Origin of the sequence: Brevibacillus formosus (genome assembly GCF_003013405.1) — a bacterium.
Lineage (GTDB): Bacteria > Bacillota > Bacilli > Brevibacillales > Brevibacillaceae > Brevibacillus > Brevibacillus formosus.
On the sequence record NZ_PXZL01000013.1, the window covers coordinates 115343 to 230685 of the forward strand.

116 protein-coding genes, 3 riboswitches and 3 other annotated features (2 of these 122 running past the window's edge) are annotated in these 115343 nt (G+C 47.6%); of the genes, 68 read left to right on the forward strand and 48 right to left on the reverse strand.

Annotated elements, in window-relative coordinates; genetic code table 11:
• From C7R91_RS13050 to C7R91_RS13060, 3 genes are all read left to right on the forward strand, one after another.
• Positions 1-700 carry the 3' portion of a patatin-like phospholipase family protein gene (locus tag C7R91_RS13050; RefSeq protein ID WP_047068726.1) on the forward strand. It extends 158 nt beyond the left edge of the window, so only the last 700 of its 858 coding nucleotides appear in the window; its start codon lies beyond the left edge, outside the window; the stop codon is at positions 698-700.
• A gap of 120 nt (positions 701-820) precedes the next feature.
• On the forward strand, positions 821-1882 hold the full coding sequence (locus C7R91_RS13055; RefSeq protein ID WP_047068727.1) for an HD-GYP domain-containing protein: 1062 nt from the start codon (positions 821-823) through the stop codon (positions 1880-1882).
• Positions 1883-2045: 163 nt separating this feature from the next.
• Positions 2046-2912 (forward strand): universal stress protein, encoded by an 867-nt coding sequence (locus tag C7R91_RS13060; protein ID WP_047069468.1) that lies wholly within the window; start codon positions 2046-2048, stop codon positions 2910-2912.
• Positions 2913-2972: 60 nt separating this feature from the next.
• Here the strand turns inward: C7R91_RS13060 and C7R91_RS13065 are convergent, their stop codons facing one another.
• Complete coding sequence (locus C7R91_RS13065; RefSeq protein ID WP_047068728.1) at positions 2973-4220, reverse strand: MFS transporter; 1248 nt, start codon at positions 4218-4220, stop codon at positions 2973-2975.
• A 61-nt stretch (positions 4221-4281) separates the two neighbouring features.
• Positions 4282-4875, reverse strand: coding sequence for a TetR/AcrR family transcriptional regulator (locus C7R91_RS13070; protein WP_047068729.1), 594 nt, complete (start codon positions 4873-4875; stop codon positions 4282-4284).
• 138 nt (positions 4876-5013) lie between these two features.
• Here C7R91_RS13070 and C7R91_RS13075 point away from each other — a divergent pair, with 138 nt between their 5' ends.
• Entirely contained in the window at positions 5014-5856 is an 843-nt protein-coding gene (locus C7R91_RS13075) for a deoxyribonuclease IV (protein ID WP_047068730.1), read from the forward strand.
• 51 nt (positions 5857-5907) lie between these two features.
• Positions 5908-6309, forward strand: coding sequence for a hypothetical protein (locus C7R91_RS13080; RefSeq protein ID WP_047068731.1), 402 nt, complete (start codon positions 5908-5910; stop codon positions 6307-6309).
• Between the two features lie 438 nt (positions 6310-6747).
• Here the strand turns inward: C7R91_RS13080 and C7R91_RS13090 are convergent, their stop codons facing one another.
• Positions 6748-8169, reverse strand: a complete 1422-nt coding sequence (locus tag C7R91_RS13090) for a sigma-54 interaction domain-containing protein (RefSeq protein WP_047068732.1) — start codon at positions 8167-8169, stop codon at positions 6748-6750.
• Positions 8170-8450: 281 nt separating this feature from the next.
• Between C7R91_RS13090 and C7R91_RS13095 the strand changes: the two genes are divergently transcribed.
• Genes C7R91_RS13095 through C7R91_RS13120 form a run of 6 tightly spaced genes read left to right on the forward strand, consistent with a single transcriptional unit; the run spans position 8451 to position 13324 of the window.
• On the forward strand, positions 8451-9116 hold the full coding sequence (locus C7R91_RS13095) for a CoA transferase subunit A (RefSeq protein ID WP_047068733.1): 666 nt from the start codon (positions 8451-8453) through the stop codon (positions 9114-9116).
• Positions 9116-9778: a 3-oxoacid CoA-transferase subunit B gene (locus C7R91_RS13100; RefSeq protein ID WP_047068734.1), complete on the forward strand. Its 663-nt coding sequence runs from the start codon at positions 9116-9118 to the stop codon at positions 9776-9778. Before C7R91_RS13095 ends, C7R91_RS13100 begins: the two co-directional genes overlap by 1 nt.
• Before the next feature lie 44 nt (positions 9779-9822).
• Positions 9823-10641, forward strand: a complete 819-nt coding sequence (locus C7R91_RS13105; protein WP_047068735.1) for an ABC transporter substrate-binding protein — start codon at positions 9823-9825, stop codon at positions 10639-10641.
• Between the two features lie 49 nt (positions 10642-10690).
• A complete protein-coding gene (locus C7R91_RS13110) occupies positions 10691-11356 on the forward strand; it encodes an amino acid ABC transporter permease (protein WP_047068736.1) in 666 nt (221 codons plus the stop codon).
• Positions 11357-11373: 17 nt separating this feature from the next.
• On the forward strand, positions 11374-12114 hold the full coding sequence (locus C7R91_RS13115) for an amino acid ABC transporter ATP-binding protein (RefSeq protein WP_047068737.1): 741 nt from the start codon (positions 11374-11376) through the stop codon (positions 12112-12114).
• Positions 12115-12142: 28 nt separating this feature from the next.
• Complete coding sequence (locus C7R91_RS13120; RefSeq protein WP_047068738.1) at positions 12143-13324, forward strand: thiolase family protein; 1182 nt, start codon at positions 12143-12145, stop codon at positions 13322-13324.
• Between the two features lie 76 nt (positions 13325-13400).
• On the opposite strand, the gene C7R91_RS13125 is transcribed toward C7R91_RS13120, so the two are convergent.
• From C7R91_RS13125 to C7R91_RS13140, 3 genes are all read right to left on the reverse strand, one after another.
• On the reverse strand, positions 13401-13772 hold the full coding sequence (locus tag C7R91_RS13125) for a hypothetical protein (protein WP_047068739.1): 372 nt from the start codon (positions 13770-13772) through the stop codon (positions 13401-13403).
• 124 nt (positions 13773-13896) lie between these two features.
• Entirely contained in the window at positions 13897-15612 is a 1716-nt protein-coding gene (gene argS / locus C7R91_RS13130) for an arginine--tRNA ligase (RefSeq protein WP_047068740.1), read from the reverse strand.
• 48 nt (positions 15613-15660) lie between these two features.
• Positions 15661-15925 (reverse strand) — a binding site (T-box leader).
• A gap of 51 nt (positions 15926-15976) precedes the next feature.
• Positions 15977-16465 carry a hypothetical protein gene (locus C7R91_RS13140; RefSeq protein ID WP_047068741.1) on the reverse strand — a complete coding sequence of 163 codons (489 nt, stop codon included), beginning with the start codon at positions 16463-16465 and terminating at the stop codon, positions 15977-15979.
• A gap of 198 nt (positions 16466-16663) precedes the next feature.
• On the opposite strand from C7R91_RS13140, the gene C7R91_RS13145 reads away from it, so the two are divergent.
• Both C7R91_RS13145 and C7R91_RS13150 read left to right on the forward strand, forming a co-directional pair.
• Positions 16664-17236: a sigma-70 family RNA polymerase sigma factor gene (locus C7R91_RS13145; RefSeq protein WP_047068742.1), complete on the forward strand. Its 573-nt coding sequence runs from the start codon at positions 16664-16666 to the stop codon at positions 17234-17236.
• The gene (locus C7R91_RS13150) at positions 17227-19431 is read left to right on the forward strand and encodes a YcdB/YcdC domain-containing protein (protein ID WP_047068743.1); all 2205 of its coding nucleotides are present in this window, start codon (positions 17227-17229) and stop codon (positions 19429-19431) included. The genes C7R91_RS13145 and C7R91_RS13150 overlap by 10 nt, the downstream gene beginning before the upstream one ends.
• A gap of 65 nt (positions 19432-19496) precedes the next feature.
• Here C7R91_RS13150 and C7R91_RS13155 read toward each other — a convergent pair whose 3' ends face one another.
• Entirely contained in the window at positions 19497-19604 is a 108-nt protein-coding gene (locus C7R91_RS13155; RefSeq protein ID WP_083995026.1) for a YjcZ family sporulation protein, read from the reverse strand.
• A 213-nt stretch (positions 19605-19817) separates the two neighbouring features.
• Positions 19818-19919, forward strand: a riboswitch (SAM riboswitch).
• Positions 19920-20040: 121 nt separating this feature from the next.
• On the opposite strand from C7R91_RS13155, the gene metH reads away from it, so the two are divergent.
• Together metH and C7R91_RS13165 are read left to right on the forward strand one after the other, a co-directional pair.
• On the forward strand, positions 20041-23487 hold the full coding sequence (metH, locus tag C7R91_RS13160) for a methionine synthase (protein WP_047068744.1): 3447 nt from the start codon (positions 20041-20043) through the stop codon (positions 23485-23487).
• A gap of 43 nt (positions 23488-23530) precedes the next feature.
• A complete protein-coding gene (locus C7R91_RS13165) occupies positions 23531-25396 on the forward strand; it encodes a bifunctional homocysteine S-methyltransferase/methylenetetrahydrofolate reductase (protein WP_047068745.1) in 1866 nt (621 codons plus the stop codon).
• 59 nt (positions 25397-25455) lie between these two features.
• Here the strand turns inward: C7R91_RS13165 and C7R91_RS13170 are convergent, their stop codons facing one another.
• The 5 genes from C7R91_RS13170 to C7R91_RS13185 form a co-directional block, all read right to left on the reverse strand.
• A complete protein-coding gene (locus C7R91_RS13170; RefSeq protein WP_047068746.1) occupies positions 25456-26445 on the reverse strand; it encodes a YutH/CotS family kinase-like spore coat protein in 990 nt (329 codons plus the stop codon).
• A 72-nt stretch (positions 26446-26517) separates the two neighbouring features.
• Positions 26518-27096, reverse strand: a complete 579-nt coding sequence (locus C7R91_RS13175; RefSeq protein ID WP_106786199.1) for a mismatch-specific DNA-glycosylase — start codon at positions 27094-27096, stop codon at positions 26518-26520.
• Positions 27097-27210: 114 nt separating this feature from the next.
• Entirely contained in the window at positions 27211-27360 is a 150-nt protein-coding gene (locus tag C7R91_RS29360) for a hypothetical protein (RefSeq protein ID WP_162837744.1), read from the reverse strand.
• A gap of 208 nt (positions 27361-27568) precedes the next feature.
• Positions 27569-28288 carry a 3-ketoacyl-ACP reductase gene (locus tag C7R91_RS13180; RefSeq protein WP_047068748.1) on the reverse strand — a complete coding sequence of 240 codons (720 nt, stop codon included), beginning with the start codon at positions 28286-28288 and terminating at the stop codon, positions 27569-27571.
• Positions 28289-28464: 176 nt separating this feature from the next.
• Complete coding sequence (locus C7R91_RS13185) at positions 28465-29985, reverse strand: carboxypeptidase M32 (RefSeq protein WP_047068749.1); 1521 nt, start codon at positions 29983-29985, stop codon at positions 28465-28467.
• A gap of 186 nt (positions 29986-30171) precedes the next feature.
• Here C7R91_RS13185 and C7R91_RS13190 point away from each other — a divergent pair, with 186 nt between their 5' ends.
• A complete protein-coding gene (locus C7R91_RS13190) occupies positions 30172-31770 on the forward strand; it encodes a peptide chain release factor 3 (RefSeq protein ID WP_047068750.1) in 1599 nt (532 codons plus the stop codon).
• 87 nt (positions 31771-31857) lie between these two features.
• On the opposite strand, the gene C7R91_RS13195 is transcribed toward C7R91_RS13190, so the two are convergent.
• The 3 genes from C7R91_RS13195 to C7R91_RS13205 are packed head-to-tail and all read right to left on the reverse strand — an operon-like array spanning position 31858 to position 34086.
• Positions 31858-32367, reverse strand: coding sequence for a GNAT family N-acetyltransferase (locus C7R91_RS13195; protein WP_047068751.1), 510 nt, complete (start codon positions 32365-32367; stop codon positions 31858-31860).
• Positions 32368-32396: 29 nt separating this feature from the next.
• The gene (locus C7R91_RS13200) at positions 32397-33485 is read right to left on the reverse strand and encodes a M24 family metallopeptidase (protein WP_047068752.1); all 1089 of its coding nucleotides are present in this window, start codon (positions 33483-33485) and stop codon (positions 32397-32399) included.
• Between the two features lie 49 nt (positions 33486-33534).
• The gene (locus tag C7R91_RS13205; RefSeq protein WP_047068753.1) at positions 33535-34086 is read right to left on the reverse strand and encodes a helix-turn-helix domain-containing protein; all 552 of its coding nucleotides are present in this window, start codon (positions 34084-34086) and stop codon (positions 33535-33537) included.
• Between the two features lie 171 nt (positions 34087-34257).
• Between C7R91_RS13205 and C7R91_RS13210 the strand changes: the two genes are divergently transcribed.
• Positions 34258-35406 (forward strand): MFS transporter, encoded by a 1149-nt coding sequence (locus C7R91_RS13210; protein WP_047068754.1) that lies wholly within the window; start codon positions 34258-34260, stop codon positions 35404-35406.
• Between the two features lie 185 nt (positions 35407-35591).
• Entirely contained in the window at positions 35592-36575 is a 984-nt protein-coding gene (locus C7R91_RS13215; RefSeq protein ID WP_047068755.1) for an ABC transporter substrate-binding protein, read from the forward strand.
• Between the two features lie 55 nt (positions 36576-36630).
• On the opposite strand, the gene C7R91_RS13220 is transcribed toward C7R91_RS13215, so the two are convergent.
• The 5 genes from C7R91_RS13220 to C7R91_RS13240 all read right to left on the reverse strand — a co-directional run bounded on the left by C7R91_RS13220 (position 36631) and on the right by C7R91_RS13240 (position 41480).
• Positions 36631-37425 carry a DUF817 domain-containing protein gene (locus C7R91_RS13220; protein WP_047068756.1) on the reverse strand — a complete coding sequence of 265 codons (795 nt, stop codon included), beginning with the start codon at positions 37423-37425 and terminating at the stop codon, positions 36631-36633.
• A 39-nt stretch (positions 37426-37464) separates the two neighbouring features.
• The gene (locus C7R91_RS13225; protein ID WP_047068757.1) at positions 37465-38268 is read right to left on the reverse strand and encodes an alpha/beta hydrolase; all 804 of its coding nucleotides are present in this window, start codon (positions 38266-38268) and stop codon (positions 37465-37467) included.
• Positions 38265-39266: an ABC transporter substrate-binding protein gene (locus C7R91_RS13230; protein ID WP_047068758.1), complete on the reverse strand. Its 1002-nt coding sequence runs from the start codon at positions 39264-39266 to the stop codon at positions 38265-38267. Before C7R91_RS13230 ends, C7R91_RS13225 begins: the two co-directional genes overlap by 4 nt.
• Positions 39267-39311: 45 nt before the next feature.
• On the reverse strand, positions 39312-40502 hold the full coding sequence (locus C7R91_RS13235) for a helix-turn-helix domain-containing protein (protein WP_047068759.1): 1191 nt from the start codon (positions 40500-40502) through the stop codon (positions 39312-39314).
• A 150-nt stretch (positions 40503-40652) separates the two neighbouring features.
• Positions 40653-41480 carry a sulfurtransferase gene (locus C7R91_RS13240; RefSeq protein WP_047069469.1) on the reverse strand — a complete coding sequence of 276 codons (828 nt, stop codon included), beginning with the start codon at positions 41478-41480 and terminating at the stop codon, positions 40653-40655.
• 98 nt (positions 41481-41578) lie between these two features.
• Between C7R91_RS13240 and C7R91_RS13245 the strand changes: the two genes are divergently transcribed.
• A complete protein-coding gene (locus tag C7R91_RS13245) occupies positions 41579-42178 on the forward strand; it encodes a DUF502 domain-containing protein (RefSeq protein ID WP_047068760.1) in 600 nt (199 codons plus the stop codon).
• Between the two features lie 140 nt (positions 42179-42318).
• Here the strand turns inward: C7R91_RS13245 and C7R91_RS13250 are convergent, their stop codons facing one another.
• Together C7R91_RS13250 and C7R91_RS13255 are read right to left on the reverse strand one after the other, a co-directional pair.
• Positions 42319-42561: a hypothetical protein gene (locus tag C7R91_RS13250; protein WP_047068761.1), complete on the reverse strand. Its 243-nt coding sequence runs from the start codon at positions 42559-42561 to the stop codon at positions 42319-42321.
• Between the two features lie 64 nt (positions 42562-42625).
• Positions 42626-43069 carry a DUF2621 domain-containing protein gene (locus C7R91_RS13255; protein WP_012685927.1) on the reverse strand — a complete coding sequence of 148 codons (444 nt, stop codon included), beginning with the start codon at positions 43067-43069 and terminating at the stop codon, positions 42626-42628.
• Positions 43070-43237: 168 nt separating this feature from the next.
• Here C7R91_RS13255 and C7R91_RS13260 point away from each other — a divergent pair, with 168 nt between their 5' ends.
• Together C7R91_RS13260 and C7R91_RS13265 are read left to right on the forward strand one after the other, a co-directional pair.
• Positions 43238-43612: a hypothetical protein gene (locus tag C7R91_RS13260; protein WP_012685928.1), complete on the forward strand. Its 375-nt coding sequence runs from the start codon at positions 43238-43240 to the stop codon at positions 43610-43612.
• A 54-nt stretch (positions 43613-43666) separates the two neighbouring features.
• Complete coding sequence (locus tag C7R91_RS13265) at positions 43667-44626, forward strand: tetratricopeptide repeat protein (RefSeq protein WP_047068762.1); 960 nt, start codon at positions 43667-43669, stop codon at positions 44624-44626.
• 150 nt (positions 44627-44776) lie between these two features.
• Here C7R91_RS13265 and C7R91_RS13270 read toward each other — a convergent pair whose 3' ends face one another.
• Genes C7R91_RS13270 through C7R91_RS13280 form a run of 3 tightly spaced genes read right to left on the reverse strand, consistent with a single transcriptional unit; the run spans position 44777 to position 47366 of the window.
• Positions 44777-45583, reverse strand: coding sequence for an ABC transporter permease (locus C7R91_RS13270; protein WP_047068763.1), 807 nt, complete (start codon positions 45581-45583; stop codon positions 44777-44779).
• On the reverse strand, positions 45564-46367 hold the full coding sequence (locus C7R91_RS13275; protein WP_047068764.1) for an ABC transporter ATP-binding protein: 804 nt from the start codon (positions 46365-46367) through the stop codon (positions 45564-45566). Before C7R91_RS13275 ends, C7R91_RS13270 begins: the two co-directional genes overlap by 20 nt.
• A gap of 6 nt (positions 46368-46373) precedes the next feature.
• A complete protein-coding gene (locus C7R91_RS13280; protein WP_047068765.1) occupies positions 46374-47366 on the reverse strand; it encodes an ABC transporter substrate-binding protein in 993 nt (330 codons plus the stop codon).
• Positions 47367-47492: 126 nt separating this feature from the next.
• On the opposite strand from C7R91_RS13280, the gene rnz reads away from it, so the two are divergent.
• From rnz to C7R91_RS13295, 3 genes are all read left to right on the forward strand, one after another.
• Complete coding sequence (gene rnz, locus C7R91_RS13285) at positions 47493-48449, forward strand: ribonuclease Z (RefSeq protein ID WP_047069470.1); 957 nt, start codon at positions 47493-47495, stop codon at positions 48447-48449.
• Positions 48450-48492: 43 nt separating this feature from the next.
• Positions 48493-48717 carry a hypothetical protein gene (locus tag C7R91_RS13290; RefSeq protein ID WP_047068766.1) on the forward strand — a complete coding sequence of 75 codons (225 nt, stop codon included), beginning with the start codon at positions 48493-48495 and terminating at the stop codon, positions 48715-48717.
• 168 nt (positions 48718-48885) lie between these two features.
• A complete protein-coding gene (locus tag C7R91_RS13295) occupies positions 48886-48975 on the forward strand; it encodes a YjcZ family sporulation protein (protein WP_100169674.1) in 90 nt (29 codons plus the stop codon).
• Between the two features lie 114 nt (positions 48976-49089).
• On the opposite strand, the gene C7R91_RS13300 is transcribed toward C7R91_RS13295, so the two are convergent.
• The gene (locus C7R91_RS13300) at positions 49090-49374 is read right to left on the reverse strand and encodes a stage VI sporulation protein F (protein WP_047068767.1); all 285 of its coding nucleotides are present in this window, start codon (positions 49372-49374) and stop codon (positions 49090-49092) included.
• Positions 49375-49562: 188 nt separating this feature from the next.
• Between C7R91_RS13300 and C7R91_RS13305 the strand changes: the two genes are divergently transcribed.
• Entirely contained in the window at positions 49563-50483 is a 921-nt protein-coding gene (locus tag C7R91_RS13305; RefSeq protein ID WP_047068768.1) for a S8 family peptidase, read from the forward strand.
• Positions 50484-50550: 67 nt separating this feature from the next.
• Here C7R91_RS13305 and C7R91_RS13310 read toward each other — a convergent pair whose 3' ends face one another.
• Positions 50551-50877, reverse strand: a complete 327-nt coding sequence (locus tag C7R91_RS13310; RefSeq protein WP_047068769.1) for a hypothetical protein — start codon at positions 50875-50877, stop codon at positions 50551-50553.
• Between the two features lie 69 nt (positions 50878-50946).
• Here C7R91_RS13310 and C7R91_RS13315 point away from each other — a divergent pair, with 69 nt between their 5' ends.
• Positions 50947-51399 carry a YaiI/YqxD family protein gene (locus C7R91_RS13315; RefSeq protein WP_047068770.1) on the forward strand — a complete coding sequence of 151 codons (453 nt, stop codon included), beginning with the start codon at positions 50947-50949 and terminating at the stop codon, positions 51397-51399.
• Positions 51396-52064, forward strand: a complete 669-nt coding sequence (locus C7R91_RS13320; RefSeq protein WP_047068771.1) for a phosphatase PAP2 family protein — start codon at positions 51396-51398, stop codon at positions 52062-52064. Before C7R91_RS13315 ends, C7R91_RS13320 begins: the two co-directional genes overlap by 4 nt.
• Positions 52065-52072: 8 nt before the next feature.
• On the opposite strand, the gene C7R91_RS13325 is transcribed toward C7R91_RS13320, so the two are convergent.
• The gene (locus tag C7R91_RS13325) at positions 52073-52954 is read right to left on the reverse strand and encodes a LysR family transcriptional regulator (protein ID WP_007725870.1); all 882 of its coding nucleotides are present in this window, start codon (positions 52952-52954) and stop codon (positions 52073-52075) included.
• Positions 52955-53088: 134 nt separating this feature from the next.
• On the opposite strand from C7R91_RS13325, the gene C7R91_RS13330 reads away from it, so the two are divergent.
• Positions 53089-54306, forward strand: a complete 1218-nt coding sequence (locus C7R91_RS13330; RefSeq protein WP_174769346.1) for an MDR family MFS transporter — start codon at positions 53089-53091, stop codon at positions 54304-54306.
• Between the two features lie 282 nt (positions 54307-54588).
• Here C7R91_RS13330 and C7R91_RS13335 read toward each other — a convergent pair whose 3' ends face one another.
• The gene (locus C7R91_RS13335; protein ID WP_047068772.1) at positions 54589-55977 is read right to left on the reverse strand and encodes an amino acid permease; all 1389 of its coding nucleotides are present in this window, start codon (positions 55975-55977) and stop codon (positions 54589-54591) included.
• A 538-nt stretch (positions 55978-56515) separates the two neighbouring features.
• Positions 56516-57928, reverse strand: coding sequence for a sigma-54 interaction domain-containing protein (locus tag C7R91_RS13345; RefSeq protein WP_236697846.1), 1413 nt, complete (start codon positions 57926-57928; stop codon positions 56516-56518).
• Between the two features lie 201 nt (positions 57929-58129).
• Between C7R91_RS13345 and C7R91_RS13350 the strand changes: the two genes are divergently transcribed.
• Positions 58130-59341, forward strand: coding sequence for an ornithine--oxo-acid transaminase (locus C7R91_RS13350; protein ID WP_047068774.1), 1212 nt, complete (start codon positions 58130-58132; stop codon positions 59339-59341).
• Positions 59342-59614: 273 nt separating this feature from the next.
• Complete coding sequence (locus tag C7R91_RS13355; RefSeq protein WP_007725857.1) at positions 59615-59752, forward strand: sporulation histidine kinase inhibitor Sda; 138 nt, start codon at positions 59615-59617, stop codon at positions 59750-59752.
• A gap of 76 nt (positions 59753-59828) precedes the next feature.
• Here C7R91_RS13355 and C7R91_RS13360 read toward each other — a convergent pair whose 3' ends face one another.
• Positions 59829-60338: a molybdopterin-binding protein gene (locus tag C7R91_RS13360; protein WP_047068775.1), complete on the reverse strand. Its 510-nt coding sequence runs from the start codon at positions 60336-60338 to the stop codon at positions 59829-59831.
• A 406-nt stretch (positions 60339-60744) separates the two neighbouring features.
• Here C7R91_RS13360 and C7R91_RS13365 point away from each other — a divergent pair, with 406 nt between their 5' ends.
• From C7R91_RS13365 to C7R91_RS13385, 5 genes are all read left to right on the forward strand, one after another.
• The gene (locus C7R91_RS13365) at positions 60745-62271 is read left to right on the forward strand and encodes an AbgT family transporter (RefSeq protein ID WP_047068776.1); all 1527 of its coding nucleotides are present in this window, start codon (positions 60745-60747) and stop codon (positions 62269-62271) included.
• Positions 62272-62402: 131 nt separating this feature from the next.
• A complete protein-coding gene (locus tag C7R91_RS13370; RefSeq protein WP_047069472.1) occupies positions 62403-63572 on the forward strand; it encodes a MalY/PatB family protein in 1170 nt (389 codons plus the stop codon).
• A 78-nt stretch (positions 63573-63650) separates the two neighbouring features.
• A complete protein-coding gene (gene glsA, locus C7R91_RS13375) occupies positions 63651-64583 on the forward strand; it encodes a glutaminase A (RefSeq protein WP_047068777.1) in 933 nt (310 codons plus the stop codon).
• Between the two features lie 93 nt (positions 64584-64676).
• Positions 64677-64958, forward strand: a complete 282-nt coding sequence (locus C7R91_RS13380; protein WP_007725848.1) for an Fpa/YlaN family protein — start codon at positions 64677-64679, stop codon at positions 64956-64958.
• Positions 64959-65066: 108 nt separating this feature from the next.
• Positions 65067-65307, forward strand: a binding site (T-box leader).
• A 51-nt stretch (positions 65308-65358) separates the two neighbouring features.
• Positions 65359-65596 (forward strand) — a binding site (T-box leader).
• A gap of 64 nt (positions 65597-65660) precedes the next feature.
• Positions 65661-66995: a sodium-dependent transporter gene (locus C7R91_RS13385; RefSeq protein ID WP_047068778.1), complete on the forward strand. Its 1335-nt coding sequence runs from the start codon at positions 65661-65663 to the stop codon at positions 66993-66995.
• A 57-nt stretch (positions 66996-67052) separates the two neighbouring features.
• Here C7R91_RS13385 and cax read toward each other — a convergent pair whose 3' ends face one another.
• Positions 67053-68096: a calcium/proton exchanger gene (cax, locus tag C7R91_RS13390; protein ID WP_047068779.1), complete on the reverse strand. Its 1044-nt coding sequence runs from the start codon at positions 68094-68096 to the stop codon at positions 67053-67055.
• A 103-nt stretch (positions 68097-68199) separates the two neighbouring features.
• Here cax and C7R91_RS13395 point away from each other — a divergent pair, with 103 nt between their 5' ends.
• The gene (locus tag C7R91_RS13395; RefSeq protein WP_047068780.1) at positions 68200-68460 is read left to right on the forward strand and encodes a hypothetical protein; all 261 of its coding nucleotides are present in this window, start codon (positions 68200-68202) and stop codon (positions 68458-68460) included.
• Positions 68461-68519: 59 nt separating this feature from the next.
• On the opposite strand, the gene sleB is transcribed toward C7R91_RS13395, so the two are convergent.
• Positions 68520-69287: a spore cortex-lytic enzyme gene (sleB, locus tag C7R91_RS13400; RefSeq protein ID WP_047068781.1), complete on the reverse strand. Its 768-nt coding sequence runs from the start codon at positions 69285-69287 to the stop codon at positions 68520-68522.
• Between the two features lie 150 nt (positions 69288-69437).
• Here sleB and C7R91_RS13405 point away from each other — a divergent pair, with 150 nt between their 5' ends.
• Both C7R91_RS13405 and C7R91_RS13410 read left to right on the forward strand, forming a co-directional pair.
• Positions 69438-71066 carry a thiamine pyrophosphate-binding protein gene (locus C7R91_RS13405; RefSeq protein WP_047069473.1) on the forward strand — a complete coding sequence of 543 codons (1629 nt, stop codon included), beginning with the start codon at positions 69438-69440 and terminating at the stop codon, positions 71064-71066.
• A 75-nt stretch (positions 71067-71141) separates the two neighbouring features.
• A complete protein-coding gene (locus tag C7R91_RS13410) occupies positions 71142-71483 on the forward strand; it encodes an Asp23/Gls24 family envelope stress response protein (protein WP_047068782.1) in 342 nt (113 codons plus the stop codon).
• A 46-nt stretch (positions 71484-71529) separates the two neighbouring features.
• On the opposite strand, the gene ftsW is transcribed toward C7R91_RS13410, so the two are convergent.
• Positions 71530-72699 carry a putative lipid II flippase FtsW gene (gene ftsW / locus C7R91_RS13415; protein WP_047068783.1) on the reverse strand — a complete coding sequence of 390 codons (1170 nt, stop codon included), beginning with the start codon at positions 72697-72699 and terminating at the stop codon, positions 71530-71532.
• Between the two features lie 67 nt (positions 72700-72766).
• Positions 72767-73111: a YugN family protein gene (locus C7R91_RS13420; protein ID WP_047068784.1), complete on the reverse strand. Its 345-nt coding sequence runs from the start codon at positions 73109-73111 to the stop codon at positions 72767-72769.
• Between the two features lie 151 nt (positions 73112-73262).
• Between C7R91_RS13420 and C7R91_RS13425 the strand changes: the two genes are divergently transcribed.
• Positions 73263-73703 (forward strand): CBS domain-containing protein, encoded by a 441-nt coding sequence (locus C7R91_RS13425; RefSeq protein WP_047068785.1) that lies wholly within the window; start codon positions 73263-73265, stop codon positions 73701-73703.
• Positions 73704-73817: 114 nt separating this feature from the next.
• Entirely contained in the window at positions 73818-74855 is a 1038-nt protein-coding gene (locus C7R91_RS13430) for a MerR family transcriptional regulator (RefSeq protein ID WP_047068786.1), read from the forward strand.
• Between the two features lie 282 nt (positions 74856-75137).
• Here the strand turns inward: C7R91_RS13430 and C7R91_RS13435 are convergent, their stop codons facing one another.
• Positions 75138-75749: a hypothetical protein gene (locus C7R91_RS13435; protein ID WP_047068787.1), complete on the reverse strand. Its 612-nt coding sequence runs from the start codon at positions 75747-75749 to the stop codon at positions 75138-75140.
• 137 nt (positions 75750-75886) lie between these two features.
• On the opposite strand from C7R91_RS13435, the gene C7R91_RS13440 reads away from it, so the two are divergent.
• The 10 genes from C7R91_RS13440 to C7R91_RS13485 all read left to right on the forward strand — a co-directional run bounded on the left by C7R91_RS13440 (position 75887) and on the right by C7R91_RS13485 (position 85809).
• A complete protein-coding gene (locus C7R91_RS13440; RefSeq protein WP_047068788.1) occupies positions 75887-76597 on the forward strand; it encodes a thermonuclease family protein in 711 nt (236 codons plus the stop codon).
• A gap of 433 nt (positions 76598-77030) precedes the next feature.
• Positions 77031-79478: a bifunctional diguanylate cyclase/phosphodiesterase gene (locus C7R91_RS13445; protein WP_047068789.1), complete on the forward strand. Its 2448-nt coding sequence runs from the start codon at positions 77031-77033 to the stop codon at positions 79476-79478.
• Between the two features lie 42 nt (positions 79479-79520).
• Entirely contained in the window at positions 79521-81971 is a 2451-nt protein-coding gene (locus C7R91_RS13450; protein WP_047068790.1) for a bifunctional diguanylate cyclase/phosphodiesterase, read from the forward strand.
• 140 nt (positions 81972-82111) lie between these two features.
• Positions 82112-82315, forward strand: coding sequence for a copper chaperone CopZ (gene copZ / locus C7R91_RS13455; protein WP_047068791.1), 204 nt, complete (start codon positions 82112-82114; stop codon positions 82313-82315).
• 103 nt (positions 82316-82418) lie between these two features.
• The gene (locus C7R91_RS13460) at positions 82419-83045 is read left to right on the forward strand and encodes an NAD(P)/FAD-dependent oxidoreductase (RefSeq protein ID WP_047068792.1); all 627 of its coding nucleotides are present in this window, start codon (positions 82419-82421) and stop codon (positions 83043-83045) included.
• 91 nt (positions 83046-83136) lie between these two features.
• Positions 83137-83460 carry a metal-sensitive transcriptional regulator gene (locus C7R91_RS13465; protein ID WP_047068793.1) on the forward strand — a complete coding sequence of 108 codons (324 nt, stop codon included), beginning with the start codon at positions 83137-83139 and terminating at the stop codon, positions 83458-83460.
• Positions 83461-83773: 313 nt separating this feature from the next.
• On the forward strand, positions 83774-84562 hold the full coding sequence (locus tag C7R91_RS13470; protein WP_236697824.1) for a cupredoxin domain-containing protein: 789 nt from the start codon (positions 83774-83776) through the stop codon (positions 84560-84562).
• 159 nt (positions 84563-84721) lie between these two features.
• The gene (locus C7R91_RS13475) at positions 84722-84949 is read left to right on the forward strand and encodes a spore coat associated protein CotJA (RefSeq protein ID WP_047068794.1); all 228 of its coding nucleotides are present in this window, start codon (positions 84722-84724) and stop codon (positions 84947-84949) included.
• The gene (locus C7R91_RS13480; protein ID WP_047068795.1) at positions 84946-85218 is read left to right on the forward strand and encodes a spore coat protein CotJB; all 273 of its coding nucleotides are present in this window, start codon (positions 84946-84948) and stop codon (positions 85216-85218) included. Before C7R91_RS13475 ends, C7R91_RS13480 begins: the two co-directional genes overlap by 4 nt.
• Before the next feature lie 21 nt (positions 85219-85239).
• Entirely contained in the window at positions 85240-85809 is a 570-nt protein-coding gene (locus tag C7R91_RS13485) for a manganese catalase family protein (protein ID WP_047068796.1), read from the forward strand.
• A 134-nt stretch (positions 85810-85943) separates the two neighbouring features.
• On the opposite strand, the gene C7R91_RS13490 is transcribed toward C7R91_RS13485, so the two are convergent.
• Together C7R91_RS13490 and C7R91_RS13495 are read right to left on the reverse strand one after the other, a co-directional pair.
• Positions 85944-86753 carry a copper amine oxidase N-terminal domain-containing protein gene (locus C7R91_RS13490; RefSeq protein WP_083995027.1) on the reverse strand — a complete coding sequence of 270 codons (810 nt, stop codon included), beginning with the start codon at positions 86751-86753 and terminating at the stop codon, positions 85944-85946.
• Positions 86754-86818: 65 nt separating this feature from the next.
• Complete coding sequence (locus tag C7R91_RS13495; RefSeq protein WP_047068797.1) at positions 86819-88486, reverse strand: ribonuclease J; 1668 nt, start codon at positions 88484-88486, stop codon at positions 86819-86821.
• Positions 88487-88650: 164 nt separating this feature from the next.
• Here C7R91_RS13495 and C7R91_RS13500 point away from each other — a divergent pair, with 164 nt between their 5' ends.
• Positions 88651-89070 carry a hypothetical protein gene (locus C7R91_RS13500; protein WP_047068798.1) on the forward strand — a complete coding sequence of 140 codons (420 nt, stop codon included), beginning with the start codon at positions 88651-88653 and terminating at the stop codon, positions 89068-89070.
• 88 nt (positions 89071-89158) lie between these two features.
• Here the strand turns inward: C7R91_RS13500 and C7R91_RS13505 are convergent, their stop codons facing one another.
• Positions 89159-89599 carry a protease complex subunit PrcB family protein gene (locus C7R91_RS13505; RefSeq protein WP_047068799.1) on the reverse strand — a complete coding sequence of 147 codons (441 nt, stop codon included), beginning with the start codon at positions 89597-89599 and terminating at the stop codon, positions 89159-89161.
• A gap of 61 nt (positions 89600-89660) precedes the next feature.
• Here C7R91_RS13505 and C7R91_RS13510 point away from each other — a divergent pair, with 61 nt between their 5' ends.
• Both C7R91_RS13510 and C7R91_RS13515 read left to right on the forward strand, forming a co-directional pair.
• Positions 89661-91556: a hypothetical protein gene (locus tag C7R91_RS13510; RefSeq protein WP_047068800.1), complete on the forward strand. Its 1896-nt coding sequence runs from the start codon at positions 89661-89663 to the stop codon at positions 91554-91556.
• Between the two features lie 72 nt (positions 91557-91628).
• Positions 91629-92084 carry a YlbF/YmcA family competence regulator gene (locus tag C7R91_RS13515; protein WP_047068801.1) on the forward strand — a complete coding sequence of 152 codons (456 nt, stop codon included), beginning with the start codon at positions 91629-91631 and terminating at the stop codon, positions 92082-92084.
• Between the two features lies 1 nt (position 92085).
• Here the strand turns inward: C7R91_RS13515 and C7R91_RS13520 are convergent, their stop codons facing one another.
• The gene (locus C7R91_RS13520) at positions 92086-92415 is read right to left on the reverse strand and encodes a hypothetical protein (RefSeq protein WP_047068802.1); all 330 of its coding nucleotides are present in this window, start codon (positions 92413-92415) and stop codon (positions 92086-92088) included.
• A gap of 75 nt (positions 92416-92490) precedes the next feature.
• On the opposite strand from C7R91_RS13520, the gene C7R91_RS13525 reads away from it, so the two are divergent.
• Together C7R91_RS13525 and C7R91_RS13530 are read left to right on the forward strand one after the other, a co-directional pair.
• The gene (locus C7R91_RS13525) at positions 92491-92835 is read left to right on the forward strand and encodes a YlbG family protein (RefSeq protein WP_007725782.1); all 345 of its coding nucleotides are present in this window, start codon (positions 92491-92493) and stop codon (positions 92833-92835) included.
• A gap of 143 nt (positions 92836-92978) precedes the next feature.
• Positions 92979-93743 carry a LamB/YcsF family protein gene (locus C7R91_RS13530; RefSeq protein ID WP_047068803.1) on the forward strand — a complete coding sequence of 255 codons (765 nt, stop codon included), beginning with the start codon at positions 92979-92981 and terminating at the stop codon, positions 93741-93743.
• Positions 93744-93772: 29 nt separating this feature from the next.
• Here the strand turns inward: C7R91_RS13530 and C7R91_RS13535 are convergent, their stop codons facing one another.
• From C7R91_RS13535 to modA, 3 genes are read right to left on the reverse strand one after another with little or no spacing between them, the layout of a single operon-like run.
• A complete protein-coding gene (locus tag C7R91_RS13535) occupies positions 93773-94438 on the reverse strand; it encodes an ABC transporter ATP-binding protein (RefSeq protein WP_047068804.1) in 666 nt (221 codons plus the stop codon).
• A 17-nt stretch (positions 94439-94455) separates the two neighbouring features.
• Positions 94456-95142, reverse strand: a complete 687-nt coding sequence (gene modB, locus C7R91_RS13540) for a molybdate ABC transporter permease subunit (RefSeq protein WP_047068805.1) — start codon at positions 95140-95142, stop codon at positions 94456-94458.
• A gap of 31 nt (positions 95143-95173) precedes the next feature.
• Positions 95174-95971, reverse strand: coding sequence for a molybdate ABC transporter substrate-binding protein (modA, locus tag C7R91_RS13545; protein ID WP_047068806.1), 798 nt, complete (start codon positions 95969-95971; stop codon positions 95174-95176).
• A 143-nt stretch (positions 95972-96114) separates the two neighbouring features.
• Between modA and C7R91_RS13550 the strand changes: the two genes are divergently transcribed.
• From C7R91_RS13550 to C7R91_RS13570, 5 genes are all read left to right on the forward strand, one after another.
• Positions 96115-97074, forward strand: coding sequence for a substrate-binding domain-containing protein (locus C7R91_RS13550; protein WP_047068807.1), 960 nt, complete (start codon positions 96115-96117; stop codon positions 97072-97074).
• 197 nt (positions 97075-97271) lie between these two features.
• Complete coding sequence (locus C7R91_RS13555; RefSeq protein ID WP_047068808.1) at positions 97272-99140, forward strand: stalk domain-containing protein; 1869 nt, start codon at positions 97272-97274, stop codon at positions 99138-99140.
• Positions 99137-99658, forward strand: a complete 522-nt coding sequence (locus tag C7R91_RS13560) for a shikimate kinase (protein ID WP_047068809.1) — start codon at positions 99137-99139, stop codon at positions 99656-99658. Before C7R91_RS13555 ends, C7R91_RS13560 begins: the two co-directional genes overlap by 4 nt.
• Before the next feature lie 57 nt (positions 99659-99715).
• Positions 99716-99877: a YqzE family protein gene (locus C7R91_RS13565; RefSeq protein ID WP_007725773.1), complete on the forward strand. Its 162-nt coding sequence runs from the start codon at positions 99716-99718 to the stop codon at positions 99875-99877.
• A gap of 38 nt (positions 99878-99915) precedes the next feature.
• A complete protein-coding gene (locus C7R91_RS13570) occupies positions 99916-100170 on the forward strand; it encodes a YkuS family protein (RefSeq protein WP_047068810.1) in 255 nt (84 codons plus the stop codon).
• 33 nt (positions 100171-100203) lie between these two features.
• On the opposite strand, the gene C7R91_RS13575 is transcribed toward C7R91_RS13570, so the two are convergent.
• The 3 genes from C7R91_RS13575 to C7R91_RS13585 form a co-directional block, all read right to left on the reverse strand.
• Positions 100204-101061, reverse strand: a complete 858-nt coding sequence (locus tag C7R91_RS13575) for a hypothetical protein (RefSeq protein ID WP_047068811.1) — start codon at positions 101059-101061, stop codon at positions 100204-100206.
• A 110-nt stretch (positions 101062-101171) separates the two neighbouring features.
• Entirely contained in the window at positions 101172-102293 is a 1122-nt protein-coding gene (locus tag C7R91_RS13580; RefSeq protein WP_047068812.1) for a YqhG family protein, read from the reverse strand.
• A gap of 35 nt (positions 102294-102328) precedes the next feature.
• Positions 102329-104035, reverse strand: coding sequence for a DEAD/DEAH box helicase (locus tag C7R91_RS13585; RefSeq protein ID WP_047068813.1), 1707 nt, complete (start codon positions 104033-104035; stop codon positions 102329-102331).
• A 220-nt stretch (positions 104036-104255) separates the two neighbouring features.
• Positions 104256-104353, forward strand: a riboswitch (glycine riboswitch).
• Positions 104354-104469: riboswitch (glycine riboswitch) on the forward strand.
• 149 nt (positions 104470-104618) lie between these two features.
• On the opposite strand from C7R91_RS13585, the gene gcvT reads away from it, so the two are divergent.
• The 4 genes from gcvT to lipM all read left to right on the forward strand — a co-directional run bounded on the left by gcvT (position 104619) and on the right by lipM (position 109541).
• On the forward strand, positions 104619-105722 hold the full coding sequence (gcvT, locus tag C7R91_RS13590) for a glycine cleavage system aminomethyltransferase GcvT (protein ID WP_047068814.1): 1104 nt from the start codon (positions 104619-104621) through the stop codon (positions 105720-105722).
• A gap of 41 nt (positions 105723-105763) precedes the next feature.
• Complete coding sequence (gene gcvPA / locus C7R91_RS13595; RefSeq protein WP_047068815.1) at positions 105764-107116, forward strand: aminomethyl-transferring glycine dehydrogenase subunit GcvPA; 1353 nt, start codon at positions 105764-105766, stop codon at positions 107114-107116.
• Positions 107109-108584: an aminomethyl-transferring glycine dehydrogenase subunit GcvPB gene (gcvPB, locus tag C7R91_RS13600; RefSeq protein ID WP_047068816.1), complete on the forward strand. Its 1476-nt coding sequence runs from the start codon at positions 107109-107111 to the stop codon at positions 108582-108584. The genes gcvPA and gcvPB overlap by 8 nt, the downstream gene beginning before the upstream one ends.
• Before the next feature lie 126 nt (positions 108585-108710).
• Positions 108711-109541, forward strand: a complete 831-nt coding sequence (gene lipM, locus C7R91_RS13605) for an octanoyltransferase LipM (RefSeq protein ID WP_047068817.1) — start codon at positions 108711-108713, stop codon at positions 109539-109541.
• 54 nt (positions 109542-109595) lie between these two features.
• On the opposite strand, the gene dat is transcribed toward lipM, so the two are convergent.
• Complete coding sequence (gene dat, locus C7R91_RS13610; RefSeq protein WP_047068818.1) at positions 109596-110447, reverse strand: D-amino-acid transaminase; 852 nt, start codon at positions 110445-110447, stop codon at positions 109596-109598.
• A 319-nt stretch (positions 110448-110766) separates the two neighbouring features.
• Here dat and C7R91_RS13615 point away from each other — a divergent pair, with 319 nt between their 5' ends.
• Positions 110767-112104 (forward strand): M28 family peptidase, encoded by a 1338-nt coding sequence (locus C7R91_RS13615; protein ID WP_047068819.1) that lies wholly within the window; start codon positions 110767-110769, stop codon positions 112102-112104.
• 226 nt (positions 112105-112330) lie between these two features.
• Here C7R91_RS13615 and C7R91_RS13625 read toward each other — a convergent pair whose 3' ends face one another.
• Positions 112331-113338, reverse strand: a complete 1008-nt coding sequence (locus tag C7R91_RS13625) for a membrane protein (RefSeq protein ID WP_047068821.1) — start codon at positions 113336-113338, stop codon at positions 112331-112333.
• Between the two features lie 156 nt (positions 113339-113494).
• Here C7R91_RS13625 and C7R91_RS13630 point away from each other — a divergent pair, with 156 nt between their 5' ends.
• The 3 genes from C7R91_RS13630 to C7R91_RS13640 all read left to right on the forward strand — a co-directional run.
• Positions 113495-114058, forward strand: a complete 564-nt coding sequence (locus C7R91_RS13630; protein ID WP_047068822.1) for an NADPH-dependent FMN reductase — start codon at positions 113495-113497, stop codon at positions 114056-114058.
• Between the two features lie 99 nt (positions 114059-114157).
• On the forward strand, positions 114158-114589 hold the full coding sequence (gene mntR, locus C7R91_RS13635) for a transcriptional regulator MntR (protein WP_017247979.1): 432 nt from the start codon (positions 114158-114160) through the stop codon (positions 114587-114589).
• Positions 114590-114709: 120 nt separating this feature from the next.
• On the forward strand, positions 114710-115343 hold the 5' portion of the coding sequence (locus tag C7R91_RS13640) for a patatin-like phospholipase family protein (RefSeq protein WP_047068823.1). Its footprint extends 296 nt past the window's final position; the window shows 634 of its 930 coding nt (coding positions 1-634); it begins with the start codon at positions 114710-114712; its stop codon lies off the right edge, out of view.

Consider the following 115343-nt stretch of genomic DNA (forward strand, 5'->3'; position numbering starts at 1 on the left):
CGGATTGGGCAAGATTTATCATATGAAATACATTCGCGATCCCCGATACTTTCACTATAAAAATTTGATCAAGAAGCGCTCACTATTTGGTATGGATTTTATTTTCAATGAGATGCCTAACAAGCTGGAACCGTTTGCCTTTGATCGGTTTCGCGAAGCGAAGGAAAAGTTTGTCGTCGTTACGACGGATTGCACGACAGGGGAAGCTGTTTACTTTACGAAAGACGACTGTGAGGATATTTTCCATGTGATTCGAGCTTCGTGCAGTCTTCCGTTTCTATCGCCCAAGGTTACGATCAACGGACGTAAGCTATGGGATGGAGGCATCGTGCATCCGGTACCTTTCATGAAGTCCATGCTTGATGGCAATCAAAAGCATATTATTGTGCTTACTTCTTCATGTCCGCCAAGTGAGTGGATGCGCAAGCTTTCGTTTGTCGAGCGTCTTTTTTCCAGAAGTACGCGCTTGTGCCAAGCTTTTATTCGTCATTTTCGCATCTATTACGAGACTTTAGAGCAGGTCAAAGAGATGCAGAAGGAAGGTAAAGCGTTTGTTATCGCACCTCCTGCGGGTACCTTTCTACGAGGTTTTGAACGTCAAGAGGAGAAGCTGGAGCATTATTACAGACAAGGCTACCAGGATGCTCATACCCAATTTTCTGGGCTTTGTACATGGCTTGGTCTTGGCAGGAACAGCTGAAAAATGAGGAGATATCTGCCTAGCGGATGTTTTTTCGGCAAAATCACGTGAAACAGGTTTTTCCAAAGCGAAGAAAGGGAAGAAGCATCAGGGGAGGATGGAATCAGGAGGAAAGACCCCATGAAATATGTGAATGTAGACCTAGTAGAGCCAGGAGACGTTTTGGCTCGAAGCATTTATACAAGCGAGGGCTTGACGCTCTTGCATGCAGGTGTCCAGCTGACTGTCGGAATGATTAATAAATTGCGTCGGTTTGGCGTCACGATGCTAAGCATCAAAGACCCGCTGCTCGATGAAGTGAAAGAGCAGGAGGTCGTCACGGAGACTACTCGGAAGGACGCAATCCGCAATCTGTCACAAGCGATTTCGTGTGTGCAGTCTGGAAAAAATTTTGATGTCCGCGGCATTCAAAAATCAGTGGGAAGTATCATCGACGAAACCTTAAGAAATCGTCGCGTGCTCTTGAATCTGGGAGAAATTCGCACGACTGACAATGCTATGTACATTCATTCCTTGAATGTGTGCATGATGGCGACAGTAATGGGCGTAGGATTAGGCTATAATACGGCTCAATTAAAAGAGCTCGCCATCGGAGCCCTCTTGCATGACATTGGAAAGCTGTCAGTCGACAAGGAAGCCCCAGCCTATAAAAAGAACAGCAAGACTAATCATCATACGTGGCTGGGCTTTGATCTGTTGCGAAAAAAACATGAAATGAGCATTGTGTCCGCGCACGTTCCTTTGCAGCATCATGAATGGGTGGATGGTAGTGGGCAGCCACGAGGACTGACTGGCGATGAGATTCATGATTTCGCTAAGATTGTTGCGATTTGTAACTACTATGATAATCTCATCTCGCCTTTTTCAGCGGAAGACGAGACGTTGCCTGCGTATGAGGCTTGCGAAAAAGTCATGGGGCTCGCGGAGAAACGCTTTGATCATAAAATGGTCATTCACTTTTTGCGCTCGATTGCCATGTACCCGACAGGAACCTCGCTGAAGCTGTCGACAGGAGAGATCGGGGTGATTATTGACCAAAATAGAGGCTTGCCTTCACGTCCAGTCGTTCGGGTCATTCGAAGAGACCAGCAGGCGACTCGGCGGATGGTGGATGATCATGAGATTACGGACATTGATTTGAGTGAGAAGCCTACTATTTTTATCACTGCTGTCATGGACTAGGACAGTGAAAGAATAGGACTCCCTATCAGGGAATATCCCTACCAAGATCAGGGAAAACCCCTACATACACGTAGGGCCCACAGGGCTACAATGGACTCAAGGCAGATGGGTACATAGAGCTACACCGCATTTGCCAGATGAAAAAGAGGAAGGACGTGTCATTATGTCCCGTATTCTAGTCCCTGTTGATTTCTCAGCGCAGTCCATTCAGGCGGTCCGCTTTGCGCTGGCATACGCCAAAAATAAGCATGATATCACATTGCTTCATGCCATCTCTCCGTTCCCTTCACGCAATGTTGTCAGAAGGTTGGGACGAGATGTTGTAGAAGATTATCAATTGGATGAGGCAAGAGAAGATCTGAAAAAATTCCTGTCGATTGTTGAAGAAGCCGGTATCACGTATGAATTGGAGATTGAGTTCGGAGAGCCGCATGAAGTCATTGCGAAGCACGCTGCGAATGACTATGCCGCTATCGTAATGGGAACACATGGCTACGGCCGCATTACAGGCTTTCTATTGCAAAGTGTCAGCTATCCGACACTCCATGATGTTAAAGTTCCGGTCTTCCTCATTGCAGAGGAGACAGATGAGAACCGCTTCCCTTGGAATAAAGTACTCATTGCAGTAGATGGCTCCGATCATTCGATGGAAGCTGCGAAAAAAGCCATCGAGATGAGTCAGCACCTCCCAGATGTATCGTATACGCTTTTGTCCGTTGTCATCCCACCAGTCACATATGCAGGTGTTTATGGCGTAGGCTGGGATAACATGAATACACTCGAAGGTTGGGGACGTGAATCGTTAAAACCTTGCGAGGAGATGCTTGAAGCTGCATCGCTTCCTTTTGAAAGCAAGGTCGTGGTCGGAGATCCAGCGACTGTGATCCGTCAGACCGCTGAAGAAATCGATGCTGGACTGGTTGTGCTCGGTCATCATGGCCAAGGTGCAGTCGCAGGTACGCTGCTCGGCAGTGTGACGTTTAAAACGATTCATCGTACGAAAACACCACTACTCATTGTGAAAGCATAGCATTTTATTAGAAAAAGCTGTCCGTTTGGTGGACAGCTTTTTTGCTTGGTCGTATGTCTCTTACGATAGAGTTTGCGCCTGCTTGTGTTCGAGAAGTTGGTTAGCTCCATCTTGTGTTACTTCCGCCGAATCCCACTTGATTCGATTACATCCCCATGCAGCGAGCAGAAGGATGACAGATGCAATCAAAAATACCGTAATCAATGAAGTCATCTGCATGAGCGGACCTGCTGCAAAGGAACCGACCATCATGAGTCCGACCATGAGCGGTGAAATCGTTCCATTCACCCTTCCGATATATGCTTCATCCACGAGCTTGATCATGAACATACCGATTACAATCTGTAAAAATGCCATCCCTATTCCGGTAAAAAAGCGCATCGCTGCAGTTAGGTACATCCATACAGAGAGAACTTCTACGGCGACGGAGAGAGCGAAGAATATTAATCCACCTGTAATGACCCAGCGACTATTCAAGCGTTCCAGATAAATGGAAGCCAAAATGCCGCCCAACAGCATACCCAAACCGTCTAGCGCGGTAAACCATTGAATGGCTTCCTTGGAAAGTAAAAGACGATCCGTGATGACAAATACCTCCAGTGAATTGATAAAACCCGAGGATAAGCCCAGACATGAAAAGGTAATGGCGATCCGACGCAAGGCTGGTCGCTTTTTTACATAGGCAAAACCTGCTTTAATCTCAGAAAGGAGAGTTCCACCTTCCTCTGTTGCACTGGCAGTTGAGGTGGGAAGTATCAGCAAGATCAGTGCCGAGACGAAGAACAGGCCGGCCATCGTTAACAGGGAAGGGTAGATGCCCCACTGCTCAAAGAAAAAGGTACCAACAATCGGGCCAACCAGCAGAAAAATCGAACCCGTACTTTGTGAAATAGACACAGCTGCTGCAACTTGCTCATCAGGAATATGACGCTTCATCATCTTGGCAGAAGAAGGCTGGGAGAACTGCGACACGACAGCCGAGATAAAGGTCGCAAAGAATACAGCGATCCACATCCCTTGCCAGAGCAAATACACGATGACCAATACAGAGAGGGCGCTTAACAGGTTCCCGGCTATCATCGTTCGCTTCGGGTTCCAGCGATCAGCCAATGCCCCGCCAATAATCGAAAAAACCAAGATCGGCGCAAGTTCGATAGCAGTCAAAAGCGATACGGCGGTCGGATTGTTGCCGCTCGTCTCCATCACATAGTAAAGCAAGGCCATGTTACGAATCCATATACCGATATTTTCTAATGTATCCGTGATAAAAACGGTGAGAAAAACTTTGTTTCCCCAAAGACCTTTCATAGGTCATATCACTCCCGAAAATTTATACCGAACGTCCGGTTTAATTGAAGGTAAAAAAATGCTACTTGGCAACAATGCCATGCAGCAAAACGTCAATGCTCCTCTTCAGTAGAGCATGAAGACGCTCGTCATCCATTTGATAACCTACGTTAATCATTCCGTTCAAGAGCCCTTCCAGTATCATCGCCATTTCTTCGGGATCGCATGGGGCGAACTCGCCTCGGTCGATTCCTTCTTGGAAGAGCGAAGTATAGAGAGTATACGTGGAGCCAAGCATTTCCAGCACTTGTTCCAAAATAACTGGATCGGCGAGCTGGCTGCCGGAGAACTCTTCGCCTGCTTTTTTTAGAGGGTGGGACAAAAAATCCTCCAAGAAAAAAGCAGCTAAGCCGTACAGTTTATCGATGGATGTCTCGAATTCTTTTTCTTTTTCCTGCCACAGGTCTACCCATTCGTTGTACTGCTTTTCAAGCAAATGCAGGAACAACTGCTCCTTGTTTTTGAAGTGGTAATAGAGGCTGCCCTTACTCGCTCCAGTTGCTTGGCAAATGTCCTCAATGGAAGTGGCTGAATAGCCTTTCTGAGAAAATAACTCGGTGGCTTTCTCTACGATATGTTGTTTGGTTTTCTCTCCATCGAGACGACGCTTTGACATTTTTTAAAAGCTCCTTTTTCTAGACTGAACGTTCGGTTTAGTTTTAGTTTATTCGATCTAACAAGGAAGCGCAAGTGCTCGAGTGAGAAAAAGGGACAGAGGGAAAAGTAATAGGAAGCGAGGAAGGGAGGGATTACCTTGCAAATCGGTTGTCATGTCAGTATTCGTCATGGGTATGAGGAGGCGGCGAAAACTGCATACAAAGAAGGAGCACGATCATTTCAATTTTTTCCGAAAAACCCGCGTAGCTTGGGCGTCAAGCAATTCGATGCCCGGGATGCAGAACGGTGTCGCGTTTTTTGTCAGCAAAACGGTATGCTGTCGATTGCTCATACCTCATACCCGGTGAATCTTTGTGTCGAGGAGCAGGAGCTTTTCGCAGTGACAATGGGCTCCGTACGAAATGACCTTGAAATTGCCGAAGCTTGTGGAGCGTTGGGCGTAGTCGTTCACTTTGGCCAGTATAAAGGCGCGGATGTCCTTACCGGTTACAAAATCATGATCCAGATGGTCAATCAAATACTGGATGGCTGGAATGGAAAAGCCCAGCTGTTAATCGAAAACAATGCCGGGCAAGGCAACCGTATGGGCACGACACTCGAAGAGCTTACACAGGTTCGACAATTGTTTGCTGAGCCACAAAAGGTAGGCTTTTGCTTGGATACGTGTCATGCATTTGCCAGCGGATTGTGGAAAGGGAATGATTGGGGGGAAGTAGCCGATCGGATGCGAGAGCTCGATTATTTTACGAGCTTGCGTGCCGTTCATCTGAACGATTCTGTTTATCCGAGTGGTTCCTTTCGGGATCGGCATGCCTCCATCGGAAAAGGAATGATCGGTGATGCAGCCATTGCCGCTTTTTTGCAAACACCCGAATTGCAAGGACTTCCCATCGTTCTGGAAACGGCGAGAGGCTCAGAAGGGGGACATAGCGAAGAAATCAAACATGTTCGTCTGCTTAGAGACAATTGGCAGGGCTGACCATGTTGTGGTAGAGTGTGAAATGATGTGTTCAACACGGGAGGGGTACCTATGAAAAAGCGTATTAAGGTGACGATTGCGGATTTTACTCATCTGACAGAAAACTTGAATAACCCGGAGGAGCTCGCTCTGTACGAAGCGGCGAACGGTAATACATACGATGCTGAAATTGAGCATGATGGATATGCGATTGTGGATGTAACTGACGAGGATTACATTGAGCTGGCTCCAGGGGAGTATCAGCTGATGATCGAGGAGTGGACAAACGCCGGACAAATCGGCGAAAGGACACTGCAAACCATGTCCGACCCAGCGGATGACAAAGCTTTGCTGTACCGTACAGTGGACAAGGAAGGAACGGAAATACAAGCACCGCAATCATTGCCGAAGCAAGTAGTCGAGCTGGTTGCAAATACGTGGTTTGGCAAAAAAGCAAAGAAGATTGAGGAGTAATCCAAGAACGAAAAGGAGCGCTGCGAGGTAGCGCTCCTTTTTATGCTAATAAGAATGTATAGGCGCAATGAAGACCACACCAAAGGCTTGTTGTAGTCAAATTATCTAATGAGTAGCATGGAACATTGTGAAGATTATCCCTCAGTTTAAACTGATGAGGATCTTATGTTCAAAAGGTACCGATGAACCAACAAAGCTGGTGAGAAGAAAAAGCGCAGGACTCGCAGACCTTGACAACGCCTACCCAGTCGGAACTTCAAAAAGGGGCCCGGTTGTCGAACACTTCTTCCCTGAGAAACGTCCGCCTGTAGGGTGGCTTTGGATCGACGGTCCCCTTTTTGAAGTGGAGACGGACAGTCAATCCCCCTTGCGGGCGTGTCAGAGTTGAAGAGAACTGCGCTTTTTCTTCTCCTCCACAATGTTGACTCAGCTTCCTAATCATTCCTCCTCGGAATCTAGCTGAATCCCATACTTTCTAATCCGCCGCATAAGTAGCGACTGGGTTATGCCGAGGGCCGCTGCTGTTTTGCGAGTCGTTTTGTGTGTGCGCAATGCTTGCAGAATAAATTCCATCTCAATTTTCTCCATCCGCTCTGTAAGAGACAGAGAACCGAGTGAAAGAATTCCCTCCTCCAGCTCACGAATACTCCGCAGTTCTTCTGGCAAATCACTGACTTGGATTTCATCCAGCTTGGACGTGATGACGATCCGCTCTACCAAATTTTCCAGCTCCCGCACATTTCCAGGCCATTCGTATTGATGCAAAACATCCAGCGCTTCCGGGGAAAAACGCCGTTTCTGGTTATGCTTGCTATTGAATCGCTGTAAATTGTGGTGTAGTAAAGGGAAAATATCGTCCTTTCTCTCCCGTAATGGCGGAACATTGATTGGCAAAATATTAAGGCGATAGTACAGGTCGTGTCTGAATTTGCCCAACCGCACGAGTTCCTGAAGGTTGGCATTGGTTGCCGTTATAATGCGGATGTCAGCTGTATATGTTTTCGTGCCGCCGATCGGCATAAACGTTTTGTTTTGCAGGAGCAGTAATAATTTCGATTGCAGGTGGTAGGGAAGCTCGCTGATTTCATCCAAAAAAAGCGTCCCTTTGTCCGCCATTTTCACTAATCCGATTTTCCCCGAGTGACTCGCCCCCGTAAATGCGCCTTTGTGGTAGCCGAACAGCTCTGACTCGATCAAGGTTTCGGGAATGGCACTACAGTTGACGTGGATGAACGGACCGCTGCTTCGTTCGCTCAATTGATGGATTTGCTCCGCAAGATAGCTTTTTCCTACGCCTGTTTCACCTGTAATAAACACGGTCGTGTCGACAGGGGCTGCTTTTTTCATTAATTCCAGCAAGGCGAGATAGGAACGGCTGTTGCCAATCAAGGTTTGGGAGGAGCTCTGGCTCGCTTCCCACTTCATGAGCTGAATCTCTTCGCTGTACCGCTTTAGCAAAGCAACCGTCTCTTCCAGCTGTGAACTGGCACGGGCTGCCTCAGTGATATCGCGCGAGTGGGAAACAATCAGCTCCGGCCTTCCATCCTCATCCGGGATAATATGTCCGGTCACCAGAAATTTTCCCTTATTATTGACGAGCTGAATGGTTGTGGTCGGTTTTCCCGTTTCCAAGACCAAGCGGGTGACAGAAGGACTGAAAATCCCCATTTCTTCGAGGTCGGATACGTTTTGCCCGATGAGTTCGGCTTTTGGCAGACCACACAGGTTCTCACTGGCATTGTTTAACCATAAAGTAGTTCCCTGTGCATCAGCAATGAATATGCCATCTGCCAGTGTGTTCAGGATGTCAATAAAACGATCAACAGAAGACAGTGCTAGTATCTCCGCAGCTTTTTCCATGTTGAGTAGCTCCCCGGTTTTTCAACTGATTGTACAAGATCAAATTGATTGTTGTATAGTGAGTCGAATTTAAAACTAGTTGAGTCGAAATCGATTCGAGCAAAAAGTTAGACTTTTCCTGCCTTTTCGTTTCAAAAGTGAGTCTATTTCGACTCAGCAATAGGAATTGCTTGTAGCTTGATTGCGTTTTCTTGCCGTTTTTAAGCTTGGCACAAGAGTTGCTTTTATATAGTTGGACGTAAGCGATTTACCCAAGAATAAGAGATAAGGAACTGCATGCGATGTTATCAAAACTGGTGACGCACGAACAAGCAGTGGAGCATGTTCTGGATGGCACCCGGCTGATGTATGGCGGATTCGGCACGATTGGCTCCCCGGCACAATTGATTGATGCGATCTTGCACAAAGGCGTGCAAAGCTTGACACTTATCGGAATTGATGCGGGGTATCCAGAAATCGGAATCGGAAAGCTGATCAGTCATGGACGGGTGAGGCGGCTGATAACCACACATATTGGCTCCAATCCCGAAGCAGGTCAACAATTGATGGACGGAATGCTGGAAGTGACATTTTGTCCACAAGGAATTTTCGCAGAAAAGATTCGGGCAGGAGGTGTTGGTATTCCAGGAATCGTTGTGGATGCGCATGTGGGAGGAGAGCGAATGGAAGGAGCAGAGCCGTTTGCTTTTGCCGGAAGATCTTGTCAGATTGAAGCCGCCCTTACTGCGGAGGTAGGGATCGTCTATGCGAAACAGGCGGATACTTACGGAAATCTCATTTATGACAAGGCGGCAAGAAATCTGAATCCGCTAGTAGCGATGGCGGCAGATATCACAATCGCTGAGGTGGAAGAGATCGTACCCGCAGGAGAGCTGGACCCTGATAAAATCGTGACGCCTGGCATTTTTGTGGATTATATCGTGGTTCGTGGCGGAGGGAACAGCTAATGGGGTTGGAAATGGATCAGCGAAATATGGTTGCGTGGCGTGCGGCCAAAGAGGTCACTCCCGGAATGGCAGTGAACTTGGGGATCGGGATACCTGAGCTCGTCGCTGATTTTATCCCGCATGAATGGCAGGTCATGTTTCACTCGGTGAATGGAATCTTGGGTGTCGGACCTACGCCGTTAAAGGGAGAAGAGGACCAGCATATCTCAAACGCTGGTGGGGCTCCTGTTACCGTTGTCCCAGGGGCATCGTATTTCGACAGCACCATAGCGTATGGCATGATCCGAAGAAGAAAGCTGGATGCAGCGTTTATCGGGGCTTTGCAGGTGAATCGCCGAGGAGATCTGGCAAACTGGATTGTTCCTGGCTCACGTGTTCATGGTATTGGTGGAGGAGCAGAGCTGGCCTATTACGCCAAGAAAGTGATCGTGCTCATGAGCCATGTCAATCAGGCAGGTGAGCCCAAAATCCGCAGGGAGTGCACGCTGCCACTGACGGCGAAGGGCTGCGTCGATCTCATTATCACCGAGAGGGCCGTAATCGAGGTCACGCAAAGAGGCTTGCTTTTGACAGAGGTAATGTACCCGTTCACCTTGGAAAATGTCATCACAAATACCGGGGCACCTCTAATGATTTCAGAAAATTTACAAATGGTTGAGTAATGAAAAATGTAAGCGCGAACATATAGAACAGGGGGATAAAGCACATGAAAAAAACAATCAAAACGATCGCAGGAGTCGTATTTTCGTTGTCACTACTTGTAAGCGGATGTAGCCAAGGCGCATCCACTAACAGTGCGGGAGGGCAAGCGGGTGGGGCTCCTGCTGGAAATGCATCGTCCATGACAAAAGAGGCAGGCGTATTTGTTTATGCGGCTTCCGGTGAATATCAGCCATTCAGCTACTTCAAGGATGGTCAATTGACCGGATTTGATGTCGAGATCGGCAATGAGATCGCCAAGCGCTTGGGGCTTGAGCCAAAGCCAGTCACGTCGCCTTTTTCCGGTATTATCGCGGGGGTAAAGGAAGGACGCTACGATGCGGCGATTGCCAGCCATGCGATTACAGAAGAGCGGAAGCAGCAGGTTGATTTCGTAGACCCGTACTACTTGTCTGGTGGGCAACTGTTCGTTCGCCCGGATGGGACGATTAGCACGCTGGAAGGTTTAAAAGGCAAAGAAGTGGCAGTCGCACTCGGCACAACACACGAAAAGATGGCGCGGGAGTATACAGACAACATCAAAACGTATGACAGCGATGTAACGGCTCTGCGTGCCTTGGAGCAGGGCAAACACGATGTCGTGATTACAGATAGCGTCGTAGGGGAGATTGCCATTGCGCAAGGCTTGAAGCTCAAGAAAAGCGGGAAGCCACTCTCTGAAGTCCAACATGGAATCGCAGTGCGCAAAGGAAATACGGAATTGCTTAATAAAATCAACGAAGTACACAAGCAAATGATGGAGGATGGTACTTACGCGAAACTGAGTGAAAAGTACTTTAATCGCGACATTAGCAAAGCCGAATAGTGAGTTGGTATGAGAAGTATATTCCATTACGAGTGAGGGGTGGCATCAAGTGCCCAGTTTTGCCCATCTGACAGAAGAGTTTTTCCGGACATTGCCGTTTTTTTGGAAGCCGTTGCTGCTGACCTTTCAGCTGACGATCGCTTCTGTTATCGTAGGCTCGATTATCGGATTGTTTGTCGCCTTGTTAAAGGTATCCAAGCTTCCAGTTGCACGTTTTATAGCCAATACGTACATCATGATCATCCGTGGTACGCCGTTGGTCGTGCAAATTTTCGTCTTGTATTTCGGCTTTTACAAAGTCATTGACCTCGGTCAATTTTGGTCGGCAGCGCTTGCTCTGGCGATCCACAGTGGAGCTTATATCGCAGAGATTTTCCGAGGCTCGATTCAGTCGATTGATAAAGGACAAATGGAGGCAGGTCTGTCTTTAGGCATGTCCGCTCGTCAGACCATGCGTCGGATCATTTTGCCGCAAGCGTTGAAACGATCGATCCCGCCGCTTGGCAACCAGTTTATTTTGTCTTTGAAGGAATCGTCTCTGGCCGCATTCATTGCCATGGATGAGTTGTTCTCACTGGCCCGCCGCTTGTCTGCGGAAACCTTTGATGAAATGACGTACTTTTTGATTGTGGCGCTCTATTACTTGGTTATTGTCATGGCGTTTACGTATGTGGTCCACATCATGGAGAAGCGTTTGGCCAAAGGAGAGGCGTAAAGCGGAGGGGAAAGACGATGGAAAAGCAAAGAGAAATGATACGCGTGCAAAATTTGAAGAAAAGCTTCGGAAAAGTGGAAGTTCTCAAGGATGTCACCCTGCAAGTCGGAAAGGGCGAGGTCGTCGTCTTGATCGGTGCCAGTGGATCGGGGAAAAGCACATTGATTCGATGCATTAATTTTCTGGAGATCAAGGACGGCGGAGAGATTTATATCGAAGGAAAAAGCATCGATCCGAAGAAGGATGACTTGACCAAAGTACGGCAAAAGGTAGGCATGGTGTTTCAGCACTTCAATCTGTTTCCGCATAAAACCGTTCTGGAAAACATCATGGAGGCTCCGCTGATTGCGAAGAAAGCGGACAAGGAAGAAACGAGGCAGGAAGCGCTCCGGCTGTTGAAAAAGGTAGGTCTTTCTGAAAAAGCGGACGCCTACCCATCCAGCCTCTCCGGTGGCCAAAAGCAACGCGTGGCAATTGCGCGTTCGCTGGCGATGAAACCGGAGATCATGCTCTTCGACGAGCCAACCTCAGCGCTTGACCCAGAGCTGGTAGGGGAAGTGCTGGAGACAATGAAGCAGCTCGCACAAGAAGGAATGACGATGATTATCGTGACGCACGAGATGGGGTTTGCCAAGGAAGTGGCTGATTGGGTGGCGTTTATGAATCAGGGCAAGATCATCGAAATGGCTAGACCCCAAGAGATTTTCAACAATCCGAAAGAAGAGCGCACGAGAGAATTTTTGAACCGTGTACTGTAATGGCGTAAAAACGAAAGGGAGCTGGGGCATGAGAGACGTGGTCATTGTCGCAGGTGTGCGCAGTGCTGTGGGTGCATTTGGGAAAAGCCTGCGAGACGTACCGGCAACAGAGCTGGGACGGCAAGTATTGGAAGGCTTGATGAATAAGGTTGACTTGCCGAAGGAACAAGTCAATGAAGTGATTTTTGGCAATGGGTACGTACATGGGGGAGGACTCAATGCTGCACGTATCAGCTCGCAGCTGGCGGGATTTCCACGCAATGTCTATGGTCACATCGTCATCAAAGCATGTGGTTCAGGATTGAAGGCGATTGGCAACGGTGCGCTAGCCATAGCAGCAGGTCAAGAGGACGTGGTGATTGCGGGCGGAGTGGAGTCCATGAGCAGTGTTCCCTACCTCGTGAAGAACCGCTGGGGCAGCAAATTCGGCAATTTGTCCATGGAGGATGCTCTTTTGTCCGATGGGTTGATCTGCTCGCTGACCGGCGAGCATATGGGGATGACCGCAGAACGGCTGGCTGTACAGTACGGTATTACCCGTGAAGAGCAGGATCGTTTTGCCTTTGAGAGTCACGTAAAAGCAGCGGCAGCAATCGAAGCGGGAACGTTCGCGAATGAGATCGTACCAATTGAAATCAAGGATCGCAAAGGCACCCGTGTTTTTGCCCAGGATGAATCTGTGCGCCATGATATTAAGCTAGAAGAGCTCGCCAAGCTGAAAAGTGTTTTTCAAAAAGAGGGAACGATCACTGCTGGAAATGCGTGTCCGATGAATGACGGCGCAGCCGCTGTATTGATGATGTCTCGTGAAAAGGCGGAGGAAGCGGGTTTGACTCCACTCGTGAAAATTAAGGCTTTTGCCAGCGCAGGAGTCGAGCCTGACGTGATGGGGATCGGACCAGTTCCCGCCACGCAAAAAGTACTGGAGAAAGCGGGATTGAAGCAGGGTGACATTGGACTCATCGAATTGAATGAGGCATTTGCTGCCCAGGCTTTGTCTGTGATCAAATGCTTGGAGCTGGACACGAGCAAGGTGAATGTCAATGGAGGCGCGATTGCCTTGGGTCACCCTGTAGGGGCAACTGGAGCCAAACTGACTGTGACGTTGATGAACGAAATGCTGCGCAGACGCGAGAAGTATGGCATGGTGACGCTGTGCATGGCAGGTGGCATGGGAATGTCAGTGATCTATGAAAATTTGACAATGTAAACCTTATTATGTGCAAATGAAAAAGCCCCGAACGTTGAATTGTCGGGGCTTTTTGCCATGGAAGCTTGATCGCTTATTAGGGGGCCTTTTGTTCGCGTAAATATTTTCGCAATGTAGCCGCCACTTCTGTTGGGTTTTCCAGCTGTACAATGACATGCTGATATTTGACATGACCCTCTACTTCTAGGATCAACAACGAATCAGTCTGGGTAAAAGAAAGGAAGTACCATTCATTTTGATGCTGAAAGCTTCCTTCATAAATGTTCAATGGTCCAAAAGACGTCCCTGGCATGCGCAACATCCATTTTGGCGGAATAAAAGAACCGACCTCGACATGCTTGATCGAGTGATAAGGTAACGTGATCGTACTCTTTAAGGCTAAGAGCGTATGCAAGCCAGTGAGACGCAAGGTAAAATCCGTCTTGCCGAAATGTACACTTCTTCCCATCGTTGCTCACCTCTTTTATCTGCCATCGTTCCATTATCTCACAGATAAATAATGATGACACGGGACAATCAAAAAAGCCGGCGTTTCCCCACAAGAAGAAGCAACCGGCTTTTCGTATTCTTTCTTACATTTCTTCTGGAGCAGCCAGACCGAGCAGACGCAGACCTTCCTTCAGTACAGCAACGACTGCTGCTACGAGCTGGAGACGGGATGCCTTCACATCTTCTTCCTCAGCCAGGATGCGCACATTCGCATAGAACTTGTTGAATGTTTGCGCCAGGTCGATTACATACTTGCCGATTTGCGACGGATCAAAGTTATCGGCAGCACGCTCGATTACCTCTGGGAACGCGTTCAAGAGGGTAATCACTGCCCAAGCCTCTTTGCTGTCGAGTGCACCGGAAGCCAGGCTCACCGTCGTTGCTGGCTGGTAGCCACCTCTGCGCAGTAGCGAGCATGCACGAGCGTGTGCGTATTGCACGTATGGTCCTGTTTCCCCTTCGAAGGTCAGCATCTCCTCCCAGGAGAAGTTGACATCATTCAGGCGGAAGTTTTTCAAGTCATGGAAAATAACTGCGCCTACCCCGACTTGACGAGCCACTTCTTCTTTATTGGACAGTGTAGGGTTTTTCTCTTCGATGACTTTTTGGACATCAGAAATGGCTTGTGCCAACACTTCTTCCAAGAGAACAACCTTTCCTTTACGCGTGGACATTTTCTTGCCGTCCTTGAGCATCATGCCGAATGGGATGTGGTGCATATTCGCGGACCACGCATAGCCCATTTTTTCCAATACTTTATAGAGCTGCTGGAAGTGGAGGCGTTGCTCGTTTCCTACGACATAGAGTGCTTTTGCAAAATCGTACGATTCGTGACGGAAGAGAGCGGCAGCCAAATCACGCGTTGCGTACAGGGTAGCGCCGTCTGATTTTTTGATCAGGCATGGCGGCATGTTGTATTCATCGAGGTTCACGACCATCGCACCGTCGGATTCAGTCAACAGACCTTTTTCCTCGAGCAATGTAACAACGCGATCCATTTTGTCGTTGTAGAATGCTTCCCCGTGCGTAGAGTCGAAGGCTACGTTCATCAGGTCGTAGATCTTCATGAATTCCTTGAGTGACTCATCACGGAACCATTTCCACAGATGCTGTGCTTCTTCGTCGCCATCCTCGAGTTTTTTGAACCATTCACGGCCCTGGTCTTCCAGAGTAGGATCGTTCTCGACTTCTTCGTGGAAGCGAACGTAGAGGCTGAGCAGTTCCTTAATCGGTTCTGCTTTTACCTTTGCTTCGTCACCCCAGAGACGATACGCAACGATCAGTTTACCGAACTGCGTACCCCAGTCACCCAAGTGATTGATGCGCACTGGCTCATAGCCTTGCTTTTCCATGATATTGGCAATCGCGTTCCCGATCACAGTAGAGCGCAGGTGACCCATGGAAAACGGCTTCGCGATATTTGGGGAGGAGAGGTCGATTGGTACTTTGCGTCCTTCACCGAGATTACTGCTTCCGTATGTGCTGCCTTGGGTAAGGATGGTTCCGATTACTTGCTCTGCCACATTTTCTTGATCCAGGAACAGGTTGACGTACGGACCAACTGCTTGCGATTCGCGCAAGGGTGCACCAAAGAGCTGTCCAGCCAGCTCTGCTGCGATCATCGGTGGTGCTTTGCGCAATGCTTTTGCCAATTGGAAGCAAGGGAAGGCCACATCGCCCATTGCAGGGTTTGGTGGTGTTTCCAGCATGCCGTATACGGCTTCTTTGGTCAGTGTGTCTACGCCCAGCGAGGAGAGCGCAGCGGCAATCTTTTCAGCGACTTGGTGTTTGTAGCTCATCTAAATTTCTACCCCTTTCAAATAAAAAAACCTCTACGTCTCCTGTGAAAAAGAGACGAGAGGTTATACTCCCGCGGTGCCACTCTTGTTGTTTTTCTCTTCCATCGCACAGGAAGACAAAAACCGCTTGACCTGCTGTAACGGGCAGTCCCGGCATAGCCCTACACGATCCGTTGCCCATGATGTCTGGGATAGAATGTTCAGGCCGCATCTCCGAGGGGCGCTTCCTCACATGGTTTGGCATCGGGCTCACACCGTCCCCGACTCGCTTTCGTCCTCACACAAGGAGTACTATCCTCTTCAACGATTCGTTGTTTCTCTAGAATTATAGCTGTTTATACCGTCATGATGCAAGGTGTCTCGATCAAGGTTTTTTTAAAATCTTATCTAATTCCGCAAAATATTGCTTGGTCAGCTCTTCCTTTTCTTCCGCGCTGAGGTTCTCCGCATTCATCATTTGCTCTTTGTACTGTTCCAGCTTTTCAAGCATGGCCAGCTCGGCAGCAGCGGCATCGTCCAGATCGTAATTTTCCGATGGATCGAACGGGATCAATCGATTGTCATTCCCACTGCGCAAATAGGCGGAGCGCCAGTTCTCTGGAAACTGGTACGGCTGTTCGCCAAACATAATCGCTAAAATATCGTCGGATTCAATCGGCAGGAAATGATCGTAATCGTCTCTTCTGCCTCCCTCGGACAAGTTAATGTGGGACAAAAAATAGTGAAGATAATGTTCCCCGGTTTCGGTATTCTTAACGATGGAATAGGTTTCAAATTCGGATTTGGATAGTTCTTTTATGGTCTCCAAACAGGACAGAAATTTGTCTTTTTCACGTGCTTGCATGTCATCCATGTCATCTCGTTCCTTTCGCTCTACAATAAGCCTCATGATAGCAAAAGCAATGTGCGCTGACAATGAAAGCAACGCAACGGAGTGCAGCAGTGGAAGAAGGGAAAAGGATTATAAATAAAATAGTTGGATAATCTTGTCACAAAAATAAGCCAGCTGGATCAAATACATATCAACACGAAACAAGGAGGTGAACAGCGCGTGAATGCAAGTGCCAAAAGTAGCGAAGCGGATTGGACGCTGCAATTGACCAACGAGGAGAAGCTGACGAGACTCATGAGCGAGTACGGAGACAATATCGTGCAGCTAGCCTACTTGATCGTCAAGGATCGGGGAATTGCGGAAGACATTACCCAGGAAGTGTTCCTGAAGGCGTATCGGGGGCTGGATCAGTTCCGCCATCAGAGTAGCGTGAAAACGTGGCTGTATCGAATCGCGATCAACGAGTCCCGCAAATATTTGCGTTCGTGGTCCTTTCGCCAGATTTTTTCTACCTACCTCTCCAAAGGGGAAGCACCTCCGGAAGAGGTCGACACCGCAAACGTTGAATCGGCAGTCATCGGACGAATGAGCAAGGTACAAGTAGCGGAGCAGGTGATGAAGCTCTCGCCGCTGTACCGAAAAGTCATGGTACTTCATTACTATGAGGATTTGTCGATAAGAGAGATGGCGCAAGTGCTGGATATTTCAGAAGATGCCGTACGAACCCAATTGTCACGGGCCCGAAAACATTTTAAGGCATTGTGTGAAAAGGAGGGATTGGAATGGACGTAGATAAGCAAATGCGTGAAGCGGTACGGAGCGCAAGTGAGGAATCAGTGAAGGAAGTGAGGTTTACAAAAGAGATGGAATTACGGATCAGAGGTGCGATTGCAAAGAATAAATACAAGAATCGAAACCGAATTTTCGTGGCGGGTTCGCTGGCAGCTTGCTTGGCGGTTACTGCTGTGGGAATGCACCAGCAAGGCTGGTTTCCACAGTTGCCAAGTGGCAAGAATGTAACGAATGCGATTGCAACGACTGCTACGAAAACAAATAATAAAGAGGCAAATCAGAACAGTGTAATGGTGTCGGCGGAAGAGGCCGTCTTACCATTGAAAAAAGTGATTCCAGCCTTGAGCAAGATGACAATAAGAGTGGATCGTACAAGCTATGGAATCAGTGATCTCATGTTACTGGAAGGCGATAATGCGCGTGCCAAGGTTGCTTATGATATACAGACAGGACAAATTGAGAGCTTTACAATCAATGGTGATCGGGGAGAACAGAAGGAAGGGAAATTGCCATCAGCCAAGACTGCTGAGAATGCAGCAAGCGCATTTCTTCAAGCTTTTTTGGGGGAGGAAAGTAAGACCTATCAGCTCGTCGAGACTCAGATCTATTCCGACGAGCATATGGTAAAAGACCCATGGATGAGCGTGAATTATCAACGGATCGAAAACGGCCAGCCCGTCCCGTTCGACGTAATGTCGGTTGGAATTGACCAACGTGAGCAAGTCGCGTTTTTCGGGCGATTGAACAAGAGCGAACAAGCCTTTTTCGCCAAGCTGACAGATGCCATGCCCGATTTGAGCCCATCCCTTCTTCTTTTGGATAAAGAAAAGAACCACGATGGCATGTCATTCATTTTGGGGAAAACGAACAAAGAGGGGCATCAGGTTTCCCTTGTGATCACTGGCAATGGTCAAGCATTGGAACATTATAGGCTTCTGTTTAAGGATGAAAAGGAAGCAAAGAGCCAGAAAAGAGCAGAAGGAGCAAAAGCATTGGAGCAAGAGCGACAGTTCCTGAACAAGCTGCTCGGGGCTGATAGCGAGAACTATCGGTTGTTGGACGCCAACCATCCGGGATTGTACCTGAGATACTATAACGGGATGCCGGTGTTGTCTGATGAAATAAGCATCGAAACAACCGACTCTGGCCACCTCGAATATTTCAATAAGGGGCTCGAATCATTTGAGCCGTCGCAGTACCCGGATGTATCGACTGCTGTGTCAGAAGAGGTAGCCATCAAAGAGCTGAGCGAGCATATGAAGCTTCGATACGCGCAGAATCCGAGAATACAGCCACAATCAAAACAAGGGGATATGTGGCAGCCCATTCTGGAGTACACACCAGCTGTTTCCTTCATGCAAAGAGGACGTGAAGATGGTCAGGAGTGGTATATCGACGCGACCAATGGCAAGATGGTGTATGGAACGGGAGATAACGGGCTTGCTTATGATCAGTTGAATACGAAGGAAGCACATCCGATCGAATCTCCAAAGGAATACGTCAAGGTTCGCTCCAAGGATGAGGCAAAAGCGTTGCTGCAGGCGGAATTCGGCATACAAGTGGATGACTCGACCTATAGAGAGAGTAACCGTGACGGACGCAAGGAATACGTCTGGAATGATAAAAATGACAAGTATATCGGCGTAGAAGTTCTCGCAGAAACAGGCAGTGTCGTCGGGCTGGGGACACCGCGTTCCGATACAGCAGTGACAGTCAAACGCGAGCAAGCGGAAGAGGCTGCACTTGCCTTTCTGCCTAAATACGTTGATCCAGGCATAAAAGAAGTGCAATTGGCGAAAGTCATACAGCCAGACGAAGCGAATCCTGTGTCATCGGGCGAATGGGAATTCAGATATCTCATGAGCAAGGATGGCATTCCAGTACAGGATCGCTGGCCAAAAGTGGCTTATTCAGTAACAGTCGATCCGTCTTCTGGCAAAGTGACAAAGTTCGAAAACTACAGAGAGACGCACGAGTTGGTGGAGCTTCCAGCATCCGACGAGATCGTCTCGAAAGACAAGGCTGTTGAGGCGTATTTACGCGTCATGCCTTTAAAGCTGGTCTATTTGATGAGAGATGTGGATGGGCAAAAAATAGCTCAACCAAAGCTGGCGTATGTGCCGTGGAGTGACGAAAAGCTGGCGTTCAAATATATTACTCTGGATGCCGTGACAGGCAAGATCATCACCAAATAACAAGAAAAAAAGGCTATCCCGCAGCCATTCCTGATGGCTTTTGGGATAGCCTTTTTTACACGTATCTAACAGTCGTCACACGAACACCCGATAATTACCAACAGGATAAACAGCACGAGCACGATTGCGAAGCAGTCACCGAAGAATCCGTTTCCGCAGTAAGATGTACTCATCTTTGTTTCCCCTCCTTTCCGTTATACTCCAGTCTATACACGAATGCCGATATTGGACTGGGCGGATGCCCAGCTTAGGCAAAAATGGGCGCGCAAGAGAAGTGGTTCAGTAAAAAATAGACAATTCACAATTGACGAGTAGACAAAGGGGGTGTTAAGATACTTGCAAACATTCCATACATTTCGCAAACCAACTAAATGACAAGTGTACGACTCTTATCCAGAGAGGCAGAGGGACTGGCCTGATGAAGCCTCGGCAACCGGTAAAAATCCGGTGCCAATTCCAGCAAAGCTACGTGCTTTGAAAGATAAGAGGATGTCTCAGGCGTTTTCGTATCTGCTGACAAATCCTCTTCTTTCAAAGAAGAGGATTTTTTTATTTTATTTACCCAATTACGGAGAATAAGCCGATGCAAGGGAGAAAAGGGGCACGTCAATGAAACCAACTTTTCGCGAACAGCTTTCCCGGAAAATTCTGATTCTGGACGGTGCAATGGGCACCATGCTTCAACAGGCGAACCTGACTGCTGATGATTTCGGCGGTGAAGCCTATGATGGCTGTAATGAACTCCTGAATCTGACCAGACCAGATGTGATCCGTTCCATTCACGAGAAATATTTAGAGGCGGGCGCAGACATTGTCGAAACAAATACGTTTGGTGCTGCTTCCATTGTTTTGGCTGAGTACGATGTGGCAGAGAAAGACCTTGAGATCAATATAGCGGCAGCACGCTTGGCCAGAGAAGCGGTGGATGCCTATTCCACGGAGGAGTGGCCGCGTTATGTAGCAGGTGCAATGGGACCTACGACCAAAACCCTTTCGTTGACAGGCGGTGTCACTTTCGAAGAACTGGTCGAGGCTTATTATCGTCAGGCAAAAGGTCTGATTCTAGGCGGTTCCGATGTTCTTCTTTTGGAAACCTCGCAAGATACGTTGAACGTCAAGGCTGGCGGAATCGGGATTCGCAAAGCTTTTGAAGAGCTTGGCCAGGAGCTCCCGGTGATGCTCTCAGGTACGATTGAGCCGATGGGCACGACGCTGGCAGGTCAAAACATCGAGGCGTTTTACATTTCGTTGGAGCATATAAAGCCTGTCTCTATTGGTCTGAACTGTGCGACAGGACCAGAGTTCATGCGTGATCATCTGCGGACTCTGTCAGGAATTGCCCAATGTGCGGTCAGCTGCTATCCAAACGCAGGCTTGCCAGACGAGAACGGCCATTACCATGAAACGCCACAGGGGCTTGCTTCGAAAATGCGGGCGTTCGCTGAACAAGGCTGGATAAACGTGGCTGGCGGTTGCTGCGGAACAACGCCTGACCATATTCAAGCGATGGCAGAAGCATTGAAAGACTGCAAGCCGCGCAGTGCAGCTGTAGAACCGCTGAGCGCGGTCTCCGGGATCGAGGTCGTTTATGTCGAGGATGACAATCGTCCCTTGCTGGTAGGGGAGAGGACCAATGTCATCGGTTCCAAAAAATTCCGTGATTTGATTGCAGCTGGTCACTACGAAGAAGCATCTGACATTGCCCGAGCTCAAGTGAAGCGCGGCGCACATGTCATCGATATATGCTTGGCTGACCCTGACCGTGACGAATACGAAGATATGGAAAAATTCTTACAGTTCATCGTGAAAAAAGTAAAAGCGCCGCTCATGATCGACTCGACAGATGCCAAGGTCATGGAGCTGGGACTTCGCTATTCGCAAGGGAAGGCCATTCTCAACTCGATCAACTTGGAAGACGGGTTGGAGCGATTTGAGGAAGTGGCGCCGCTTATTCACAAATTCGGTGCCGCCGTTGTCGTCGGAACTATCGAGGAAGCGGGTATGGCTATCACTCGTGAAAAGAAGCTGGAGGTCGCGCAACGCTCGTACGACATTCTTGTCAACCAGTATGGAATAAAGCCACAGGATATTATTTTCGATCCACTTGTCTTTCCGGTAGGGACAGGGGATGAACAATACATCGGCTCTGCAAAAGAAACCGTAGAAGGTATTCGTTTGATCAAACAGGCAATGCCTGCTTGCAAGACGATCCTGGGTGTCAGTAACGTTTCCTTCGGCTTGCCTCCTGCGGGTCGGGAAGTGCTGAATGCGGTCTTCCTGTACCACACCACTCTCGCAGGGCTTGATTACGCCATCGTCAACACGGAAAAGCTGGAGCGCTACGCTTCGATTCCAGAAGACGAGAGAAAGCTGGCAGAGGCCCTGTTATTCGAGACAAATGATGAGACATTGGCGGCCTTCACCGAATTTTATCGCCAAAAGAAAAAGGAAGTCAGTGTAGAAGTTTCCTCGTTAACGCTCGAAGAACGCTTGGCGCGTTATGTAGTCGAAGGCTCCAAGGATGGTCTCGTGGAAGACCTGAAGCTGGCTCTGGATAAATACACACCGCTCGAGATCATCAACGGTCCGTTGATGACTGGGATGGAAGAGGTCGGTCGCCTTTTTAACGGCAACCAGCTGATCGTGGCAGAAGTATTGCAAAGCGCGGAAGTCATGAAGGCATCGGTATCGTTTTTAGAACCATTCATGGAAAAAAGCGATGCTGCTGCCAAGGGGAAAATCTTGCTGGCGACAGTCAAAGGCGATGTGCACGACATCGGGAAAAACCTCGTGGAAATTATTTTGTCAAACAACGGCTACAATGTCGTGAACCTGGGGATCAAGGTACCGCCAGAGCAACTGATTGCCGCATGCAGAGAAGAAAAGCCGGATGCGATTGGTCTGTCTGGACTTTTGGTAAAATCCGCGCAGCAAATGGTCATTACAGCACAAGACCTGCGTGATGCAGGCATTGATGTCCCGATGATGGTCGGTGGTGCGGCGTTGACGCGCAAGTTCACATCGAACCGGATCGCACCAGAATACCGTGGAATTGTTTTATACGCAAAAGACGCCATGGATGGTCTGGAGCTCGTGAATCGTCTGCAAAATCCGGAAGAACGTGATCGCTTGGTAGAAGAACAGCAGCATCTGCTGGAAGCAGTCGCAACGGCTCAGCCTGTTGTCGAGGAGAAAAAGGCACCTTTGCCAGCTCGCTCAGCCATTAGCAGAACCGTTCCGATCCATCTGCCCCCAGATTGTGAACGACATGTTTTGCGACAATACCCGCTCAGCCATCTGCAACCGTATTTGAACCTGCGGATGCTCCTCGGAAAACACCTCGGTGTCCGAGGAAATGTAGATAAATTGATAGAGGCAGGCGACGAGAAGGTACTGGAACTGTACGGCATTGTAGAAGAGCTATTAAATGAAGCGAAGCAAAAAGGAACCATTACGACACACGGTGTGTATCAGTTCTTCCCAGCTCAGTCAGATGGCAACGATATTTTGGTCTATGATCCAAAAGACCACAGCAAGCTGCTGGAGCGCTTTACGTTCCCGCGTCAGCTGGAAGAACCGCATCTTTGTCTGTCCGACTTCTTGCGACCAGTGGAGAGCAAGGAAATGGATTATGTCGGATTCCTGACTGTAACGGCTGGGGGAGGGATTCGCGAAAAATCTACAGAGCTAAAAGAGCGTGGCGACTACCTGCGCTCTCATGTCCTCCAAGCCTTGGCATTGGAGCTGGCAGAGGCATTTGCTGAGCGAATTCACCACGTCATGCGCGACGTGTGGGGCATACCAGACCCGGTTGAGATGACGATGCTCGAGCGCTTCGGAGCTAGGTATCAGGGCATTCGTGTCTCCTTCGGTTACCCTGCTTGCCCGAATTTGGAGGATCAGGCGCAGTTATTCCGTCTATTGCGTCCAGAGGATATCGGCGTTCAGCTGACAGAGGGCTTCATGATGGAGCCAGAAGCTTCCGTATCGGCGATGGTATTTGCTCACCCAGAAGCACGTTATTTCAACGCAGGCCCATCTGTTTTTGAAGTCTAAAAACCGACCACGTATAAATGAAAATGGGAGAGAAGGGATTGAGTTGACGACGAGAAAGAAAGATTTACGAGCCTACTTGAAAGACCACCTCCTGGTAGGAGATGGTGCAATGGCGACCCAGCTGCACGGGCTGGGCGTCCCGGTTGGCGTCAGCTTTGAGGAGCTGTGTTTGTCCAACCCTCGTTTGGTGCATGAAGTTCATACGTCTTACTACCAGGCCGGTGCACGTTTTCTGGAGACAAATACGTATTCTGCCAACCGAGATGCATTGAGCCGTTACGGTCTGGAGCATAAGGTGGCAAGGATTAACCGGCTTGCAGTCGCCATCGCAAGGGAAGCCGCACAGGATGATGCTTATGTAGCTGGTAGCATCGGATCGATTTTGGCTGGACGGGTGAAGAAAAAGGTTTTGGATGAATACCGTGACCAGTATGAGGAACAGGCAATTGCACTGTTACATGCGGGGGTAGACGGACTGATTCTGGAGACGTTCCTGGACTTGGAGGAGCTGCTTCTGGCGATCGAGGTAATCCGTCCGCTCACAGATGTACCTGTAATCGCGCAGTTAGCCACATTGGAAGTAGGGCGCACACGTGATGGCTACGCCTTGACAGACGCTTTTTCCGAGCTGAAAGCCGCAGGCGCTGACGTGATCGGACTAAACTGTCGCCTTGGTCCCGCTGAACTGCTACGGTCGTTTGAAAATACAGTGATTCCAGAAGATGCACTTTTATCCGTATTCCCGAATGCAGGGCGCCTGGGAATGACTGACGGTGAATACGCCTTTAAATCATCACCTGAATATTTTGGACAGAGTGCGCTTCGCTTGCGTGAGCAGGGGGTACGGTTGATTGGCGGATGCTGCGGAACCACACCTGCACATGTGAAGGCGATTGCGGATGCACTTGAGTCACTTGAGCCGCAAGCGCGTGTGAACCCAACCATCGTAGCTGGTGATCGTCCTTCGATTTCTGTGCAGAGCACGAGGGAGAGGGAGAAACCAAGCATTGTCGAGCGCGTAAAAACAGCAACGACGATCATTGTCGAGTTTGACCCGCCGCGTGATCTGGATGCAGACCAATTTCTCCACGGATGCTGCGAGCTGCACAAAGCAGGAGCAGACGCCATTACGTTAGCGGATAACTCGTTGGCGACAGTGCGCATGAGCAACATGGCTCTTGGGGCCCTCATGAAGAGCAGACATGGAATTGATCCGCTTTTGCACCTTGCTTGTCGGGACCGCAATCTCATTGGGCAGCAATCGCACTTAATGGGGCTGCACGCTTTGGGGATCGACCAAATATTGGTGATTACTGGAGATCCATCGCGCTTTGGTGACTTGCCAGGTGCCAGCTCGGTATTTGATGTTACCTCATTTGATCTGATTCGCATGGTGAAGCAGTTGAACGAAGGTGTTTCGTTTTCAGGACGTCCGTTAAAGCAAAAAGCCCAGTTTATCGTGGGCGCAGCCTTTAATCCGAATGTCCGAAATATGGATGCTGCCGTTGCCCGCTTGGAAAAGAAGGTCGAGGCAGGCGCGGACTACATTATGACGCAACCTGTGTATGATGCAGAGTCCATTCGGAATGTGTACGAGGCGACAAAGCATATTGGCATTCCTGTCTTTATCGGGATCATGCCGCTGACCAGCTCGCGCAATGCGGAGTTTTTGCATAATGAAGTGCCGGGAATCAAGCTGTCGACAGAAGCTCTGGAACGGATGAAAAAGGTACAGGGAGAAGCCGCCAGACAGGAAGGAATCGCAATCGCGAAGGAATTGGTCGATACGGCCGTTCGTTACTTCAATGGCATCTATCTGATTACCCCGTTCAATTATTACGAGATGGCGGCAGAGCTCATTCAGTATACGCGCCAACAAAGCTCTTTGGTGAGGATGGCTCAGACTTAACGGTTTGCGCCAGTTAAATAGGGAAGGCCTATGTGTATAGACAGGCTATAGCCTTGCGTCTAATACACATGGGCCTTCATTTCGTCTAGCATAAAGGCGGTTTTGAGAGCTTCCCGATTGCAAAACTGTTGAATCTCAGCAAGGTTCATCTGGGCATACAGCTTCTTGCGTAAAAAACGTTCAATGATATGCGGGAAAGCAAGATCGACAAAGAGCAAATGCAGTTGCTCAATCGATAGGGGGTTTTCTTGGAGATAGCCACGCAATATATGAGCAAACAATTCCTCGTTCCACTGCTCATTTCTTCGCATAGCAAGGGATAGAACACGGGCAATGTCTTTAGACGGAAAATCGTAACGAACGTCATCCCAGTCAATGATCGCTATTCTTTGATTACTGACAAGCAAATTCCCATTGTTAAAATCTCCATGACAGAGAAAGTGATTGGTAAGCGGTTCCTTTTTCCATTTCGAGAAGTATAGAGAGGATCTCAAATGTTCCTTGGCTGTGAGCCCTGCTTGTTTAAAAAAAGGAAGGTATTCCGCAATCGTAGCGTATTTTTGATCATTTTTCCCGCCGTGTCGAAGCTCCCACTTCTCAAGGGAAGCTAAATCTGCCTTGTACTCCACGGACCATTTTTCAGCGCCATTGTAAAGGTTGCCATGCTTGGAAGAAAAACCGAGCGACCTCGCATGAAATTTGCCCAATACCATTCCGATCCGTTCCATTCGAATAGGGGAGTTATACGCGATATTTGGCCAAGATAGCTTTTGATGGAGAACGAAAAGATTTTCTCTATGAGTTATGTAACGCTTATTATTTTTGGTTCGTTGAATGTTGGGAATGAGTACGCCGTTTTTGCGCAAATGAGCTTCTGCATTCAGAATGAAATGTAAACGTTCCTTTTCCAGAGGGAAAGCTTTTCCGATGAATTTGCCATTGGTCGTTTCCAAGTAAATGACGAGTGATTTGGAGGTATCCCGAATGGTTCTGTGATGCAAAACCGTCATGTCGTATTTGTTCTGGATTTTTTTGATAAGGTCGTCCACTGCCGATGCCCCTCCTTGCGTAAAGAGCTACAAGTATTGTACGGAAGAAGAGGAGTGGTTGACACTGAAGATCTACTTAGTGGGCAAGGGGAGAGGGTGCCAATTCATCTCGCGTAAAAAATGACTCAGCTCAGTAAACTTGGCGATTCGTTCCTCACGTGTAAAAGATGCGTTAGCCCCACTGGTAGACGGGACGACAAACACATAGCTGCCCGACCAATCTTTTGTCCCAAAGTACTTGATTGGCTGAAGCCCCAGTGAAATGGCTTCTTTCTTTTGTCCGGTTGCGTGACGAAAAGCAGTAATTCCGTTAAAACAGATGACACGAGGCCGGTAAGTCTGGATCATTTGGAAGAACAGCTCTGCACCCTTGGCATAATCCTCGTTACGCAGGTCTGTTGCGGAACGGGTGGGGCGTGAGACTAGATCGGTAATACCATAATTGTAGTCTAAGAGGGTAGCGGTTTCCTCGGGCAAGAGCTTGTGAGGTGTCAGCCCGCCCTCGTACAAGCCGCGCCAAAACAGGTTGGCTGGATTGGCGTAGTGGAAACCCGTTGTAGCCGATATACGCCCTGGATTGATACCGCAAAATAAGACCGCTAAATCGCGGCGAATGTATGTGGGCAACCATTTTTCTGTGAACTCGACCAAAGCGAACCCCTCCTGTTTACCACATTGTAGCACATCAGTGAGCGCTTTCAGAGAGAAGCAAAAAAAGCTGCCAGACTCGGCAGCTTCAGGTTATATTGGATCAAGTAACGGATCTTAGAGCTGGGGATGCGGATACGGCAGCACTTGCTGTGGCTCGTTGAACGTGAATTGCTCCATTTCATTCCGGACGTATCTTTTCGTCTCGAATGGAACGACTTCTTGTTCTTCATTACCCCACAACCAATTCGACAGCATTTGTATCATAAGGATACCCTCCACTTTGTGGAAATGTTTTACATGTTCATCATACTCCAGTTGAGGGCATTTTTGGTTGGGCAGGTGTGAATAAGGCGTGAAGAAATCGTGGATAGAAAGTGAACAAAATTGAAGCGATTTCACAGGACGTCGAAAAAAAAGCGAAAAGAAATCCGCCTGTACGACGGACTCTTTTCGCTTTTTTGTCATGTCATTTCTATGGATTGGTTGACCACAGTCCAGCGGATTTCACGAAAATGCGTTTGTTCAGCTTCAGCTGGCTGACCACGAACTCAGCAATATCCTCAGGCTGCATCGTCTTCTCAGGATTTCCGTCTGTCAGACCCAAGTCCAAAGCCAAATCGGTAGCTACCGTACTCGGCGTCAGCGCGGTGACGCGGATGTTGTGCTTGCGTACTTCAAGAGCCAAAGACTCCGTCAGGCCAAGTACACCGAACTTGGATGCGCTGTACGCACTGGTAAGAGGAGCACCTTTTTGTCCTGCGGTGGAAGAGATGTTGATAATGTCACCGGCGTTTTGCTCGATCATGCCTGGGAGCACCGCACGAGTCACGTAATAGACACCCATCAGGTTAACTTGGATGATTTGCTCCCATTCGCTTGTTTCCAGCTCCATGAACTTGCCGAATTTGGCAACGCCCGCATTATTGATCAGGATATCAATCTGACCCAGTTCATTTTTGATAGAAGCAACAGCTGTTGTGACAGCCTCGTAATTGGATACGTCTGCGGTCGCAATCGCTACCTTGACGCCGTATGCTTCTACTTCCTTGGCGACTTGCTTCAGATTTTCCTCAGAGCGAGCCAAGAGACCGAGATGCACGCCTTCCTTTGCCAGGGCGATTGCAATTGCGCGGCCAATACCTTTACCTGCACCCGTAATGAATGCGGTTTTTCCTTTTAGTTCGATAGCCAAACGAAAACACTCCTTTTTCGAGACAATAGGAATCTCATGTATATTGTGCAGTGTACTAGCATTTATCCCCGGGGGGAAGGATGCACTTTTATGTACGTAGGTTACGAAAGGTAACTGTGTAAAACAAAATGTCCTCCCAGAGCAGGGAGAACATTGGATAGCAAGGGTAGAACTGCTTACAGCTTGTATACGTCTGTGTATTTTTTCTCAAGGTAATTCATTAAGTAGGTCGCATTTGTACCTTCGCCTGTAATCGCTTGAACGAGTTCACGAGGGCTCTTCATTTTACCGTACTGATGGATTTTTTCCTTGAGCCACTCACGGATCGGGGCGAAATCTCCGTTTGCGATAAGCTCTTCGTAACCGGTAATCTCATTCTCCATAACGTGGACGAATTGTGCCGCATACACATTACCCAGCGAGTAAGTCGGGAAGTAACCGATCATTCCGCCTGCCCAGTGTACATCCTGAAGCACACCCAATGTATCTGTCGGTGGCTCGACACCCAGGTATTCTTTCATTTTTTCGTTCCAGATTTTCGGCAGATCAGCCACTTGAATGGTTTGATTAATCAAGCCTTTCTCGATTTCGTAGCGGATCATGACATGCAGGTTGTACGTCAACTCATCTGCTTCTGTTCGGATAAAGGAAGGAGTGACAGCGTTAACCGCACGATGCAGATCTTCTACAGATACGCCCTCGAACTGGGTAGGAAACGCTTTTTGCAGGTCCGCGAAAAAGTGATTCCAGAATGGCAGACTGCGTCCGACCATGTTTTCCCAGTAGCGGGATTGAGACTCGTGAATCCCCATAGAGGTACCATCGCACAGTGGTGTGAATAGCAGTTCTGGATTAATGTTCTGCTCGTACATCGCGTGGCCAGCCTCGTGAATGCAACTGAAGAGTGCAGAATTGAAATCATTTTCAGCGTAGCGCGTCGTAATGCGGACATCTCCAGGGTTGAAGGTGGTGCAGAACGGGTGCGCACTGCGATCCATGCGGCCAGACTTGAAGTCGTATCCGATTTTCTCGAGGATATAACGGCTGAATGCTTCCTGGTCTGCCACTGGGAAGTTTTTCGTCAAGAAGGAGGTGTCTGGCTTGTTCGGAGAGTCGGCGATCGCTTTTACCAGCTTGACGGTTTTCTCACGCAAGGTGGCGAAGATCGGATCGAGCTGATCGACAGTCATGCCAGGCTCATACATGTCCAAGAGGGTGTTGTACTTGTTTTTGCCGTCATGACCCCAATATTCGATGAACTCGAGCTGGAAGTTCACGATTTTCTCGAGGTATGGCTGGAACATGGAAAAGTCGTTGTTGGCACGAGCTTCTTCCCACACCGTTTCTGCCTTGGCGGTCAGTACAACGTACTCCTGATGCCTGTCAGCAGGGATTTTTTTGTTGCGGTCAAATTCCTTTTTGCATTCCAGCACACTGTGACGGGTAATTTCATCCAATGTTTCGAGGACAGATGGCTCACTCAGCTCTGTCAAAAGCGCTTCCATTTCTTTAGACGTCGCCAGCTTAAATTGCTCGCCAGCCAATGTCCCGATGATTTCGGAACGGGCATCCATTCCATTGCGCGGTGCTTGTGTAGCCTTGTCCCAATAAAGAACGTTCAGTGCTTGCGTGTAGCTGGTTATTTTCTTCACATAGTCACGGAATTCGGCCGTACGTGTTTCCACAGTCGTTGACATAGGGTTCCTCCTATAAAATTGTAATATTTTGGCGATTCATATGTAAGTCATGCAGTCAAAAAATTTTTACTACTGAATATTATATCGGTTTAGCAAAAAATTACTAGGTGGATGCGGCACGCATTTGTCGGTATAATCGTAGAGGAAACGAATGTGTTACTTATTTGCGATGACAGGAGAATGAAGATGAGTCAATCCAATCCCCAATGGGAAAATGAGATAGCAAAACGCCGTACCTTCGCCATCATCTCCCACCCGGATGCGGGTAAAACGACAATGACGGAAAAGCTGCTCTACTACGGTGGAGCCATCCGTGAAGCAGGGATGGTCAAAGGGCGCAAAAATTCCAAGCATGCCACCTCCGACTGGATGGAGATCGAGAAAAAGCGTGGAATCTCCGTTACGTCCAGTGCGATGGATTTTGAATACAACGGACACCACATCAACATTTTGGATACACCTGGTCACCAGGACTTCAGTGAAGATACGTACCGTACGCTGACGGCTGCTGACGCTGCTGTGATGATTATCGACGTAGCAAAAGGGGTAGAGGCACAGACGATCAAGCTGTTCAAGGTCTGTCGTATGCGGGGTATTCCGATTTTTACGTTCGTGAACAAGCTGGACCGCCACGGAAAAGATCCATTCGAGCTCTTGGAGGAAATTGAGCGCGTATTGGGTATTCGTTCTTATCCGATGAACTGGCCGATTGGGATGGGCAGCTATTTCAGCGGCGTATTTGACCGTATGAAGTCTCGTGTCGAGCTGTATCAAAGCAATACACAGCACGAAGAGATTTCCTTTTTCCCTGTAGAGGGAGCAGAAGATCCATTGATTGGTGATCGCGTTGGTCAAGAACTGTGGCAGCAACTGCAGGACGAAATCTCCCTGCTGGATGTTGCGGGAGATGAATACGATCCGGAACTGATCAATAAAGGGCAATTGACGCCTGTTTTCTTCGGTAGTGCCATCAATAACTTCGGTGTACAAACATTCCTGGATAACTTCCTGCAAATGGCGCCAGCACCTTCCGCGAAGAAGAGTACAGAAGGCTTGATCGATCCGTATACGAACGCGTTCTCCGGCTTCATCTTTAAAATCCAAGCCAATATGAATCCAGCTCACCGAGATCGCATCGCTTTCTTGCGTATTTGCTCCGGCAAGTTTGAGCGGGGGATGTCAGTTAAGCATGTTCGTCTTGGCAAAGACATCAAATTGGCGCAGCCGGTACAGTTTATGGCACAGGATCGCGAAATAGTCGAAGAATCGTTCGCAGGAGATGTCATCGGTCTTTTTGACCCAGGCATTTTCCAGATCGGCGATACACTCTGTGTCGGAAAATCTTTTGAGTACGAAGAAATGCCGCACTTCTCGCCAGAGTTTTTCTCCAAGGTGATGGTGAAGGACGCGATGAAGCACAAGCAATTCCAAAAAGGGATCATGCAATTGACAGAGGAAGGAACGGTACAGTTATTCCGTACCCATCCGATGGAAGAGCTGATTCTTGGTGTGGTAGGTGTGCTGCAGTTCGAGGTACTGGAATACCGTTTGAAAGCCGAGTACGGGGTAGACATCATGCTGACGCGTATGCCGTATCAAATCGCTCGCTGGCTCGAAGGGGAGAAAGCAGACCTCGATGCTGTGAAGAACCGAACCGTTTCCGACCGTTATGGCCGTCCGGTTATGCTGTTTGAGAGCGAGTACCAGCTGCGTGTCGCAATGGATAAGTACTCGAATATCAAGTTCCACGAGAGTTCTCTTGGCTTGAAAACCGTTCATTCTTAATTGAAAAAGAAATGCAGGGCCTCCCGATCACGGTGAGGCCCTCTTTATCCATTTCACCAATTCCACCACTCATTTGGACAGCATGAACTAGAACTCGATGGCAAAAAACTTGACCTCCTCCGTATCCTTTGAGAGGGTAATCATCCCTTTTTCTTGCAGGCCGATTTTCTTTAGAAGATTGGCAGAAGACGCATTATCGGGGTTGGTGATTGCTACGATGCGCTTTAAGCCGACAACTTCTTTTCCGTGGGCAAGAACAGCAGAGGCTGCCTCATACGCGTAGCCTTTGCCCCAGTATGCGGGCAGAAACGCAAAGCCGATATCGACATCTTCCAACGAATCCCTCTTAATCAGTCCACATAAACCGATCGGAACATTTTCTTCCTTCAGCTCCGTCAAATACAAACCAAAGCCAAGACTCTCGTACATCGCGACAGCGCCATTCAAAATATAGTGGCGGGCGTCTTCCGTTGTACGAAGGCCACGATCGCCAATAAATCGAATCCAAGAAGGCTCATTCATCAGTTTCAAGACAAAATCAGCGTCTTCGGCAGTTTGCCAGCGGAGGATGAGACGATCTGTTTCCAACACTTTCATAGGAACGACACCAGCCTTTTTTTTATCATTTATCCGATGATTTGCAGCTCTTTGGGAAAAGAAGTCAATACTTCTACGCCATCCTTCGTGACGAGCACATTGTCTTCAATGCGGATGCCACCAATCTTCGTGTCATAAATGCCCGGTTCAATCGTGAAAACCATGCCTGGGATGAGTTCTCCTGCTGCCTGGCTGTGAACGTACGGAGCTTCATGAAGCTCCAGTCCGATCCCGTGCCCGACACGATTGATGAAAAATTCTCCATAGCCCCGGTCCCCAATGACAGCTCGTGCAGCTAGGTCAACCTCTGCGATCAGAGCCCCTGGTCGAACGGCCTGTATCCCCGCCAGATTCGCTTGCAAGACCGTATCGTACATGTCCAGCAATTCTGCCCCAAGTTGACCGACAGCAAATGTACGCGTCAGGTCCGATACATACCCATCGACATACACGCCTGCGTCAATCAACAAAACTTCTCCTGCCGCAATCACCCGATCACCCGGGTCGCCATGGGGCAGTGCAGCTTTTTCTCCAGCCAGCACAATCGTTGAAAAGGAAGGGCCTTGTGCTTTTAGCTTTTTCATCTGGTATTCCAGCTCTGCGACGACGTCCAGTTCCGTCATCCCGACGGATATCAGAGGGAGCGTACGGCGTAGGGATTCCTCCATGACCCAAATCGCTCGCTTGATCGTAGCGATTTCAGATGCATCCTTAGCCACGCGTATATTACACAGCAATTCTCCGACATCTACTGCTTCTGTAGCTTGCACAATCGATACAAGTGCCTCATATGTTTTCGCTGTCAAATGGTTCTTCTCCACACCAATGTGAGAGAGGGGAGTTGGCAACAAATGCTGGAGCACGGTTAGTGCATCCTGTGAATCGTCATGCGTATAAATCATAATGGCCGGACAAGCCTCCCGTGCTTTTTCACCGTCCAGCAGTGGAACGAAGAGGAAGGGGGACTCGCCTCTCACCAAGACGAGGCCCATAAAACGTTCATGTGGCTCTGTCAAAAATCCGGTAAAATAGTACACGTTTTTGGGATGCGTAATTATCAATGCGTTCAGTTTCCTGCTTTCCATATACGCGTGCAGCTTTTCCAGTCTTTCTTGCATCCAGATCACCCTTTTTTATTGGTAGACAATGCGAAAAGCACACGTTGCGTTAGGTTCTAAAAATGACAGGCGTTAAAACGGACAGAATCTCGGCTTCTTCTACAGTGGAAGGATTGTACCACGTATGAAGGAGAGAGGAAGGGAAGTGGATCGTGTCTCCTTGTTCGAGACAATATTCTGTTTCGTCGACTACGATGGTGACACATCCTTTAACGACGTAGTAAAACTCTTCACCGGGATGCTGAAACGCGACATGCTTCGTCTGTCCGGGTGGCAACACGTTGAGGAGGGGTTCAAGCGCCCTGTCGGGAAAATTCCCGCCGATTCGAACGTACTTCACAGGTGACCCTTCAATCTGCAACGTTTGACGCTTTGCAATGGGCGTGTGGTACGTGACATCTTTTTCTACTTCAAAGAAGTACGTAATGGGGACACCCAGGCATTCCGCAATTTTTTGCAGAGATGTAATCGCGAGCGAACTGTTACCACGCTCTACTTGTGATAAAAAACTGACGGAGAATCCTGATTTCTCACTCAAGTCCTTTAAAGTAAGCTCCTGCTGGATACGAAGTTCTCGTATTTTTTTGTAAACGTGCTCCAAAAAGTCACCTCCTGACCAAAAACAATTACGGTATTACAGTAAATATTACGGTAATACAAAAATAATTGCTACATTTATTCTGAATCTTCCAGCTTCTTTTCGTATCCTACTTGTACCATTGCCTTCATATACTGGCATAAAGACAGGCCGTTAGAGAGGAAGGGAATTGCTTTGAGAGCTCTCCTGTTAGTGGTTTTGTTTCTGGTTTCCTTTGACATGCACGCGCAGACGCCTCTTCTTGCGCCGTATTTAAACGTATTGGGTGTATCCGCTGCGATGATCGGCTTCGTGCTCGGGGGTTATGCGATCAGCAATTTGACAGGCAACCTGCTCGCTGGCCCTTTTCTTGATCGCTATCCGAAAAAATGGTTTATCGCAGGTGGATTGATTTTGGCTGGCGTGATGCTGATTGGTCAAGGCATTGTGCAAAACACCGCGGGTTTCTTTACCTTTCGACTGATGCTTGGGTTTTTGATGGCGTTTGTATCTCCCGCTTGTTCTGCCTTGCTCGGAGAAACAGGGAAGACGGCACTTGAGCAGGGCGAAATTATGGGTAAAAAGGGATTGGTCCTTACCTCGGCAGGCATCGTATCCCCGGCAGTCGGTAGCTTTTTGGCGGTGCAATTCGGCTATGGTCAATCATTCGTGATTCTGGGCTACATGATGATCATTGCTGGCGTTTTCGCTTGGATGATGTTGCCTGAAAGAGTAGAGGTAAATATGTCGTCTACGCCACGAATCAAAGGTGGGGGCAAGCAAAACCTAACCGCCATCTTGGAAAATCGAATGCTGTATCCTGCGTTTCTTGGGGGATTTGCGATCATTTACGCTCAAGGAACGATTATCTATGAAGTGCCTTTGCTCATCCAAAGACAAGGGTTGTCCCCAGCCGTTACTGGCATATTGTTCAGCTTGAAAGGGTTGGGAGCACTTGCTATTTTGTGCCAGTTTTGGCTGCATCGCGTCCCCGTTGAGACGAGGACTTTTGCCGGATTGGGAGTTCTCAGCCTTCTTCTGTACGCCCTGGCAATCGGGTTGGCGATTCCGATTCATGTCATGATGTTTTTCTTCGGCGCGTGCTTTGGGATGCTGTTCCCAGCTTTTGCGACCGTCTTGACGGTACATTCACCCCGAGAGCTTTACGGGAGTGTGTTTAGTATTTACTCGGCGGTACTGTCGATCGGAGCGGTATTGAGCCCAGTATTGGCAGGCTTGCTGGGGAATTGGCACCATTCCTACTTCATTGCGTTTTTTGTAACAGCTGGCGTATGTCTGATCGGGGGACTGCATCGATTCTTGTTAAGCGGGGTTCCACGCTAGGAGGATACGGACTTTCTGCTAAGTAAGCAGGGGGTCTTTTTTCGTTTTCAAAACAAAAAGTTGAGCATCTAGCCATAATCCGCTATAATACCCATTGTGATTATGATAATTATTCTCAATGAAAACGCGGTCAAGTTGGCAGTTGTCGCTGCTTGATGGCATGACGCAGATGGAGGAACACACCAATGAAGAAAACAGCCAAACTTTCGATAGCCAGTGTCGTATTGGCAAGCCTAGTTACAATCGTGAGTGCTTGTTCTGGCCAACCGAACGCTGCGAGTCCAGAGGGACAAGCGGGCAACAGCCAAACCGGGACACCAGCGGCTGAAGCTCCACGGGTACTGAAGGATGCGATGGGAAATGAAGTAACCGTCCCAGCTCAACCTCAGCGCGTGATCGCTTCTTATTTAGAGGATCATTTAGTAGCGTTGGGAGTGAAGCCAGTTGCTCAATGGTCAGTAGGGAACAGCCAAGTACAAGGCTACCTGCAAAAAGAGCTGGCGGGTATTCCAGCGATTCCTTATGATCTGCCGCCAGAGGTCGTGATGAGCCACAGCCCCGACCTGATTATTTTGGATAGCGCATCTCTGGTCCAAGGGGACAAGTATAGCCAGTACTCGAAAATCGCCCCTACTTACACCATTGGAAAAGAAAAGAACAGCGATTGGCGTAAAGAGCTCCTGACAGTAGGAGAAGTGCTCAACAAGGGGGAAGAAGCGAAGAAAGTGCTGGCAGATTATGAGACGTTTGCAGCCGAGTCCAAGCAAAAGCTGCAGCAGGCGATTGGGGAAAAATCAGCGGCAGCACTGTGGATAACGGGGAAAAATGTGTACGTAGCGCGTCAGGACTTGTCTAGCGGGGATGTGCTCTACAAGGACCTCGGGTTTAAGATTCCTGCTATCGTTCAGGAAATCTCCAAGTCAGGAGAAGCAAACTGGAACGCGATCTCCATGGAGAAATTGGCTGAACTCGATGCCGAGTACTTGTTTATCGTAAACAGTAATCCGACTGCTGTAGAACAATTGCAAAAGGATCCAGTATGGGCGAATATCCCTGCTGTGAAGAATGGAAATGCGTTTACGTTTGCGAAAGATTCCAGCTGGCTGTACACAGGCGTCATTGCCAACCGCCAAATGATTGAGGATGTACTCAGCAACGTTAGTAAATAAGAAGAGAAAAGCCTATCCACCCTTTGACGTTTTGTACGAAGGGTGGGCAGGCTTTTTACATGTGTTTCTTGCTATTATGGGATTGGGATCTTCTGGATTTTACATGCTTTAATTCCGCCACGATAATAAAGCTCACGATGACAAGTAAAAACCACGAGCTGATTTTACTGAGATGCACGAGCTCCCAGCCTGCTCTCTGATTCGGATAATTCCAAGCTCCGAGAAACGTCGCTATATTTTCCGCAATCCAAATGAAAAAACCGATCAAAAAGTAACCAAGAGGGATGGGCATGAAAAACCGCTCATTCGCGACGCTAAAATAAACACGTGTTTTCCAGAAGACAATGAAAATAGCTGCCATCAGCACCCAACGCAAATCCCAAATATAATGGTGGGTGAAAAAGTTCAGATAGATCATTGCGCCCAAAATGGTGGCGATAATCTGATTTGGCCAGCCAGAGAGAGAAACCTCTAGTCGACGCCACGCTTGACATAAGTAGCTCGCGACACTGGCGTACATGAACCCACTGTACAAAGGAACGCCAAATACCTTGCTGTACGCATCCTCCGGATAGCTCCAAGAACCCATATGCACCTTGAATATTTCCAAGCACAGCCCGATCACGTGAAAGACCGTGATGACCTTCAATTCGTCCTGAGACTCCAAACCGCTTTTCACCATGAAAATCTGGAAGAGCAGGCAGAGCAACAGCAGGAGGTCGTACCTGGGAAAACCAGGAATGGTGACGAATTTGGATAAGGCGAGCGAACCAAAAATAAAGACCGGAAACAAGCAAGACATAGCTTCTTGATAGCCAAAATGAAGCAATAGACGCATATATCGTATCATTTGTCTGTCCTTTACGTTTACGAAAGTAGTTTCAGAGGGCTAATCCGTAAGCACAAACCGCACAAGTCTATTGATAGCGGAAGGCAGCACGCTTACATGGCCCTCATCTTCGAATTTGATGAAGCTCACTTGAACACCTTTGGTAGTGAGTGGTTCCATGCGCTCTACAACGCGTTGTGCACCCTCGACCATGAAGGAGAGCTCATCGCCGCCAACAATGACGAGCAGCTTTAGTTCATGATCGCCTTTCCATTGGGTGATAAAGCGCTCTTGCTCTCTCAATACCTCCTCGTTGCCCCACCAGACGGAAGGGCTCCCTGATACGACGTGTGAGAAAAGCTTCGGACGCGAGAACAGCGTATACAGTGTGAAATGACCACCTAAGGAATGGCCGAAAATCGCCTGTTTTTTCGGATTTACCTGCCATTCGGAAGAAATAGCTGGCATCAGCTGCTGTTCAAGGAAATCCAGGAACAAATCAACCCCACCATGCTCTGGCCAAGGCTCCCCATTCGGTCGGTCAGGAAGTGAAGCCGAATCCACGGGCATGGTCAAATCGTAACAACGGCGGTCCATATCAAATGGCAGACGTGATGGATAGCCGATTCCTACAACAATGGCTGGGTTAAAGCCCTTGGGCTTGCGTGTTTGCAACTTCACCGTCTCCGCAATCGTTCCAAACATCGCATCGCCATCCACGGCATAAATAACCGCATATCCTTCGGGAGGAGCTTTAGCTTCCGGAATCGCAATCATAATCCGATAGTCACGACCTTGGCTTGATTGCAGTGTCCACTCTACACAATTACGAGGGGAGTAGCCGTTTTTCTCTATCATTTTCATTTTGCAATCAATCCTTTCACATCCTCAATGACTTTCATATGTGCGATCAGGCCGCCGCTTAACCAGTGATCTCCCTCTACTTTAAACGTACGGCCGTTCTTCACAGCCTCCATGCTTTTCCAAACCGGACTCTCTGTCAAATCTTTTTCGAATGCATCCCCCGTACCAGCGTCATTGATGAGGAAAATATAGTCCGCATCCAAATCAGGTAAGCTCTCTAGTGATAAATGAATGTCACCGCCGGAAACAACCTGGCTCGGCAAAAAGCCTAGCTCATTGGTAAGTACGTATCCACTGAAGAAATCATACTTGATGAAGAACATCCCTCTGCCATTAAAGCGAATAATCGCTGCTTTTTTGCCTTGGATATGAGGGGCCAGCTCCTTTTTGGCTGCCTCGACATGCTCCTTATATTTCTGCAAAGCTTTTTCAGCTTCCGCCGACTTGCCCAACAGATCGCCAACTATGCGTACGGAAGATTCAAGATCAGCATTTGCTTGCTTGAACACATACGTAGGCGCAATCATCTTATATTTATCGTACACGCCGCTTTCGATATGGTTGGCATTGTGTAAAAGGATGAGGTCTGGCTCATGGGCCATAACCCCTTCCGGCTCTGGAGGCAATCCACCTGTGAAGGCAATGGACGGCACATCTTTTAGCTGATCTTGCAAATACATTTTTGGTCTTGAGCCCGAAGACCACTGCACGACCGGAGCAACGCCCAGTGCGACCAAAGTATCTTCCAGATTGGGAGCGAATATTTTGGCAGGTGCAGCAGGCAATGTCACCTCGTTACCCATTTCATCTTTTAGCACACGCGGGTAGGCAGGCTTGTCAGAAGAGCTCTTTGCCGATCCTTCGGCACTCCTAGTCGTGGATGATTCGACCTTCTGTGTCACTGTCTCACTGATTACGTTGTTCCCGCAGCCTGCTGCCAGTCCAGCAACGAGCATCGTCGTGGTCAGCATCAGCGCAAGACTTGTTTTCTTTGTCATACTAGGGAATCCCCTCTCGTTGATAATGTTTCTCACTGGGAAACATTATAATTCACCCAAGAAAGGGGCTCCATGGACAACACCTTGAATCGCATTTGGACTTTTCCCTGTTACCATTAGCAGGATTTCATCCAGCATCCGGTTCATGGCTACTGGTGAGTACTCGTACCACGGATTAGAAGGCAAGAGATAGAGGTACCCATTTTGAACAGCGCGAAGTCCTCTCCAAAGCGAATGATGCTGTAGCGTCAGCCAGCTTATGCGTGTCGACTCATCGAGACAAACGAACAACAGGATTCGCTCCGGGTCAAAGCTCGCAAGCTGCTCGAGCGTGATAGGCCGATTGCAAGGTTCCATTTCCTCTTCCACAAGAGAAAGCTGCAAATCGCCGCACAGAAGCTCCTTCATTCCCTTATTGTTGTAAAGATGGATGCCATCCCGATAAAGGCGAATGATGGCAAATTTATCTTGCTGGAGCACAGATTGCAGGTCTGCGCGAACGGCAGCGGCCTTCGCTTCATAAAAAGCGATCCAGGAGTCACAAGCTGCTTCTTTGCCCGTGTAGCTGGCAACTTCACGTAATTGCTCTCTCCAGCCAGAAGATTGGAGGGTCAAGACGTCTATGCCATGTGCAGACAAGCGTTGCTTGGTAGTCTCGGGAAGCTCTACGTGGCTAATGACAACATCCGGCTTGGCAGCCAGAAGCATGATTTCCTGATTGTCATCATTCCACGGCGTTTCGACTGCTTTTAAATGAACCGCGATGTGTTGCTGATACTGCTGATAGTAATAGGGGGTCCACTTCGCATCCAAAGGAGCAGCGACTGGTATAATCCCCAGTACTACTAGATGCCCCAGCAGGGAAGGGGAGTAGACGGCAACTTTGCGCTCGGAAGCTCTTTCATACGCGGAGGGGGATACACCCACTTCCTTCTTGAACTTCCGGCTAAAGTAAAACTCATCGCTGTACCCGATTGTTTTCGCAATATCCCGCAGCTTCATATCCGTCTCGCGTAACAATCGCTTGGCGTGATTGATACGCAGACTCGTTACATAATCCATGACACTTTGTCCGTAAGCCTTCTTGAACGAATCGCCAAAATAGCTCGGACTTAAGTTCGCCATCGCTGCCAACGTAGTTACGTTTAACGGACGATCGAAGTTACAGACCATATAGGCGCGAACCTCGTGGAGTGACATTTGGCGACAAGGCTCGTATTCTTTGTTATGTTTCATGATTCCATCCACCTTTTCAGGCACGTGCACAAGTTTGTGATAATGATAATTATTATCTATGAATGATAGCGAAAATGATAGAGGAAGAAAAATAAGACGACCGCTCCCCAATGTCGTAGGGAAGCGATCGCCGAAAGTCCACTGATGGAATTACTCTTCGCCGGTAGCCACCGGATTATCTGGATAAGAGCTCCAGTCACTCCAACTGCCCAAATACAATTTCACATCGGTTCGACCAGCAGCATGGAAAGCGAGCAAATTAGAGCAAGCCGTCACGCCTGAGCCGCAATAGACGATCAATTCTTTATCAGCGTAAGGAGCGAGACGTTTTTGCAGCTCGTCTGCCGGAAGCATCGTCTGATCAGCAGCGAGGTTGTCCTTATAAAAGAAATTGTGCGCCCCAGGTATGTGTCCTGCTTTTGCGTCGATCGGTTCGTTCTCGCCACGGTAGCGTTCTGGCGCACGAGAATCGAGCAATACGGTGTGCTCGCTGCGTTTTTTGACACCTTCCATGTCAACTAACATGTCGTGGCGGACATGTGGGACGAACTGACGAGCTTGTACAGTAGGTACTTCTGCGGTTATCTCATAGCCAGCCTTTTTCCAAGCAGCGTATCCGCCGTCGAGTACAGCTACCCGATCGTGACCAAGGTAGCGCAGAAGCCACCATAGACGTCCTGCCATTGCCATTTCCTGATCATCGTAGGCGATGACAGTCGTGTTGGCATCGATTCCCGCATTTGAAAAATGGGCAGCCAGCAGCTCCGTATCTGGGAGAGGATGACGTCCACCATGCTCGCTTTTGGAGCCGGAAAGGTCACGGTTCAGATGAAAGTAGAGGGCTCCCGGGATATGATCCTTCGTGTATTCCTCTGCACCTGCTTCAGAAGCACTTAAAGCAAAACGACAATCGACGATCACCAAATTTTCATCGTTCAGATGATCCTTGAGCCATTGAGGTGTGACAAGTGCTTGCATGAATCTCCCTACTTTCTCTTTTTTCTTCATCATAGCAGATGGCAATCCAATCAGGTACAATAATTAAGGGATTGTGGTTAGGAGAGAGGAGAAGAGAGATGAAGCGTTTCATTCGCTATTTTTTTGAGGGGCTATTGTTTGTCATTCCTTTGGCAGTGACGATTTATATTTTGTATTGGATTTTCACGACCGTGGATAACTGGTTCTATCTGCTGGTTCACAACTGGTTTAATCTCCAAATTCCAGGACTTGGTGTCCTCTTGACCATACTCGGCATTACGATTGTAGGCTTCCTTGCATCCAATGTACTGACACGCGGAGTTCTTTCGCTCGTGTCCACCGTCTTCGAGAAAGTGCCGTTTATCAAACTGATTTATACGTCCATCAAGGATTTGATAGGAGCGTTTGTAGGGGAGAAGAAGAGCTTTAACAAGCCGGTGCTTGTGACGCTATCCAAGGATGGAAATGCGAAGGCCATTGGGTTTATTACAAAAGAAAGCCTCGATTCTTTTGGTCTCACAGATCACGTAGCTGTCTACTTGCCGCAGTCGTACAATTTTGCAGGAAATCTCTTGTTGTTCCCGAGTGATCAGGTACAGCTGCTTGATACGGAAAGCTCAGAAGTCATGGCATTCCTGGTATCGGGTGGAGTATCTGGAGGGCCGCAAAACGTAAACAAAAAAAGCAGCGATGCTTAAATCATACAAACCTCCAGAGCCACGAGTCTTGTGGTTTTGGAGGTTTGTTGCTTGTTTTTTGGGGAACTTCCTTAGTTTTCGATTTTTCCACACAAAAAAGACACCCAAACGAATTTGAGTGCCTTCACATTTTCATAACGTCAGCTGCTAAAAAATCCACTATGGCTGGAATATTTGCGACGATAGTGACGATGACCGTATGTTCGATGCCCCATCTTCCATGAGGGTCGATATCGGTAATCACTGCTGCTGTACTTGTGATAGCCACGTCCGGTCATTTTCCATAAGAACCGGGCGCCTTTCTTAAAGAGGACCGCCACAATGACAATCGCAACGATCAAAATAACAAAACCGATCCCCAAAATCGTGAGTAGGACTGACATCCACATCGTCTCCTTGCCAAAAAGGTCTTACCTTTTTTACGGATGACTCTACAGGAAGTTTCAATTATCCCTCGGCATTCAAATATTTCTCATAGGGCGTGTAGTCGATTTCTTTTGATTTCAGGTGGGCAATGAGCCATTTGTGGTCACGCTTGGGGGTTGCTACGATGTACCCCTTTACAATCAAATCTGTTGTAATGGTGGTTGCTTTCTCTTCCAGCGCGATCTGGCCGATTTTCGCTGCGATAGAACGTCTCGCAACATCACGAAACAACTGTGGCACAGGATCAACCAATTCATTGAGCAAGGTCAGACCTTCATCTGTCCAGAGCGCACGTGTCTGATCAATGTAATGATCCTGCCAATCCAAGTCAGATTTTCCGTCTTGCTTGGGCATAGACTTGAGAAATTTGCGGAACATGAAATACCCGCCAATCGCCATCAGACTTACGAGAACAATGGTCCAGCCAACGATAAACAGGGAAAACCCTGTAGACATTTCACCCATACCTTGTACACCTCATTACCAATTTCCATTCACTAGTAAAAATTGTACCTTATTTTGGTTCGGGCAACAAACTTTTTATGCGTTTTCCTATCCTTAGGGGTTTGCTCTTCCCAAGAACACATACAATTTAGTATGATTAGAATTAATCTTTATTGGGAGTTGACGCTCATGTTCAAGCTTGGACAACGCGTCGTCATTGTTGCCGACTCCTTCGAGCAAGGTTTGCCTTTGGGTGAATACGGTTACCTGATTGCTCGTGACCGCAATCCGGACAGCGCATTTTCTTGGGTTTTACGCATTCCGAAAATTGATAAGCATATCGCCGTTGTAGAAGAGGACATCGCCTTGGAGGAGCAATTGCTGGAGGAAGAAGCAAATCGCATCTCGCATGAGGCTTTACTTGATTTTGCATTGGCGACAAGGAACGAAGCACTGTTTCGACAACTGATGGGCATGGAAGATGCAGAAGAGGCAAATGACGAACCCGCGAAGGAATCAATGGAGGAATTTATCCGTAAAGTAAATATCAAAGCATGGATCTAATTGGCGGTACAAGCATTTGAAACTTTTGTGAGGAAATGAAAGCGAGGCTGTTTCATGTCTGAATTTGTGACGTTTACCAATGAGTTTGGTCAAACCATCGATATGTCCCGAGAGGATTACCAGAAAAAAATAATTCCGCAAAATCTGGATAAGTACTGGGATGAAAAAGATAAGCTTCGCGATTTTGCGATGGAGTTGGTGAAGGGTCAATTTCATGAGCAAGCCGCTGTCGCTGCCGACAGGCTTCTCGAATTATACGGGCCAATTGAGTCTGCTCTCATTTTCCGTGCAGTCGTTCATATGCAGGCGAGAGAGTTTGAAAGCGCTAAAAAAATCTTGACAGATTGTCTGGAACGATTCCCGTCCTCGGGTACGGCTTGCACCAATTTGGCAAAAATCTTCGCGTTTGAAGGAGATGAGCCAAAAGCGTTCGAGACCCTACATACAGGCTTGCACAAAGACCCGAATCAAGAAAATGGCTTGAACATGTTTGTCGAGAGCTTCTTGCAAAGAGGAAAAAAGGATGAGCTGAAAGGGCAGCTGGAGGCGCTGGCAAGTAAAGAAGGCGCTTGGAGACCACAGCTTCAACTGGCTCGTCTTGCTTTGACGGAGGAGGACCTCCTGAATGCGATGAAATGGTACACGGTAGCGATTGAAGGAGCGAAGGACCGCTTTGAGGTCGTCATGACTGTGACCGGTGAATTGGGACAAGCGGGTTATGTCTATCAGTTGATTCAGATTTGTGAAAAGTTCTGGACGCCACATTTCCCGTATCCGTATGCGGGCTTCAACTATGCCAATGCTCTGTTGGCGACCGATCAAATGGAAAAGGCAATCGTCATCCTGCGAAACATGCAAGAGCATTTGCCAGATAACTACAAGCCAATGGTCGATCACTTCCTGAATCGAGTACCTGGAGCGCTCGAAGTGGAAGCAGCCGCCCAACAGAAAGCCGTCGAGAGCCAAATGGACGATCCGACGACGAAAAAAAGCAAGTGGAAGTTTTGGAAGTAAATCGATAGCTAGAGCGCCCGGCAATTCGTTGTCGGGCGTTTTTCTGTAAGAAGGGGGACTGTGCCCCTAACCCTGTCAGAACATATTTGCCCATGAAAAAACGGTGCAATCATCCCCGGTAGATGGTTGGCACCGTTTTTTAGAAGCCATCTATTTAAACTGGGTGGTGAGCCGCCGCTCTATATAGGCTACGCCTTGATACATCAAGGTAGCGATGACCGCGATAATGGCTAAGCTCATCATGACCAGGGTAAAATTAAACACTTGGAAGCCGTATATGATCAAATACCCCAAGCCTTGCTGGGATACGAGAAACTCTCCGACGATGACGCCGACCCACGAAAGTCCGACATTTACCTTCAGCGTAGCGAGAAGGGTTGGGATGGTAGCTGGCAAAATAACGAGCGTGAAGATTTGCCGTTTGCTCCCTCCGAGTGTTTGCACGACTTTGACGTAGTTTTGATTAACTTCCTTGAAGCTGGTATAGACGTTGATCGTGGTGATGATGACTGAGATCGCGCACCCCATGGCTATGACGGAGAGCAAACCTGGGCCAAAGCCGACGATGAAAACCGGACCGAGGGCTACCTTTGGCATACTGTTGGCAATCACCAGATAAGGCTCTAGGACGCGGGAGAGAAAAGGGGACCACCATATGATCGTTGCCATGACGGTTCCCAGAATCGTTCCTAAGAGAAAGCCGATAATCGTTTCCCATACGGTCAAGCCGACATGCGGGAGAAGGCTGCCATCTTGCAGCTGCAACCAAAATTGAGCCCAAATCTTGGAAGGATAGCTGAAGATGAGCGCATTAATGGTATTGGTTCGAGCCAGTAGCTCCCATAAACCGAGAAAAACGAGAAAGAGGAACAGTTGTGTGGTAAAGACGGAAAAGCTCATACGCTTTTCTAGCTGCAAGTAGCGGCGATGGACGGATTCAATTTCCTTTGGCTGCATCAGATACTACCTCCATCTCTTTCCACACGCGATGGAACAAGTCTTGGAATCCATCATGATTTCTGGCGTCGAATGGCAGAGCATCCCGGATCGGGCTGGGTACGACAATCTCGCTGTTGATGCGTCCCGGGTTGCGTGAAAAGATATAGACGCGATCGCCCATCGCGATTGATTCGGAGAGATCATGTGTCACAAGGACTGCCGTTTTTTTATGCCGACGCAGTGTTGAAAAGATCAAGTCTTCGAGCTTGAGTTTAGTCTGATAGTCCAATGCCGAAAATGGTTCGTCAAGCAACAGCACATCAGGTTGACAGGCGAGTGTTCGGACGAGTGCAACCCGTTGCCGCATACCGCCTGACAGCTGCAGGGGAGAGGATTTGCGCACATCAGACAGCTCCATTTCATCAAGCAGATGTAGCGCGTATTCCTCTGTTTCCTTGGTACGGATGCCTTGGATATCCAGCCCGAGAAACACGTTGTCTTCGATGGAGCGCCAGTTGAACAAATAATCTTGCTGTAGCATGTAGCCAACTTGCCTAGACGTTCCATTGACTTCTCTTCCGTCGATCCACACCTTGCCTGCTGTCGGCTTCTCAAGCCCTGCAATGAGTGAGAGCAGCGTCGTCTTGCCACAACCGCTGGGACCAACCAGACAAATGAATTCGCCTTCCTCCACGCGCAGGTTAATGTCTTGGACCGCCATGAACGCCCTGGTCGTGGATAAATAAAGATGGGTCACGTGGCCGAGTTCTATTTTTGCCGGCGTAGAAGAAATTTGCTTCATGACGGCCTATTTCCCTTCCTTGGATTGGGTAGCAAAAGTGGTGTTTACCAGCTTGTTGTAATCAGCGCGTTGCTTTAATTCACCAGCGGAATCCATAATATCTTGTAGCTGGTTCCATTCCTTTTCGTCCAGAATGGGATCTGTCGCATAGGAGCCCTGTTCGAGGTAACGCTGTACAGCGGTTTCCAGAATCTTCGGATCGATTTGCTCGAAGTACTTGCCTATCACATCAGCCGTTTCTTTTGCACTGTGGCTGGCAACCCACTGTTGCCCTTTGTAGACCGCATTGGTAAACTTTTGGATAGCTGCTGCGTTGCTGTCGATATAGCTTTGTTTTGTCATGAAGACAGTGTAAGGAACGGTTCCGCTCTCTTTGCCAAAAGAGGCGACGACATGGCCGATTCCTTCCTGTTCAAAGCGGGAGGCTTCCGGTTCAAACAGCTGTACATACGCTCCGGTACCAGATGCGAAGGAAGACGCGATATTTTTGAATTCGATATTCTGAATGAGTTCCACGTCGGCTTGCGGATTGATGTTGTGCTTTTTGAGTACATACTCTCCGACCATTTGCGGCATGCCGCCTTTACGTTGACCCAAGAAGACACTGCCTTTTAGCTTGTCGAAAGTAAAGTCATCCATTTTGGTGCGGGAGACGAGGAAGGTGCCGTCCGTCTGTGTGAGCTGCGCGAAGTTGACAACAGGATCGGCAGCTCCTTGCTGAGAGACGTAGATGCTGGTCTCGGAGCCGACGAGCGCGACCTCGATGCCGCCAGATAACAGAGCCGACATCACTTTATCTCCGCCGGGAATGGTTGAGAGCTCCACTTCTAGACCTTCTTCCTTGAAAAATCCTTTTTCAAGTGCGACATATTGCGGGGCGTAAAACAAAGAACGAGTCACTTCACCAATTCTTATTTTTTCGGGAGTGCTGGAGCAGCCAGTCAAGACGGCCGTCATAACGAGAAAAGCGGCCAGCCCCAGCGCCAAAAATCGTTTCATGATTAGGAGTCCCTCCTTGCTAGGCTTTGTATGTTGTAGGCTATGCGCCCAGACAAAAAAGGGTGAATGCCTAGAGAGAGAGACAGGCACATGATGAGGGAAGGCCAAAAAGGAGATGGACATAGCGTGATCGTTACATTTTTAGGCACCGGATCAGGTGCACCCACTACGCGAAGAAACGTGAGTGGGATCGGCTTGCGATTTTTACAGGCAGGAAAGTGGTGGTTGTTTGACTGCGGAGAGGGGACTCAGCACCAGCTACTGCGAGCACCGATGAAAATTAGTCAATTGGATAAAATCTTTATCACGCATCTGCATGGGGATCATCTGTATGGACTGATCGGACTGCTTGCGAGCCGGTCTTTGCGCAATACTGAACCGACTCCGTTAGAGCTGTACGGACCACCAGGACTCGACCGATATTTTCGAGCTGTCATGGAGGCAAGTCCGGTTCATTTGCAATATCCATTGGAAATAAAAATCGTCAGTGAAGGCGTAATCTACGAGGACGAAGAGATCGTGGTGAGCTGTCGAATGGCCAAACATCGCGTGCCTTCGTTTGCGTATGCCGTGATGGAAAAGGAAAAGACAGGAGCATTTCAAGTAGAACGGGCAAAGCAGGCCGGGGTGCCGTCAGGGCCGTTATTTGGAGCCTTGAAAAGAGGAGAACAGGTCACACTCGAGGATGGACGTGTTCTGGACGGAAAGGACTTCGTTGGAGAGCCCCAGCCAGGACGCAAAATCGTCTTCAGTGGGGATACGGAGCCGAGCCAAGCGGTTTTGGAGCTGGCAAAAGGGGCGGATTTGCTCGTCCATGAAGCGACTTACGCCCATCACGACAAGGAGCTGGCGACCAGAAGCGGACATTCCACAGCACGCGAGGCGGCTCAAATTGCCAAAGAGGCGGGCGTGAAAGAACTGTGTCTGACTCACTTCAGTCCACGTTATGAAGATGAAGATGGGGATTTTTCGATGGAGGATTTGTTGGCAGAGGCGCAGCAAATTTTTCCGGCGACCCAATTGGCTGATGATCTCGGCAGCATTTCTGTTAAGCGAGAGAGAAACGATGGGAGAAAGAAATAATCCTTGCTATAATGAATGATCACGATGGAGGAGGTGGGGGAGCATGAAGCGGATTACCTTTGCTACACCAGAAGAACTTATTCAACATTGTCAGTCGGAAGAAGTCAGTCTCGTTGTCGAATATCGAGACGAAGTGAACAAGCAACGCCAGGTCATTTTGACGGGAGAGCAGCTTGAAGAGGCACAGAGCTACCTGAACTTCTCCAAATCCGAAGCGTATTACCGGAAGGACGGGCTTTTTTACGAAGTCATTGCAGGCTGGAAGTAAAACACATCGTCAGGAGATGAGTAGATGGGAAACCTTCAAAAATCTCCACTCCATTTTCCAGTAACTGTGTAAAACCGTGAAAAACGGTCTTGTATAGGCGATAGTCCAATCATCTTTGAGCATTCGCACATACAGTATGACTAGTTGCTGGCAAAGGAGGGAAAGCGAATGAGTCTGTTCAACGGAGGATTTGACGACTTTGCTTTAATACTGGTGTTGTTCGTATTGCTTGTTATCGTTGCTTGCTCTTGCGACTAACGAAAACACTGGGTAGCTTCGCCAGAAGGGAGAGCGATTTTTCGCTCTCTCTTTTGTTTTTGCATAAAAAAGGCCTCGCCAACCAAAGAGGGCGAAGCCAGGGGGAGACATATCTTATCCGAGGCGATCGTGTACTTGCCTTTTTACACTGGATATTTGTTGGTCGGATAATTTGACACCAACCGCCTTGCTGACTTTTTTAATCAGCGCGCTTAATTTCTTGTCATCCTTCAAGTCTTTCATGGAGAAGTCTTTTGCCAGCGAACGTACATCACCCATCGTCCATTTTTTCTTGCTTTTCTTGTTGATGGATTTCAATAAATCACGTGGACTGCCCTTCGCTTTAAGCTTGACTTTTGCCTTTGCTTTTCCTTTTGCTTTTGCTTTTGCTTTTGCCATGATGTTTTCGCTCCTTTCAAAAGAATACGCCTGCCCTATGCAGTTATATGGAAAAGCAAGGGAGTTCGCTTGGACAGATTCACGCCGCTATTCGCCTATTTTGCTTAACGTTGTGCAATGGCCCAAACCCATAGGGGGAGCCGTGACATAGGATGAGTCAGAACGATGCATGACAGGAGGCTAGTGGGTTGAAAATTGTCAGCTTTCATCGGGATACGCCATTTACCGAGATACTGTCAGATTTGAAAACCAAGGTTCTGACCAAAACCGAGAGACTTCCATGGCGATGCTATGATGACCTTTCATGCTTGTGTGTCAAAGAAAAGATTTTTGAGCAGCATGAGGAGCTGTTTCGACGGTATAAGGCGATGGTGGAAGAGAACATTACCGTAAACGTTCATGCGGAAGGGCAGGATGAAATTCCGTGGGGCGTGCGATATGTGGGGGCACAAAGATTGTGGCGAAAGGGGCGTGGAGCAGGCGTCAAAGTCGCTGTCATCGATACGGGAATCTCCCGCGATCATTTTGATTTGAAGGATCAAATAAAGGGTGGCATCCAGCTCGTACGCGGCAAACAAAATGGACACGGTACGCATGTCGCGGGGATCATCGTTGCCGAGATGAACCAAAGAGGAATTGTCGGAGTGTCTCCAGAGGCCCATTTGTATGACGTCCGTGCCTTTGATCATGAGGGTAAATCATCTTTGTCGACCATTTTGCAGGCTCTGCAATGGTCAATTGCCAATAAGATGGATGTGATCAACATGAGCTTTGGTATGCCCCAATACAGCGAAGCAATGGCGAGAGCGGTTGGTCGGGCCCACCAACAAGGAATCGTATTGGTAGCTTCGGCAGGCAACGGAGGGGGAGAAGCGGAGTATCCAGCGCGGTACGATGGTGTCTTAGGGGTTAGCGCGATTGATCAAACGGGAAAATTGGCGTCGTTCAGTGCGAGAGGCAAGGGAGTAAATATGAAGGCACCCGGGGTTGATATTTTGTCTACGTGGCCGGGCAATCAGTTTAAAAAGCTGAATGGTACTTCGATGGCTGCCCCGCATGTGGCAGGGCTGAAGGCGCTAGAAATTGGTCGCAAGCGAAAAAAAGCATAGCGTTCCACGAAAAAACAGCTCCGAGGCTAAAAAGAAGCCAAGGAGCTGCTGGATTTTCATAAACGAATTATTGATGGATTTTGGTGTCATGGTCTTGCTGGACACGGAACCATATATTAAGATCGTTAATAACACTGGCCAATTCGTGGATCTCACTGTTCAATTCGCAAGATCTTACGAAATTTTCTTCTTCGGACATTTGTTTGGTTTTCTCAATGATAACCTTCTCTACCCGGTGTATTTGATCCGGAATGGTTGCGCGGATTTCTTCCCATTCCAGCAACATGTCCGCTCTTTCTACAGTCGAATAATCTTCCCATTCCAGATGCAGCACGGGAAGTCGTATACCTAGCCGTTCATCAAGGATAAATTGATAGCGCAAAGGTGAACTCACTCCTCTCCACCTCCATCATACCAAAAATGAATCGGTACGGGGAGAGAAATACACACGAAAGGAGCAACCATGTCAAAGGGACGTGTTCTTATCGATGCGGATGCTTGTCCGCGCCAGGCACTATTAACTGCCCAAGCATTGTGCAAGGAGCTCGACTGGATCTGTTTGACCTTTGCCAGTTATAATCATCATATTGGCAACGCCAATCATGTGACGGTAGATGCCGGTCCACAAGCGGTAGATATGAAGCTGGCAAACGAAACGAGTTCAGGGGATGTCGTGGTGACACAGGATATTGGTCTGGCAGCTCTCATTCTCGGGAAGAGAGCCCATGCCCTGACACCGCACGGAATGGTTTTTGACCCAGAACGGATAGCGTTTCATTTGGAAGAACGGAATGAAAAAGCCAGATATCGACGAGGGGGAGGTCGTACGAAAGGGCCTGCTGCTCGCACGCGTGAAGACGATCAGCGATTTGCTGAGTCCTTGCGCTTTTTGATGGAACGAGGAGATCAACAATGAATCAGACAACTAGAAAAAATGGATATGTAGGCGGAGCACTAACGTTTGCTGTTCTTGCTATGATTATGTTTGCCCTCTATGTAGCGGAGAAAGTGGCAGGTATGGATCAAGCTGCCATTGCATTTGCGACGTCGATTCGCTCGGATGTTGGGACTGCTTTTTTTCGATTGGTAACCAATCTGGGAGGAGGCGTGTTCCTTGTACCAGTAGCGGTGATGATGATCGTTGTCCTATACATAAAGAAATATCGTGTGGAGGCAATGTTTGTTCTCATTTCCCTCGGTGTCAGTGAAGTCGCAAATGAGCTCTTAAAGCTGTTCTTTGCCAGACCTAGACCGAGTGGCGTCAATCTGATTGAGCTGCCGGAGTCTTTTTCGTTTCCGAGTGGCCATGCGATGATTGGACCAGCCTTTTATTGCATGGTCGCGTTTTGGATTGCCCAATGGTTTGCGGAGAAAAGATGGTCGTCGCTCGTGCAGCCTGCGGTTTTTCTTTTCGTGGCAGTGCTCGCGTTCAGCCGTGTGTACTTGGGCGTTCATTATTTGAGTGATGTGCTTACCGGCTTTTTTCTGTCCATGTGCTGGTATTTTGTCCTCCGCCTTGGCTATGAAGAATGGTTGGGGAGACGAAGCACGGTCGTCGACCCCATACCGCATTCCAGATAATCACGAAGCTAGGTGGAATACCCTAATTCACTCATTAGACTCAGCCATTTTTCTACGCTGGGTTTATTTTTTTTGTCCTTCGGCAAAACGATGTACGCCGACCGTTTGGGAGGCTTATTGCCTGTTATGATTAGTTCCTTCAAAGTACCTGCCGCAAGCTCGGCTTTGACGGTAGAGCGCGTTAACAAGCTCACGCCGAGACCTTCTTTGATCAGATCGATAGCGAGCTCCGCTTTGTCTACTGTTAGCTTAGGTACGTAATTACGCGGCAGTGTCTGTCTAATCCACTCGTTAAAAGGCGGGCCCCAATTCATGTACAGCAGCGGCAGATTGCGCAGCTCGCGCGAATCGACGTGTGTAGATGTGGCAATGGGGCTCTCTGGACAGCAAACCAAGACAATTTCGTCATCCCACGTTGGAATGACGTCAAAGTTAGGCAAGGAGGGGGGAACGTATACGATTCCGATTTGAATCACGTTGTCCAGCAAATACTGGATGACATCGGACGAGTGGCCTGTCTTGGTGCTGATCGCAATTTGCGGATACCGATAGTGGTACTCTTTCAAGATCGGCTCGAGGGTGGAAGTCCAGATCGCGTTTAAGCTGCCGATTGATAAATAGTCTTCATAAGGCTGGAGGGAAGCGACTTCATTTAGGGCTTCATGGGACAGTTTGAGGATTCTCTCAGCATACGGTAAAAGGGTTAAGCCTGCTTGGGTAATTTCAACACTTCTTTTATCACGAATGAAAAGAGGTTTGCCAACTTTTTCTTCCAGTTGCTTGATTCGCATTGTCACCGTAGACTGGACTAAGTGGAGCATTTCCGCAGCCTTGGTGAAATTTTTCGTTTGGGCCAATGTGTAGAAAGCGCGTAATTGTTCGAAGTCCATACAGTTGGAATCCCTCTTATCTAAATATTTGATTACCATATACAAAAATGTTCGTTTCCCAAATTATACCCTGTTCGCTAAGCTGGGGATATCCTTATTTCATGTGGGCTATCGGGAGAGCGAGGGGTATTGGAATGAAGTGGGAATGGTGGCGAGAAACGCCTTTTTCAGTGAAGCTCTTGTTAAGCACATCTTTTATGATGAATATGGGTTTTTATGCATTAATCCCGTATCTTACTTTGTATTTGACGGGCAGCATCGGATGGACACTGGCGATGGCAGGGATTGTCCTGAGTGTCAGACAGTTCTCCCAGCAAGGTCTTGCCTTTTTAGGCGGTGTGATCGCGGATGCCTTCGGATACAAAGGGGCGATGTTCCTTGGATTGGGCGTCCGTGCCGTTGGTTTTGCGATGTTCGCTTTTTGTACCGAGACGTGGCACTTTTTTGTTGCCGCGATTCTTTCCGGATTGGGTGGGGCATTGTTTGAGCCTGCTTGCTCTGCTGCCTATGCGATTATTACACCCGAGGCCATTCGAAAAGAAGTTTTCTCCCTTCGCAATGTGCTTGGTAATATTGCGGTTGTCGGTTCCCAAATCGTAGGGACAGCACTCTCGGCTATTGATTTTACGTACATCTCGCTGTTTGCAGGGGCCGTCTTCGGAGTGAATGCCATCGTGATCTTCTTTTTATTCCCACCGATTCGCGCCACGAATACACGGCATAGTATATGGGAAAGTATGTCCACGGTAGTGAAGGACAAGCTGTTTGTACGATATACCTTTATTTTGATGGGGTATTATTACTTGAATATGCAGGTGTTTTTAACGATACCGCTGTTTGTTGAAAATGTTACGCATAGCAAGGTGAATGTAGGGATCGTGCTTTCTGCGCTTTCGCTGTTTGTGATCCTATTTCAAATGAAAGTGACACAATTGCTGGAGGGTTATCAGCAAAGGCTTACCTTGATTGGCATCGGGACGTTGTTTATGAGCGTGGGACTATTTTTGTTCACGTTTGCCGACTCATTGTGGCTCATTCTCTTGGATGTGTTCCTTTTTGCACTGGGTACTATGATTGCTGTTCCGAATCTGGTGGATGTCGTTCCCCGTTTTGCTCCCAAGGACTTGGTGGGTGCCTATTACGGCTTCAACGGGTATTCGATTGCCATCGGGGGTTCATTCGGACAGGTAGCGGGAGGATGGGTGTACGATGTGGGGCTGCGCTTGCAAACGCCGTGGCTGCCATGGACCATTTGTTTGGTCATCGGGTTTGGGGTGGCCTGGATGCTGCATCGCATGGAACAACAAACCGGACAAATCGGGAATGATCTAAAGAAAATAGCTCGCTCATAAATATTTTTGGGCGAAATGAAACATTTTCCATCGTTCATACGTATATAACGATAGAGATGATTGGCGCAAGAAAGTGAGGGAATTTTATGGAAGATATGAAAAAGCTGAAGCGCATGTTGCTGGTAACGGGTTCCCTTGGATTTGCAGTCTTTGCCATGGTAGTCGTTACGGAAATTGTCCGAATCTCATTGTAGCATTGCCAAGCCTAACGCATCGCATATAAAACATGAAAAGCTTGCGGTCCCTTCTTGAAAGTAGGGGCTGCAAGCTTTTCTTTTTGATTTACGCTTCGAGTTTCTTTTTAAAATGGAATTGATACACGCATATTGCTCCAATCATGAATGGAACTCCGCAGTACAAGGCGATACGCTGTTCTGGATCGAATGCCAGACTCACGAGAACGAGCAAGTTCAAGATCAAGGAGATCAAAGGCAGTACAGGGTACAAAGGTGTACGGAACTTCAGATCCTCCAGCTTGCCGCCATTTTTCAGGTAATGGCGACGGAAAGCGAGCTGCGAAGCGGAGATGGAGATCCAACCCACCTGTGCGCCGAGACCAGCGATAGACAGCAATACCATGAACACCGTATCTTCTGCAAAAATACCGGACAGAAGAGACAAGAGAGCAATGGCAAACGTAATCAACAATGCGTTCATCGGAATCCCTTTTCCATTGACTGCCCCAAGCTTTTTCGAAGCCATTCCTTCTTTGGACAGGGAGTAAAGCATGCGAGTTGCTGCGTACAAACCAGAGTTGCCAACAGACAGAAGCGCAGTCAAGACAACGAAGTTCATAATGTCAGCCGCATAAGGAATTCCAATGCTGTCAAATACCATGACGAAAGGACTTTCAATCACACCCGCCTGTTGGTGTGGGATCATCGCTGCCACAATGGCAATTGCCAGGATGAAGAAAACGAGTGTGCGCCAAACTGTGTTTCGAATGGCTTTCGGGATAGTCTTCTCTGGATTCGCACTTTCTCCTGCGGCAATCCCGATCAGCTCGGTACCTTGAAAGGAGAAGTTCACGGTTATCATCGTCATCAACAAGCCTGTAATCCCTAAAGGAAGAAGCGGGCTTTCGGTAAAGTTGGAGAACATGGGAGCAGGCTGACCGTTTTTCAGATCGATCAAACCAAACATCGCAGCTCCGCCCAAAATGATAAACAGAATGATAGCGCTTACCTTAATGCTGGAAAACCAGAACTCGGATTCACCAAACGCTCGAGCCGACAAGGCATTTAACAAAAAGAGCACGGCACCGAAGATTGCGCACCACATCCAAACGGGTGAATCAGGGAACCATCGTTGCATCAGCAATCCTGCTGACAACAATTCCAAAGCAACCGTCACGGCCCATCCTAGCCAATACAACCAGCCTACACCAAACCCAAGTGCTGGGCTAACAAAGCGGGTCATATATGTTTGGAACGAACCTGCCACTGGCATGGCAACTGTCAGCTCGCCCAGACATAGCATAGTCAGGTACATGATAAAGCCGCCAACTAAATAGGATAGAATGGCACCAACTGGTCCTGCCTGACTGATTGTATAACCTGATCCGAGAAATAACCCGGTTCCGATTACGCCCCCAAGAGAAATCATAAAAAGGTGTCTGCTGTTCATCGTACGTTTCAATTGATTGTGCTGTTCCATGTTGCTTTGGGACATATAACCCTCTCCTTCACGCGGTATGTTAAATGGATGTATGCGTTTTCAGCGCGATAGCCATATATGCTCTGCAAGAATGATACCAAATCAAATACTTTATGAAAATATTATTTTTGAGGTATATACTGGCAAAAAGCGCAAAATGATTCGGCAGGTTGATGCAAAATAATTAAAAAAACGCCAAATCTCTTGGCGTTTATTAAAAATGATAAGGTAATAACTGGACTGATAGAAATGAAGTTAACAAGCTTTTAAAAGGGAACGATGAACCGTCAAAGCTGGTGAAGAAAAAGCGCAGGGCTCGTAGACCTTGACAACGCCTACCCAGTCGGAACTTCAAAAAGGGGACCACGCTTGTCGAACACTTCTTCTATGAGAAACGTCCGCCCGTAGGGTGGCTTTGGATCGACGGTCCCCTTTTTGAAATGGAGACGGGCAGTGAATCACCCTTGCGGGCGTGTCAGAGTCGAAGAGAACTGTGCTTTTTCTTCTTCTCCACAATGTTAACTCAAACCAAAATGCGCTTTAATGATACTCTTTATCCCTTGATTCCCAGCTTACGCAAACGATATTGCAGACTTTGACGACTGATTTGTAATTCCTTGGCTGCTCGTGAAATATTTCCGTTATAGCGTTCCACAACATGGTGGATATATGCTGTTTCGAATTCTTGCATCGTTTCCTTCAAAGGCTTTCCTTCGTCTACAAAAGGCAATGCGGGAGGGGAGGGTTGCTCGATCGTTACAGAAGCGGCTGGCATACGACGCAAAAAGTGTAAGGGCAAGTGCTCATAACGGATGGTTGATTCGTCAATCATCAGATTCATGGCCCCCTCAATCAAGTGCTGAAGCTCACGCACATTGCCAGGCCAGTCATGCTGAATAAAAAATTGCAGAACCTCGTCACTGATGCTTCTGACCTCCATTTGGAACAGCTCATTGTATTTTTCGATAAAATGGCTGACCAGCATCGGAATATCTTCCTTGCGTTCCCGAAGCGGGGGGAGAAATAACGTGACGACTCCGAGGCGGTAGTACAGGTCTTTTCGCAAATGCGAATTGGCGATTGCTTCAACAGGGTCTTCATTGATAGCGGCAATGATTCGTACATCGATCGATCGATCCTTTGTGTCACCAATACGTCTGATCGACTTCTCTTGCAGAGCACGCAACAATTTTGCCTGGAGTGGCATACTAAGCGAGTTGATTTCGTCGAGAAAAAGTGTTCCGCCTTCCGCTTGCTCAAACAATCCAGGCCGCTCTACTGCGCCGGTAAATGCTCCGCGAGCAGTTCCAAACAAAAGCCCTTCGATCAGGCTATCTGGAAGTGCAGCGCAGTTTTGTGAAATAAGGGGACCAGATGCACGCAGACTGGCATTATGAATGCTTTGCACGAACAGCTCTTTCCCGGCACCAGTTTCACCGACTACCAAAACGGATGAGGAGGTGCGTGCTGCGCGTTTGGCATTTTCTATGACATCGAGAATAGGACCGCTTCTCCCGATAATATGCTCGAATGTGTAGCGTGATCCGTTTTTTTGCAGCAGGTTTTCTCTGATCAATCGTTCCATTTTGGTAACATCATTTGCGATTTCCATTGCGCCGATGATCTTGCCATTTTCAATGATGGGGTAGGTATTGTTGATGGTTGAGATTTCCTTTTGCTTGTCATTAAAATACGTTTGGCGTGTATTGCGAATGCTGTTTCCGGTACGCAAGCACGTGAGCAAGGTACTTTCCTGTCCAGACGGGAACTGAAAAACCTCTGCCAATGGTTTGTGCAAAACGTCTTGTCTGGTCATCGATTCCAGCTCGGTCATTTTTGAATTGTAGACAATCGTTGTCCCGTCCGCATCGATGACATGCACACCTTCATTCATTCTGTCCAAAATATGTTCATAAATGCGCAAGAGAGTGTCAGATGAAGCATTATGCATAGAAGACGACAACATGGTCACCAGCCTTTCCTTATGAGGGTATCATAGCATAAAGGGAATGGGTGCAAAAACATTATGCACTGCAAAAGAATATGAATGCCAGATGCAAAATTTTTTGCTCGTCTGATCGAATTGGATCGACTTTGTGGGGTTTTTCTATTTGGCATCGTTCTTGCTAGATAATTTTAGCAAGTGATCTTGAAGGAGGCTAACGACATGAGTAAAACAAACGTGGTTATTGAACAAACAGAAAAATTTGGTGCGCACAACTATCATCCGCTACCGATCGTTATTTCCAAAGCAGAAGGCGTATGGGTACACGATCCGGAAGGCAATAAATATCTGGATATGCTGAGTGCATATTCTGCGCTGAACCAAGGACATCGTCATCCACGTATCATCCAAGCTCTGAAAGATCAAGCTGATAAAGTAACGCTCACTTCCCGTGCTTTTTACAATGACCAACTGGGTGAATTCTACGAAAAGCTCTCTGCGGTGACAGGGAAAGAAATGATCCTGCCAATGAACACTGGTGCAGAAGCAGTAGAGACAGCACTCAAAGCGGTTCGTCGCTGGGCTTATGATGTGAAAAAAGTACCAGAAAACCAAGCAGAAATCATCGTATGTGAAGGCAACTTCCATGGACGTACTGTCACAGTGACTTCTTTCTCTTCTGCAGAAGAGTACAGACGTGGCTTCGGACCATTCACACCAGGTTTCAAAATCATTCCTTATGGTGATATCGAAGCGCTTAAGCAAGCGATTACACCAAATACAGCAGCGTTCATGCTGGAGCCGATCCAAGGCGAAGCAGGAATCATCATTCCGCAAGAGGGCTTCTTGAAGCAAGCGCAAGAGGTATGTAAAGCAAACAACGTACTTCTGGTCTGCGATGAGATCCAAACAGGCTTCGGTCGCACAGGTAAAATGTTTGCCAGCGATTGGGAAGATGTAGTACCAGACATGTACATCATGGGGAAAGCTCTTGGTGGTGGCGTATTCCCGATCTCCGCAGTAGCAGCAGATAAAGAAATCTTGAGCGTATTTGAGCCAGGCTCCCACGGTTCTACCTTTGGCGGAAATCCACTGGGATGTGCAGTTGCCATCGCAGCTATGGATGTATTGGCTGACGAAGGTCTTGTACAGCGCTCCCTGGAAATGGGCGCATACTTCATGGAGAAACTGAAAGAAATCAATAACCCGATCATCAAGGAAATTCGCGGTCGCGGTCTGTTCATTGGCTTGGAGCTGACTACAGCGGCTCGTCCATATTGCGAAAAACTAAAAGAACTGGGGCTCTTGTGCAAAGAAACACATGAGACAACCATTCGCTTTGCACCACCACTCGTTATCAGCAAAGAAGACCTGGATTGGGCAATTGATCGCATCAAGCAAGTTCTGCACGTGACAGAAGCTGCAAACGCATAATAGCAACAACGAAAGCCATCCTGTACAGGGTGGCTTTTTTAGTGGGCTCATTATGACAGAATAGTCTCATCATTCGTTCGACAAATTTCGACTAACTGTGGATAAAAGGAAAAAAACATCCACAAAGGAAATGCTTGGATGCTTATAAGTTACACACAATTTGCCCACATGTTACCAACAAGATGTCCACATTGGCTGTGGATATCCGAACGATTGTTCGATACAAATGCTTCTGTTACAATGGGCTCATATTAGAGATGGAGGTGAGCAAAGGTGAAATACTTAAGTGACCAAATGTTGATAGAAGTATATCATCGAGCTGTCGACCTTCAACTAGATGCAGCTTTTATCGAATTGCTTCGCGAAGAACTACAGCATCGGAATATCCGTATCACACAGTTCAGCGCCTAAGAGCAAAATCATCACACATACGTAACATATGGCAAAAGCCATCCTCTTTTTTCGACGGAGGATGGCTTTTGCTATCTTATGCTTGTTCCGTAATAAACTCAACAGCAGTAATTCCTTTAATCGGTTCTTCATTGGCAAGCAATACTTCGGGCAAATAAAAGTACACAGGACCATCCTCTTTAATAGGCTTGCCGTCTTTGGAGAATTGCAGGATGGCCCTTCTAGCCTCTGCTAGTGGAAGAACGATCGCTTCCTGATTCTCGCGGTGAAGACGGACATGAGTCACCTCTGGTAGGGGCTCAGCGTTTGTAATAAAGGGATCAAGACGGATTCCGTACTCGCCCTCGAGCACCTTACGTTCTTCAGCTAAGCTTTTTCGTTCGGAAGGAAGCGTAGCCCCTTCGCGTAATTCCTTATCCCACTGCGTACCCGTGCCAGCCAAATACTTAGCTTGGGTAGCAAGGGAGCTATCATCTTCGCCCGAGTATGTTTTCAAATCGAATTTGCGTTCATCAAAAACCCAAACGGTTGGATCCAATGTAATAGGGAAAGCAATAGCCCCTTTGAACACGATAACATCAGACATACGTCATTCCTCCGTGGTCGTTCATAATCAATCTCTATATTACTATAGACTCGCAAATGACAGCAATTATCCAAAAAGCGAAAATTTCATAAAATAGTCTAAAAATTATTGACATGCAATTTATAGAATATATAATCTTATTAGAAAGTTATTATGTGAGAGTGAACTTTGCCTGTGATATTTGAACTCCTACTGAAAAGTTGAAGTCAGATAAAAGGCATTGTGTACAAGCCTTTCGATTTTTGGAAGGGCTTTCATGTAGGGTAGGATACTCACTTCGTCTTTCTCCCGCTGAACCATCAACGACGATGAGCGCTAGAGAAGGAAGACCACATCATTCATCCCGAGGATGGTTGCAAAGTCACAGGAACATTCAGGGAATTCAAACGACTTAGGGGGCGAAACTATGGCGAAAGGCACGAATGTGCAAGTAGATCTGATGAAGCAAAAAGGTATCCTAAAGTGGATTGAAACGGTAGGGAATAAGCTCCCGCATCCATTTGTACTGTTCATTATTTTGTGTGGCGTATTGATGGTAGTCTCTGCAATCCTCGCAGCCATGGATTTTTCGGTCATGCATCCTGCAAAAGGCGAAGAGGTTGCCGTTAAGAGTTTGCTTAGCGTCGAAGGTATTCACTGGATTTTAACGAGTATGCTGAAAAACTTTATTGAATTTCCAGCACTTGGCCTCGTTCTGGCGATGACGCTTGGAATTGGACTGGCGGAAAAAATCGGTCTTTTGACGACAGTTCTGCGCAAAATGATGGCAGGCATTCCGGCAGCGGTTGTCAGTTATGCAATTGTTTTTGTCGGTATTTTGGGAAATCTTGCTTCTGATGCAGCCATGGTTATTATTCCTCCGCTTGGTGGTCTCGTGTTCTTGGCAATGGGGCGTCACCCGATTGCAGGCTTTGCAGCTGGTATGGCTGGTGTATCCTCCGGTTTTACAGCGAACTTTTTCATTGCAGGTACAGATGCTCTTTTGGCAGGGATTAGTACCGAAGTAGCGAAAACGATTGATCCGAATGCAATGGTTACACCAGTAGATAACTGGTTTTTCATGTCAGCTTCCGTTGTCATCCTCGCTTTCTTTGGAGGATGGATCACCGATAAAATTATCGAACCGCGTCTTGGCGCGTATCACGGAGATCGAAACGTACAATTCGAAGAAGTAACTCCCCAGGAAAACAAAGCACTGCGCAAAGCGGGTATCGCAGCGTTGATTTTCGTAGTGATTGTAGGATTGCTGGTCGTTCCTGAAGGTTCATTGCTGCGCGATCCAAAGACAGGTGACTTCTTGACCTCACCGTTTTTGAAAGGGATCATTCCTATCATCCTGCTGTTCTTTGTGACCGTATCGTTTGTATATGGTAGAGCAATGGGACTGATTAAAACATCGAAGGACATTCCGCATTACATGTCCGAAGCCATCAAGGATATGTCCGGCTTTATTGTGTTAGCGTTTACAGCTGCACAGTTCATCGCGTTCTTTAACTGGAGCAACATTGGTATTTTGATGGCTGTCAATGGGGCAGAATTCATGACAAACATGGGCTTGACAGGCTTGCCGATCATTATTGCCTTCACACTTTTCACAGGAATCTGTAGCTTGTTTATCACGAGTGGTTCAGCGCTGTGGGCGATTCTCGCACCTGTATTCATGCCAATGCTGATGCTGCTGGATTACAATCCGGCGTTTATCCAAGTCGCTTATCGTATAGCGGACTCTGCAACCAATACAATCTCACCTGTGAATCCGTACATCCCGCTCTTCCTGGCTTTCTACCAGAAGTATAATAAGAATGCAGGAATGGGAACAATTTTCTCTACCATGACTCCATTTGCAATCGTTTTCCTGGTCGTTTGGATCTTGCAATTGACAGCATGGTACTTCCTCGATCTCCCATTTGGTCCTGGCGTATACGTTCGCTAGTCTATTCATAAACAAATAGAGAGTCGCTCATGAGGGCGGCTCTTTTTTTGTACACGAGAAGCTTGGACAATTGGAAAAAGACGGTTTATGCTGTGGGTATGTATGTGAAGGGAATAAGGGAGGGAACGAACGTGTACGATTTTGATCAGCGAATTGAACGCAGAGGGACAGACAGTGTCAAATGGGAGATTCAGAATCCAAAAGTGAACGGAGAAGGGATGCTTCCGCTGTGGGTGGCGGATATGGATTTTGCTTGCGCTCCTGAAATCACGGAGGCACTGATCAAACGGGCGAGTCACCCGATATACGGATACACGTTGAAGTCAAATGCCCTTTATCAGAGCTTGAAAGAGTGGATATACAAGCGATTTGCTGTAGAGGTAGAAGTGAGCTGGATGACAGGGATACCTGGGGTGGTTCCCGGCATTCATGTAGCAGTAGAGGCTTATACAGCCCCGGGAGATGGAGTCTTGATCCAGACGCCTGTGTACCATCCTTTTTATCATGCAGTTGAAAATCGCGGGCGTCATGTCGTTACCAGCCCACTCTTGGAGCGTGACGGCCGGTATGAAATGAATTGGGATGATCTCGCACAAAAGCTGAGCGACCCGCGGGTGAAGCTCATGCTGCTTTGCACACCGCATAATCCGATTGGGCGTGTATGGACCAGAGTAGAGCTGGAGCGCTTGGGAAGATTGTGTGTAGAAAATGGCGTGCTTGTGGTTGCCGACGAGATTCATTCGGATTTAGTCTATGAGCCAAATATTCATACGCCTTACTATTCGCTGGCACCGGAGTTGGCAAAACAGAGTGTGATCTTCCTTTCAGCTGCCAAAACGTTTAATTTGGCTGGTCTGTACACTTCCTATTTGATGACAGAAAATCAGCAGTTATTGCGGAACTTCCAGGTCACAGCATCCAAAATGGGCTATGAAAATCTGAATTTGTTTGGGATGGAAGCAACGATCGCTGCCTACCAGCATGGGGAAGCCTGGCTGGAAGAACTGTTGATCTATTTACGTAAGAATGCTGCCTATGTGCATGAGTTTTTATCGACTCGTATTCCCGCGGTTTCCATGGCAATTCCAGAAGCAACATACTTGGGGTGGATGGATTTTAGACAGTTAGGATATAGTCAGGTAGAGTTGAACAAGCTCATTCGTGAGGAGGCAAAGCTCGGTTTGCACGATGGCACGACGTTTGGGCGGGATGGTGCAGGCTTTATGCGAATCAATTTTGCTTGCCCAAGATCGATTCTAGTCGAAGCGATGGAACGATTGGAGCACGCTGTTCAGAAGTAGGGAAAATTTGACATGGGTCATGTAGAAATCTACAATCGAATCTGTATACATCGACGTAATAGACTGAGGGGTTTTTCGATGGATTTGACACAAGCGTCCAAACAATTGGAGCAAGTACGCAACCATTCACTTGAGTATACACACAAGGGGAGTGTAGCGTCTTACATCCCAGAACTGGCAAAAGTCGAACCGTATCAATTGGGCGTGGCTGTATGCTTGCCAGATGGGACGATCCTTTCTGCCGGGGATGCAGATGTGCCTTTCTCAATGCAAAGCATCTCCAAGATTTTCTCTCTGATCGTGGCCTTATGCCAGAACGGGAAGGATTACGTGTTTCGGCATGTGGGGAAAGAACCAACGGGAGACCCGTTTAATTCGATTATTAAGCTGGAGACGACCGAATCCCATAAACCGTTGAACCCGATGATTAATGCAGGAGCCATCGCGGTTGCGGGCATGATTCGTGGTGCCAACGTGGACGAGCGGCTAGATGCTGTGCTGGCTTTGATGCGCAAAATGACAGGGAATCCTCTTCTTTCTATCAATCACGCAGTTTATTGTTCGGAAAAGAAAACGGCTGATCGCAATCGTGCCCTCGCTTGGTTTCTAAAGGACAGCGGCATTCTGGAAACGGATGTAGAAGAGACGCTTGATCTGTATTTTCGCCATTGCTCGATAGAAGTGACAGCGAAGGACGTAGCTACATTAGGGATGGTGCTTGCCGCAGACGGAACTCTCGTGAATACGGGTGAGCGAGTGATCCCGGAGGAGGTAGCGCGAATCTGCAAGACCTTTATGGTGACTTGTGGGATGTACAATGCCTCTGGTGAGTTTGCAATTGACGTAGGAATCCCTGCGAAAAGTGGGGTTGCCGGCGGTATTATGGCAACAGTGCCACATCGTATGGGGATTGGTGTGTTCGGTCCGTCGTTGGATGAGAAAGGAAATTCGGTAGCCGGTGTCAAGCTGTTGGAGCTGCTATCAAAAGAGTGGAAGCTTGGTATCTTTTAGCTTCTTGCAGTTGATCTGTCTTCTCCCCTTTTCAAATGGCCCAGAATCGCGTACTATGTATGATAAGGATGGAGGCAAACGGAGGGATAGGTTTTGACAGAAATTAAGGTTCCCGATCTGGAACAAAAAGCGCTAGCGTTGCTTCAAGCAGACGCCGACAAAATTTACAAGCTGATCGACGTACAGATGGAAAACCTGACCATGCCGCAGTGCCCACTGTATGAAGAAGTGCTGGATACCCAAATGTTCGGGCTTTCTCGTGAAGTAGAGTACGCGGTCCGCTTAGGACTGATTAGCGAAGACATTGGTCGAGAAATTATGGGTTCATTGGAACGTAAATTGGCCCATCTTCATGAACTGTTTAATCAAAAGTAAGGCGAGGAGAGCGGAGATTATCCTCGCTTTTCATTTTGTTGAAAGAAAAAACACTTGCCTATTTCGCCTATTTATATTAAATTAAATTCTATAATTTTTGATTAATTTCGAAATGCAATGACGGAGACTAGTATGCGGAATCACCGCTTTTCAGGGAGAAGCTGCCTTAGACTGAAAGCAGCTTTGAAGCGCGCCCCGTAGAATTCCCTCCTGAGCAGCCCTCTTAATGGCTTTTTGCCTAGTAGGAGGAATCGGGTCATTCCCGTTATCAATGATGGAGAGAAGTGCGTAGGGAATCTGTATCCCGTGCACTTAATCAGGGTGGTACCGCGAATAACTCGTCCCTTTTTTGGACGAGTTTTTTTATTTAGCGCAAGACGCCCAACAAACCGAATCATAGAAACAAGCAAGGAAAGAGACTAGTAAACGGACCTGCTGCATAACAGGGAAGGCTGCCATAGACTGAGAGCAGCCTGATGCAAGCCCCGTTGAATTCACTCTTGAGCTGACCTCTGAACGCAGGCGCCGCCAGTAGGAGAGTCCGGGTCATACCCGTTATCAATGACGAAGCGAGGCATCGCCTATAGGGGATGTCTAAGTAGGGTGGTACCGCGAGAAATAACTAACTCGTCCCTTTTTGGGGCGGGTTTTTTTGTATCCATTTTTGAGCAGTTAAAGAAAATCTTTGGAGGGTGAAAAACTATGAAACAAGCCGAACAATGGACGAGCAGGCTCGGCTTCATCTTGGCAGCAGCAGGCTCGGCGATCGGACTGGGGGCCATTTGGAAATTTCCTTATATGGTCGGAACGAGCGGTGGTGGAGCATTCTTTCTGCTATTCATCATCTTTACGCTAGCAATTGGTCTTCCGCTGTTGTTAGGAGAATTCACAATCGGACGCAGTACTCAAAAAGAGGCGATCAGTGCATATAAAACAGTTGCGCCAGGGTCACTCTGGCATTGGATCGGTCGCCTTGGGGTGGTCACTTGCTTCTTGCTCTTGTCCTTTTACAGTGTAGTGGGAGGATGGATTCTTAGTTATCTTCTTCGCGGGTTTACTGGTCAATTGCAAGGCCCAGCGTATGATAAAGTGTTTGGTGACGTTATCGGTGATCCTATTGGTGCAGTAGTTGCCCAGTTGGTTTTCATGCTCATTACCGCATGGGTAGTAGCGAGAGGCGTATCGAGTGGAATTGAGTCCGCTAACAAGTACATGATGCCTGGCTTGTTCCTTTTATTCATGGTATTGATGGTTCGTTCCTTGACGTTGGATGGGGCGATGGAGGGGGTTTCCTTCTTTCTGCGTCCTGACTTTTCCAGGCTGAGTGCGGAATCGATCCTGTACGCATTGGGTCAATCCTTTTTCGCGCTGAGCGTCGGGGTGTCCGTCATGGTCACGTACAGCTCGTACCTTGCCAAAAACGAAAGTCTGGTTCGTTCTGCTGGTTCGATTGTCAGTTTGAATCTCCTCGTATCACTGTTTGCCGGTTTGGCGATTTTCCCTGCCGTTTTCTCCCTCGGTGTAGAGCCAACAGCAGGGCCGGGATTGCTGTTTATCGTACTGCCTTCTGTGTTTGAAAAAATTGCTTTCGGCAGCATTTTTCTGTTAATCTTTTTGGCTCTTTTCCTTTTCGCTACATTGACTTCGGCTTTTTCGATGCTGGAAATTATCGTTGCTTCCCTTACAAAGGGGGACGAAACCAAGCGCAAGCGCCTCGCTTGGGTGGTTGGTCTCTTGATTTTTATCGTCGGTGTCCCGTCAGCTTTGTCATTCGGTGTATGGAGCGAGGTTACGCTGTTCGGCAAGTCTATCTTTGATGCGATGGACTTTTTGGTCAGCAATATCTTGATGCCGCTGGGAGCGCTGCTCATTGCGATCTTCGTTCCTTTGAAAATGAAGCGCGAGACCTTGATCAACGAACTGGGGGCGCATACTCCTCTGGGCAAGCGCCTGTTTATCATTTGGCTTCTCCTGATTAAATATGTAGCACCTATCGCGATTCTCGCAGTGTTCCTGCAAATGCTGGGTATCTGGTAAAACAACGAAAGGCTTCGCCACTTTAGGATGGCGGAGCCTTTGTTTTGTTCCTGCTCCCTACGCGAAGAAAAAGACCGTACCCAAAATAATATACACTGTCAACAGAAGTACGCCTTCAAACCAGTTCGTAGCGCCATCCCGTGTGATGGAAATCGTAATAAAGGTAGCAACTCCGATCGCAGCCAATTCAAAGGAAGTGAACACGATGTCCATCGGATTGCCTAGCAAGAGACTGAGAATGACGAGCGTAGGGGCTACGAACAACGCGATCTGCAAGCTGGAGCCGATCGCGATCTCGACTGCTGCACCGATGCGTCCTTTTAGTGCCAAAAGCAAGGCAGCACTGTGCTCTGCCGCATTCCCGATGATCGCAATGACAAAAGCACCTACGAATAACTCTGACCACCCTAACGATTCGGAGACATGATGCACTCCCTCTACCAGCCATTCCGAGACAACGGCCACGAAAAAGGTGGAGACAGCAAGCATCAAGAGAGAGACACCCTTTGACCATACCGCATCACTTTCTTGCGGCTCGATATCCGATAAAAAATCGCTGTGGGTAATCATTGAAAAGATGAGCCACAAAATGTAGGCAATGATGAGCAGGCTGGCGATGACGATGCTGATGATCTCCACCTTGATCGCAGGCAGATCGAACATGAAGACCGCCGGTATGAACAATGCGACGATTGCGAGTGTCATCAAGGAAGCATTGTGACTTGCCAGCCTGCTATTGAAGGTTTGTTCCTTGTACTTAAGACCGCCCAGTAACGTGCTCAAGCCGAGAACCAACAGCATATTTCCGATGATCGCACCCGTAATAGAGGCTTTGACCATATCGAACAAGCCTTCTTTCACCAGAAAAAAAGCAATAATGAGTTCTGCGGCATTTCCGAAGGTAGCGTTAAGAAAGCCGCCGATTCGGTCCCCAGCATAATGGGCGACGCTCTCTGTCGATTTTCCGAGCCAAGCCGCCAAAAAAATGATGGCAAGTGAAGCAGTGGCGAATTGGAGCATTTCATTTCCAGAAAAATAGTGGGCGTAAAGGGCTAACAGCATGCTCCCGCCAACTAATGAGAAAAAGAGTTTCAAGTTCATTTCATCACCTCAGCAGTTTTTACTCATCCCTAAAACCTTATAGGTATAGAGTTCCTGTTCTGGACAAAACTAACCATGAACTAGAAAAGGGAGGTGTTTTTTTATGACCCAGCCTTTGTTGTGCCCGACATGTAAATCAAATCGGATGAGGTTCACTGTTATTGAACAGACCCCTCGCTATATAAGACTGGACCCACAGTCAGGCGAAGTCGTAGCAGAACTCCATCAAGACCAGCTCGATATGTTTCACCAGCCGTACAAAGGTGAGAACTACATGATACAATGTGGAGTTTGCGGGACAACAGAACCGGAAGAACGATTCGTCAAGATGGCTCAGCATATGCAATCACAGCGTTCAAAATGAAAACGAAAAGGAAAGCAGGCACACAGTTTACGACTGTCGTGCCTGTTTTTTATGGAATGCTAACGGCAAAAAATATGTCTGCCGATCTTTTTGATTTGAGGGCGGCTCCAAATCCAACCCGATGTAGCAGTATCCGGGTTGAAATAATAAATAGCTCCGTCAGTTGGGTCCCAACCTTTGAGTGCGTCATTCACTGCTTTTTTTGCCTGCTCGTTCGGTGTCAGCCAAATCTGTCCATCCGCCACAGCTGTAAAGGCACGAGGTTCGAAAATAACGCCCGCTGGTGTATTGGGAAAGGCCGGGTTTTTCGTCCGGTTTAGAATAACAGCCGCCACTGCCACTTGGCCAATGTAGGGCTCTCCACGCGACTCACCGTAAACGGCATTCGCCATCAAGCGCAGGTCGTTCTCCGATACTCCGGCAGCGTGATACGTAGGTTTAGAAGGCGTAGTAGGCTTCGATGGTGCAGGTGTAGCGGTTTGTGGCACCCCGAGATCAGAAGCGGTGGGCTTATAATTTTTCGTTGCGTTGTACAGCTTTACTTTTGTCTGCGCCCCGAGGACACCGTCTACGGTTAAGCCAAACTCATACTGAAAGTTACGCAACGCCCAATAAGAACGCCATCCGAATACGCCGTCTACTTTTCCTGTATAAAATCCAAGGTGCTTCAAGCGATACTGCATCTCACGCACGTCTGAGCCTTCTGCCCCTACTTTGACAATCTGCTTACTGAATGCATCCGAGCGCACGGGAGATACCATAATCGCAGACGTAACCAGAAGTGCGAATACTACTACAGCTAGCAGCCATTTGACAGGCTGTTTCATTTCTTACCCTCCTTCGGGTATGGTTTTTTATATCAGTTGATTATTGTTAGGTTCTCCAACTTCCGTCATTTTGGCCTTAGTAAAATATTGGAGAATGCGTAGACTACGAGTACATGTATTTGTACTTTGTCCTGAAGGGGGAAGATTTTGATACAGGTCGCGCAATATTTGACGGAACAATTGATCAGATGGGGAGTAAAACGAATATACGGGGTGGCAGGTGACGGCATCTTTGCCTGGCTCGATGAGATAGCGAAGCAATCCGACATTCAATACATTGCTTGCAAGCATGAATCTGCTGCGGCCATGATGGCAAGTGCGGAAGCAAAACTGACAGGAATTCCGGCTGTTTGTACCGCGACGATGGGGCCGGGTTTCGTCAATCTGCTGAATGGACTTGCAGATGCCCATACGGATCGAGTGCCTGTCATTGCGATTACAGGTCAAGTGGAGACATACAAGCTGGGTGGTGCTTACAAGCAGTTTCTCTCACAAGAAGATATGATACGTCCCATCAGTTTTTATTCGACGACGATTGCGCATCCAGATGCAATCCAAAGTGTTCTGCACAAAGCATTTGTCACGGCTATGCAGCAAAAAGGAGTAACACATCTCGCCATTTGCAAGGACGTCTTCACCCAAACGACTTCAGAAGCTGTCCTTGCAGCACTTCCACGCATTCCACAAGCCATTTATCCTGATCGCATGGAGATCGAGCTCGCTTCCGAGCAGATTGCGAAGGCGCAAAAGCCTCTCGTTCTACTTGGAATCGGTGCCCGCAAGTCGGCGGATTTGTGTTTGAAGCTAGCAGAACAGCTAGGGGCAGGCGTGTTGCTGTCGCTAGGAGCAAAAGGGACGGTAGATGAATCTCATCCACTTGTGATCGGCGGATGGGGAGAGGGGGGCAGCGAAACAGCTTTACATGCCTTAGCGGAAGCGGATTTGTTGCTGATTTTGGGAGCGAGCTGGTTCCCTCGCGCTTTTTTGCCAAAGAAGCTGTCCGTCATTCAAGTAGATCATCAGCCTGGATCGATACATGCACATCCCTACCTCCAGTCTGTTACAGCTGAATTGGACGATGTCCTGCCGATCTGGATGAGACGTTTGCAATCGCACAGACAGGACGGTGCGTGGCAGGAACAGATCAAGCGTTGGCATGAAGGGTTTGGTGAGGAGACAGAACAAGCAGTCATTCAACAAGCGAGCGAACAAGTAAAGCCACAAACCTTGATGCATACGCTCGGGGGAGTGGTCCATGAAGATGCGATTATCGTCCTGGATACGGGTGAGCACACAATCTGGTTTAATCGTGCGTTCCGTGGGAAAAGACAGACCCCACTCTTTTCGGGAAAGTGGCGTACAATGGGATTCGGGTTGCCTGCGGCGGTGGCTGCAAAGCTAACCTATCCTGAAAAGCAGGTTGTCTGCGTCGCTGGGGATGGGGGATTTCAAATGAATCTGGCAGAGCTTATGACAGCGGCCCAGCTCCAACTTCCGATTGTGATTCTCGTGGTGAACAATGGGACCCTGGGATTGGAAGAAGTCAAAATGAGTCAGGCGGGCTTGATCCCTTTTGGCGTGAAATTGTGTAATCCAGATTTTCAACAATTGGCGAATGCTTGCGGAGTCAGTAGCAAGGTCGTCAAAGAGGTACAAGCGTTGGAGCCGGTATTGCGGGAGGCACTTGCTGCGGATCAATTGACACTCGTTGACATACATTGCACGTCTCCGACACTAACGGAGAGAAAAAAACAAATTTCCTTCCAAGCCCAAGCATGATTTGTTTATAATGAAAGAAAAGGCAAACGAAACCAGTGGGGGAAGAACGAAACGGGCGAAGAGGAGGGCGTCCTGATGGCTGAAAGTCTTGGCGAAATCAGAGTAGCAGATCAGGTGATCGCGATCATTGCTGGCGTTGCTGTAGAAGAAGTGTTGGAAGTCACAGTCCGTTCAGGCGGAATTTATCAAGATTTGGCGAAAAAGCTGAATGGCGGCGCGAAAGGCATTACCGTATCCGTAATAGGCGACAGAGTCACCATTGACATGCGTGTATCCGTTCGTTATGGGGCGCAGATTCATCACGTCTGTCACGTCCTACAGGAAAAAGTAAAAGAAGCGGTGGAATCATTGACAGGTCTTTATGTGGAAGCCGTGAATGTACGGGTGGAAACAATCGAACTTCTTCGAAATGAGTAAGAAAAAAGGGATACTGGACGCATCCGGTATCCCTTATATTTGTTTTTTACATGGTATAAGGCTGTTTTTGCAATTGCTCTTCTACCTTCTGGCGACTGACTTCCCGCGATATACTGAGCAAAAAGCCAGTGGCGAGCAGACATACGAGTAAGGAGGAACCACCATAACTGATAAACGGCAATGGTACACCTGTCAATGGAATCAAACCCGTTACTCCGCCAATGTTTAAGATCGCCTGAATGGCGAACATGCTGACCACACCGATTCCTGCCAGACTGGCAAAGGTGTCTTTTACGCGTAGACAAATATGGATGCCGCGCAGCAGGAAAAACAAGAAAATCAAGAGGAACACAGAGGCACCGATAAAACCAAGCTCTTCTGTCATGATCGAGAAAATAAAATCGGTATGCATCTCTGGTAAATACAAATACTTTTGAATGCTTTTTCCAAAGCCTGTCCCAGTCAGACCGCCATGTGCAATTGCAATCCAGGATTGAATAATGTGGTAGCCAGTGCCATCTGTATCACTCCACGGGTTGAGAAAGGAGTAGATCCGGTTCAAGGCATGTGGCTTCGCTGTGATGTATGCCAATAATGCAACAGTCACAACAGGGGCACCAAGTCCGAAGAGGTGACGGATTTTGGCACCGCCACAGATCATGACGCTCAAAGCGCAACCGAGCAAGATGGCCGCAGAACCGAGGTCGGGTTGGACGACGATTAGCATAAAAAACATTCCCGTTACCATCAGTGGTGGCATTAAACCAGATTTGAGCTTCAGTATCCCGTTCCCTTTTTTGGAGATGATTGCTGCCAAGTACAGGATGAGACCAAGCTTGGCAAACTCTGCAGGCTGAATGGTAACTGAACCGAACTTAAACCAAGATTGAGCTCCGTTATTTTCATGGCCGATCCCCGGTATGAGCACCAGGAGCAAGGAAAAGAAGCTGACCAGCGCAATTAATAAGAAATTCCTTTTATAAAAGGAGAAGGGAATGTTCATGGCGACCAGCATTCCAAAGACACCCACCAGTAAGAAAATGGATTGTCGCTTTACGAAATAGAGCTCATCGCCGCCACAATATTTACAGCCCCCGCTTGTAAAACTGGTCAATGCGAAAATGGAGCTGGAGCTGAGCACCATGGTTATGCCAAACCCAACTAGTAGGGCGGTCAAAAACAGGAGCAAGAAGTCAGGTACGCCCCTCGTCTTCATAAAAAGAACCCCCCTCTACGTGAAACAGAGAGGGGACTCCTCTCTGTACACCGTGCCATTTCATTTTTTAGTGTGAGGACAGCTTTTCGCCCAGCATTTGCAGCTTCAACTTCGCAGTTTTTACAACGGAGTCTGGCATTGGGTAATCGTAATCCAGACCGTGTGGGAAAAGATGTTTGCCCATATAAGGATCTTCGAGCTTCAGGACCGCGTGCGTATCCTCCAATTTGCCTTCCGTCACGTTCGCTTCGATGCGCAGGTAGAAAACGTTACCTTTATCTTGGATTTTATAATCGTATGTAGCATGCTTGTAATCCCAAGCGCCGCGATCAAAGCCGAGTTCGCTCATATAATGCTCCAGATCGGCGAAAAAGACTTCTTTCGTGCCAATACCCGTGTCCTTAATGACCATTCTTTTTCCTCCTAAAAATGGGTGAGATATTCATTTATTAATCATAGTCTGTTTTTGGAAGAAGCGCAATATATCATACTCTTTCTTGCGAATGAAACGATAGGCGAGCGGACAAACTACAATCGTTGATTAGCAAAAGGAGGAGAATGAAATGGCGAAGCTGGAAAATCGCACCCTGCGTGAAATTATGACAAAAGATGTCGCTACTGTGACGCTTAAGGATAATGTGTATGAAGTGGCTTGCAAAATGCGCGATTGGAATGTAGGGGTCATTCCGGTTGTGGATGAAAAAAATGATGTGATCGGCGTGATTACGGATCGTGATATTGTGATTCGCGGTTTGGCTGAAAAGCATGAAGGATCGACTGCAACCGAGGTAGTCATGACCCGGGACATTATTCTCGGTCAGCCGGGAATGACGGTTGATGAAGCTGCAAGGGTTATGGCTCAGCATCAAATTCGTCGCCTGCCGGTTGTCGATAATGGTAAGCTGGTCGGAATTGTAGCATTGGGAGATATGGCTGTTCGTCAAGTTCACCACGATGAGGCAAGTGACGCTCTCCAACAAATTTCTGAGCCGGCGCCACATTAATAAAAGAGAAATGAGCTGTCGGGAGGAATCCGGCAGCTTTTTTTCTTTCTGTCTGTACATTCACGCTGCGTCAAGGTTTATGATAAGGAAAGAATGATACAGGGAGAGAGTTCCATGCAAATCAAAGACATGGCCCATCGCTTGCAAATAACACCGCGTGCAATTCGATATTATGAAGAAAAAGGGCTGATCAAGCCATCGAAAGCAGATGCGTCCGGGTATCGCCAGTTCACAGAGGAAGATGTCTGGCGACTGCAAACCATCATTACCTTGCGCGAGGTCGGGGTGGCGGTAGAAGATATTCGGGAGCTTCTGATTCAAATGAAAGATCAGGAAGGCACTCTTCTCCATTATTTAGAGCTGCAGCGTTCGTTTATGTATACAAGGTGGGTAGAAATGAGCAAGGTCATCCAAACGACAGAAGCGATGATTGAGCGGATAAAGGGTAGAGAATCGATTGACCCAGCAGAGCTGTTTACATTGGCAGAGGCAAACAAGCGATTGAAGCAGACTCGGGATAACTGGGTAGATCGATGGAATTTTAATGAATGGGCGGACCGCTACGACGAATGGGTACATGGCGGGAATGGTCATGAATCGTACGAAAACGTGCTGGATGAGGTCGTCGCGACAGTTGCAGTCAAACCAGGAGAGTGCGGTCTGGATGCCGGAACGGGAACGGGAAACCTCGCAGGGCGTCTCGTGAAAAAAGGAGCCCGGATGAGCGGGTTCGACCAATCACCGCAAATGCTGAAGCAATGCAGAGCGAAACACCCAGAGGTCGAGACGAAGCTGGGAACCTTTTTCGCCTTTCCGTTTTTGGAAAATCGGTTTGACTTTGTGGCTACGAGTTACGCCTTGCACCATTTGACGGATGATCAAAAGCAGCTTGCCTTGGCGGAATGTCGTCGTGTGATCAAACCAGGGGGACGGTTGGTCATAGCCGATTTGATGTTTGTGGATCAGACGCATAGACAAGCTCATCTTGATGCCCTAGAGAAGGAAGGTCATACGCGAGTGATAGCAGATATTCAGGATCGCTGTTATGCGGATCGCTCTCGATTGCTACAGGAGCTTGCCAATCTTGGTTTTACAAATGAAGTAAGACAGCTAGGAACCCTTACGCATTTGATCTTGTCTACTTGTAAGTAGCACCTTCCTGGAGGTTTTTCAAAAAAGTCGTCTTTTGAACACGCATTTCACTTTTGGGCTCTTCCAACTACTGGCACACGTCTAGCCTTTTGCATAGGCTGTAGCGAGAAGGAAAGGAGGACTCCGCCATGGGTCTGTTCGACGGTTTGTTTGATCGCGAAAACGAGGAATTTATATGGATTATTATTGTCGTGGTCGTCCTGTTGTTCTTGTTTAGTGCCGATCGTGACTAAAGTCTGGACGTATAGACAAAACGACCTTGTGTGAAGGTCGTTTTTTTCGTTATTCAAAATGGACTGCTTTATCCAAAACATACTCGAGCGGTGGCAGTTCCCGGGGTGCTGCGTAGGGAGTCAAGGAGAAGCCAACACTATCGAGTTGATCGGGGAGGGCAGGGCTGACCATAAACTGCAGGGAGATTTCTCGGTCAGAGCCGCGCGCTCCGCTTTTGCGTACATGGTGCTCCTGTGAGCTCGCGATTTCGAGCATGAGATGTGGGCGTATCCTACCAATGTTCTCATCCTCGGTCATTCCCGATTTTATCTCGACATGAACGATGCTCAAATTCTTGTGTTGCATAGCATGTGTCAATGTGTAGGTAAAACCATCAAGCACAGTTGTTTTCATAATAGGCAGCACACCGATCAATTCGCCGTACTCATCAGGGAATACAGGTCTTGTTTCAGAACTTAATGTATGCAGAAACCAGCCAAGCTTAGCTTCATCCATACCGTATTTCTTAGCCCATTCCTGTCTGATTTCCTGCGGTGGGGTTAATCTTTTCCCGTTGGCAAGCACTTTTCGCTCATGAAGTAGCTGAAGAATACGCTCGTCGATTTTTTTGCATTCGTCGTTGTACTGGTTTGGTACAAGTTGAAATTCAGTCCAACCCATCAAAAATCGCTCCCTTTCCCATTTTCATTATTTTACCAAAAATCAGGAACGTTTGTACTTTTTCTCTCCTATTGACCTATGTTGGCAAATCCACTACGCTGGAAAACAATGCAACATAGAAGAGGAGAAGGAAGTCTATGAAACGAGTAACCATATATCTGCTCGCACTGGCTCTTTTGCTATCGGCATGTGGTTCGTCCGGCCAGCCGGAAGCTAACGGCGAGATGGATGCTGTGATCAAACGAGTGGTCGATGGCGATACATTCGAGCTGGACAGCGGGGAAAAAGTCCGTATGATTGGGGTAGATACCCCGGAGACAGTGAAACCCAACCATCCAGTCGAACCGTATGGGAAAGAAGCGAGCAATTATTCTAAGGAACTTTTAACGGGCAAAAAGGTTAAGCTGAAGTTCGATGTCGAGCCCTATGACAAATACAAGCGTTTGCTTGCTTACGTATATTTGGAAGACGGCACCTTTGTCAATGAAAAGCTCGTTCGTGACGGTTACGCCCGGATTATGACGATCCCACCGAATGTAGCCCAAGCAGAGCTGTTCCTGGCAGCGGAGCGGGAGGCCAGGGAGCAGAATCGCGGATTGTGGGCATTAGGAGGGAAGCAAGCAGAGGCTCCTAAGGAAAAAGCCAAGCCCCAAAAACAGTCCAATAACAATACTGCAGCAGACACTGCACCGCCAGAAGGAAAGACCATCAAGGGCAATATCAACAGCAAAGGCGAGAAAATCTATCACGTTCCTGGCTCTGCTAGCTATGAGCAGACAACCCCGGAGATGTGGTTTGCGACGGAGGAAGAAGCCCAGCAAGCAGGTTTTCGAGCGCCAAAACGATAAGACATGAAAGAAACATGAGCCGCATAAATGGATATGCAAGCCTCGTCTGCCTTGGCAGTCGGGGCTTTTTCCTTGTCGAAAAGAATTTCAGAAATGTTACAGAACGATGTTATATGATAAAAAAGGTCAAAAGACCTATGGAAAATGCCGTTACATAAGAGGAAGGGATTATAAAATAACGATCATATTTCACAAAAAGAAGAAATAAATCGTAGAATTACGATGGAGGAAACAACTATTTATAGAGGGAATTGCGCATGTTTCAAGCCTGGCAGCGGAAAACACGCAAAGCGTAGTTGCTTCTGTACAAGAACAAACAGCTTCTATGGAACAGATTGCAACCGCTTCCCGTACACTCGCTGAAATGGCAGAAGAGCTGCAGCATTCCATCCGTAAGTTTCAATTGTAATGCGAGAACAGGCGGGGGTGCCATGTGTTTAATCAAATCAGAGATGTAAAGTATGCATTATCTGCATTGGAAGAATCATCTGTTATTTCGATAACAGATGAAAAAGGAATCATCACCTACGTCAATCACAACTTCTGTCAAATATCCAAGTTTAGTAGAGAGGAATTAATCGGAAAGAACCATAACATCGTGGATTCCGGGTTCCATCCGCGAAATTATTTTAAATCGCTATGGGAGACCATCAGCCGAGGAAAAGTATGGAAAGGCGAGATGAAAAATCGGGCAAAGGACGGTTCAGAATATTGGCTTAGCATGACGTTAGTTCCGTTCATGAACGACAGTGGATTCCTTTATCAGTACGTGGCAATCGGGACGGACATCACGAAACGAAAGCAGATGGAAGAGTCACTTTCAAAGACGATGAAGGACTTGCACGATATCAAAAATGCACTGGATGAATCTTCGATTGTAGCGATTACAGACGACAAAGGAGTCATTACCTATGTAAATGACAAGTTTTGTGAAATCTCCAAATATGAAGTGGATGAATTAGTTGGAAATACACATCGGGTCATTAACTCTCGCTATCATTCTAAGTCGTTTTTTAAATTGATGTGGGAAACGATCAAGCAAGGACGTGTCTGGAAGGGTGAAGTGAAGAATCGCGCCAAAAACGGCAATGAATACTGGATGAATACGACCATCGTGCCATTTCTAGACGAGCGGGGAGTTCCGTATCAATATGTTTCGATCCGTACGGATATTACTGACCGGATTGAAGCAGAGGCAGCTTTGGCAGAAGCCTTGCAGAACGATTTTCGCAGGACGGTCCAAAACTTGCAAAACTGCGTGTTCAAGATCGTGACAGATCCGAAAGGGAACATCACTTATACCTTGTGTGAAGGGAAAATTGCGGAAGAGCTTGGGCTAACGTCCGAAAGAATGCTGAGAAAAACGTCGTATGAAATCTTTCCTTATGAGGTAGCGGAGCAAATGGAAAGCTATTTTCGCAAAGCATTTGCTGGTGAGTCTGTTACCTTCGAACTGAAACTATCCGGGAATGACTATTACATAACGTTGTCACCTATTGAGGAAAACGGAGAGATCGTGGAAATGGTAGGCTCGATGATTGACATCACCGAGAGAAAAAAGGCGGAAGAAACGATTCGCTACATGGCCCATTACGATTCCTTAACCAACCTGCCGAATCGAACGCTTTTTCATGAAAAACTGGCAGAGGCGATGCTCAAAGCAAAACATAAAGATGAAAAAATCGGCGTCATGTTCATCGATTTGGATCGATTTAAAAACATAAATGATACGCTGGGTCACTCCATAGGGGATGTCCTTTTACAAGCAGTAGCAAATCGTCTGATCGGTTGTCTGCGAAAAGAAGATTCTGTTTCACGACTAGGCGGAGATGAGTTCGCCATCTTTCTCACAGGTGTCACACACAAAGAGGTCGGTGAAATTGCGCAGCGAATCATCACGAGCATGTCCGAATCGATTACGTTAGACCATATCGAAATCTTCATCACACCAAGTATCGGCATCAGCATGTATCCGGAGGATGGAGACGATATTGAAGCGTTGTTGAAGCATGCGGACGCTGCCATGTATTTGGCAAAAGAGCAAGGGAAAAATAATTATCAATTTTTCTCGGAGGAGCTACATCAGGTTTTATCCAAAAAGCTACAGCTTGAAAGAGAGTTGCGAAGAGCCTTGGATGAGAAACAATTTACGCTGCACTACCAACCGAAGATTCATTTGCAGACGGGGCAGATTATTGGCATGGAGGCGTTGATTCGTTGGGAACATCCAGACCTTGGCCTCATTCCACCCATTCAATTTATCCCGATCGCAGAAGAAACAGGCTTAATTGTACCGCTTGGGGAATGGGTAATGCGAACAGCTTGCCAACAGACAAAAGTGTGGCAAGAAGCAGGCTTTACACAGCTGGCTGTTGCGGTGAATATATCCTTACGCCAATTTATGCAAAACAATCTCATTGAGATGATTACCTCGATCCTTGAAGAAACGGGGTTAGCTCCGCAATACTTGGAGTTGGAAATCACGGAAAGCATGGCGCTAAATGTAGACTATACGATTCGGATTTTGAATCGCTTGAAAGGTCTTGGGATAAGCATCAGTATCGATGATTTCGGGACGGGCTACAGTTCTTTGAGCTATCTAAGTCAATTTCCGATCGATCGGCTCAAAATCGACCAATCCTTTCTTCGGAATTTGAATCCACAGAATCAAGCGATTATTAAAACGATCATCGATATGGCACACAACATGAAAATAGCTGTTATTGCAGAGGGTGTAGAAACACAAGAACATGTTGATTTTCTAAAGGAACAAAGGTGTAATGAAGTCCAAGGGTATTTCTATAGTAAACCGCTGCCCACGAAAGAAATCGATTCCTACTTGCAGGTAAATCGTTATGGTGAATCAGGCAGCATGATTTAAGTGAAACCATCGAGATTAACAAAAGGAAAGTGGTGAAGGAACTTGGATCACCAGATACATGGGACGTACGACAGTTTCCTTGTGATACTATCTTATTTAATCGCAGTTGCAGCTTCTTTTTCTGCTCTCAATCTGGCAGCCAGAGTGAGTACAAGTAAAGGGAAGCATCAGCTCCTCTGGTTGATTTTTGGTGCCACAACAATGGGGCTTGGAATATGGTCCATGCATTTTGTCGGAATGCTGGCACTTACCCTCCCTATTAAGGTTCTGTATGACATGGAGTATGTCATCCTATCTGTCATTCTTGCCATTTTTGTCTCAAGCATAGCCTTGTTTACCGTCACGAAAAGCAACTTACATGCGAGACAGCTAGGTATCGCTGGAATTCTTATGGCTGCTGGAATATCCGGGATGCACTACGTTGGTATGGCCGCGATGATTATCGAAATTACATACGATATGTGGATCGTCATTCTATCCATTATCATCGCAGCGACTGCTTCAGCAGCGGCACTTTGGCTGTTGTTTTACTTTCGCCGTGATCAATCGAAATACGCGTATTTATACAAATTGGGCAGCTCACTTATCATGGGAGCCGCAATCGCGGGTATGCATTACACCGGAATGGTTGCAGCGCATTTCTACGTAACGGAACTGCCGACAATAGAAATGGGAACGCAGATTGAGCCGGAGACATTGGCCTATATCATTGTTTTGGCCACTTTTTTACTGTTGGGCATTACCCTGTTCGGCTTGTTTATTAACAAACGACTCTCGCAAAAAGATACGGTCATTCAAGAAAGTGAAAGCTGGTATCGTTCGCTTTATAAAAATAATGAGTACGGCATTATTTCCTTAGATACAGGTGGATGTATTATCAAAATGAACCCAGCTGTTACGAAGATTGGTGGACTGCGGGAGGAAGAATTCATCAATCAACATGTATCGAAAATTGGCAAGCATATTGTTGAGGAGAAAAGGGCCATCACCAAAGATTCTTTTGCCCAGTCTTTTCAGCCCATTCGCAATAATTTTGAGACGACCCTTCTTCATCCGAACGGAAATCTCGTAGAGCTGAGTGTACTCAATGTCCCGGTTGAGATTGAGGGAGAAGTGGTGGGGAATCACATCATTGTGAAGGATATTACCGAAGAGAATCGCGTAAAAGAAAAAATCAAGTATTTAGCTTATCACGATGAACTGACAGACTTACCGAACCGAAGAAAGTTTAATCAAGTTCTTCATCAATCCATTGAAAAAAGCAGCCAAGATTCATCGAGCTTTGCCGTCATGGTTATCGACATCGATCGTTTCAAAATGATCAATGATTCCTTGGGTCACTCCTACGGCGATATCTTTTTGCAAGGGGTCAGCGATAGAATTGCAAAGAGTGCGGAAGGGTACCACGCCACAATTGCCCGGATGGGTGGAGATGAATTTACCGTCCTCTGCGAGACAGGAGCGGACCGCAGGGAAGCGGCGAGTTTAGCGGATAAGATCATTGAAGCGTTGAAACAGCCATTCTCGCTAAAAGACAGTGAATTTTACATATCAGCGAGTATTGGAACGGCGATATTCCCAGACCACGGAACGGATGCTGTCGCGCTGCTCAAAAAAGCGGATACGGCCATGTACGAGGTGAAAAAACAGGGGAAAAATGGTCATCTGTTCTACACGCCCGATTTTGACGTCCAATTGCTGGAAAATATTGAAATAGAGCGTGATCTTAGAAAAGCAATTGAACGAAAAGAGCTGATGGTGTACTATCAACCTCAATTTCATTCGGAAAGTAATCGCATGATCGGAGTGGAGGCGCTCGTCAGGTGGAACCATCCGACCAAAGGGTTGCTCTCACCTGGAGTGTTTATCCCTATTGCTGAAGAGACTGGGTTGATCTATGAGATCGGTACATGGGTGCTTCGCGAAGCGTGCAGGCAAATGAAGCAGTGGCATGATGGAGGGGGACCGTTGATACCCGTCTCCGTCAACTTGTCCTCCCATCAATTCCACCAACGGAATCTCGTCCAGTACATCAAAAATATCCTCGAGGAAACCAAGCTCGCCCCGCACTTTTTGGAACTGGAAATCACGGAGAGCATGATGATGGACCCGGCAGTATCGATCAGTATCCTGCATGAGTTAAACAAAATCGGAACGCGAATCAGCTTGGATGATTTTGGAACCGGTTACAGCTCATTGAGCTATTTGAAAAAGTTCCCGATCCATAAGCTAAAGATTGACCGTTCCTTCATAACAGACCTGTCTCGAAATGAAAACGATAAAGCCATTGTGGCCACCATCATTTCGATGGCAAAGCATCTCAAATTGGATGTGATTGCAGAAGGCATTGAAACGAAGGATCAGTTGGATATTTTGACAGAAAATCATTGCAAGGAAATTCAAGGGTATTATTACAGTCGCCCATTATCCGCGAATGAGGTGGAGCAAGTGTTTTTTATGCCAATAAGGACGCATCTCAGTCAAGAAGCGTAAGCATTGACTCCCTGTCTTTTATCGACGGGGAGTTTTTTTATGTTTACAGCAGAAAATATAAAATTGGGTATTGCATACCCTACAGGGGTATCGTAAAATGTAATCAAGATAAGCTTCCCAAAAACAAAGGAGGATGTATTATGAACGTCACTTTGAATGTACAAGGAATGTCCTGCAATCACTGCGTCATCTCTATAGAAGGTGCTCTTCAAAAACTAGACGGGGTTAGCAAAGCAACTGTAAGCCTTGCTGACAATCAGGTAAGCGTGACTTTTGATGAATCCGTTGTTTCGCTGGACAATGTGAAAGAGGCCATTGAAGATCAAGGATACGATGTCGTTTAAAGCAAAGGGTGTGGGAAAGGCTGTGATTGAAGAATTGCAGCCTTTCTTATGCCTATCGGTTGACCGAATATTTCAAATTTAAGCGTTGTAGGAGGAATGCCTTATGAAGCGTGTGCAGTTTGCCGTAAGTCCAGAAATTCGTGTCGGCGGTTCCGTGTTTGCTCCAGCAGATATGGTGGCGATTGGTCAAATCGTTGGCGCGGATGCACAAATTGAACTTTCGACCTTTCAGCAGCTTATCGTTGAGATGAATGAAGAGAAGGCTGAGGATGCGAAAAAAAGTTTGCGTGAAAAAGGCTTATGCGTGTACGAAACGGGCTCTGTTGTGAAGAATTTGTCTGTCTGCTCTTTTTGCAAAGGAGCGGAGATTGAAGGGCTGATGGCAGCGAGAAATTTGAATGATACGATCGCAGGGATGGCCGTTCCTTTTACGATGAGAGTTGGTTATACGGGTTGCCCAAATGCCTGTGGAGAGCCGTTGGTAAAAGATATAGGGATAGTGAAGCGAAAAGAAACCTTTGAAATCTACGTCGGAGGCCAATCGAAAACAATGGAGGCTAAAACAGCCGAGCTTCTGGTCGAGCAGGTAAAGGAAGAACAATTATCCTCCATCGTCCAAAGCATCATTACGTTGTATCAGACGCAAGGGAAAAAGAGAGAGAAGTTTTTCAAGTTTGTCGAGCGATATGGATTGGAAAATGTCCGAAAAGAATTGGGGCTGTCTTCCTGATCGATCAGTGAATATGGAACCTGCCAGGTTTTGAAAATTTGGATGATAATCGAAGCGTATGTTTGCTAGGATGAGTAGAGGAGGAATCTCATTGTCAAGTGCGGAATTGAACGTTGTACAGTCTTGTCATACATCTGATCGAAACAGTCATCATTCAGAAAAAACCAAGCAAAACTTGCAGGCGCGCCTCAATCGGATTGAGGGACAGATTCGCGGGATTAAAGGCATGGTGGAGAAGGATGCTTATTGTGATGATGTCTTGAATCAAATTGCTGCGGTACAATCTGCTTTAAATTCAGTGGGACGTATCCTTTTGGAAGGACATATGAAATCCTGTGTGATTGAACGCATCCAAGAAGGGGACAACGCAGTCATTGACGAGCTGTTAACCACGATGAATAAGCTGATGAAATAAAAAGCTTCAGAAATGAAGCTTTTTTATAATGGCGAAATATAGCTATGTTGTTGCTATTAGGTGCGTGCGGCATGAAGCGGTCGAGTGTGGCGGTGCAAAATCTGGCCAACGTGCAGAATGAAGGAATCCAACGAGGGTGTCCTTTTCTAGTTCGTTTTGTCCTAATTAGTTGGCGTAGGACATACTTTACAATGTGGGGAATATACTCGGGGGTGGTATCTTGAGCGCGGTGTATCAGGTCCTGATCTACGTCGGTTTCGCTTACGTTTGCTTCACATGGTTTATATGGCGACGAAAGCAGGGGATCGATCATATGCAAGGCATGATAGGCACGATGTCTGTCAGTATGATGATTGGACTGATCGGAGGGTTAATCCTCGGCGATGTTTACAGGGGAGACCTTTATGTATCCACTATGTGGGGAATGCTGGCAGGTGGACTGTCTGGTTTTCTGCTAGGAGTTCCCTTGTCGATCCTGAGCATTGTAGAAGGACTTTTATCTGGCGTCATGGGCGGGATGATGGGCGCCATGCTGGGAGAAATGGTTCCCAGTGAAAAGGTAGAGTCTCTCCTGTTTGTTTTCGTCATGCTCTATACCGTATGTATGCTGCTCGTAGCCAAGCTGATTGATTTCAATCATATAGAAACGAAGTGGTCTTCCTTTTTTCATCATCCAGCTACTCCTGTTGTGTTGCTGCTTGCCGTCTTTTTCTGGTTTCAATCATTACCGTTTCCATCCCCGACTCTTTATGCAGGTGATCGTGCGACAGAAATCAACCTCACAGCCGTCGACTTTTCCTATAAACCGAGCCAAATTACTGTGAGAAAAAATACGGAGATCAAAATCGTCTTTCAAAATGATGGCAATGTAGAGCACGATATCGAGATTGTGTCTCAGGGAAAAATCGTTACGATCTCAGAATCAAGCAGCGAACATCGTCATGGAGCAATGGCTGAGCGTGTGGTTCATTTGCACGCCAAACCGGGAGAGTCTGTTGAAACAGTGTGGAAGGCATTGGAGGAAGGAACCTATGAATTTTATTGTACGATCCCGGGACACAAAGAAAACGGCATGATTGGGCGCTTGCAAGTGACAGGATGAAGCAAAGGGGGAGGCGAATGCCTTACGAAAAGGTGGAAACCGCTTTCCATTAGGAGGAGAGCGGTTTTTCTTTTTGGGGTAGCAATCACGCCTACTGGGTGGGCAGCATAGTGTAGTCATGAAGGAACAGACATTGCAAGTTGGAGGAGGATATTGGCATTGCATTCGCAAACACGCGACTACTTTCCGTACGTTGGTCCCTTCGATCCTTGTCCGCCTATTCGGGTAAAGACGTACCAGGTGCCACCTCAGCTGTTCATGACGTTTCAGCCGGAGAACTTGCCGCAATACAGCCCGATGGAAGCGTTGAAATTAGGCACGCTATGGCCGGCACTTTTTAGCCCCTATGATCCAAGACTGAGTCATTTAGGGAGGGGAGGCACATGACAGCTGAAAATAGATTTGGCGATGAACAATATTACGCATTGCTTGAACAACTGCAAGCGATCGACTTTGTGCTGGTAGAGCTAAATCTTTTCTTAGATACCCATCCAACGGATCAGAATGCGCTCCAGCAGTTTAACGATTTAACGGAACAACGCTGGGTTTTGGCAAACGAGTATGAGAAGTTATATGGGCCCTTGCAAAATCTTGGCCGCAGCTATTCAGGCTATCCGTGGCAGTGGAATGATGATCCATGGCCTTGGCAAGTTTAGAAGAGAGGGATAACGAAACCGATGTGGATCTATGAAAAGAAACTTCAGTATCCGGTTCGTGTCAGTAAGTGCGATGTGAGAATGGCGAAGTATTTGATTGAGCAATACGGAGGGGCAGATGGAGAGCTGGCAGCCGCTCTACGCTATATGAACCAACGGTATACGATCCCGAATAAAGTGGTCGGATTGTTGACAGATATCGCTACGGAAGAATTCGCTCACCTCGAGATGATTGCCACGATGGTGTATAAGCTGACCAAAGACGCGACGGTCGAAGAGCTGAAGGAAGCGGGACTGGGTGACCATTACGCCAATCATGACCGGGCGCTCTTTTACCACAATGCCAGTGGTGTGCCGTGGACGGCTGCCTATATTCAAGCCAAAGGAGATCCGATCGCGGATTTGTATGAGGATATCGCGGCCGAAGAAAAAGCACGCGCTACGTATCAATGGCTGATCGACATGACCGATGATGTTGATTTGCAGGACAGCTTGAAGTTTTTGCGGGAGCGTGAAGTCGTTCACTCTATGCGTTTCCGCGAGGCTGTAGAGATTTTGAAGGAAGAGCGGGATGCGAAGAAGATATTTTGAAGGTTAAAAAAGAGAGCTGGTGGGCTCTCTTTTTGTTTCTATGGCTGCTGTGGTTCAAAGGCCGGCGGAACAACTCCCCAAGATTGAAAATATTATGTTGAGAAAAGCCTTCAGGAAAGAAAGCTTTTCTCTACTCATCTGTAAAGATTATTCGGAACGACGATGATGGTTTTCTGACCCCCTTTATGTTCAAAAACAACATAGTAATCCAGCATTTCTACAATATCTCGTAAAGGTACAACCAGAGTGGTGTTATTGTACAGCTTTGCTTTTCCCGACACAGTAGTTTCACGACCTTCATTAATAAAGCGATCACTGCCAACCGGTATGACTATTTGTCTATCGTAATCCATGATATCTCTTAGGATGAGCGTTGCCGTTTGGGTAGGATCATTCCACAGGATCGTAGCACCAAGAACGTCGGCTAACTCGCGAAGGGAAACATAAGTGATATCATTTTCAATAAAGGTTTGTTGCACAAGCTTTTTATTATTTACGGTCACAATCACAGCTGAGTCGTCTTTATAAGGAGCAGAGTTATCGCGGATAATCAAAATACTAATTTTTCTGATGTCATTTATGTTTTTAAACCTAGAATCAATAAAATCTAAGGGCAGTTCAAATTTTGCTTCTACAAAATGTCCCGGCTCTAGCTTCAACGATGAATTGATAACAGTGTGGCTAGTTTCGGGGTAGAAGTGGTCCATTCCGTTTTTGCCCGCAAATGAGAGACCTGCGTAGCTAAAATTTGTAGCGGTTGCTTCACCTAGATTAAGTAATAGGGCATAAATAAAAAACGTGTTGTTGTCCTCTGATCTTCCATAAATCATTGAATCTACAATGACATTTGCCTTGAGTTCTGCCCCTTCAGACACTGGAACTGAAGCAAAGAAAATAAAAAAAATTGCAAGAAAGCACGCTAAAAGTCTAACCATTTTCACCATTTCAAATCACCCCAAGATTGAAAATAACATGCTAGAAAAGCCCTCCGTAAAAGAAGGCTTTTCCCTCACACATCCATAATAATCGGCAGGATCATGGGTCTGCGCTTTGTTTTGGCATATACGAATTTCCCAATCGATTCCCGCATTCCTTGCTTCAAGCGATTCCACTGACTCACATTCGCTTCCTGCAAATTGGTGATCACCTCGGATGCAATGCGAGTCGCTTCTTCCAACAGGCCCTCTGATTCCGGGGCATGGATGAATCCGCGAGAAATAAGGTCAGGACCCGACAAAATCTTGCCGTCGGTTTTACTGCGCGTCACAACGATCACGAGGATGCCATCTTCCGAAAGATGTTTGCGATCCCGTAATATTCCATTCCCTACATCACCGATTCCTAAACCATCCACCAACGTATTTCCAGCAGGGATTTTTCTTTCCTGCACAGCCACACCGTCATGAATATCCACGACATCTCCGTTATTTACAATGAAAATGGACTCGAAATCAACACCGACAGATTCAGCCAACAGACGATGTTGATGGAGCATCCGATACTCGCCGTGAATGGGGATTAAGTATTTTGGCTTCATGAGAGTGAGCATGAGCTTCAATTCTTCCTGGAAGCCATGACCGGATACATGCATGCCTGTCCCGGAGCCATAAATTACGTTGGCACCCATGATAAACAGGTTGTCGACGATGCGCGCTACATTTCGTTCGTTCCCTGGAATAGGGGAAGAAGAGAGAATGACGGTATCGCCGCGTTCTACTTTCACGTGTCGATAACCGGAGGTCGACAATCGAGAGAGAGCAGCCATGGGTTCGCCTTGGCTTCCCGTGCATAGAACAGCAACACGGGCTGGATCGAGCTCGCTCACTTCTTCTATTTCTACCAGCATGTCTTCTGGTATATGTAAATAGCCTTGTTCCGATGCGATTTTGACCACATTGATCATACTTCGGCCCAGCAAAGCTAGCTTTCGATTTGTCGCTTCTGCGGCATCTATGACTTGTTGGAGACGGTATACATTGGAAGCGAACGTCGAGACAAATATTTTCTGCTGTGCCTTACTGAATGCTTCTAGCAGACGATCGCCTACGTGTTTTTCTGATGGAGTAAAGCCTGGGCGCTCCGCATTGGTACTTTCCGACAACAAAGCCAATACGCCTTTCTGGCCGATTTCAGCCATTCTGTGCAAATCGGGGGATTGCTTATGCACCGGCGTTAAATCAAATTTAAAATCGCCGGTATGCACAATGGAGCCTGCTTTTGTCTCAAATACGACACCCAAGCAATCTGGAATGCTATGGTTCGTCTGAAAAAAGCTGATTGTGAGCGAGCCTAATGAAATAGTAGAGTCACGATCGATGGAGATGAGGGTGGACTGATGAAGCAAATTATGCTCCTTCAGCTTTAATTCGATAAGACCTAACGTTAAGCGGGTACCGTAAACAGGGACGTTTAATTGTCGCAAAAAATAGGGAATACCCCCGATGTGATCCTCATGCCCATGCGTGACAATCAAGGCGCGTACTTTTTCTTGATTTTCCAGCAGATAACTAACGTCCGGTATGATTAGATCAATTCCTAAATAACTCTCATCGGGAAACTTCGAACCACAATCGATGAGGACAATTTCATCTCCATATTGAATCCCGTACATGTTTTTGCCGATTTCATATACTCCTCCTAAAGCAAAAATAGAAAGAGTTTCATTCCATGTATTCATACGCAGTCAATGACCTCCCCAAAACATCTTGTGGTTACTTTTGCCTATTGGAAAGCTGAGTATGTATGGATAGCAGGGGGGATCATGAGGCAAAAATGGATGAATGAACCAATCAGGAGTCGGGCACACTGGGGTAAGACTCATTTTGGAAGGGAGCAGCTCCGGTGAAAACCAAACGATTTCTTTTCCGCTTGTTTCTATTGATTGCCATTGCGGCTGGTGTGGAATGGTTTGTGTATACGAACCAACAAGCGCAAACCGAAGTGGCAGCAGACGAGTCGCACGCTCATCACGCAGCGCCGACACTTGCTGTAACGCATACCCTTGTGAAAGATGACTTACAACTCAAATTAACCGTTACGAACTTCTCTTTTTCCCTCGAAAACATGGGGAAAGAAAACAAGCACGGAGAAGGGCATGTTCATCTGTACCTCGACGGCAAAAAAATCGCCAAAGTATTTGAGCCTAGCTATGTCATGAAGGATATCCCGGCTGGGAAGCATGAGGTCAAGGTAGAATTGGCCCATAATAACCACGAGTCATATGGTGTTGCAGAGAGCTTTTCCATTGAGGTAAAGCCCTGAAAAGCAAGGGTAACTGTTGGGAAAAGGAAAAAAGCCGACTTCGATACGCCTTGTGGCATTCGAACTGTCGGCTTTTTTCATGGATAGACTAGCGCATATGCACGCTGACTTTTGCTTGCTGGTCTGGCAGGGCAATCACCAAAGTCGGATAGCTGATAACTTGGGTTTTCATCGAACCTGGGGCGGGTGCTTGTACCCGAACGTGTACGGCAAAGGCATGAGGGCCTGTCCGCTTGACATGGTCCGCCACTAAACGATATCCTCCTGTAGGGCGCTGTCCTGCACCCACGACTACATAGGATTTTCCATTGGCACGAACGATGGTGTGTCCGCCATTTTTTCGAACTTTCTTCAAAGCTTCCTGCACGGCAGGAGGATATGGAGCAGCAACAGCCTCGTAAGTAGCATCTGCTTGTACAACCTCTTTCGCCACAGGCTCAGATACGGTAGGATGTTGAGGTGACAAGGCTTGTGTACCCGTTAAGGCCAAGGCTGCTGTTAAGAGTAAACTAGGAAATACATGCAACATCAAGATCCCTCCAATTGGTAAAAATAATGAATCGAACATCATACAGACTGAGGTGACAGGCGTGCGTGTGAAGGATTCGCTGGAATACCTGTCCGAATCAACGCGACAAGCGATTCTACATGAACAAACCAAACGATATCAGATTGCCGAAGAGCAAGATTTAACAGAGAGATTATTGGACCCGGTTTTTATTGGGCAAGTATGGAGACAGGCAGATGAGCTGGAACGAACCGTTATCCGGCTTTTCGTAACCAAAGCGACGAGAGGTTTTTTTAGCAAACGAACTTGGGAACGCGAAACGGAAAAAGAGCACAGACATCTGTCAGTCGGCTTGACGAAATTGCGGCGGCTTGGACTGATCTTGACTGTACGGAAAATGTGGAGTGAGATTGGCTATTTGATGCCACAAGAGGTTCGCGAGCAGTTGACAAACCAAATGCTGCCGGAAGCCTCTCAGGCTTATGTTTCTCTTTCAAAAACGCTCCCTTATTATATATCAGCAGGCAGGGGGATACAGCTGGATCTTTTTGGGCTTTTGTTGTTTGTTCGAGACAACCAAATTCCCATTACGCAAAAAGGAAGTATTCATCGTAGGATGTCGCAAAAAATGCTGCCGCTACTCTCGCTTACAGACGAGCATGTAAAAGGAATCATCATTCCGCCACTCGATCAGGAACAAAGAGAGGGCTTATCCTTGACCGTTGTCCTTGATATTGCACTCAGACTGGGCTTGGTGTATAGAGAAGAGCGAGAACTCGTACTCGATCTAAATCGAACGAAGCAATGGCTGCATCAACAACCACTCGTACGTTGGGAAGACATGTACCAACTCGTCATGGAACAATTTTTGCCGCATGGCGACTGGTGGGAATTTTTCATTCAATTGATGAGGCAGGTTCCTGTTGAGCAGTGGTGTTCCATCCATGAACAATTACGCATGCTAAAAGAATCAGGATTTCATTTGCCTGACAATGCAGAGGAGCTCATTGTGGAACAATGGCTGCATTTACTGTTAGGCTTAGGATGGATTCAGCTCGGAATGGACGAAGAGCGAGGGATTTTTTGGCGTTGGAGCAGTTTGCCGCGATTATCGTCGGAGGAAGGTTGGTTTGTGGACCCCACAGGTGCCATTACAATCCCTCCTCTTGTCCCGTTGCTGGATGTATGGGAGATCAGCCGATTTTGCCAGCTCCAATTTGATGGGCAATTGATTCGGGGTGAATTGCAAGCAAGGCTGTTGCAATCGTATTTGGCTCAAGGTGGGACGGAAGAGCAAGTCATAGAAAAGCTCCGTGCCTCCTGTGTTCATCCGTTGCCTGAGAGCTTGATTGAGGTGGTGAGTCAATGGGCGAGAACAGCCAGGCAGATTCAAATGGAGCCGTATTTCCTCGTGCGGACAGCACATGCTGGATTTCTGGAGGAATGGCGCGAAATTCCTGACTTTCGCCCATTTCTTACCCAAGTGATTTCACCGACTTCGTTTTTGATTCCGTTCTCGCAGGAAAAAGAACTAATCCGTCTCCTACGTCACTTTGGTTATGAGCCGCAAGTGCTGTCACACGTTGCTAGCGCAAGCAGAGAGCTTCAGCCACTCCAAAACAGTCAAGCGGGGAATAAAGGCTTGCTTCTCATTGAACGGCCTTGGGACGGTTATGCTATAGAAAACACGTTCCCTGAGCAAAATGAGCAAATCGCAGCACTACCAAAAATGTGGACGAAGCATTTCCAATCGTACCATCCACAGTCCATGCGGGATTTGTTTAAGCGGGCCATAGAACTGAAGCTGGAAGTCGAGATCCAGCAAAGCGGAAAAGAAAAGCTGCGAGGGCTACCGACAGAAGTACGTCTGGAAATGGGGTACTGGATGGTTTCGATTGCTGGACAGGGCGGCAAACAGTGCTACCGTCTCGACAACATTGAGCGAGTGCGCATTGTAGTGCCCGAATATCTGTACTAAGGGTGTGCATCATGATACAATCAGGAATGACGTAAAGTTTTCAGGCTTTACGGCGAAAGGAGGTCTCGCTTAATGGAAACATTGGAAGCTGTGGATATGACACAGTTGATCATGGAGTCTCATGAGCTGTCCACGATGATTAACCAATCGCGCGAGGTCTCGGAGTATCTGGAGGCCAAACGCCAAATGGAAGCAGATGAGGAAGTGCAACGTCTGCTCGTCGTGTTCGAGGCTAAGAAGGAACAGTACGAAGATGTGCAACGGTTCGGGAAGTATCACCCGGATTACAATCATATATCCAAAGAAGTACGGGAACTGAAGCGCAGCATTGAACTGAGGGATTCCGTACAGGCATTCAAGCGAGCAGAGGATGCTCTGGATGAGCTCTTGTATCAGGTGAGTAGAACGATTGCTCATTCCGTCTCGGAAACGATCAAGGTACCGAGCAACAATCCATTTTTAGAGGCGCAGGGCAGCGGTTGCGGGACGGGCGGAAGCTGTGGCTGCAGCGTGAAAAAGCCTTCGTAATTCACGCTGTTCCCGACTCATTTTGGCGCAGCAGAAAACAGTCTTCACAAAGATTGCCACAGCAAAATTGCTTTTCGTCAGGTACGCGAAAGCGGAAGCGATACACATGCTGCACGTCATCAGAACGCACGTAAATGCATTCTGGCTGTAATTTGGTATCAGTGGTCAGGCGCTCTCCTGTTTCCATGAGCTGCTTTGTTAAGAGAGGAGCAGGGAGCGTACTGCATACATAGAAAAAGAGCTGGCCTGCATAGGTTTGCCAACTGCTATGGGTGACGATTTTTTCGCGGTGAAGCGCTTCCTCGAATTGATGATAAAACGTAGCCAGCATAGACCACGATTCCTTTCTGTAATAAGCTTTCACCAGTAAGTATACCACGATTGGGAAGGAGACCGACGGCAAAACATGAGAGAGCGACGTCTGGGGGTCGCCGTGTGGGTGAAAAACACGCGTGCCGCCAAAAATTTACGCAAATTTGGCACCATTCATTACATCTCCAAGCGCTTAAATTACGTTTCGATGTATGTGGATGCCAATTTGTTGGATGAAACGATTCGCATTATGGAAAAGCTGCACTTCGTGACAAAAATTGAACGTTCCCATCGCCATGAGATCCCGGTAGAGTATAACAATGCCAGACCGGATAAGGCAAAGGAATACGATTATAAACAAGAAAAGAACCAGGTAATGGCACTAGCAGAAACCTTACAGACAGAAGAAAGCAGCCAAGCAACCGTTGGTTCGACATAAGTTGTTCATAAGCTGCCATTTTTCGGCAGCTTTTTTGCTTTTGTTAAACTGGCGTACATGGTATGCTAATGTGGAAGAAAACGAGAAGTCACGCGCATGAATGCGTTTTCAATGATAGATTAGGGAAAGAAAGGTGAGCATACATGATTCATCTGGATATTAACTGCGATATGGCAGAGGGCTTCAGCAGAGGTCGACAATCAGAGGACTTGGGGATTATGAAATGGATCACCTCCGTTAATATTGCTTGCGGATTGCATGCAGGGGATCCCCATATTATTTGCAGAACAATCGAAGCTGCACTTAAGCATGATGTAAAAATCGGGGCACATCCCGGTTATGCAGATATTCAAGGCTTCGGACGTCGTTCGATGAACTTGTCTGTCAATGAAGTGTATGAGCTGGTGCTGTATCAAATTGCAGCCTTGGCAGGGACTACAAAAGCGCTCGGCGGAGAGCTGCACCATGTAAAGTTGCATGGCGCGCTGTATAACGAAGCGGCTGAACGCCCAGAGCTCGCGGAAGCGGTTGTCCAAGCCATTGCGGATATTGATGAAGAGCTGATTCTCTATGCACTGTCTGGCAGCAAGCTTGTAGAGGCAGGCTTGGAACACGGGCTTCAGGTGGCAGAGGAAGTGTTTGCAGAGCGGGCTTATTTGCCGAATGGTCGATTGGCCCCGCGTGAATTGGAAGGAAGCGTGCTGATCAGTAAGGAAGAGCGTATGGAGCAGACACGTCAGCTCGTTTTAAAACAAAGAGTAATGACGGTCAATGGCGAGCACATTGACTTGGCGGCCGATACCCTTTGTGTCCATCACGAGAGCCATGACGTACTGCAATTCCTTGGCGAAGTACATAAGTGGGCAAAGCAAAACGACGTGAAAATTGAACCAATCACTGCTCGATAGGTAAAAAGCCATCCAGCAATGCCGTCCCATTATCGGGAAATGGACGTTGCTGAATGGCTTTTTTCATTTTTCCGTTCTTTGATTGTGCCGTTATCGATCAGGAAGATGACATCTGCGAGCTTCTCGGCTTCTTCACGGTCATGGGTGACCAGCAGAAACGGGATGTTCCACATAGAGTGAAGGCGAAGCAGCTCATCCTGGCATTGTTTACGCGTATCCGCATCCAGCGCCGATAAAGGCTCATCAAGAAGCAGGATGTCTGGTTCAGTCGCAAGCGCACGTACGAGTGCCACCCTTTGTTTTTGTCCCCCGGATAACTGGTGAGGATATTTTTGCAGCAGATGATCGATTCCAACCGTGGACAACAATGGAGCCAGATTCAGCTCATGTCCCTTTTTCAAGCCGTAGCGAACATTTTGCTCGACGGTCATGTGAGGGAACAGCGCATAATCTTGAAATAAATACCCGATGTTGCGTTTTTGTACAGGAAGCGGCTTCTGTCCGTCGCGATAAAAGACCTTTTCATTTAATTGGATTATCCCCGCATCAGGATGAACCAGACCTGCAATACTGTTCAATATCGTTGTTTTGCCAGAGCCGGATGGTCCGAACAGCACGACAATTTCCTTTTGTACCGAAAAAGACACATCCAAAATAAAATCAGGCAAACGCTTCTGTATGTGGACGGCGAGCATTTTACCATTCACCTGCCTTACTTTTGATTGGCGTACCTGCGCACATTGCGACGACTCCACCAATTCAGCCAGAGAGTCGTACCCATACCCAAGGAAACAATAATGATGACCCAGAACAATGCCTTATCCATTTGACCAGCCTCAACAGCAAAATAAATGGCGACGGGAATCGTATCGGTTTTCCCAGGGATGTATCCTGCGAGCATCAGCGTAGCGCCAAACTCCCCTAAACCACGGGCAAAAGAAAGAACAAACCCAGCCAACAGGCCAGGCCAAGCCAATGGAAAGGTAACGGTCCAAAATAATCGCCATTCCGAAGCACCCATCGTGCGTGCCGCATTCTCCAAACGACGATCAACCCCCGTGAAGGCAGCGACTGCACTCTGATACATCAACGGAAAGGAAACGACAATCGAGGCAATAACGGCTCCTGTCAGCGTAAAGACGACCGTAATATTGAACCATTCATGCAGAAGCTGGCCGAGAAAACCGTTTTTTCCGAAAAGCAGCAACAAGCCGAAGCCAACAACAGTGGGAGGGAGAACAAGCGGAAGCAAAAAGAAGGACTCCAGCACATTCTTTCCCCAAAAATCTTTTTGTGTCATCCACCTTGCAAAAACCATCCCAAGGACAAATACAAAGGAGGTGGAGAGCGCAGCTACTTTAAGGGAAAGCATCAAAGGAGTGAGATTGGTTTCGATCACGCTTGCCACCTCCAATTTTGATTCGATTGGTTTATTGAAACCCGTACTTCTGTAAGATCGCTTTTCCTTTGTCGCTTGTCAAGTAGGCTAGAAAAGCTTTTGCTGCATCTGGGTTCTTCGACGCGCTGACGACCGCACCTGGATAAACGATCGGCTTGTGCCATTCAGGTTTGGCTGTCGCTAATACCTTAACGTTTTTCGAAGCTGCGGCATCACTGGAATAGACAATACCGACTTCCGCGTTACCGGATTCTACGAAGGTCAAAACCTGGCGAACATCGCTGCCAAATACCATTTGTGCCGAAAGAGAATCCCACATTTTCAGCGTATCCAATGTTTCTTTCGCATATCGTCCTGCCGGGACTGTCTCGGGCTCACCGACGGCAATATGCTTAATCGCTGCGCTGTTCAGCTCTTCAAAAGAAGTGATAGCGACAGCACTTGTGTTACCGGCTATGAGAACCAGCGAGTTTTTCGTGAAGTCTTGACGTGTGTCTTTGACGATCAGTTGCTGTTCCTCTAAACCGTCCATGTCTTTTTTGCTAGCAGACAAAAATACGTCAGACGGAGCACCTTGCGTAATTTGTGTGGCGAGTTTGCCAGAGCCTCCGAAGTTAAAGGTGAGGGTCGTTCCCGGGTGTTCTGTTTCGTATTGGGTTTTCAACTCATTCAAGGCATCCGTCAAGCTGGCAGCAGCAGAAATCATCAATTCTACCTTCGCTGCATCAGTTTTGGCTGGCTCACTTGCTTGGGGTGTGGTTTGCGTTGTCGAGCAAGCTGTCAGCATCAAGCAAAATGCTGTCAAGAAGGCTAACCAGTGCTTCTTCATAAAAAAAGACCTCCATAATTATATTTAGTTATAATTAATTATAACTGGACATAACTAGATTATATGGATTCGTAATGAATAATCAATTGCGATTTTACGACACTTGTTTGAAAATAGAGCAAAGGAGATAACGGAGGCGGGACATGAGTCAACAAAATTCTTACACCACCGAAGAAATAGCAAAAATTCTACGTATTTCCAAGCTGACAGTCTACGATCTGATTAAAAAAGGAGAGCTGCCCGCTTATCGCGTCGGTCGGCAAATGCGCGTAGACGAAAGCGATCTGGAAGCGTACAAGGCGAAGGCAAAGGGAGAATACAGACAAGCCTCAGCCGTCAGTATCCCGCAGACAGGACAAGCTCAGCAATCGTCACGATATGAGCAGACTGGTACAGGCCGCAATATCATTATCAGCGGGCAGGATGTGAGCTTGGACCTACTGGCGGGCCATTTGGAGAAAAAGGATGAGGCATACCGGCCACTGCGCTCGTACGTAGGGTCTCTGAACAGCCTCGTGGCGATGTATACAGGTAAGGCTGATATCGTCAGCACGCACTTGTACGATGGAGATACCAATGAATACAATGTCCCGTATATTCGTCGCATTTTGTGTGGGCATCGTTTTGTTGTCATCAATATGTTGTCACGTTGGGCAGGATTCTACGTCCAGGCAGGCAACCCGAAACAGATCAAAGCATGGAGCGATTTTACGAAGCCGGGCATTCGCATGGTTAATCGGGAAAAAGGGTCCGGTGCACGCACGTTGATAGAAGAGCAGTTTCGACTGGCAAAAATAGCGGGGAGTGACGTGATTGGCTATGAACGGGAAGAGTCCAATCATCTGGCAGTCGCAGGGGTAGTAGCAAGGCGCGAAGCAGACGTAGGGGTGGGCATTGAAAAGGCAGCTTCACTCGTCGGAGTGGAGTTTGTCCCAGCTGTGCATGAGCGATATGACCTCGTCTTGTTGAAAAACAAGGACAACGAGCAGCTTATTCAGGCTGTTCTTGATGTTCTCGGGTCGCGTCCATTTCAAAAGGAATTGGAAGCAGTCGGGGGCTATGATCTTAGCCAGACCGGAAAAATTATGTACGAAACCTGGTAAATACTAAAGAAAGCTGCCAATCATTACGATACAATGAGTGGCGGCTTTTTTTATTTTCCGCAGAAAAGATCATCGCCAAATATGGCGTTTTCTCTACCGAATCTCCTGAATTTCTACTCAGTTTGACATATATTTGCTACAATGAAACAAAAACATTTAGCGCCTACCGCCGGGCGGTTTATTATTTGGGGGCTGTCATGAAATCACTACATAAAACGAGCTTGCTAGTATGTGTGACGATCCTCATTTTTTTTGGCTCAGTTGGGGTCGTCGCGTATTGGCCAGCTATTTCTCAAATCATTGCCATGAATCAATCACAAGAGGAGGAGCAAAAGTTCGTCGATCCATTTTCATATGATCCGCCTCTGCCGTCTTATGTAAAGGATTTGAACCCTGTCTATAAGATTCAAGCTGAATTACATACGTCCGAAGCAAAAATAACCGGAAACATGACCTTGGAGTTCGATAATCCGAAAACGCCAGATGTACGGCTGTATATTTACGATTACCTTTGGAACAAAATGACGGTGAAGTCGATTCGCTACAAGGACAAGCCGCTTTCTTTTGAACGTGGTCAATCATTGGTAAAGCTGGCAAATCCTCTTGGAAAGGAGCTTCGTGGCGCCCTGACCATTGAATTCGAGAACCCGGTTCCACGTAGAGGCACACGTTTTGGGGTGAAAGACGATATTTGGACGTTGACGACATGGTACCCGATGCTCGGTGCCCAAAATCAAAAAGGCGTTTGGTATGACCCTCCGCAACGCGTTGATTTCGGTGATCCATTCGTTTACCACTATGGAGATTACGATGTGTCTTTTACCTCTCCCCAAGGCTACAAATGGGTCAGTTCATGGGGCAGAGGGCAAGCGAAGTCAATCGGTGGGAACAAGCAGCAAGTCCATTATCAAGCAAAAAATCTGTTGAACTTTGGACTGGTGGGAAGCCCGCTTTATCACATTGAAACGATTCAATTTGCTCCGAATTTAACGGTGGACATTGCTTCCGTTGATAAAGGTAACATTGAAAGAATCAAGACCATTGCCCAATCGGTCTTTCCTACTTTTATTGACATGTACGGTCCGTTGCCGTATCCGAACGTGGCGATTGCGGAAACAAGTACAGGTACGACGTACGCCATGGAATACGCAAACCTCGCCGTATTCAAAAGAGACATGCATCACAATAATCTGATCGATCATTGGCTGCCGCATGAGGTGGGGCATCTTTGGTGGTACAACAGTGTGGCTACATTGGAGTCCTCGCACGGGTGGCTTGATGAGGGGCTGGTGGAGCTCGGCGTGTCTCATTACTTGCAGAAGCGTTATGGTGCCCAATCAGCTACGACTCTGCTGGATACGTACAATCGGGATGTCAAACGTTTGCAAGAGCGTTATCCAAATGGAAAACTTGACAAGCCATTGCAGAAGTTTGTCACCGAAGAAGAGTTTAAGCTGACCTGGTATTCTCGGGGAGCACTTCTGTTTGACAACCTGCGCCGCAAAATCGGTGACGACGCATATAAGCGATTCTTACAGCGCGTCCAGCAAAATTATCATGGCAGAGTCATTGGTGCTGAGCATCTCGATCAGGCGCTTGGGCAAACCTTGCAAGGGGAAGCGAAATATTTTACTCTGTATACCAATAGTGCAAATAAGAATGGCTTTGGTGCAGTGCAATTGGAACCCTATATCACCACGATCATCAATAACATGAGCTTTTATCCATCCATTCCAGCTCGGGTCACCCAAAATACGGTGTATATCCCGCTGCGTGAGCTCGGTGAGAAAATGGGATTAGCGATTAGCTGGGACGACAAGAAGCAAATGATCCGCGTGAAAGGAAATGGACGTGAAGTATTTATAAAGGAACGGGAGCGCTTTGCTGACGTAGATGGAAAGCGAATGGATTTAGGCAGCCCGTTAATCGAAATCAAAGAGCGTACGATGGTTCCACTGTCTTTTTTTGAAAAAGCGTTGGGATATGAGACAGCGTACAATCAACAACAAAAAACGGTAAAGATCAGTACATACCGAACGATTGGAAAGGGGGCGGAAACAAAATGAAAAACCTGGTGTTAGTCGGATTTATGGGAACAGGAAAAACCACGGTTGGCGCCGCGCTCGCTGCCTCTTTAGGATTGAAGCATACGGACTTGGATGATGCGATTGTGGAAAGGGAAGGTCGCAGCATTCCAGAAATCTTCACCGATCGAGGCGAGGCATATTTCCGAGACGTTGAGACGAAACGTCTGGCGGAAATACTGGCAGCAGGATCTCAGGTCGTAACAACTGGGGGAGGAGCTGTATTACGGAAGAAAAACGTAGAGATGATGATGGAGCATGGCATCGTCATCGCGCTGCATGCCACGGAAGAAGAGCTCATCAAGCGTTTGGAAAATGATACAGGCCGGCCATTGTTAGCAGGAGGAGTCGCGACAAGGGTAAAAACCTTAATGGCGGAGCGTGCAGGTGTATACGATTTTGCGCCAATTCAGGTGGATACGACAGGAAAGAGCCTTTCCGATATCGTGATGGAAATTACGAGCCAAGTGGTTGAAAGAGCACAGGATGGGGAACAATAGAGGGGACAGCGCTTGCGCCGTGGTGTGAATCCACGAGTAAGAAGGAGGTCAAGTGCGATGTCCTTTCAGGAATATTTAAAGTACCTGACGAAACTGTTTGTCCAGTACATGGACACCCCAAAAGATGAACGCCGTTTGCGTAAGACTCCGCGCGAGTCCTGGTCGTCACGCTGGTTTGGTGCCATTCCCATGTCTATTCGACTGTTGTGGCGCAAATAAAATTTGTAAACCTATCATGATCGAGACGGAGGGTGCATATGGCGAGAGTAGCGGTCGAAAATTCCCTGTCTGAAGTGTGCAAGATGCTGCGTCAAAATGGTTACGAAGTTGTTGATCTGGGCAACTGGCAGCAGGTGGTAGATGCGATTGTTATTACAGGACAGGATATCAACGTACTGGGTGATCAAAACAAAACGATTACAGGAGCTCCCGTCATTAATGCAGAGGGAATGACGGTCAATGAAATTTTTCATGCCGTTCATGAACGTCTCTCTCCTACAAAACATCGGTAAATATTAAACGTAAAAAGCAAGCTCTCCAACCGGTTATTCGGCAGGAGAGCTTGTTTCGTTTACGAAAAATCTTCCGACGCGATGGGCATACGAATAAGGGACAAAGCGCAGACCCTCATCCCATACGCCGACATAAGCATTTTGGTCATTCCATAAATGCAGGGACCCCACGACAAAGGGGGCTAAAACCTGTGACTGATGAATCGGGACGGCTAATGTTACCGGTGAGGTATAATTTTGCTGCCACAATTGGTTCCAAGACACATCAGTGTCCGTTGAATTCATTTGGCTGACCCACCCGATATGATCAAAAGGATCTGCCTCGGCTGCGCTTAAAATTCTCATTTGAGTCAGGCGTTGGCCATTTTGTATGAGCTGTTCGCCCGCAAAAGCATCGACAGTGGGCTCACTAATTTGAAAGGAAGTAGGATACATTTCTCCCGTTTTTGCATTGACCATTTGTGTATCTGACTTCTGGGTGATTAGCCAGTAGGAAGCAAACCCGTCATAAACTGGCTCCGCCGCGATTTCCTTCGGAGCAAAAGCGTCATCGAACAAGATGTACTCCCCGACACCGTATTCCAGCAGAACAAATTTCTCATGGGAAGTGGAATCAGGCGCTTCTCCTATCACCAAATACCCTACTTGCTTTTCCGCTTTTTTTATACTTACCAGCCACTGATGCTGCCCTGCACCAAGTGTTTGCACGTCCGTCTTTGCGTCTTCCCATTGCTTGAATTGAGGGTCTCGGCTTGCGATTGCATCCATCCATTCTCGAATTTGTGTTTGGAATTGCTTGTCCCAGCTTGCTTCGTCTTGTGCAAAAGCTGGTGAGGAAAGCAGTATTAGAGACAAAAGAGCAGCGATAAAAGGAAGAAATCGTCTGGTCACAACTATGCACCACCTTTTGTAAAGGCTTAACCTATTCCTATTGTAACCAGCTATGACAAAAAGATTTGTTGCAACGTGTCTTTTCTGTTTCACATTTTCTCGTTGATCTTTTACATGATTCGCCCTGATGCGGGGAGATGTCTCATGCTTTTTGCTTTCGATGACCGCGTGAGCGGAGGAACGGAAGATAAATAGAACAAGCCGCCGTTGATGAACGACACCTCGATCCGCGGCTCGTATTGCCATGCCAGCTCGTCTTTTCGGCGTTGTCTCTCCTCATCTGGCGTGCTCTTTTTCCATTCTCCTTGTTGAATCTCTTCGCGTGGGGTGATTTGGATTCCGTTTGTACGTAAAAAGTCGAGGATTCGTCCGCCAGACGCCCGATATTCGTCAAAAGATATGGGCTGTTCGACAGAAGCTGGTCCAGCTGGATCAGGTTCGGGTTGCAGGGCTTCTTGCTCGAGTGACGACTGAGCTTCGGGCTGCTCAGTTTCTTCGGTTTCCTCTGCTTTTGTCTGCTCATTTTCCGGTTCTCGCCGTGCCAATTCTTCATAGTACGCTTCCAAGATGGCCAATTCTTCGCTCAAACGTGTACGCGCTTCCTCTGCCCATTGCTGATCTTCTTGTTCCAACGTATGTTCGACTTCCAGTTGAGCCATTTGGAGGGCTTCCTGTATGGTTACCTTTCGATCCAACGTGTAGTAGTAGTCAGGGATCGCAGGGGTCAAGGAAAGTGAAAATAAAAACGAAGTGAAATCCGTTACCAGCCGTGGCTGATGCAAATTAATCCCCAGATACAATAAAATGTCACGGCGCTTGTCGCAGAGCAGAGATACCTTCAAGTTCATCCCGAGCCAAGGCACGAGAGGGGTAGAGCGACGCTTGCCGGCATTGCCTAAAAGCCCCCCTTGTTGCTCGTACATACAGACAAAGCTGCCATGCTTTTTGGCAGAGGAGAAAATTTGTTGCATGCGGGTGGCCCCTAGATGCAGATGCTCGGATCGCAAACCCTCAGGCGTGCAATCCGGATGAAAAGTAAAGGTAAGGACCAATGGCTGATAAGCCAAATTCATCTTATCCACCCAGCTCCAATAAAAAGGGCGATTGCCAATATCTTTGTCCACCTCGACAGGGAGTTTGACTGTAAAGTAATCCGGGTGAGATTCGAGGATATGGGCAGAAAAAGTAGCCAAATAGCGCTCGACAAATTGTCTGACCTGTTGTTGCTGCATCAGGAGACCTCATTTCTTTTTCGTTTCAAACAGAGTTATTGGTCAGCCGCCTCTGAAAGCGGGACGGCATCTTTTGTTATTTTGCTTGCCCGAATCGCGTGTCCAATGTTATCGAGCTTCAGCGCCATTTCTTTGGAGGATCGAGAATCCATAATGATTTGAACCAGATTATCTTCCAAGGAATGGCTTAGATTCAGGCGTTCCACAATATCATCGAGTTCACCGATGACCATTTCAAACAGGTCGATTTTTTCATACAGCAGCTTGAGAATATGCTCCTCGATTGTTCCTGTTGTCGATAAATTGTAAATGTGCACATCCCTTTTTTGTCCCAGCCGATGGACGCGACCGATTCGTTGCTCCACTCGCATGGGATTCCAAGGCATGTCGTAATTAATCACCTGATTGCAGAACTGCAAATTGATGCCTTCGCCGCCTGCTTCTGTCGCGATCAGGACTTGTGCACGATTCTGGAAAAGATCAGTCATCCAGTCTTTTTTACTGCGTTTAAAGCCGCCGCGAAAAGGGACAGAAGTGATCCCATGGTCGTGCAAATACTTTTGCAGATAGTTTTGTGTTGCGCGGTACTCTGTAAAAATGATCACTTTGTCGTTGATTTGTTGAATGAGCTCAACTGTTTTGGCAGCCTTGGAATGCGTCTCAATTTGTTTGATCATCTCGACAAGCTCAAGAATTTGCGTGCGAAGGGGAGAGTCTTCGCCAGTGCGCTGGTGCATATTATACAGTGTCATAAACGCAGCTTCCTTACTTGAGCAGACCTCACGCTGCAAGGTAATCAGAGCGAGAGAGTTGAAGCCGCCAACCCCCAATCCAGTTTGGTATTGCTCGCGGACAAAGCGGGTCACTCCCTCGTACAACGTCATTTCCTCAGGCGAAAGGTCAATTGGAATTGACTGGACGCGGCGGCTAGTGAATTGGATGCCGCCATCACTTCGTTTGTTGCGAATCATGACCTTTTCAATTTCTTCCCGCAATTTCTCGCTGTTTTTGGATTGGCGTTTGCCCTCTACGTAATTGGTAGAGAAGGTGGAAGTATGGCCAAGATGACCTGGCTTTAACAAATTGATGAGGTTGTACAGCTCGTCCATTTCGTTCTGAATGGGAGTTGCTGTTAGGAGCAGGCAGTATTTTTTGCGGATCTCTTTGACGAACTGATAGTTGCGTGTCCGCTTATTTTTGAGTTTATGGGCCTCGTCGATGATAAGCATGTCGTAATCGATGTCGAGTACGTGACGCCTGTGCGGATCTCGTTTTGCTGTATCTATCGATGCGACAACGACTTCATGCTGACGCCACATATATTCTTTTTTTTGCGCGACTGCTGCAATGCCGAATTTTTGATGAAGCTCTTTTGTCCATTGAATGACGAGAGAGGCCGGAACCAGGACGAGAATTTTTTTAGCCAAGCCGCGAACCATATACTCTTTCATGATCAACCCTGCTTCGATCGTCTTTCCCAGACCGACTTCATCTGCGAGAATAGCACGACCGCGCATCTCCAACAGGACGCGTTTTGCTGTCTCCAACTGATGAGGAAATGGCGATAAGAGTGGAAGGTATTTCAGACATTGCAGCTGGTCAAAATCGTGAACAGCCATTGCCTCCTCGGCTTCCAACGAGAGCTTGAACAGCTCCCACTTATCCCAGGGGCCATCTTCTTGCATGCGCTCTGTAAGCGGATTGATCCAACTCGTATCAAATGAAATAGGAACATTCGGCATATCAGATACTCCTTTTCATAGCTCTGCCATAACTTTCATGGTAAATGACAAAAAACTGAACATTTATCTATTGTCAATGTGTTTTGTTAAGTTTTTCTGAATCTGACTGTTAATTTGTATATTTTCAACTTTGGTCTCTCATGGTAGGATAAAGAGGTAGTACATCCCTTAGTATGGAAATGACAGCAAAAACTTATGTATGACCATGAAACAACCGCGAATGATGGTAGTAGGGAGAGACTGCTTGAACGTTTGGCAGCGCCGAAGGAGCAAGCCGGAAACGGTGAATCTCTCAGGCAAAAGTACCTCTACCGGACGCAACTCTGGAGAGAGCTCACATGAGCCACCAAAGGGGAAACTTGCAAGTGGGGAACGATGTAGCCCTCACCTGATTCGCAAGGTAACTCTCAGGTACCAAGGACAGAGGAGGAGAAATGGGCACCATTATTTTGGTGTACCCGTTTTTCCCCCTCTGTTTTGTTTTGGTCGATAAGACTCCTATCGACATAAGTGCAACTAAGGCCTCGCCAAAGGCTCAGCGAAGCCAAGTTTTCAAGATCTTATTGTTCACAGGAGGTGCCACATGTCCAATTTGAAACGTACGCCACTATTTGATTCTTATGCAAAGTATGGCGCGAAAACCATCGACTTCGGTGGTTGGGATCTGCCGGTGCAGTTTACAAGCATTGGTCAAGAGCATGAAGCCGTTCGGACAAAAGCTGGTCTATTTGATGTTTCCCATATGGGAGAAGTGGACGTAAAAGGGGAAAACGCTCTTTCTTATCTCCAGCGTGTGACGACGAATGACGTGTCCAAGCTGGCAGTCGGGCAGGCGCAGTACAGTGTGCTTTGCTACCCAGATGGGGGTACGGTAGACGATCTGCTTGTTTACAAGTATGCAGATGATCATTACCTGCTCGTCATCAACGCGGGGAATATCGACAAAGACTATGCGTGGTTAAAAGAACATCTGATTCCTGGCGTAACGATTGAGAATATTTCGCCACAGACAGCACAAATCGCGATTCAAGGTCCTTTGGCAGAAACTATTCTGCAAAAGCTGACGACTACAGACTTGTCTCAAATCGGTTTTTTCCGTTTTGAGCGTGATGTACAAGTGAGCGGCATTCCTGCATTAGTCTCCCGTACTGGCTATACTGGCGAAGACGGCTTCGAGATTTATTTGGATGCCGATCGTGCAGCAGAGCTGTGGGATATCTTGCTGGATGCTGGAAAAGAAGAAGGTCTGTTGCCGTGCGGTCTCGGTGCGCGCGATACGCTTCGTTTTGAAGCCAAGCTGCCACTCTACGGACAAGAGCTCAGCAAAGACATTACGCCGATCGAAGCGGGCATTGGCTTCGCTGTCAAGGTAGACAAAGAAGTGCCGTTCATCGGTCAAGAAGTATTGAAGGCACAAAAAGAAAACGGAGCTCCACGCAAGCTGGTAGGGATCGAAATGATCGACCGTGGGATTCCGCGCACGCATTACCCTGTCTATGTGGGGGAAGAGCTCATTGGCGAAGTGACGACCGGAACACAATCTCCAACCTTGAAGAAAAACGTCGGTCTCGCTCTCGTAAAAACCGAGCATGCTGCGTTAGGTACTCAAGTAGAAGTAGAAATCCGCGGAAAACGTCTGAAAGCAGAAGTCGTTGCCGCTCCATTTTATAAACGCCCAAAAAACTAAACGATACAACACATACATCCTTTTAGAGGAGGACAACGTCCGTGAAATACCGCTACCTGCCCCAAACTGATCAGGACAAGCGCGAAATGCTGGAAACCCTCGGCATTTCGAGCATAGAAGAACTGTTTGCTGATATTCCGGAAGAAGTGCGCTTCAAAGGTGCTTTGAATATTCCAGAAGCCCTATCCGAGCCAGATTTGGTGAAGTATTTTACACGCCTCGCAAATAAAAACGTAAACTTCAGCACGCATGTTAACTTTCTAGGTGCGGGTGTTTATCAGCATTACACCCCGAGCACAGTCAATCATATGCTGCTCCGCGGTGAATTCTTTACCGCTTATACACCTTACCAGCCAGAAATCAGCCAAGGTGAACTGCAAGCTATCTTTGAATTCCAAACGATGGTATGTGAGCTGACTGGCATGGAGGTAGCCAACTCCTCGATGTATGACGGCGCGACTTCTTTGGCAGAGGCAGCGATGATGGCTGCTGGTCACACTGGCAAAAAGCGCGTAATCGTTTCCCGCGCTGTACATCCGGAAGCGCGTGGTGTTTTGAAAACATATGCGTATGGTCAAAACGTTGAGCTGGTTGAAGTAGGTATCAACAGTAACGGCGTTACGGATACAGCTGCTCTGGAAGCACTTATCGATGAAAACACAGCAGCGGTCATCGTGCAGTATCCGAACTTCTTCGGAAACGTAGAGGATTTGGGAGCGATTGAGCCAATTGCGCATGGAAAAGGTGCACTGTTGATCACATCCTCGAATCCGCTTGCTCTGGGTGTACTGGAGGCACCGGGCAAATTGGGCGCAGATATCGTAGTGGGCGACATGCACCCATTCGGTATCCCAGCATCCTTTGGCGGACCACATTGCGGATATTTTGCTACGACATCCAAACTGATGCGCAAAATGCCAGGTCGTATCGTCGGTCAAACGAAGGACGAAAATGGCAAACGCGGCTTCGTATTGACGCTGCAAGCGCGTGAACAACATATTCGTCGTGAAAAAGCGACTTCCAATATCTGCTCAAACCAAGCGCTGCTCGCTTTGGCTGCTTCTATTGCCATGACAGCACTAGGCAAGCAGGGTGTACAAGAAATGGCGATGATGAACCTGCAAAAAGCTCATTACGCCAAGAATGCCCTACAAGCAAAAGGCTTGGAGATCGTATTCACTTCTCCATTCTTCAACGAGTTTGTGGTGAAGCTGAACAAACCAGTTGCAGAAGTAAACAAAGGCCTGTTGGCTGCTGGAATCATCGGGGGCTATGATCTCGGTCTCGACTATCCAGAGTTTGCAAATCATACCTTGCTTGCAGTAACTGAGCTGCGTACCAAAGAAGAAATCGACACATTGGCGGCTGAATTGGAGGCGATCACACGTGCGTAACGACCAGGAGAAAGCACTGATCTTTGAAATGAGCAAACCAGGCCGTGTGGGCTACAATTTGCCGGCACTGGATGTTCCAGAAGTAGAAGTAGCAAGCCTTTTGCCTAAGCATCTCATTCGCGAAACGCCGGCTGAGCTGCCGGAGGTATCTGAGCTGCAATTGGTTCGTCACTATACAGAACTGTCTCGTCGCAACCATGGGGTAGACAATGGCTTTTACCCGCTTGGTTCTTGCACGATGAAATACAACCCGAAAATTAACGAAGATGTTGCTCGTTACGCTGGCTTTGCGCAGACACATCCGTATCAACCGGAAGAAACCGTACAGGGCGCTTTGGAGCTGTTGTACAACCTGCAAGAAGAACTGGCTGAAATTACAGGGATGGACGCGGTTACTCTGCAACCAGCTGCTGGTGCTGCGGGTGAGTGGACAGGTCTGATGATGATCCGTGCCTACCACGAGAGCCGTGGGGAAGGCCATCGTACCAAAGTTATCGTGCCGAATTCCGCGCACGGAACGAACCCGGCATCTGCTGCTGTAGCTGGCTTGGATACCGTAACCATTGCATCTGACGAGCGTGGATTGGTTGACATTCAAGCGCTGCGTGATGCAGTAGGACCTGACACGGCTGCTTTGATGCTGACGAACCCGAATACGCTCGGATTGTTTGAAGAAGATATCGTCGAAATGGCGAAAATCGTCCATGAAGCAGGCGGCCTCTTGTACTATGATGGTGCGAATGCGAACGCGATTTTGGGAATTGCCCGTCCGGGAGACATGGGCTTCGACGTGGTGCATCTGAACTTGCACAAAACGTTTACAGGACCTCACGGCGGTGGCGGTCCAGGTGCAGGTCCGGTCGGCGTGAAAAAAATTCTCGAGCCATTCCTGCCTGCACCAATCGTAGCGAAAAAGGAAGACGGCAGCTTCTACTGGGACAGCAATCGTCCGGCTTCCATTGGTCGCGTAAAAGGCTACAACGGAAACTTTGGCATTCTCGTTCGTGCGTACAGCTACATCCGCACGATGGGGCCAGAAGGCTTGCTGCAAGTTTCCCAAAATGCGGTGCTCTCCGCCAACTACATGATGCGTCGACTGGCAACGGCTTACCATCTTCCATTTGATCGCGTCTGCAAGCATGAGTTCGTCCTGTCTGGAGTGATCCAGAAAAAGCAGGGTGTACGTACGCTCGATATTGCAAAACGCTTGCTCGACTTCGGTTATCACCCGCCAACGATCTACTTCCCATTGATCGTGGACGAGTGCCTGATGATCGAACCGACCGAAACTGAGACAAAAGAAACGCTCGATGAGTTCATCGACGTTATGCTGCAAATTGCCCGCGAGTGCGAGGAAACGCCAGAAATCGTTCAGGAAGCTCCTCATACCACTGTGGTCAAGCGTTTGGATGAAGCGACAGCGGCAAGAAAGCCAATCCTGCGCTATCAACCGCAAGCAGAATCCTAGATTCCAGGAGAAGTCGCCTGTTGTTACGGGCGGCTTTTCTATCGGCGCAAATTAGCCCATCAGAGGCTTGCCGTCCCTCGTGCCAGAAGCGTACAATGAAGGCGTTGTGAATGAGGAGGTACATAGATGGAACAGTGGCGATATATCGTAACGCAAGCCATGTCACCCGCGATGAATATGGCAGTAGATGAAGCAATTTTGCAGTTGCACAGTGAGGGAAAGGTTCCCCCGACCGTTCGTTTTTACACGTGGGACCCAGCAACACTGTCAATTGGCTATTTCCAGAAGGCCATCAAGGACATCAATCTGGAGGAAGTTCAAAATAGAGGACTGGGCTTTGTTCGCAGAGCGACGGGAGGGCGTGCTGTTCTCCACGATCAGGAGCTGACATACAGTGTCATCGTATCCGAAGACCATCCGAAAATGCCTTCGAGCGTGACGGAAGCCTACAAAATCATCAGCTTGGGACTGCTGCACGGGTTCCAAAACCTTGGACTCTCGGCGGAAATGGTCTCCTTGGCAAGTGAAGAGGAGAAGGAAAAGTATACGTCTCCAGGTTCATCCGCCTGCTTCGATTCTCCCTCTTGGTATGAGCTCGTGGTAGAAGGGAAAAAAGTAGCGGGAAGCGCTCAGACCCGACAAAAGGGTGTTATTCTTCAGCATGGCTCTATTCTCCTTGATATGGACGTAGATTTGCTATTCTCACTCTTGCATTTCCCATCGGAGCGGGTAAAACAACGGATGATCGATAGCTTCCGACAAAAAGCAGTGACGATCAACCAAGTAAGCCCTCGGCCAATCAGTCTTCAAGAATCCATCGAGGCGTTCTCGAAAGGCTTTGCATCCGGACTGGAAGTGGAGCTGATCCCTTCATCGCTTACGGACGAAGAACTCGCTTTGGCAGAAGAACTTGTGAGTACGCGCTATGCTACAGACGAATGGAATCTGCGTCGTTAAACGATAAAAAAAGCTCTCTCGGATGCATCTACATACCGGGAGAGCTTCTTTTGATTACACGAGTACACTTGTGTTGATATGCTGTTCAAACAAGTCTTGTAGCGTAAGTGCGACAGGTCCTGGCTGTCCGTTGCCGACATCGACGCCATCTACCGAGATGAGCGGCATGATCTCCGCGGTAGTGCTGGTGAGGAATACTTCATCGGCTTGCTTCAAGAAAGCAATGTCGAATGCTTCTTCATGGACAGTGATGCCATTGTTCCGAGCCAAATCAATGACCACTTGGCGAGTAATTCCGTGCAGGATCAGATTGTCAGCCTGATGCGTATACAACTCGCCATTTTTCACGACGAACAAATTGGATGCGCTGCACTCTGTGATGACGCCGTTGCGGTGCAAAATCGATTCTTGGGCACCTGCATCTTTTGCGTATTGTTTGACCAGAACAGCCCCTAGTAGATTGAGCGTTTTGATATCGCAACGCAGCCAGCGGATGTCTTCGACGAGCTGAGCTGTCAAGCCTTTCTTCATATCGGCAACAGGGCGGTCCTTGCGACGGACAAAGCCCATAATTACAGGCTGGATTCCAGACGGAATATCGTGTACACGGGGAGCGGTGCCACGAGATACTTGCAAGTAAAGGGTGGCGTCGTCATTCTCCGTGATGTTGTTCTTGGCGATCAGCTGATTCGCTAAGTCTGTCAGCTCTTCTGCGCTCCATGGAAGCTCCATTTTTATTTCTTTGGCACTTCGAAACAAACGGGTAAGATGTCCATCCCATTGATACATGCGTCCCTTATAAATACGTACTACCTCATATATGCCATCCCCAAAGTTATAACCACGGTCCTCTGGATGGACTGCGACTTGCCCTTCTTCTACCCATTTGCCATCTACATATAGCATGGTACTTCCCCCTCAATAGATTCCAATCCGTTTCTTTCAAACGGTTTTTTTATTGATTCCACCTTAGCAAAAGGCAAGGACATCGGTCAATTTGAAAGTCGCCTTTTCTTTATCAATAATCTTACGGAGTAAAGCCCCGTTCTATTAAGAATTCATATGGAAGGAAGTCACACGAAAAATCGACGTTTTGGGCAGAAGAAAGCGAAAGCTGTCCAGGGATGGCGCAGGATGAAGTTATTTGACTAACTATTCTGACTAGACTCGATTTGTCGTAAACGCCCATAATAAATAGCAAAGAGCGAAGGAAAGGGAGAATGCTATGCGATCTGTTCGTCACTATGCGCTATGTGCCCTGCTTGTCTGTGGAACGATATTGCCGATACCTTTCCTTTCACATCGTGCTCATGCAGAGGAAGCTCATGATTGGATCGATAATGAACGCTTGTACAGCCATGTCGAGCATCTGGCGAGAACAGCCCGTCCACCTGCTACTGAAACGGAATTTGCAGCTGCTGTCTATGTGGAAAATACACTTCGATCTTACGGGTACAAGACCAAGCTCGATCCTTTTTCTTATTATACGTACCGAAAGCCTACTACTCTATCCCTGACGATGGAAGAATGGCCCGGTCAAAAATGGACAGTAAGCGGATTTTCTTTTGGGATTAATGGAACCGCGACAGCAGAAGTGGTGGATGCAGGCTTGGGAAGGGCCGTTGATTTTGTAACCGATGCCTCCCGGGGAAAGATTGCCTTGGTCAAACGAGGGGAAATTCCGTTCGGAGAAAAAGTACGTCAAGCAGCGGCTGCCGGAGCCGTTGCTCTGATCATCTGGAATGATCGGGAGGAGGGCTGGAATGCTTCACTGGGTGAACCCTTGGATATCGCTGTTCCTGTAATCGCTTTGTCCAAAGCGGATGGGATGAAGCTACAGAAACGCATCATGGACAAGCGGCCCGTAAAGGGAACCGTCAGGGTAGAAGGAGCCGTAACGACCAAGCAAACCTCGTATAATATCGTGGCAAGCCGAAAGCCCAATCAAAATGAAACCGGGCAGGTCGTCATGGTATCCGCTCACCATGATTCCGCTGGGCTATCAGCGGGGGCAAATCACAATGGCTCAGGTGTAGCGGCCTTGCTTGAGATAGCGCGTAATATGGCTGACAAGCCGATCGATACGGAAGTGAGATTCGTCAGCTTTGGTGGGGTTACCTCGGGAAGTAGAGGCCCGATTGCTTATGCCAATGCCTTATCTGCCAAAGACCGACAAGCTATGATTGCAGCCTTCTATGTCGATGGGGTGGGCAGTCAAAAGGCAGAGCTGGTTGCAACCAATTCACTGGGCAACGAAAACCTGCCAATCCAACTCCTGAGAGCAACGGGGGTGTCTCCTAGCGATAAGGATGGGAAACGTGCACGAAACGGTCCAGCAGGCGCTTTAGCCGCCGCGGGTATTCCTACGGCACTTGTAACGAGTGCAGGGACGGGACAAGCAACAAATGACTCCATCGCGCAGATTGATTGGGCACAAATCGCAACGGCGACAAAGGCGGTCCTTTCAGCGATTGACAAAATTACAGACCAAACAACGCCAGCTTATCCGATGGGTTCCCCAAATGGGGGACAGCTGAGAGCGGAAAGTGAGGCTTTGCAATAAACGTCTCCTTCGGGGGACGTTTTTCGTTTGTGATAAAATAAGGGGGAGTAACCATGGATGGAGGAGGCCTCCGTGACGATGAGTCCATTAAATATTTTAGTGTTTATCCTTGTACTTTTGGTACTGATCGGAATATTGAATGCGATCCTATAATGCAATCCTGTAATGTGAAAAAAAGTGGCCAAGATTCTGTCTTGACCACAGGAGCTACGAGTAAACAATCCAGTCAATTCTGATGCTTCCAAACGTACCAGCCCATTAGGAACATGCCGCAATAAGTCGCTGCACTGGCGATTGCAGACATACTCCACGGAACAACGAGTGTGAGGAGAGAGAAAACAAATATAGCAAGCAGCATGACGACAATGAGCGGGAGCATTTGAAGATGTTGACGTGTCGCAATTGGATGTGTCAACGAATAGAGTAGGGCTGCGATAATGACTCCACCATGTAAAAGTGAGAGGATAGCGAGAAGCCAATCGCCACCCGGCATCATTTGAACCAAAATTTGTTTGATAGGCAGTACAGAGGCGTGGGCATCATGCCAATGGGCAAGAAGGATAGCTTGACCTAGCATCGTGAACAAGAGGAAGATTCCGGCTCCGATGATTGCCCCCATCCGAACAGCTCGCTCATGAGACGCACGTAGTGCCAGTGGTAGAGTCGTGGCCAAGCCGATGAGAAAATGCAAGGCAAGGAAAAATACAGCGTGAATCAGCCAGTTCACATTCAATTGATAACCCAAGCTCGGTATTGGCACATGGGATTGTGCGGTGAAAATCAATCCGAATAATAATAAACCGACAGATAGAGATATAGCTGTTGCAGTGACAATCCATCTCCAACGATTTATGATAAAGAAGATGGCTGCAATGGTCAGAAGGATGAACCATAAAGGAGAGAGCTCCTCCAAGAGGAAATCTGCCTGTTGGCCAAGCATGACTCCTGTATACCCCAATAGCAGAATGTGGGTGATGACAGAAAGGCTAGAAGCGAACGCTTCGCCAAACAATACGTAGTACAGCTCATACAGAGAGTGAATTTGCTTGCGATGGCAAAAGGTCAACAGCTGGACGCCGAACCATCCGAGACCAAGAGCCGCAAGGGCAATGCCTATTGTCCCCCAGGAACCGAAATAAGTAAAAAAGCGTAACCACTCATATCCACCCAAGTAGAATCCACCTAACGTAGACCCTGCAAAAAGCACGGCGATTTGCCAAGCGACTTTGTCCATAGGCATCATCCTCACTTGAAACTTGGTACAAGTGTATGAGACAAATAGGTCTGTTCAGAACAGATGATATTAAATAAACATAAATGTTTACAAATTATACTTAATGGAATATAATGAGGAACATACCAGTATTTAGATTATCGATGGGGTGAAACCATGAAAATTGTAGGAATAGCCGGAAGCATGAATGCCAATTCTACGACAAAACAAGCGATTCATATTGTACTCGAAGCAGCGAAGGCTGCAGGTGCCGATGTTGAAATGATTCATCTCGCGGACTGGAAGCTGCCACTGTACGATGATCGTGATGATACCAGTACGTACCCTGAAATAGTCCATCGATTTGTCAAAGCGGTTTCTGAAGCAGATGGTCTTGTAATTGGTTCGCCTGAATACCATGGCACAATGACAGGTGCTTTGAAAAATGCTATTGACTTCTTGGAAGGACGCATTTTGCGTGACAAGCAGGTTGCCATTATTGGTGTCGCTGGGGGAAGCATGGGCGCTACGAACACGGTCAATACTTTGCAGTTAATCATGCGCAATCTGCATGCATGGCCATTGCCATCTAGCCCTTCCATCCCGAGTGCATACAATGCCTTTACACCAGAAGGCAAGCTGAAGGATGAGCGATTGCAGGCGCGAATGGAGCAATTGGGTCAACAACTTGTACAATATGTCCAAATGATGAACCCAACACCAGAAAAACAGCTGCGATAGGTACTTTTCTCTTGCAAATGCTTCTCATTACACGGTATCATATTTCTACGTGCCTTTTTTGGCTAGATGAAATAACGGTTTGGAAATGAGGGGTTCACAATGCCGCCAACGCCGAGTATGGAAGACTATTTGGAACGCATTTACAACTTAATTGAAGAAAAGGGCTATGCTCGTGTCTCCGATATTGCTGAAGCGTTGGAAGTACATCCCTCTTCGGTCACGAAAATGGTTCAGAAGCTAGACAAAGACAAGTATCTCGTTTACGAAAAATACCGTGGACTTGTCTTGACGCCAAAAGGGAAAAAAATCGGAAAACGCCTAGTGGACCGTCACAGTCTTCTGGAAGAATTTATGCGGATCATTGGCTTGGATGAAGAGCACATTTATCAGGATGTGGAAGGAATCGAGCACCACCTGAGCTGGGAATCGATTACATGCCTGGAGTATCTGGTTCAGTACTTCGAGGCAGATCCAAAACGTATAGAAGAGCTTCGTAACATTCGTTTGTTAGATGAGCAAAAAGAGGAATAGTCTATATCGTTATCGTATTATAGCGCAAGCCGATCAGGCTTGCGTTTTTCTTTGTGGTAACGGAAAAGCTGTCGTCTTATACATGGAGAATGGGGAGGAATTTTAGGGAGGGGAAGCAAGGTGAAAGCGGATGCGGTCTTTGAAGGTGGCGGCGTAAAAGGAATCGCTTTTATCGGTGCCTTGCGAGTCATGGAGGAGAATGGATACACATGGGAAAGACTCGCTGGTACCTCGGCTGGCTCCATTGTTGCAGCTTTACTCGGCGCAGGCTATTCCAGCCATGAGTTGAAACCGGTCTTTGAAGAGCTGGATTACCTTCACTTTCTCAAGAGCTCAGGGCTGGGCAGACTTCCTCTCATCGGGCCAATCTATGAACTAGTCATGCGAGAAGGGGTTTATCGAGCAGATCGTATTGAGTTGTTCATAGAGGAGTTGTTACAGCGAAAAGGTGTACGAACATTCGGAGATCTTCCTCCTGGTAAGCTGAAGGTTGTCGCTTCTGATGTCACAGATGGAAAAATGCTTATATTTCCCGACGATTTGGCACGGTATGGTGTAGAACCAGATGATTTTCCAGTGGCACGAGCGGTTCGCATGTCTTCGTCTATCCCGTTCTTTTTTCAGCCTGCAAAGCTGCAAAGTGCAGGACATGTCCATTATATTGTCGATGGCGCATTATTGAGCAACTACCCCGTGTGGTTATTTGATGTACCAGGGACTCCGCGGTGGCCGACGATTGGTTTTCGTCTGAGTG

Excerpts from the sequence above, each read along its gene's own strand:
- C7R91_RS13055 (WP_047068727.1), top strand. The coding sequence starts at position 821 with ATGAAATATGTGAATGTAGACCTAGTAGAGCCAGGAGACGTTTTGGCT.
- C7R91_RS13060 (WP_047069468.1), top strand. The coding sequence starts at position 2,046 with ATGTCCCGTATTCTAGTCCCTGTTGATTTCTCAGCGCAGTCCATTCAG.
- C7R91_RS13065 (WP_047068728.1), bottom strand. The coding sequence starts at position 4,220 with ATGAAAGGTCTTTGGGGAAACAAAGTTTTTCTCACCGTTTTTATCACG.
- C7R91_RS13070 (WP_047068729.1), bottom strand. The coding sequence starts at position 4,875 with ATGTCAAAGCGTCGTCTCGATGGAGAGAAAACCAAACAACATATCGTA.
- C7R91_RS13080 (WP_047068731.1), top strand. The coding sequence starts at position 5,908 with ATGAAAAAGCGTATTAAGGTGACGATTGCGGATTTTACTCATCTGACA.
- C7R91_RS13090 (WP_047068732.1), bottom strand. The coding sequence starts at position 8,169 with ATGGAAAAAGCTGCGGAGATACTAGCACTGTCTTCTGTTGATCGTTTT.
- C7R91_RS13095 (WP_047068733.1), top strand. The coding sequence starts at position 8,451 with ATGTTATCAAAACTGGTGACGCACGAACAAGCAGTGGAGCATGTTCTG.
- C7R91_RS13100 (WP_047068734.1), top strand. The coding sequence starts at position 9,116 with ATGGGGTTGGAAATGGATCAGCGAAATATGGTTGCGTGGCGTGCGGCC.
- C7R91_RS13105 (WP_047068735.1), top strand. The coding sequence starts at position 9,823 with ATGAAAAAAACAATCAAAACGATCGCAGGAGTCGTATTTTCGTTGTCA.
- C7R91_RS13115 (WP_047068737.1), top strand. The coding sequence starts at position 11,374 with ATGGAAAAGCAAAGAGAAATGATACGCGTGCAAAATTTGAAGAAAAGC.
- C7R91_RS13120 (WP_047068738.1), top strand. The coding sequence starts at position 12,143 with ATGAGAGACGTGGTCATTGTCGCAGGTGTGCGCAGTGCTGTGGGTGCA.
- C7R91_RS13125 (WP_047068739.1), bottom strand. The coding sequence starts at position 13,772 with ATGGGAAGAAGTGTACATTTCGGCAAGACGGATTTTACCTTGCGTCTC.
- argS (WP_047068740.1), bottom strand. The coding sequence starts at position 15,612 with ATGAGCTACAAACACCAAGTCGCTGAAAAGATTGCCGCTGCGCTCTCC.
- C7R91_RS13140 (WP_047068741.1), bottom strand. The coding sequence starts at position 16,465 with ATGGATGACATGCAAGCACGTGAAAAAGACAAATTTCTGTCCTGTTTG.
- C7R91_RS13150 (WP_047068743.1), top strand. The coding sequence starts at position 17,227 with ATGGACGTAGATAAGCAAATGCGTGAAGCGGTACGGAGCGCAAGTGAG.
- C7R91_RS13155 (WP_083995026.1), bottom strand. The coding sequence starts at position 19,604 with ATGAGTACATCTTACTGCGGAAACGGATTCTTCGGTGACTGCTTCGCA.
- metH (WP_047068744.1), top strand. The coding sequence starts at position 20,041 with ATGAAACCAACTTTTCGCGAACAGCTTTCCCGGAAAATTCTGATTCTG.
- C7R91_RS29360 (WP_162837744.1), bottom strand. The coding sequence starts at position 27,360 with ATGATACAAATGCTGTCGAATTGGTTGTGGGGTAATGAAGAACAAGAA.
- C7R91_RS13185 (WP_047068749.1), bottom strand. The coding sequence starts at position 29,985 with ATGTCAACGACTGTGGAAACACGTACGGCCGAATTCCGTGACTATGTG.
- C7R91_RS13190 (WP_047068750.1), top strand. The coding sequence starts at position 30,172 with ATGAGTCAATCCAATCCCCAATGGGAAAATGAGATAGCAAAACGCCGT.
- C7R91_RS13195 (WP_047068751.1), bottom strand. The coding sequence starts at position 32,367 with ATGAAAGTGTTGGAAACAGATCGTCTCATCCTCCGCTGGCAAACTGCC.
- C7R91_RS13200 (WP_047068752.1), bottom strand. The coding sequence starts at position 33,485 with ATGCAAGAAAGACTGGAAAAGCTGCACGCGTATATGGAAAGCAGGAAA.
- C7R91_RS13215 (WP_047068755.1), top strand. The coding sequence starts at position 35,592 with ATGAAGAAAACAGCCAAACTTTCGATAGCCAGTGTCGTATTGGCAAGC.
- C7R91_RS13220 (WP_047068756.1), bottom strand. The coding sequence starts at position 37,425 with ATGATACGATATATGCGTCTATTGCTTCATTTTGGCTATCAAGAAGCT.
- C7R91_RS13225 (WP_047068757.1), bottom strand. The coding sequence starts at position 38,268 with ATGAAAATGATAGAGAAAAACGGCTACTCCCCTCGTAATTGTGTAGAG.
- C7R91_RS13230 (WP_047068758.1), bottom strand. The coding sequence starts at position 39,266 with ATGACAAAGAAAACAAGTCTTGCGCTGATGCTGACCACGACGATGCTC.
- C7R91_RS13235 (WP_047068759.1), bottom strand. The coding sequence starts at position 40,502 with ATGAAACATAACAAAGAATACGAGCCTTGTCGCCAAATGTCACTCCAC.
- C7R91_RS13240 (WP_047069469.1), bottom strand. The coding sequence starts at position 41,480 with ATGCAAGCACTTGTCACACCTCAATGGCTCAAGGATCATCTGAACGAT.
- C7R91_RS13245 (WP_047068760.1), top strand. The coding sequence starts at position 41,579 with ATGAAGCGTTTCATTCGCTATTTTTTTGAGGGGCTATTGTTTGTCATT.
- C7R91_RS13250 (WP_047068761.1), bottom strand. The coding sequence starts at position 42,561 with ATGTCAGTCCTACTCACGATTTTGGGGATCGGTTTTGTTATTTTGATC.
- C7R91_RS13255 (WP_012685927.1), bottom strand. The coding sequence starts at position 43,069 with ATGGGTGAAATGTCTACAGGGTTTTCCCTGTTTATCGTTGGCTGGACC.
- C7R91_RS13260 (WP_012685928.1), top strand. The coding sequence starts at position 43,238 with ATGTTCAAGCTTGGACAACGCGTCGTCATTGTTGCCGACTCCTTCGAG.
- C7R91_RS13265 (WP_047068762.1), top strand. The coding sequence starts at position 43,667 with ATGTCTGAATTTGTGACGTTTACCAATGAGTTTGGTCAAACCATCGAT.
- C7R91_RS13270 (WP_047068763.1), bottom strand. The coding sequence starts at position 45,583 with ATGCAGCCAAAGGAAATTGAATCCGTCCATCGCCGCTACTTGCAGCTA.
- C7R91_RS13275 (WP_047068764.1), bottom strand. The coding sequence starts at position 46,367 with ATGAAGCAAATTTCTTCTACGCCGGCAAAAATAGAACTCGGCCACGTG.
- C7R91_RS13280 (WP_047068765.1), bottom strand. The coding sequence starts at position 47,366 with ATGAAACGATTTTTGGCGCTGGGGCTGGCCGCTTTTCTCGTTATGACG.
- C7R91_RS13290 (WP_047068766.1), top strand. The coding sequence starts at position 48,493 with ATGAAGCGGATTACCTTTGCTACACCAGAAGAACTTATTCAACATTGT.
- C7R91_RS13295 (WP_100169674.1), top strand. The coding sequence starts at position 48,886 with ATGAGTCTGTTCAACGGAGGATTTGACGACTTTGCTTTAATACTGGTG.
- C7R91_RS13300 (WP_047068767.1), bottom strand. The coding sequence starts at position 49,374 with ATGGCAAAAGCAAAAGCAAAAGCAAAAGGAAAAGCAAAGGCAAAAGTC.
- C7R91_RS13315 (WP_047068770.1), top strand. The coding sequence starts at position 50,947 with ATGTCAAAGGGACGTGTTCTTATCGATGCGGATGCTTGTCCGCGCCAG.
- C7R91_RS13320 (WP_047068771.1), top strand. The coding sequence starts at position 51,396 with ATGAATCAGACAACTAGAAAAAATGGATATGTAGGCGGAGCACTAACG.
- C7R91_RS13325 (WP_007725870.1), bottom strand. The coding sequence starts at position 52,954 with ATGGACTTCGAACAATTACGCGCTTTCTACACATTGGCCCAAACGAAA.
- C7R91_RS13330 (WP_174769346.1), top strand. The coding sequence starts at position 53,089 with ATGAAGTGGGAATGGTGGCGAGAAACGCCTTTTTCAGTGAAGCTCTTG.
- C7R91_RS13335 (WP_047068772.1), bottom strand. The coding sequence starts at position 55,977 with ATGTCCCAAAGCAACATGGAACAGCACAATCAATTGAAACGTACGATG.
- C7R91_RS13345 (WP_236697846.1), bottom strand. The coding sequence starts at position 57,928 with ATGTTGTCGTCTTCTATGCATAATGCTTCATCTGACACTCTCTTGCGC.
- C7R91_RS13350 (WP_047068774.1), top strand. The coding sequence starts at position 58,130 with ATGAGTAAAACAAACGTGGTTATTGAACAAACAGAAAAATTTGGTGCG.
- C7R91_RS13360 (WP_047068775.1), bottom strand. The coding sequence starts at position 60,338 with ATGTCTGATGTTATCGTGTTCAAAGGGGCTATTGCTTTCCCTATTACA.
- C7R91_RS13365 (WP_047068776.1), top strand. The coding sequence starts at position 60,745 with ATGGCGAAAGGCACGAATGTGCAAGTAGATCTGATGAAGCAAAAAGGT.
- glsA (WP_047068777.1), top strand. The coding sequence starts at position 63,651 with ATGGATTTGACACAAGCGTCCAAACAATTGGAGCAAGTACGCAACCAT.
- C7R91_RS13385 (WP_047068778.1), top strand. The coding sequence starts at position 65,661 with ATGAAACAAGCCGAACAATGGACGAGCAGGCTCGGCTTCATCTTGGCA.
- cax (WP_047068779.1), bottom strand. The coding sequence starts at position 68,096 with ATGAACTTGAAACTCTTTTTCTCATTAGTTGGCGGGAGCATGCTGTTA.
- C7R91_RS13395 (WP_047068780.1), top strand. The coding sequence starts at position 68,200 with ATGACCCAGCCTTTGTTGTGCCCGACATGTAAATCAAATCGGATGAGG.
- sleB (WP_047068781.1), bottom strand. The coding sequence starts at position 69,287 with ATGAAACAGCCTGTCAAATGGCTGCTAGCTGTAGTAGTATTCGCACTT.
- C7R91_RS13410 (WP_047068782.1), top strand. The coding sequence starts at position 71,142 with ATGGCTGAAAGTCTTGGCGAAATCAGAGTAGCAGATCAGGTGATCGCG.
- ftsW (WP_047068783.1), bottom strand. The coding sequence starts at position 72,699 with ATGAAGACGAGGGGCGTACCTGACTTCTTGCTCCTGTTTTTGACCGCC.
- C7R91_RS13420 (WP_047068784.1), bottom strand. The coding sequence starts at position 73,111 with ATGGTCATTAAGGACACGGGTATTGGCACGAAAGAAGTCTTTTTCGCC.
- C7R91_RS13425 (WP_047068785.1), top strand. The coding sequence starts at position 73,263 with ATGGCGAAGCTGGAAAATCGCACCCTGCGTGAAATTATGACAAAAGAT.
- C7R91_RS13430 (WP_047068786.1), top strand. The coding sequence starts at position 73,818 with ATGCAAATCAAAGACATGGCCCATCGCTTGCAAATAACACCGCGTGCA.
- C7R91_RS13435 (WP_047068787.1), bottom strand. The coding sequence starts at position 75,749 with ATGGGTTGGACTGAATTTCAACTTGTACCAAACCAGTACAACGACGAA.
- C7R91_RS13440 (WP_047068788.1), top strand. The coding sequence starts at position 75,887 with ATGAAACGAGTAACCATATATCTGCTCGCACTGGCTCTTTTGCTATCG.
- copZ (WP_047068791.1), top strand. The coding sequence starts at position 82,112 with ATGAACGTCACTTTGAATGTACAAGGAATGTCCTGCAATCACTGCGTC.
- C7R91_RS13460 (WP_047068792.1), top strand. The coding sequence starts at position 82,419 with ATGAAGCGTGTGCAGTTTGCCGTAAGTCCAGAAATTCGTGTCGGCGGT.
- C7R91_RS13470 (WP_236697824.1), top strand. The coding sequence starts at position 83,774 with ATGCAAGGCATGATAGGCACGATGTCTGTCAGTATGATGATTGGACTG.
- C7R91_RS13480 (WP_047068795.1), top strand. The coding sequence starts at position 84,946 with ATGACAGCTGAAAATAGATTTGGCGATGAACAATATTACGCATTGCTT.
- C7R91_RS13485 (WP_047068796.1), top strand. The coding sequence starts at position 85,240 with ATGTGGATCTATGAAAAGAAACTTCAGTATCCGGTTCGTGTCAGTAAG.
- C7R91_RS13490 (WP_083995027.1), bottom strand. The coding sequence starts at position 86,753 with ATGGTGAAAATGGTTAGACTTTTAGCGTGCTTTCTTGCAATTTTTTTT.
- C7R91_RS13495 (WP_047068797.1), bottom strand. The coding sequence starts at position 88,486 with ATGAATACATGGAATGAAACTCTTTCTATTTTTGCTTTAGGAGGAGTA.
- C7R91_RS13505 (WP_047068799.1), bottom strand. The coding sequence starts at position 89,599 with ATGTTGCATGTATTTCCTAGTTTACTCTTAACAGCAGCCTTGGCCTTA.
- C7R91_RS13515 (WP_047068801.1), top strand. The coding sequence starts at position 91,629 with ATGGAAACATTGGAAGCTGTGGATATGACACAGTTGATCATGGAGTCT.
- C7R91_RS13520 (WP_047068802.1), bottom strand. The coding sequence starts at position 92,415 with ATGCTGGCTACGTTTTATCATCAATTCGAGGAAGCGCTTCACCGCGAA.
- C7R91_RS13525 (WP_007725782.1), top strand. The coding sequence starts at position 92,491 with ATGAGAGAGCGACGTCTGGGGGTCGCCGTGTGGGTGAAAAACACGCGT.
- C7R91_RS13530 (WP_047068803.1), top strand. The coding sequence starts at position 92,979 with ATGATTCATCTGGATATTAACTGCGATATGGCAGAGGGCTTCAGCAGA.
- C7R91_RS13535 (WP_047068804.1), bottom strand. The coding sequence starts at position 94,438 with ATGCTCGCCGTCCACATACAGAAGCGTTTGCCTGATTTTATTTTGGAT.
- modA (WP_047068806.1), bottom strand. The coding sequence starts at position 95,971 with ATGAAGAAGCACTGGTTAGCCTTCTTGACAGCATTTTGCTTGATGCTG.
- C7R91_RS13550 (WP_047068807.1), top strand. The coding sequence starts at position 96,115 with ATGAGTCAACAAAATTCTTACACCACCGAAGAAATAGCAAAAATTCTA.
- C7R91_RS13555 (WP_047068808.1), top strand. The coding sequence starts at position 97,272 with ATGAAATCACTACATAAAACGAGCTTGCTAGTATGTGTGACGATCCTC.
- C7R91_RS13560 (WP_047068809.1), top strand. The coding sequence starts at position 99,137 with ATGAAAAACCTGGTGTTAGTCGGATTTATGGGAACAGGAAAAACCACG.
- C7R91_RS13565 (WP_007725773.1), top strand. The coding sequence starts at position 99,716 with ATGTCCTTTCAGGAATATTTAAAGTACCTGACGAAACTGTTTGTCCAG.
- C7R91_RS13570 (WP_047068810.1), top strand. The coding sequence starts at position 99,916 with ATGGCGAGAGTAGCGGTCGAAAATTCCCTGTCTGAAGTGTGCAAGATG.
- C7R91_RS13580 (WP_047068812.1), bottom strand. The coding sequence starts at position 102,293 with ATGCAGCAACAACAGGTCAGACAATTTGTCGAGCGCTATTTGGCTACT.
- C7R91_RS13585 (WP_047068813.1), bottom strand. The coding sequence starts at position 104,035 with ATGCCGAATGTTCCTATTTCATTTGATACGAGTTGGATCAATCCGCTT.
- gcvT (WP_047068814.1), top strand. The coding sequence starts at position 104,619 with ATGTCCAATTTGAAACGTACGCCACTATTTGATTCTTATGCAAAGTAT.
- lipM (WP_047068817.1), top strand. The coding sequence starts at position 108,711 with ATGGAACAGTGGCGATATATCGTAACGCAAGCCATGTCACCCGCGATG.
- dat (WP_047068818.1), bottom strand. The coding sequence starts at position 110,447 with ATGCTATATGTAGATGGCAAATGGGTAGAAGAAGGGCAAGTCGCAGTC.
- C7R91_RS13615 (WP_047068819.1), top strand. The coding sequence starts at position 110,767 with ATGCGATCTGTTCGTCACTATGCGCTATGTGCCCTGCTTGTCTGTGGA.
- C7R91_RS13625 (WP_047068821.1), bottom strand. The coding sequence starts at position 113,338 with ATGGACAAAGTCGCTTGGCAAATCGCCGTGCTTTTTGCAGGGTCTACG.
- C7R91_RS13630 (WP_047068822.1), top strand. The coding sequence starts at position 113,495 with ATGAAAATTGTAGGAATAGCCGGAAGCATGAATGCCAATTCTACGACA.
- mntR (WP_017247979.1), top strand. The coding sequence starts at position 114,158 with ATGCCGCCAACGCCGAGTATGGAAGACTATTTGGAACGCATTTACAAC.